The sequence below is a fragment of the Corynebacterium sp. HMSC14B06 genome, assembly GCF_001807075.1.
In the GTDB taxonomy this organism is placed as follows: Bacteria; Actinomycetota; Actinomycetes; order Mycobacteriales; family Mycobacteriaceae; genus Corynebacterium; species Corynebacterium jeikeium_D.
Genome location: NZ_KV787380.1, coordinates 1 through 115,343 on the forward strand (window position 1 = coordinate 1; position 115,343 = coordinate 115,343).

The 115,343-nt window shown below is 58.7% G+C and carries 93 protein-coding genes and 1 riboswitch (1 of these 94 running past the window's edge); of the genes, 50 read left to right on the forward strand and 43 right to left on the reverse strand.

The features are described 5' to 3' along the window. Nucleotides 1-365: 365 nt before the first annotated feature. The 4 genes from HMPREF3130_RS06070 to HMPREF3130_RS06085 all read right to left on the reverse strand — a co-directional run bounded on the left by HMPREF3130_RS06070 (nt 366) and on the right by HMPREF3130_RS06085 (nt 3,753). Nucleotides 366-1,238, reverse strand: a complete 873-nt coding sequence (locus HMPREF3130_RS06070) for an adenosylcobinamide-GDP ribazoletransferase (protein ID WP_049192930.1) — start codon at nt 1,236-1,238, stop codon at nt 366-368. Nucleotides 1,239-1,243: 5 nt separating this feature from the next. Then, the gene (gene cobT / locus HMPREF3130_RS06075; RefSeq protein WP_070429537.1) at nt 1,244-2,281 is read right to left on the reverse strand and encodes a nicotinate-nucleotide--dimethylbenzimidazole phosphoribosyltransferase; all 1,038 of its coding nucleotides are present in this window, start codon (nt 2,279-2,281) and stop codon (nt 1,244-1,246) included. A 102-nt stretch (nt 2,282-2,383) separates the two neighbouring features. Next, the gene (locus HMPREF3130_RS06080; protein WP_049190511.1) at nt 2,384-2,977 is read right to left on the reverse strand and encodes a bifunctional adenosylcobinamide kinase/adenosylcobinamide-phosphate guanylyltransferase; all 594 of its coding nucleotides are present in this window, start codon (nt 2,975-2,977) and stop codon (nt 2,384-2,386) included. Between the two features lie 11 nt (nt 2,978-2,988). Continuing rightward, complete coding sequence (locus HMPREF3130_RS06085) at nt 2,989-3,753, reverse strand: DUF3043 domain-containing protein (protein ID WP_016423034.1); 765 nt, start codon at nt 3,751-3,753, stop codon at nt 2,989-2,991. Nucleotides 3,754-4,062: 309 nt separating this feature from the next. Between HMPREF3130_RS06085 and HMPREF3130_RS06090 the strand changes: the two genes are divergently transcribed. After that, nucleotides 4,063-4,404: a HesB/IscA family protein gene (locus HMPREF3130_RS06090; RefSeq protein WP_005512007.1), complete on the forward strand. Its 342-nt coding sequence runs from the start codon at nt 4,063-4,065 to the stop codon at nt 4,402-4,404. Nucleotides 4,405-4,582: 178 nt separating this feature from the next. Here the strand turns inward: HMPREF3130_RS06090 and asnB are convergent, their stop codons facing one another. Further along, nucleotides 4,583-6,508 (reverse strand): asparagine synthase (glutamine-hydrolyzing), encoded by a 1,926-nt coding sequence (asnB, locus tag HMPREF3130_RS06095; RefSeq protein ID WP_049192931.1) that lies wholly within the window; start codon nt 6,506-6,508, stop codon nt 4,583-4,585. A gap of 500 nt (nt 6,509-7,008) precedes the next feature. On the opposite strand from asnB, the gene HMPREF3130_RS06100 reads away from it, so the two are divergent. Together HMPREF3130_RS06100 and HMPREF3130_RS06105 are read left to right on the forward strand one after the other, a co-directional pair. Further along, nucleotides 7,009-8,184, forward strand: coding sequence for an aa3-type cytochrome oxidase subunit II (locus HMPREF3130_RS06100; RefSeq protein ID WP_049190506.1), 1,176 nt, complete (start codon nt 7,009-7,011; stop codon nt 8,182-8,184). Between the two features lie 35 nt (nt 8,185-8,219). Further along, a complete protein-coding gene (locus HMPREF3130_RS06105; RefSeq protein WP_016423031.1) occupies nt 8,220-8,666 on the forward strand; it encodes an aa3-type cytochrome oxidase subunit IV in 447 nt (148 codons plus the stop codon). A gap of 163 nt (nt 8,667-8,829) precedes the next feature. Here the strand turns inward: HMPREF3130_RS06105 and HMPREF3130_RS06110 are convergent, their stop codons facing one another. The 5 genes from HMPREF3130_RS06110 to HMPREF3130_RS06130 all read right to left on the reverse strand — a co-directional run bounded on the left by HMPREF3130_RS06110 (nt 8,830) and on the right by HMPREF3130_RS06130 (nt 15,137). Further along, the gene (locus tag HMPREF3130_RS06110; protein WP_049192933.1) at nt 8,830-10,557 is read right to left on the reverse strand and encodes an ABC-F family ATP-binding cassette domain-containing protein; all 1,728 of its coding nucleotides are present in this window, start codon (nt 10,555-10,557) and stop codon (nt 8,830-8,832) included. A 166-nt stretch (nt 10,558-10,723) separates the two neighbouring features. Next, complete coding sequence (locus tag HMPREF3130_RS06115; RefSeq protein ID WP_016423029.1) at nt 10,724-12,352, reverse strand: cytochrome bc1 complex cytochrome b subunit; 1,629 nt, start codon at nt 12,350-12,352, stop codon at nt 10,724-10,726. After that, on the reverse strand, nt 12,349-13,560 hold the full coding sequence (locus HMPREF3130_RS06120) for a cytochrome bc1 complex Rieske iron-sulfur subunit (RefSeq protein WP_049170241.1): 1,212 nt from the start codon (nt 13,558-13,560) through the stop codon (nt 12,349-12,351). The genes HMPREF3130_RS06115 and HMPREF3130_RS06120 overlap by 4 nt, the downstream gene beginning before the upstream one ends. Beyond that, nucleotides 13,557-14,447, reverse strand: a complete 891-nt coding sequence (locus tag HMPREF3130_RS06125; protein ID WP_016423027.1) for a cytochrome bc1 complex diheme cytochrome c subunit — start codon at nt 14,445-14,447, stop codon at nt 13,557-13,559. Before HMPREF3130_RS06125 ends, HMPREF3130_RS06120 begins: the two co-directional genes overlap by 4 nt. Nucleotides 14,448-14,522: 75 nt before the next feature. Further along, entirely contained in the window at nt 14,523-15,137 is a 615-nt protein-coding gene (locus HMPREF3130_RS06130; RefSeq protein ID WP_088611596.1) for an aa3-type cytochrome oxidase subunit III, read from the reverse strand. 537 nt (nt 15,138-15,674) lie between these two features. On the opposite strand from HMPREF3130_RS06130, the gene trpD reads away from it, so the two are divergent. Further along, on the forward strand, nt 15,675-16,742 hold the full coding sequence (gene trpD / locus HMPREF3130_RS06135; RefSeq protein WP_049190496.1) for an anthranilate phosphoribosyltransferase: 1,068 nt from the start codon (nt 15,675-15,677) through the stop codon (nt 16,740-16,742). On the opposite strand, the gene HMPREF3130_RS06140 is transcribed toward trpD, so the two are convergent. Beyond that, nucleotides 16,739-18,328: a DEDD exonuclease domain-containing protein gene (locus HMPREF3130_RS06140; protein WP_049170245.1), complete on the reverse strand. Its 1,590-nt coding sequence runs from the start codon at nt 18,326-18,328 to the stop codon at nt 16,739-16,741. The two genes, trpD and HMPREF3130_RS06140, sit on opposite strands and share 4 nt — an antisense overlap. Nucleotides 18,329-18,741: 413 nt before the next feature. After that, nucleotides 18,742-18,884, forward strand: a riboswitch (cyclic di-AMP (ydaO/yuaA leader). A 14-nt stretch (nt 18,885-18,898) separates the two neighbouring features. Between HMPREF3130_RS06140 and HMPREF3130_RS06145 the strand changes: the two genes are divergently transcribed. The 7 genes from HMPREF3130_RS06145 to HMPREF3130_RS06175 all read left to right on the forward strand — a co-directional run bounded on the left by HMPREF3130_RS06145 (nt 18,899) and on the right by HMPREF3130_RS06175 (nt 26,116). Beyond that, a complete protein-coding gene (locus HMPREF3130_RS06145) occupies nt 18,899-19,477 on the forward strand; it encodes a C40 family peptidase (protein ID WP_048731217.1) in 579 nt (192 codons plus the stop codon). Between the two features lie 346 nt (nt 19,478-19,823). Beyond that, complete coding sequence (locus tag HMPREF3130_RS06150; protein WP_353797117.1) at nt 19,824-20,894, forward strand: NlpC/P60 family protein; 1,071 nt, start codon at nt 19,824-19,826, stop codon at nt 20,892-20,894. Between the two features lie 53 nt (nt 20,895-20,947). Further along, on the forward strand, nt 20,948-22,102 hold the full coding sequence (locus tag HMPREF3130_RS06155) for a glycosyltransferase family 4 protein (RefSeq protein ID WP_049190492.1): 1,155 nt from the start codon (nt 20,948-20,950) through the stop codon (nt 22,100-22,102). A 9-nt stretch (nt 22,103-22,111) separates the two neighbouring features. Further along, nucleotides 22,112-23,125, forward strand: coding sequence for an ROK family glucokinase (locus tag HMPREF3130_RS06160; protein WP_049170251.1), 1,014 nt, complete (start codon nt 22,112-22,114; stop codon nt 23,123-23,125). Between the two features lie 102 nt (nt 23,126-23,227). Further along, entirely contained in the window at nt 23,228-24,019 is a 792-nt protein-coding gene (locus HMPREF3130_RS06165; protein WP_038625849.1) for a lysophospholipid acyltransferase family protein, read from the forward strand. 151 nt (nt 24,020-24,170) lie between these two features. Beyond that, complete coding sequence (locus tag HMPREF3130_RS06170) at nt 24,171-24,662, forward strand: polyadenylate-specific 3'-exoribonuclease AS (protein WP_016423018.1); 492 nt, start codon at nt 24,171-24,173, stop codon at nt 24,660-24,662. Between the two features lie 68 nt (nt 24,663-24,730). Further along, nucleotides 24,731-26,116: a class II 3-deoxy-7-phosphoheptulonate synthase gene (locus HMPREF3130_RS06175; RefSeq protein WP_070429538.1), complete on the forward strand. Its 1,386-nt coding sequence runs from the start codon at nt 24,731-24,733 to the stop codon at nt 26,114-26,116. 71 nt (nt 26,117-26,187) lie between these two features. On the opposite strand, the gene HMPREF3130_RS06180 is transcribed toward HMPREF3130_RS06175, so the two are convergent. Continuing rightward, nucleotides 26,188-28,560: a PASTA domain-containing protein gene (locus HMPREF3130_RS06180; protein ID WP_070429539.1), complete on the reverse strand. Its 2,373-nt coding sequence runs from the start codon at nt 28,558-28,560 to the stop codon at nt 26,188-26,190. A gap of 79 nt (nt 28,561-28,639) precedes the next feature. Between HMPREF3130_RS06180 and HMPREF3130_RS06185 the strand changes: the two genes are divergently transcribed. Continuing rightward, a complete protein-coding gene (locus HMPREF3130_RS06185; protein ID WP_070429540.1) occupies nt 28,640-29,014 on the forward strand; it encodes an Rv2175c family DNA-binding protein in 375 nt (124 codons plus the stop codon). Between the two features lie 30 nt (nt 29,015-29,044). On the opposite strand, the gene HMPREF3130_RS06190 is transcribed toward HMPREF3130_RS06185, so the two are convergent. From HMPREF3130_RS06190 to HMPREF3130_RS06205, 4 genes are all read right to left on the reverse strand, one after another. Further along, nucleotides 29,045-30,025, reverse strand: coding sequence for a phytoene/squalene synthase family protein (locus tag HMPREF3130_RS06190; RefSeq protein WP_049192940.1), 981 nt, complete (start codon nt 30,023-30,025; stop codon nt 29,045-29,047). Between the two features lie 6 nt (nt 30,026-30,031). After that, nucleotides 30,032-31,648, reverse strand: a complete 1,617-nt coding sequence (locus HMPREF3130_RS06195; protein ID WP_070429541.1) for an alpha-(1->6)-mannopyranosyltransferase A — start codon at nt 31,646-31,648, stop codon at nt 30,032-30,034. Between the two features lie 86 nt (nt 31,649-31,734). After that, entirely contained in the window at nt 31,735-33,435 is a 1,701-nt protein-coding gene (gene crtI, locus HMPREF3130_RS06200; RefSeq protein WP_070429542.1) for a phytoene desaturase family protein, read from the reverse strand. 18 nt (nt 33,436-33,453) lie between these two features. Then, entirely contained in the window at nt 33,454-34,566 is a 1,113-nt protein-coding gene (locus HMPREF3130_RS06205) for a polyprenyl synthetase family protein (protein WP_070429543.1), read from the reverse strand. Nucleotides 34,567-34,644: 78 nt separating this feature from the next. On the opposite strand from HMPREF3130_RS06205, the gene metF reads away from it, so the two are divergent. Then, on the forward strand, nt 34,645-35,619 hold the full coding sequence (gene metF / locus HMPREF3130_RS06210) for a methylenetetrahydrofolate reductase [NAD(P)H] (RefSeq protein ID WP_141737792.1): 975 nt from the start codon (nt 34,645-34,647) through the stop codon (nt 35,617-35,619). A gap of 3 nt (nt 35,620-35,622) precedes the next feature. Here metF and HMPREF3130_RS06215 read toward each other — a convergent pair whose 3' ends face one another. Together HMPREF3130_RS06215 and HMPREF3130_RS06220 are read right to left on the reverse strand one after the other, a co-directional pair. Further along, nucleotides 35,623-36,297: an LppM family (lipo)protein gene (locus tag HMPREF3130_RS06215; protein WP_016423011.1), complete on the reverse strand. Its 675-nt coding sequence runs from the start codon at nt 36,295-36,297 to the stop codon at nt 35,623-35,625. Next, a complete protein-coding gene (locus HMPREF3130_RS06220; RefSeq protein ID WP_048731193.1) occupies nt 36,278-36,868 on the reverse strand; it encodes a GNAT family N-acetyltransferase in 591 nt (196 codons plus the stop codon). Before HMPREF3130_RS06220 ends, HMPREF3130_RS06215 begins: the two co-directional genes overlap by 20 nt. A 206-nt stretch (nt 36,869-37,074) precedes the next feature. On the opposite strand from HMPREF3130_RS06220, the gene HMPREF3130_RS06225 reads away from it, so the two are divergent. The 22 genes from HMPREF3130_RS06225 (at nt 37,075) to HMPREF3130_RS06330 (ending at nt 65,658) form a co-directional block, all read left to right on the forward strand. Beyond that, nucleotides 37,075-37,563, forward strand: coding sequence for an SAV_6107 family HEPN domain-containing protein (locus HMPREF3130_RS06225; RefSeq protein WP_070429637.1), 489 nt, complete (start codon nt 37,075-37,077; stop codon nt 37,561-37,563). A 230-nt stretch (nt 37,564-37,793) separates the two neighbouring features. Next, the gene (locus HMPREF3130_RS06230; protein WP_070429638.1) at nt 37,794-38,237 is read left to right on the forward strand and encodes a DUF3040 domain-containing protein; all 444 of its coding nucleotides are present in this window, start codon (nt 37,794-37,796) and stop codon (nt 38,235-38,237) included. Nucleotides 38,238-38,945: 708 nt separating this feature from the next. Continuing rightward, complete coding sequence (gene mraZ, locus HMPREF3130_RS06235) at nt 38,946-39,377, forward strand: division/cell wall cluster transcriptional repressor MraZ (RefSeq protein ID WP_005510286.1); 432 nt, start codon at nt 38,946-38,948, stop codon at nt 39,375-39,377. A 260-nt stretch (nt 39,378-39,637) separates the two neighbouring features. Next, nucleotides 39,638-40,678, forward strand: a complete 1,041-nt coding sequence (gene rsmH / locus HMPREF3130_RS06240) for a 16S rRNA (cytosine(1402)-N(4))-methyltransferase RsmH (RefSeq protein ID WP_070429545.1) — start codon at nt 39,638-39,640, stop codon at nt 40,676-40,678. A 64-nt stretch (nt 40,679-40,742) separates the two neighbouring features. Beyond that, on the forward strand, nt 40,743-41,558 hold the full coding sequence (locus HMPREF3130_RS06245) for a cell division protein FtsL (RefSeq protein WP_070429546.1): 816 nt from the start codon (nt 40,743-40,745) through the stop codon (nt 41,556-41,558). A 170-nt stretch (nt 41,559-41,728) separates the two neighbouring features. Continuing rightward, the gene (locus HMPREF3130_RS06250; protein WP_083276345.1) at nt 41,729-43,810 is read left to right on the forward strand and encodes a peptidoglycan D,D-transpeptidase FtsI family protein; all 2,082 of its coding nucleotides are present in this window, start codon (nt 41,729-41,731) and stop codon (nt 43,808-43,810) included. A gap of 138 nt (nt 43,811-43,948) precedes the next feature. Then, nucleotides 43,949-45,523 carry a UDP-N-acetylmuramoyl-L-alanyl-D-glutamate--2,6-diaminopimelate ligase gene (locus HMPREF3130_RS06255; RefSeq protein WP_049190471.1) on the forward strand — a complete coding sequence of 525 codons (1,575 nt, stop codon included), beginning with the start codon at nt 43,949-43,951 and terminating at the stop codon, nt 45,521-45,523. A 132-nt stretch (nt 45,524-45,655) separates the two neighbouring features. Next, a complete protein-coding gene (murF, locus tag HMPREF3130_RS06260) occupies nt 45,656-47,182 on the forward strand; it encodes a UDP-N-acetylmuramoyl-tripeptide--D-alanyl-D-alanine ligase (RefSeq protein ID WP_070429547.1) in 1,527 nt (508 codons plus the stop codon). Further along, nucleotides 47,183-48,289, forward strand: a complete 1,107-nt coding sequence (gene mraY, locus HMPREF3130_RS06265; RefSeq protein WP_069359191.1) for a phospho-N-acetylmuramoyl-pentapeptide-transferase — start codon at nt 47,183-47,185, stop codon at nt 48,287-48,289. It abuts the gene before it with no gap. Next, nucleotides 48,286-49,764, forward strand: coding sequence for a UDP-N-acetylmuramoyl-L-alanine--D-glutamate ligase (murD, locus tag HMPREF3130_RS06270; protein WP_070429548.1), 1,479 nt, complete (start codon nt 48,286-48,288; stop codon nt 49,762-49,764). The genes mraY and murD overlap by 4 nt, the downstream gene beginning before the upstream one ends. After that, on the forward strand, nt 49,757-51,565 hold the full coding sequence (gene ftsW, locus HMPREF3130_RS06275) for a putative lipid II flippase FtsW (protein WP_070429549.1): 1,809 nt from the start codon (nt 49,757-49,759) through the stop codon (nt 51,563-51,565). Before murD ends, ftsW begins: the two co-directional genes overlap by 8 nt. A gap of 4 nt (nt 51,566-51,569) precedes the next feature. Next, nucleotides 51,570-52,742 carry an undecaprenyldiphospho-muramoylpentapeptide beta-N-acetylglucosaminyltransferase gene (murG, locus tag HMPREF3130_RS06280; protein WP_016422999.1) on the forward strand — a complete coding sequence of 391 codons (1,173 nt, stop codon included), beginning with the start codon at nt 51,570-51,572 and terminating at the stop codon, nt 52,740-52,742. Nucleotides 52,743-52,755: 13 nt separating this feature from the next. Then, the gene (gene murC / locus HMPREF3130_RS06285) at nt 52,756-54,249 is read left to right on the forward strand and encodes a UDP-N-acetylmuramate--L-alanine ligase (protein WP_070429550.1); all 1,494 of its coding nucleotides are present in this window, start codon (nt 52,756-52,758) and stop codon (nt 54,247-54,249) included. A gap of 4 nt (nt 54,250-54,253) precedes the next feature. Continuing rightward, complete coding sequence (locus tag HMPREF3130_RS06290) at nt 54,254-55,030, forward strand: cell division protein FtsQ/DivIB (protein WP_049192950.1); 777 nt, start codon at nt 54,254-54,256, stop codon at nt 55,028-55,030. A gap of 268 nt (nt 55,031-55,298) precedes the next feature. After that, the gene (gene ftsZ, locus HMPREF3130_RS06295) at nt 55,299-56,618 is read left to right on the forward strand and encodes a cell division protein FtsZ (protein ID WP_070429551.1); all 1,320 of its coding nucleotides are present in this window, start codon (nt 55,299-55,301) and stop codon (nt 56,616-56,618) included. Between the two features lie 6 nt (nt 56,619-56,624). Continuing rightward, on the forward strand, nt 56,625-57,347 hold the full coding sequence (pgeF, locus tag HMPREF3130_RS06300) for a peptidoglycan editing factor PgeF (RefSeq protein ID WP_070429552.1): 723 nt from the start codon (nt 56,625-56,627) through the stop codon (nt 57,345-57,347). 122 nt (nt 57,348-57,469) lie between these two features. Continuing rightward, complete coding sequence (gene sepF, locus HMPREF3130_RS06305; protein ID WP_048731168.1) at nt 57,470-57,991, forward strand: cell division protein SepF; 522 nt, start codon at nt 57,470-57,472, stop codon at nt 57,989-57,991. A 63-nt stretch (nt 57,992-58,054) separates the two neighbouring features. Further along, entirely contained in the window at nt 58,055-58,354 is a 300-nt protein-coding gene (locus HMPREF3130_RS06310) for a YggT family protein (RefSeq protein ID WP_048731166.1), read from the forward strand. A gap of 398 nt (nt 58,355-58,752) precedes the next feature. Beyond that, nucleotides 58,753-59,766, forward strand: a complete 1,014-nt coding sequence (locus HMPREF3130_RS06315; protein ID WP_049170271.1) for a DivIVA domain-containing protein — start codon at nt 58,753-58,755, stop codon at nt 59,764-59,766. Between the two features lie 420 nt (nt 59,767-60,186). After that, nucleotides 60,187-63,447, forward strand: coding sequence for an isoleucine--tRNA ligase (ileS, locus tag HMPREF3130_RS06320; RefSeq protein WP_083276346.1), 3,261 nt, complete (start codon nt 60,187-60,189; stop codon nt 63,445-63,447). Nucleotides 63,448-63,462: 15 nt separating this feature from the next. Next, nucleotides 63,463-64,929 (forward strand): DNA polymerase IV, encoded by a 1,467-nt coding sequence (locus HMPREF3130_RS06325; RefSeq protein ID WP_070429553.1) that lies wholly within the window; start codon nt 63,463-63,465, stop codon nt 64,927-64,929. Between the two features lie 66 nt (nt 64,930-64,995). Beyond that, the gene (locus HMPREF3130_RS06330) at nt 64,996-65,658 is read left to right on the forward strand and encodes a sugar O-acetyltransferase (RefSeq protein WP_016422989.1); all 663 of its coding nucleotides are present in this window, start codon (nt 64,996-64,998) and stop codon (nt 65,656-65,658) included. A gap of 1 nt (nt 65,659) precedes the next feature. Here the strand turns inward: HMPREF3130_RS06330 and HMPREF3130_RS06335 are convergent, their stop codons facing one another. Then, nucleotides 65,660-66,637 (reverse strand): asparaginase, encoded by a 978-nt coding sequence (locus HMPREF3130_RS06335; RefSeq protein ID WP_070429640.1) that lies wholly within the window; start codon nt 66,635-66,637, stop codon nt 65,660-65,662. 133 nt (nt 66,638-66,770) lie between these two features. Between HMPREF3130_RS06335 and HMPREF3130_RS06340 the strand changes: the two genes are divergently transcribed. Then, nucleotides 66,771-67,505 carry a WKL family lipoprotein gene (locus HMPREF3130_RS06340; protein ID WP_246815121.1) on the forward strand — a complete coding sequence of 245 codons (735 nt, stop codon included), beginning with the start codon at nt 66,771-66,773 and terminating at the stop codon, nt 67,503-67,505. 177 nt (nt 67,506-67,682) lie between these two features. Here HMPREF3130_RS06340 and HMPREF3130_RS06345 read toward each other — a convergent pair whose 3' ends face one another. Continuing rightward, nucleotides 67,683-68,711 carry a hypothetical protein gene (locus tag HMPREF3130_RS06345; RefSeq protein WP_224784036.1) on the reverse strand — a complete coding sequence of 343 codons (1,029 nt, stop codon included), beginning with the start codon at nt 68,709-68,711 and terminating at the stop codon, nt 67,683-67,685. 90 nt (nt 68,712-68,801) lie between these two features. Here HMPREF3130_RS06345 and lspA point away from each other — a divergent pair, with 90 nt between their 5' ends. The 4 genes from lspA to rarD all read left to right on the forward strand — a co-directional run bounded on the left by lspA (nt 68,802) and on the right by rarD (nt 72,165). Continuing rightward, nucleotides 68,802-69,371, forward strand: coding sequence for a signal peptidase II (gene lspA, locus HMPREF3130_RS06350; RefSeq protein WP_070429556.1), 570 nt, complete (start codon nt 68,802-68,804; stop codon nt 69,369-69,371). A 68-nt stretch (nt 69,372-69,439) separates the two neighbouring features. Next, complete coding sequence (locus HMPREF3130_RS06355; RefSeq protein ID WP_042389388.1) at nt 69,440-70,351, forward strand: RluA family pseudouridine synthase; 912 nt, start codon at nt 69,440-69,442, stop codon at nt 70,349-70,351. After that, nucleotides 70,348-71,073, forward strand: coding sequence for a hypothetical protein (locus HMPREF3130_RS06360; RefSeq protein ID WP_049170281.1), 726 nt, complete (start codon nt 70,348-70,350; stop codon nt 71,071-71,073). The genes HMPREF3130_RS06355 and HMPREF3130_RS06360 overlap by 4 nt, the downstream gene beginning before the upstream one ends. A gap of 123 nt (nt 71,074-71,196) precedes the next feature. After that, nucleotides 71,197-72,165: an EamA family transporter RarD gene (gene rarD / locus HMPREF3130_RS06365; RefSeq protein WP_049190448.1), complete on the forward strand. Its 969-nt coding sequence runs from the start codon at nt 71,197-71,199 to the stop codon at nt 72,163-72,165. Here rarD and HMPREF3130_RS06370 read toward each other — a convergent pair. The 10 genes from HMPREF3130_RS06370 to HMPREF3130_RS06410 form a co-directional block, all read right to left on the reverse strand. Further along, the gene (locus tag HMPREF3130_RS06370) at nt 72,162-73,589 is read right to left on the reverse strand and encodes a D-arabinono-1,4-lactone oxidase (protein ID WP_069359182.1); all 1,428 of its coding nucleotides are present in this window, start codon (nt 73,587-73,589) and stop codon (nt 72,162-72,164) included. The genes rarD and HMPREF3130_RS06370 overlap by 4 nt on opposite strands. Next, on the reverse strand, nt 73,586-74,875 hold the full coding sequence (locus HMPREF3130_RS06375) for an alanine racemase (protein WP_070429557.1): 1,290 nt from the start codon (nt 74,873-74,875) through the stop codon (nt 73,586-73,588). The genes HMPREF3130_RS06370 and HMPREF3130_RS06375 overlap by 4 nt, the downstream gene beginning before the upstream one ends. 80 nt (nt 74,876-74,955) lie before the next feature. Continuing rightward, on the reverse strand, nt 74,956-75,120 hold the full coding sequence (locus HMPREF3130_RS11355; protein ID WP_005510327.1) for a hypothetical protein: 165 nt from the start codon (nt 75,118-75,120) through the stop codon (nt 74,956-74,958). Between the two features lie 188 nt (nt 75,121-75,308). After that, nucleotides 75,309-76,814, reverse strand: a complete 1,506-nt coding sequence (locus HMPREF3130_RS06380) for an ATP-binding cassette domain-containing protein (protein ID WP_070429558.1) — start codon at nt 76,812-76,814, stop codon at nt 75,309-75,311. A 15-nt stretch (nt 76,815-76,829) separates the two neighbouring features. Beyond that, a complete protein-coding gene (modA, locus tag HMPREF3130_RS06385) occupies nt 76,830-77,612 on the reverse strand; it encodes a molybdate ABC transporter substrate-binding protein (protein WP_070429559.1) in 783 nt (260 codons plus the stop codon). A 36-nt stretch (nt 77,613-77,648) separates the two neighbouring features. Beyond that, the gene (gene narI, locus HMPREF3130_RS06390; RefSeq protein ID WP_070429560.1) at nt 77,649-78,416 is read right to left on the reverse strand and encodes a respiratory nitrate reductase subunit gamma; all 768 of its coding nucleotides are present in this window, start codon (nt 78,414-78,416) and stop codon (nt 77,649-77,651) included. A 13-nt stretch (nt 78,417-78,429) separates the two neighbouring features. Then, on the reverse strand, nt 78,430-79,116 hold the full coding sequence (gene narJ / locus HMPREF3130_RS06395) for a nitrate reductase molybdenum cofactor assembly chaperone (RefSeq protein WP_070429561.1): 687 nt from the start codon (nt 79,114-79,116) through the stop codon (nt 78,430-78,432). Nucleotides 79,117-79,119: 3 nt separating this feature from the next. After that, on the reverse strand, nt 79,120-80,730 hold the full coding sequence (gene narH / locus HMPREF3130_RS06400; protein WP_070429562.1) for a nitrate reductase subunit beta: 1,611 nt from the start codon (nt 80,728-80,730) through the stop codon (nt 79,120-79,122). After that, entirely contained in the window at nt 80,730-84,488 is a 3,759-nt protein-coding gene (locus HMPREF3130_RS06405; RefSeq protein ID WP_070429563.1) for a nitrate reductase subunit alpha, read from the reverse strand. Before HMPREF3130_RS06405 ends, narH begins: the two co-directional genes overlap by 1 nt. A gap of 21 nt (nt 84,489-84,509) precedes the next feature. Next, the gene (locus HMPREF3130_RS06410; RefSeq protein ID WP_070429564.1) at nt 84,510-85,844 is read right to left on the reverse strand and encodes a nitrate/nitrite transporter; all 1,335 of its coding nucleotides are present in this window, start codon (nt 85,842-85,844) and stop codon (nt 84,510-84,512) included. Nucleotides 85,845-86,205: 361 nt separating this feature from the next. On the opposite strand from HMPREF3130_RS06410, the gene HMPREF3130_RS06415 reads away from it, so the two are divergent. Next, nucleotides 86,206-86,706 carry a molybdopterin-binding protein gene (locus tag HMPREF3130_RS06415; RefSeq protein WP_083276348.1) on the forward strand — a complete coding sequence of 167 codons (501 nt, stop codon included), beginning with the start codon at nt 86,206-86,208 and terminating at the stop codon, nt 86,704-86,706. Between the two features lie 15 nt (nt 86,707-86,721). On the opposite strand, the gene HMPREF3130_RS06420 is transcribed toward HMPREF3130_RS06415, so the two are convergent. From HMPREF3130_RS06420 to HMPREF3130_RS06450, 7 genes are read right to left on the reverse strand one after another with little or no spacing between them, the layout of a single operon-like run. Then, entirely contained in the window at nt 86,722-87,411 is a 690-nt protein-coding gene (locus HMPREF3130_RS06420) for a molybdenum cofactor guanylyltransferase (RefSeq protein ID WP_070429566.1), read from the reverse strand. A 12-nt stretch (nt 87,412-87,423) separates the two neighbouring features. Further along, entirely contained in the window at nt 87,424-87,921 is a 498-nt protein-coding gene (gene moaC / locus HMPREF3130_RS06425) for a cyclic pyranopterin monophosphate synthase MoaC (protein WP_070429567.1), read from the reverse strand. Between the two features lie 34 nt (nt 87,922-87,955). Then, nucleotides 87,956-89,191 carry a molybdopterin molybdotransferase MoeA gene (gene glp / locus HMPREF3130_RS06430; RefSeq protein WP_141737785.1) on the reverse strand — a complete coding sequence of 412 codons (1,236 nt, stop codon included), beginning with the start codon at nt 89,189-89,191 and terminating at the stop codon, nt 87,956-87,958. A gap of 3 nt (nt 89,192-89,194) precedes the next feature. Continuing rightward, nucleotides 89,195-90,181, reverse strand: coding sequence for a GTP 3',8-cyclase MoaA (gene moaA / locus HMPREF3130_RS06435; RefSeq protein WP_246815125.1), 987 nt, complete (start codon nt 90,179-90,181; stop codon nt 89,195-89,197). Between the two features lie 59 nt (nt 90,182-90,240). Beyond that, nucleotides 90,241-91,293, reverse strand: a complete 1,053-nt coding sequence (locus HMPREF3130_RS06440; protein ID WP_070429569.1) for a ThiF family adenylyltransferase — start codon at nt 91,291-91,293, stop codon at nt 90,241-90,243. A 24-nt stretch (nt 91,294-91,317) separates the two neighbouring features. Further along, on the reverse strand, nt 91,318-91,776 hold the full coding sequence (locus HMPREF3130_RS06445) for a molybdenum cofactor biosynthesis protein MoaE (RefSeq protein WP_070429570.1): 459 nt from the start codon (nt 91,774-91,776) through the stop codon (nt 91,318-91,320). Nucleotides 91,777-91,780: 4 nt separating this feature from the next. Continuing rightward, entirely contained in the window at nt 91,781-92,320 is a 540-nt protein-coding gene (locus tag HMPREF3130_RS06450) for a MogA/MoaB family molybdenum cofactor biosynthesis protein (protein ID WP_083276349.1), read from the reverse strand. A 160-nt stretch (nt 92,321-92,480) separates the two neighbouring features. Here HMPREF3130_RS06450 and HMPREF3130_RS06455 point away from each other — a divergent pair, with 160 nt between their 5' ends. The 4 genes from HMPREF3130_RS06455 to HMPREF3130_RS06470 all read left to right on the forward strand — a co-directional run bounded on the left by HMPREF3130_RS06455 (nt 92,481) and on the right by HMPREF3130_RS06470 (nt 101,560). Beyond that, on the forward strand, nt 92,481-92,741 hold the full coding sequence (locus HMPREF3130_RS06455; protein ID WP_070429571.1) for a MoaD/ThiS family protein: 261 nt from the start codon (nt 92,481-92,483) through the stop codon (nt 92,739-92,741). A 119-nt stretch (nt 92,742-92,860) separates the two neighbouring features. Further along, nucleotides 92,861-96,418, forward strand: coding sequence for a DNA polymerase III subunit alpha (gene dnaE, locus HMPREF3130_RS06460; RefSeq protein WP_070429572.1), 3,558 nt, complete (start codon nt 92,861-92,863; stop codon nt 96,416-96,418). 56 nt (nt 96,419-96,474) lie between these two features. Beyond that, nucleotides 96,475-97,770, forward strand: a complete 1,296-nt coding sequence (gene ilvA / locus HMPREF3130_RS06465) for a threonine ammonia-lyase IlvA (protein WP_049190440.1) — start codon at nt 96,475-96,477, stop codon at nt 97,768-97,770. A gap of 106 nt (nt 97,771-97,876) precedes the next feature. Beyond that, nucleotides 97,877-101,560, forward strand: coding sequence for a hypothetical protein (locus HMPREF3130_RS06470; RefSeq protein ID WP_070429573.1), 3,684 nt, complete (start codon nt 97,877-97,879; stop codon nt 101,558-101,560). Here the strand turns inward: HMPREF3130_RS06470 and treZ are convergent. Then, complete coding sequence (gene treZ, locus HMPREF3130_RS06475; RefSeq protein ID WP_070429574.1) at nt 101,557-103,473, reverse strand: malto-oligosyltrehalose trehalohydrolase; 1,917 nt, start codon at nt 103,471-103,473, stop codon at nt 101,557-101,559. The two genes, HMPREF3130_RS06470 and treZ, sit on opposite strands and share 4 nt — an antisense overlap. Before the next feature lie 138 nt (nt 103,474-103,611). On the opposite strand from treZ, the gene HMPREF3130_RS06480 reads away from it, so the two are divergent. Further along, on the forward strand, nt 103,612-104,304 hold the full coding sequence (locus HMPREF3130_RS06480) for a YigZ family protein (protein ID WP_187269761.1): 693 nt from the start codon (nt 103,612-103,614) through the stop codon (nt 104,302-104,304). 6 nt (nt 104,305-104,310) lie between these two features. Here the strand turns inward: HMPREF3130_RS06480 and HMPREF3130_RS06485 are convergent, their stop codons facing one another. Then, nucleotides 104,311-105,057, reverse strand: coding sequence for a helix-turn-helix domain-containing protein (locus HMPREF3130_RS06485; protein WP_016422973.1), 747 nt, complete (start codon nt 105,055-105,057; stop codon nt 104,311-104,313). 161 nt (nt 105,058-105,218) lie between these two features. On the opposite strand from HMPREF3130_RS06485, the gene HMPREF3130_RS06490 reads away from it, so the two are divergent. Then, entirely contained in the window at nt 105,219-105,455 is a 237-nt protein-coding gene (locus HMPREF3130_RS06490; protein ID WP_172620238.1) for a hypothetical protein, read from the forward strand. Further along, nucleotides 105,456-105,848: an RNA-binding S4 domain-containing protein gene (locus HMPREF3130_RS11100; protein ID WP_083276350.1), complete on the forward strand. Its 393-nt coding sequence runs from the start codon at nt 105,456-105,458 to the stop codon at nt 105,846-105,848. It abuts the gene before it with no gap. Here HMPREF3130_RS11100 and HMPREF3130_RS06495 read toward each other — a convergent pair. The 3 genes from HMPREF3130_RS06495 to HMPREF3130_RS06505 all read right to left on the reverse strand — a co-directional run bounded on the left by HMPREF3130_RS06495 (nt 105,796) and on the right by HMPREF3130_RS06505 (nt 111,171). After that, the gene (locus HMPREF3130_RS06495) at nt 105,796-106,962 is read right to left on the reverse strand and encodes a GTP pyrophosphokinase (RefSeq protein WP_070429575.1); all 1,167 of its coding nucleotides are present in this window, start codon (nt 106,960-106,962) and stop codon (nt 105,796-105,798) included. The two genes, HMPREF3130_RS11100 and HMPREF3130_RS06495, sit on opposite strands and share 53 nt — an antisense overlap. Then, nucleotides 106,952-109,414, reverse strand: coding sequence for a malto-oligosyltrehalose synthase (gene treY / locus HMPREF3130_RS06500; protein ID WP_070429576.1), 2,463 nt, complete (start codon nt 109,412-109,414; stop codon nt 106,952-106,954). Before treY ends, HMPREF3130_RS06495 begins: the two co-directional genes overlap by 11 nt. Nucleotides 109,415-109,527: 113 nt before the next feature. After that, nucleotides 109,528-111,171: an exonuclease domain-containing protein gene (locus tag HMPREF3130_RS06505; RefSeq protein WP_070429577.1), complete on the reverse strand. Its 1,644-nt coding sequence runs from the start codon at nt 111,169-111,171 to the stop codon at nt 109,528-109,530. A gap of 323 nt (nt 111,172-111,494) precedes the next feature. Here HMPREF3130_RS06505 and HMPREF3130_RS06510 point away from each other — a divergent pair, with 323 nt between their 5' ends. Continuing rightward, on the forward strand, nt 111,495-111,737 hold the full coding sequence (locus HMPREF3130_RS06510) for a HigA family addiction module antitoxin (protein WP_005510305.1): 243 nt from the start codon (nt 111,495-111,497) through the stop codon (nt 111,735-111,737). Between the two features lie 295 nt (nt 111,738-112,032). Here the strand turns inward: HMPREF3130_RS06510 and glgX are convergent, their stop codons facing one another. Beyond that, on the reverse strand, nt 112,033-114,174 hold the full coding sequence (glgX, locus tag HMPREF3130_RS06515) for a glycogen debranching protein GlgX (protein WP_070429578.1): 2,142 nt from the start codon (nt 114,172-114,174) through the stop codon (nt 112,033-112,035). A 274-nt stretch (nt 114,175-114,448) separates the two neighbouring features. On the opposite strand from glgX, the gene HMPREF3130_RS06520 reads away from it, so the two are divergent. Further along, on the forward strand, nt 114,449-115,343 hold the 5' portion of the coding sequence (locus HMPREF3130_RS06520) for a methylmalonyl-CoA carboxytransferase subunit 5S (protein WP_042388769.1). The gene runs 602 nt beyond the window's last position; 895 of the gene's 1,497 nt are visible here — the first part of the coding sequence; the start codon lies at nt 114,449-114,451; its stop codon lies off the right edge, out of view.

The following is a 115,343-nucleotide window of genomic DNA, read 5'->3' on the forward strand; positions in this document are numbered from 1 at the left end:
TGTCATAAACGCAGTCAGTAACTCGCATTGGCCCGCCGTCGCTAACATAACCGCAGTCACTAGCCCCACTGAACCCAAACCCCACTGAACCCAAACCTGGGAGTGCCACCCCAACAAAGAAAAGCGCGTCCCGTGCATCGCTGCGGCGGGACGCGCTTTTTAATTAGCTGGGAGGCTAGAAGGTGTGCTCGTTCTTGGCGCCCCGGCAAACGGTCGGCGCAAAATAATTTGGGCGAGCCCCGAAACGAGCCTCCTGTACTCCGCCTTCCCGGCGGTGTGCCCTCAGAATACGTCCGCGTCAAAGCGACCGTCAATAGTTCTTTTTAAAGAAAACCCCAACGGGGGCAATGCGCGCATTTTCCCTGCTAGAACCCTATGGCAAGTGCCACGGCACAGACAGCGCACGCTATCTCAATGACTGCACCAAACACGTCGCCGTTGACTCCGCCAAACCTCTTCACGCAATGCCGCGTCAGCAGCAGTGTAACGCCAAAGCTCAGTGCACAAGCGACTACGCCCACGAGCCCAACCACCCAGCCCGACACAGCGAGCAGCAGTATCCACCAGCAGGTCACCGTGACTGTGGACTGAGTACCGGCAGTCAGAGAGCCGAAGCCGCTGTTCGAAAAAGGCGGAAAGCCGCGCCAGCAGGCAGTCGTTGCTGCCGCGCGAGAGGCTACAAAAGGCAAGCACAGCGCAACCACACCAGGCCACATCTGACCAGCAGACCACTGCGACAGCACACTAGCCACAATCACGGCAAAAGCAGTCGTCGTCGTCAACATCGTCAGCACGATGGAGCCCACGCCCATTGGGCCGGTGCTCGGATCGCGCAGCACCTCCCGCGCCCCCTCCGGCGGCTTATACGAGCCGAGGGCATCCGCCACATCCGCCAGCCCATCCAGGTGCATCGCGCGGGTCAACATCTGTGCCGCCACCATAATCAGGGTGCCGCCGAGGATCGGGGTGACGTCGTAAAGCGTGGGCGTGCCTGACGACGACGTTGCGAACAGCGCCGCCGTGATGAGAACTGCACCCGCGGCAGGAACGAGCCCAGCTACTGGCAGTGCGGCGATGGCGCGACGGCCGGTGATGCGGTCGAACACGCTCGCGCCTTTGAAGGGCAGGATGGTGAGCCAGGACAGGGCAGTGGTGATGGCCTCAGCGACGGCATTGCCGTGAGCAGAGGGATCGCCGTCGAGGTTGTCCTGGCGAGACGGGCCGGCTTTGTCGGACAAGTCGATTAGTCCTTGGTGCTTACGCCTGCGTCGGCGAAAGTAGCCATGTTGCGCAGGACCGATACGCCGGACTTGACCAGCGGTAGGGCAGCGACGGCGCCGGAGCCTTCGCCAAGACGCATCCCGTATTCGAGAAGTGGTTCCTTATCCAGGTGTCGAAGGGCAAGCGCGTGCGCGGGCTCTGCCGACTTGTGGCCGGCGACCCACCAATCGCGGGCGCCCGGAGCGAGCTGGTCAGCCAGCAGAGCAGCGGATGTGACAACCACTCCGTCCAAAATCACAGGAGTGCGACGAACCGCTGCTTGCGCCAAGAACGCGGCCATCACGGTCATATCCGGCGAGGAAATACGACGGAGCACCTCAACCGGGTCATTGCGCAGGCGACGCACGCGGAACATGGCATCGCGTACGGCAGCGACCTTGAGCTTCCACCCCTCGTCATCAATGCCAGTGCCTCGGCCGACGACGACCACCGGTTCGGAGTTGGTCACGGCACCAATCAGCGCCGCGGCTGGAGTGGGGTTTCCGATGCCCAGGTCGCCGGCAATGAGCAGGTCAGCGCCTTCATCAACGGCGGCGTCGGCAATCGCGATGCCCGTGCGGATGGCCTTATCGACCTCCTCCTCGCTCATCGCATCCTCGCGGTCGATAGAACCACAGCTGCGACGGATACGGTATGGCCCTTCGGCATCGTGGTCGAGGGAAATGTCCACACCGGTAACAGTGGCTCCCGCGATGTCAGCGATAGCGTTCACGCCGGCACCCTTTGCCTCGATATTGGCAAGCATCTGAATAGACACCTCGGACGGGTACGCGGACACCCCGCCCTGGGCAACACCGTGGTCACCAGCGAAGACATAAACACGACAATCGTCCAGGTCACGCGGAGGGCATTCTCCCTGACACGCCGAAATCCAAATGCCGAGTTCTTCCAACCGGCCAAGTGAGCCTGCGGGTTTAGTCAACTGCTCATGGCGCGCGCGGGCGGCCTGTTCAGTCTCTTCGTCAGGGCGTGCTACCGGTCCAAAATAATCCGCGTTCATACTCTCAAACGCTACCCGAAAACGATTTGTCTACCGACCATTGGTGCACAGCTATTCGCATTGCTAGGCAGACCGTCATAGGGGAAGCGGCGTGGAGTGAATCTAGTTCGCCGCCTTGACTTCCATGGGGCAGCCAGCCACAACTAGGACAACACGATCACAGACAGCTGCGAGCTGTTGGTTGAGAAGGCCAATTTCATCACGGAAAAGCCGCCCTGAGCGGTGTTCGGGAATGACACCGAAGCCCACTTCGGGCGACACAATGAACAGGTCGGAATCTGCGGGGAAGTTGCGCACGGCGTCGACAAGCGAGTGCGTCCACGGCGCGACGCTGCCCCTCGGCGCCTCCCACAGCCCCTGCGCGTCGATGATGTGCGTCAGCCAGGTGCCGACATCGTCCAGCAGCATGCGCCGCTCCGGCGACGCGAGAGCTTCCACCGCATCGACGTCATCAACCGTGTGCCAGGCCACTCCGTGCTCTTTTGCCTGTGCTTGACGACGAATGCGGTGCTCCTCGACCCTGGAGTGAAAATCGCTATCACCGGGCCAGGGCCGTGCTGTTGCGATGTAATGCAACACCGTTGAGGCTGCAGCATCTGAGGCACCGCCGGTTGAGGCTGCGGCGGTGGCCAGCAGCTCGTGCTCAGCCCATGAGGACTTGCCTGAGCGGGCGCCACCGAGAACCAAAGTGCGCATGGCAGATGAGGCTACTTGATTTCGTCGCCGATGTTGACCTGCGGACGCGGAGTACGCAGACGACGCGGCTGAGAAGCGCGGGAGTAAGCGTAGAAGCCCAGTCCCCAGGCCCCTTCGGTGGTCTTCGGGAAGCGCTCACGCGTCAACTTGATGGCACGGCGGCCGATGTAAATGCCCTCGATAATCAGGGCGATGATGAGAACCATCGCGATGAGAGATGCGATGTTGGCCAGCTTCGGCAGGGAAGTGCCAATCATCATAATCAGCAGCAGAATCAGCGCGAACGGGAGGAACACGTTAGCGAGGAAGCGACGGGAATCAACCCAGTCGCGGACAAACTTGCGCTCAGCGCCCTGGTCGCGTGGCAGCATGTAGCGCGGATCGCCGGCGGCCATGCGCTCGTCGGCAATGCGACGCTGCTCACGTCGCTCTGCTCGCTCGCGTGCCTTGGCGGCCTTGAGCTCTTCCTTGGACATGGAAGCCTTGAGCTCCTTGCGGCGCTGGCGAGCTTCCTTAGCGGTCAGCGGCGCCTCGACCGGGCCACGGCGGATGCCGCGTTCGCGCTCAACCTCGTTGCGCTTCGGAGTGGGGCGCCCCTTCTTGGGAGTAAAAGCACCGCTGTGCTTCTTCTCGGGCTGCTGAGACTCCGAAGCGGTGCCCTTGGCCCCGCTGGATGCGGTCGCGTCGGTGGCTACGTCTCCGGCGTTGGTTGCGTCAGCGTTAGCTGCCTCAGCTGCCTTGGACTTTTTGTCATTCTTTTTCCACGGTAGATTCACGACCCCAGATTATAAGGTCTTCAAGGTGCTTCCCTAATTAGGTTGCAGGTTGAGGGGCAGGGACGGGGCAAGGGCGAGGTTTTGGGGATGACCGCCGCAGGGGCAGGCGGGAAGAGTGCGCTTGTGGCGTGGGAAGCCGTGGTGTGGTTGCGATGTGGCGGCAAAAAGAGACTTCCGAAAAAGAGAAAGAAAAAGAGAACCCAGAATTGGGAATTAAAGACTGGTCGGTAAGGTTGTGATAAATAATGACGTAGCCGACCTTGGGGTCGACTCGCATACTTAAACACTTCAACAAGGAGGACACGCGCTATGACTACTGCTCAGAGCACTGGCGTTACCCTGACCGAAGCTGCGGCTGCCAAGGCAAAGGCACTTCTGGACCAAGAAGGTGCCACCGACCTGGCACTGCGTATTTCCGTGGCTCCGGGCGGCTGTGCCGGCCTGCGCTACCAGCTCTACTTCGATGACCGCAGCCTCGACGGCGATGTCGCCGAAGTTTTCGGTGGCGTCAAGCTGGTCGTTGATCGCCAGTCGGTTCCGTACCTGTCCGGTGCCACCATCGACTTCGCTGACACCATTGAACAGCAGGGCTTCACCATCGATAACCCGAATGCCACTGGCTCCTGCGCTTGCGGTGACTCCTTCAACTAAGTCATTAGCTGAGCAGAGCTGTCAGCAGACGCTGTGAAAAGCATCGGATAGTAAAAGGCTCGGACCTCACTCTTGTTAACTGAGTGAGGTCCGAGCCTTTTCTATTGGTTGCCCCAGCTATGGTGGCAGCCTGCCGGGGCAGGATGGGGTTGAGGCGCGGGGACCGTCGTAAAGCGAGCTAGAGCTCGACGGGGTAGTCGCGCTGCTCGATGTCCGGAGTAATGCGGTCTTCGATGAAGATGCCGTGCCAGACCATGAAAGCAAGGATGGTCCAGAGGCGGCGGGAGTGGTCGCGCTCGGTTGGGTGGTGCTCGGCGAGCATCTTGAGCACGGCGTCCTTATTAATGAACTCATCGGTCTGGGACTCGCGGATGATGTCCTCGGCCCAGCCGTGCAGTTCGTCGCCTGCCAGCCAGTGGCGAATCGGCACCGGGAAGCCCAGTTTGCGGCGGTTGAGCACGTGCTCCGGAACAATCTGCTCCATGGCGCGACGCAGTGCGTACTTGGTGGTGCCGTGAGAAACACGCATGTCCACCGGCAGCGTCTGTGCAACGTCGAAGACCACACGGTCGAGGAACGGCACGCGCAGCTCCAGGGAGTTAGCCATGGTGATCTTGTCCGCCTTGACCAGAATGTCGCCACGCAACCAGGTGAACAGATCCAAGTGCTGCATCCGAGTCACCGGGTCCCAGCCTTCAGACTGCGCGTAAATCGGCGCAGTGACATCGCTGTGGTCCCATTCCTTCTTGGCCCACGGCAGCACTTCCTGCAGCTGCTCAAAGTTAAAGGAACGAGCATTGCCGTAGTAGCGCTGTTCCAGCGGAGTAGTGCCTCGCTGCAGGAGCGACTTGCCGCGCATGCCCTCTGGCAGAGCTTCGCCGACCTTAGCCAGACCGCGCAGCAGGGGAGATGGAACCTTGTCGAACGGCTTCAGCGACAGCGGCTCCTTATAAATGGTGTAACCACCAAAGAGCTCGTCTGCGCCCTCACCGGACAGTACGACCTTAACGTGCTTACGAGCCTCTGCGGCCACGAAGTACAGCGGCACCAGTGCAGGGTCAGCTACCGGGTCATCGAGGTACCACATAATCTTCGGAATCGCCCCGGCGAACTCCTCCGGCGAGACGACCTTCACAATGTGCTCGACGCCAATGGCGGCGGCGGACTCGGCAGCCACATCGACCTCGGAGAAGCCCTCGCGCTCGAAGCCAGTGGTAAACGTCAGCAGGTTCGGGTTGTGGCGCTTAGCCAAAGTTGCAATCGCAGTGGAGTCGATACCGCCCGACAGGAACGAGCCCACCGTGACGTCGGCACGCATATGCTTCTCGACGCTGTCCTCCAGCGCACGGGCAATGCGGTCAAAAACATCCTGTTCAGCGCCCTTAGCCACTGGCTGAATCGGGAAATTCGGCTTGAAGTAGCGGGTCTGCTTAACTTCGCCACCAGGCGTAACGATGGCAGTGCAACCCGACTCCAGACGAACAATGTCAGTGTGCAGCGACTCCGGCTCCGGAACGTACTGCAGATCGACGTAGTGCTCCAGTGCGCGCTTATTCAGCTTCTTCGCATCGATGCCCATCTCCGGCGCAGCTTCGAGCAGGGACTTCTTCTCAGAACCGAAAATTGTGCCACGCTCTGTGGTGGCGTAGTAGAGCGGCTTAATGCCGAACGGATCGCGCGCCAGGAAAAGCTTGCGCTCGACGCTGTCCCAAATGGCAATGCCGAACATGCCGCGCAAGTGCTTTACGACGTCCGCTCCCCAGTGGTGGAACCCAACGACGATAGGTTCACCATCGCCGGAGGTATTAAAGGCATAGCCTTTCTTCTCCAGCTGCTCGCGAAGTTCGACGAAATTGTAGATTTCGCCGTTGAAGGTCATGGAGTAACGATTCGGCTGATTCTCTGGTCCCCACTGCAGCGGTTGGTGGCTGTGGGCAATATCAATAATGGATAGGCGGTTGAAGCCGAAAACTGCGTCCTCATCGTGCCACGTGCCTGCATCGTCAGGGCCGCGGTGCCGCATGCAGGGCAGGGCCCTTTCGACAACGGGAACGAGCTCCGCTGCGTCAGAATTTGCAGCCAGGATTCCGAGAAGACCACACATGCTTCGTGCGCGCACCTTTCGCTTAGTGTCACTTAATGGATTTTCGACGGCTCCGTAGCTAGCGGCTCAGCGCGACTGGTTGTCGCCTTAACCGGTGGCCGTGAAGGACCGCCGCGTGGCTGAGTAGCTGGGTTGAACCCCAGATTGGCGCCACATAGAAATGCTGCACCTACTTTAATGCCTTTTGGGGAAAAGCGAGAATGTCTGAGTTTGCCGTGTCTAGGGCTCGGGGCAAGGTTGCGCGGGACGGTGTGTGCGTCAGCGCGTGGCACAAACACTAAAAAATTCATAGACTTAGGAGCGTCAACAGGGTGTAACTGGTGAGAATGCCACCCCCGATAGGCGGGTCTTTCTCAGTATTTTATTAGGGCAGATATACTCAAAGGCACCCCACAGCCATATTTATTGTGGAGAAAGCTTAAGAATCGACTACTCTGCTTGGGTAGGACGAAACCTTAATCGGTTATCGAAAATTGTGTGGATCAGGAAGGCAGACACACGTGAATCAGCGTAGAAAGTTCGGAGTCGCCCGTAAGCTCGGCGTCCTCGGCGTTGCCACCGGTAGCGCAGCCTTGCTTGCCGGCTGCGATGTTAATCCTCCGGAGAACGGCTTCTTCAAGCTGCTCCGCTTTGGTTGGCCGGAAGGTGTGACCCCGGAAGCACAGTCCATGGGTAACTTCTGGGTTTGGACCTGGGTTGCAGCTTGGATTATCGGCATCATCGTTTGGGGCGTTACCCTTTACTCGATGGCAAACTTCACAGCTAAGAAGGCTGAAAAGAAGGGCAAGGGCGAGTTCCCGCGCCAGACTGCATACAACGTTCCGGTTGAGTTGTCTCTGACCATTCTCCCGATTCTGATCGTGATGACTCTGTTCTTCTTCACGGTTCAGACTCAGGACAAGGTCACTGCCCTGGATAAGGATCCGGAAGTTACCGTCGACGTCACCGGTTTCCAGTGGAACTGGAAGTTCGGTTACGCCAACATTTCCGCTGACCTGATGGGCGGCGAGGAATACAACGGCCGTATTGAGAAGCCGGCTGATGAGCAGTTCTTCACCGAGGGCGGCCACGAGGTTCCGTCCGCTGAGGATCGCGCAAAGCAGAAGGAGCACCCGGTTCACGGACGCTCCAAGGAGAGCCTCGACTACCTGCACTACGACGAGATTGAGACCCTCGGTACCACCGAAGAGGTTCCGGTCCTCGTTGTTCCGGAAGACACTGCAATCCAGTTCGACCTCGCGTCCGCTGACGTGATTCACTCCTTCTGGGTTCCGGAGTTCCTCTTCAAGCGCGACGTGTTCCCGCACCCGGAGGCTAACAAGTCCAACCGTGTCTTCCAGATCGAAAAGATTGACTCGGACAAGATTGCCAACCGACCAGAGGACAACCCGAGCGACAAGGTCAAGAACGCATTCGTTGGCCGTTGTGCCGAGATGTGTGGTACCTACCACGCAATGATGAACTTCGAGATTCGTGCTGTCTCCCGTGAGGCATTCACCGAGTACATCAAGTTCCGCCAGGAGAACCCAGAAGCTACTAACGCTGATGCTCTGAAGCACATCGGTGAGCCGGCATTCGCAGTCTCCACTTCGCCGTTCAACTCCGGTCGTGTCGACACCCGCGACATGGGTGATCGTGGTGCTAACACCATTGACCTGAACGCGACCGCCAAGTAAACCCAGCAAGATTCTTACTTAAAGGAAGTTCTCAAATGAAGTCTGCAGCAAAGCTCTTCTACGGACTTACCGTGTTCCTGGGGTTCATGGCTGTCGTCTACATCTTCGGCACTCAGTACCTCCAGGACACCGGTAACGTCATCAACGAAAGCCAGGGTCGCCTCGAGTGGGCTGGCGCAACCGGCCTGGTCCTCGCAGCTCTGATGACTCTGATGCTCGGTGGATACTTCCACTTCACTGAGCGCCGCTCCGACATCACCCCGGCCGACTTCGAAGAGGCAGAGATTGCCGACGGTGCAGGTACCCTCGGTTTCTTCTCCGCTAGCTCGATTTGGCCGTTCGTGATGACCATGGGCATCCTCCTCATGGGCTACGGCATCGCATTCATGGCCTACTGGCTGATTGTCCTTGGCGCGGTAATTCTGATCGTCTCCGGCACCAAGCTCAACACTCAGTACATCACTCCGCCGGAGAAGCACTAGTCCGAGTGCAATCAGACTGAACCACAGTCGTAGATAACCGAAAAGTCTCTCCCACTAACAAGGGCGTTAGTGGGAGAGACTTTTTTGTTTGGGCGAGTGGGAGGGGATTCCTAACTGGTGTTACCTCGTCGGTTAGGATCTGTAGTCAATATATGATTCCGCATCAAGCGAATTCGACGGGTTTCTGCCCCTTAGGTAGTTCGATGACCTCACCGTCAGTCACCTGCAGATGACGCGCTTCGAGCGAGTTGATCATGCGGTGATCGTGGGTAATCACAATAATTGTGCCCTCTGCAGATGCGATCGCGTCTTGGACCTGCTCGATTAGATCCACACTCAGATGGTTCGTAGGCTCATCGAGCAGCAAGATCTCCGGCGGATTGGCTACGACCAACGCTAACGCCACCCGGCGCTGCTGGCCGATGGAGAGGCTTCCTACCGGTCGATTGGCATCCTCAGGGCTAAGCAATCCAAAGTCGTCGAGAGGCACGCGGGCATTGGGCGCAAGGTCGTACAACTCACGGGCGGACTTCTTTGGGTTTTCCCAGTCTTGTTCCTGAGCCAGCATGGCTACTCGACAGTTCTCGCCGATACGCACCTCGCCAGCCTGCGTCTCAACTTGCCCCATGATCGTCTTAAACAAAGTAGATTTGCCGGCCCCATTAGGGCCGGTGATCACGACCTTGTCGCCGGGACGAATAGTCAGTGAACCAACCCGAATTCGATCTGGGACGACCACACCGCGCATCTTGATGTGAAAATCTTCATCGCTGCCCGAAGCAGCGCGCTTGGTCGGTAGGGGTGCGGTCAACGGGGCATCAAAGCCCAGTAGTGCCGGTGGACGCTCCACACCTTCCTCAATGAGTTCCTCCAGCCGCTGCTTAGCCGAACGCACGCGGCGGGCGATTTGCCGCTCTACACGACCGCCACGGCGGTCATAAGCCATCTTGTTATTGTCCGTCATTTCCCGACCCGGTGAGATCTCACGAGCGCCATTCTCGATGGTGTCTTCCAACCGATTGCGTTCATGCTCCTCCGAGCGCCACTGGTGCTCCCATAGCTCACGCTGGTGGCGACGGTGCTTCGCGTAGTCGGAGTAATTACCACGGAACAGCCCAATACCAGGGCGCCCCGGCACCAAGTCTCCAATTACAGTACAAACGGCATCCAGGAAGTCGCGGTCATGTGTTGCCACCACAACCACTCCAGGGTGGTTCTGGATGGTGTCAATCACGAGCTGGCGACCGCGTTCATCGAGATGGTTGGTGGGCTCGTCGAGAAGCAGAATCTCTGGCTTTCGAATGAGCGTAATCGCGAGCCCCAACCGCGCCCGCTGCCCGCCGGAAATCTCCGTGGTTAGTTGCTCTGTCAGGGGAGCGCCGTCCGGAGCAGAACCGGTCAGGCCGAGATGGTCGAGCACAATCTCCGCATTATGTTCGGCGTTCCAGTCATCGTGAGCCATGACGTCCGAGAAGGCCTTCGAATACGCCTTCTCTGCCGCCTTAGACTCATCTGGGGTCTCTGCTAAGGCCATCGCCTCAGCTGCCTCTTCTAACTCCGCTAAACGACGTTTCGAGGGGCCGAGGGCTTCATCGATAAGCATTTGCACCGTGGAGTCGAAAGGAGCTTCCAGTTCCTGAGAGCCGAGTACACGCGTGCCAATATGAGTCACCGTACCGCTCGTGGGCCGACGACGACCCGACAGCAGCCAAAGAAGAGTGGACTTGCCGGCTCCGTTGTCTCCAACCAGACCGAGGACATCGCCGTCGGAAAGCGTGAGCGAGACATCGCGCAAAACAGGCGTGGCCTCGTAGTCGAAGTTGACACCGTTGGCGACAAGCTGTGTGGCGTTGCTCGAAAGATCGGTGGTGGGGGAGGGACTGGTAGACATATGTCCATTTTAGTACTGGTAAACAGTAGATTTGGTATCCGACATATGTGGGGTCAAGGCGAAATCGGAAGAATCTGGGTAACAAAAACCACCCCGGTCGACATCCGAAGTGGATGCGGACCGGGGTGGTCTTATTTGAGCGCAGTAGAAAACCTACCGCGGAACTTTACTGCTCGAGCTGGCGACGCTCTTCAGCGTTTTGAGCTTCGAGGTCACGGAACATCTGAGCCTGCTGCTCGTGGTTCTCGTGCTCGATACGAGCTGCCTCTTCGGCGATCTCCGGGGAGTCCGGGCTGAAGAAGCTACCGCGACCCGGGCTACCAGCGGCGCCCAGTTCGTTCATGGTCTTCGGGACGTAAGCACCCTGGTACTCGAGCGGAACGGCGTGGCCGTGCTCGTCGACCGGACCCAGTGGCTGGTGGACCTCGATGAAGGAACCATCAGGTAGCTGGTTGATGATGCCCGTCTCGATGCCGTGCTCCAGGACAGCGCGGTCAGAGCGCTGCAGGCCGATGCAGATTCGGTAAGTGACGAAGTAAGCGATCGGAGGCAGGATGATCAGACCGATACGGCCAACCCAGGTCATCACGTTCAGCGAGATCTGGAAGTGGTATGCGATCAGGTCGTTACCACCGGACAGAGTCAGCAGGGTGTAGAAGACCAAAGCCATGGCACCCAGGCCGGAGCGAACCGGCACGTCGCGCGGACGCTGCAGCAGGTTGTGGTGGGCGTTGTCGCCGGTGATCTTCGCCTCGATGAACGGGTAAGCGAAGAGCAGGACAACCAGAACACCACAGAGCAGGGCGACCCAGAAGACTGCCGGGATCGTGTAAGAGCCCAAGTAAAGCTCCCACGGCGGCATGACACGGGCAGCACCGTCAGTCCACAGCATGTAGATATCCGGCTGGGAACCAGCGGAAACCTGCGCCGGGTTGTACGGGCCAAGGTTCCAAATTGCGTTGATCTGGAAGATACCAGCGAATAGCGCCAGGAAGCCGAACGTAATCAGGCCGAAGGAAACGGACTTGACTGCGAAGATCGGGAGAATACGAACGCCGACGACGTTGTTCTCGGTACGACCTGCGCCAGGGAACTGGGTGTGCTTCTGGTACCAGACCAGAGCCAGGTGAGCGGCAATCAGACCCAGCAGCAGGGCCGGGAGAATCAGCACGTGTGCAATGTACAGGCGCGGGATAATCATGTCACCCGGGAAGTCGCCGTTGAACATCATCCAGTGCAGCCAGGTGCCGATAATCGGCAGACCGATGATGATTGCGGACATAATACGCAGACCAACACCGGAAAGCAGGTCGTCCGGCAGGGAGTAACCCATGAAGCCCTCTGCCACGGACAGCAGCAGGAGGATGGAACCGATGACCCAGTTAGCCTCACGCGGCTTGCGGAATGCGCCGGTGAAGAAGATGCGGAACATGTGCGCCATGATGGACACGGCGAACAGCAGAGCACCCCAGTGGTGAATCTGGCGAATGAACAGGCCACCGCGAACCTCGAAGGAGATCTGCAGGGCGGTCTCGTAGGCGCGAGACATCTCGACACCGTTGAGCGGCGCGTAGGCACCGTCGTAAATGACCTTCGACATCGACGGGTCGAAGAACAGAGTCAGGTAAACACCCGAGAAGAGCAGGACTACGAAGGAGTAGAGTGCAATCTCGCCCAGCAGGAAGGACCAGTGGGTAGGGAATACCTTATTGAGCTGCTTACGCATGCCGCCAGACAGGGTGTAGCGGTCATCCATATTCTTAGCAGCGGTTGCTAGTTTCGTTGGATTACTCATGACTGACGCTCCCAGAATGCCGGACCGACGGGCTCAATGAAGTTGCCCTCTGCGTACATGTAGCCTTCTTCGTCAACGCTGATCGGCAGCTCTGGAAGAGCGCGAGCAGCTGGACCGAAGACCGGCTTGCCGTAGTGCAGTGCATCGAACTGCGACTGGTGGCATGGGCAGAGAATACGGTTCGTCTGCTGTTCGTACAGAGAAGTCGGGCAACCGATGTGTGTACAAATCTTCGAGTAGGCGAAGTAGTCGCCGTAGTGGAAGTCTTCCTGACCCTTGCGCAGGATTGCCTTTTCAGCGTCCTGGGAACGCAGACGGATCAGCATGACCGAGTTGCGGGAGCCGTGAATCGAGTGCATGTGTGCCTCGTAGACATCAGCATCCTTGGAGTACTTGTCGCCGTCGTTGACGTCCTCCTCCGGAAGAGGGAAGACGGTCTCCATGGAACCTGCGGACAGGTCCTCTGGGCGGAGGCGAACCAGGCGGGAAACGCCCTTAGTGGTGTAGCCGTGTACGCCCTCTTCAGCGATAGCGCCGGTGTCGCGACCCAGGTAAACCTTGTGGCCCTTCTCGACGAGAGTCCAGCCAGTGGTCCACAGGGTGCCGTCACCAGTGACGTCAACGTCGTGGCGTGGCTTCCACGGGTTCTTAATCATGCCGCCAAGCGGAAGGATCATGCCGATACCAGCCAGGACGGCGCCGGTACCAAGGAGGCCCTTGATAGCGGAGCGACGACCCAGGGTGGAGGTCTGCCAAGAATCGTTCAGCAGGGCAACGATGGTCTTCTGGTCGACCTCTTCGGACGGACCATCGTGGCGGCGCTGAACCGAAATCTCTTCCGGAATGAAGCGCTTGGTGAACTTAACTGCACCAATACCCAGGGTGACGATGCAGCCACCGATGGTGATACCCAGCAGCGGGGTGTACATAGTGTACAGCCACAGACCCTCTTCGCCGTGCCCCTTGTAGTGCCACGGGTAGAACAGGTAGATGGCGATGAATGCCAGGCCAAGAATGACCGACAGTGCCAGCCAGATGGTGACACCACGAGCCGCGCGCTTTTCAGCCGGGTCGTTGGCAATCGGGAAGCGTTCCTTGCGGTAAGCAATGGTCACGTCATCGAGTTCAGCACCCAGACGAGCGAGATCCGCATTGCTCATCTTCGACAGCTCTTCGGAGCTGTACTTCTTGTTTTCGTTATTACTCATCGGCGGGATCCAATCCAAAGAGCGGCCGCTACGAGAGCGACAATGCCTACAATCCACATGACAAGGCCCTCAGCAACTGGGCCGATGCCACCAATGCCCCAACCACCCGGGGTCGGAGTTTCCTTGGCGTTCTTGATGTAGGCGATGATGTCCTTCTTCTCGTCAGCAGACAGCTGGCGGTCAGAGAACTTCGGCATATTCTGCGGGCCGGTCAGCATGGCCTGGTAGATTTCCTGCTCATTTGCAGGATCCAGGACCGGTGCGTACTTACCGCTGGACAGTGCGCCGCCACGACCGGTGAAGTTGTGGCAGGATGCACAGTTCAGGCGGAACAGCTCGGAACCGCGAGCAACGTCAGCCTTGTCAAGCTCACCGTTCGGGCCAGCGTTCTTACCGCGTAGCGACTCCATAGCGATGGAGCCGTCCTCGTCGCGGACGATGCCGGCGCCGCCGCCATTAGCCTGGACGTAGGCTGCGATAGCCAGCGTCTGCTCTTCGGAGTAACGCGGGGTCTTACGTGCTGCCTGAGCCTCGTTGCGGAGCATCGGCATACGACCGGAGTGAACCTGGAAGTAAACCGAGCCTTCGCCGACGCCGATCAGCGACTTGCCGCGGTCCTTAACGCCCTGAAGGTTGGCGCCGTGGCAAGTAATACAAGCAACGTCGTAAAGCTCCTTGCCCTGCTGAATCATTGCGGCTTCATCCTGCTGAGCAGTAGCCGTCTGTGCATCAGGGGTCAGAGCATTAGCGAGGAAGCCCGCGCCGGTGAGGGCGAGAGCCATAGCCATAATGCCGGAGGCAGTACGGCGCATCTTGCGGCGGCCCTTTGACTTCGGGGCCGCAGCCAAGGACGTGGTGTCCTTGGTTTCGGAGGTAGTGTTTTCCATCTTTTTCCCTTTAATACTGTTCGTGGAAAGTGGATGGGCTGTAGGCCGTACTAAACAAAGGACGGCCAATACGGCCTACTGGATGAAGTAGATGGTGATAAACAGGCCAATCCACACGACGTCGACGAAGTGCCAGTAGTACGAGACCACGATGGCAGCAGTGGCCTGTGCCGGGGTGAACTTCGCCTTGGAGGTACGGATAAGCACCACAACGAAAGCCAGCACACCCGCGAGGACGTGGGCTGCGTGGAATCCGGTGGTGATGAAGAAGACCGAACCGTAAATGGAGTTCTGAATGGTCAGACCGTGGCTAACCAGTGTGAAGTACTCGTAAGCCTGGCCGACGAGGAAGATTGCACCCAGGGCGGTAGACAGTGCGTACCACTTACGGAGTGCGAAAACGTCGCCACGCTCGGCCGCGAACACGCCCCACTGGGCAGTGAACGAAGACGACACTAGGATCACGGTGATCAATAGTGCGTACGGGACATTGAGGTGGCCGGTACCCCAATCCCACGAATCGCCCTGGCCGTTCGCGCGTGACACGAAGTACATCGCGAACAGACCGGCGAAGAACATTAATTCCTGAGACAGGAACACAATCGTGCCGACACTGACCATATTCGGTCGGTTCAGTGTCGCAGCACGACGTGGTGCTGTCATACCTTGATTTTCAACTGCGCTCGTCACAACTAACAGTATGTACTGTTCTTAAGGAGTAGTCACGTTGCAACCCCCGTTTTTGTATAAAAATTCCTAAAATCCCAGGTCGCGAGGAAAGGTTTCTGAGAATTTCACTAATTTTTCCCCCTGATGGGAACTTTCCGGTGTCTTTATCCGACGCGGGCGAATTCGAGGGTTTGGTTGTGCTGAGTTGCGCGGTGTCCATCCCCTGGACTGCCAGGTTCACCTCCGGTGAACCTGGGTTAGCGATACTGCGACATCAGTTGTCGGTTAGTTTATCGCAGGTTCGGCTCTGTTTAATATCGTATTTTTCCAGTTGCCCCAATGGGGGTGAGATTTTCGGTGAACGCAAAAGGTGGACCTGGTGATGCGCTGGATATATGGGGGAGGTATCTTGTCTTATTACGTACATCACGGTGGGATTTTTTTCAACAGCCCTGTGATGTGGTGCGCCTGGTGGGCGGGATAGCCAGCAGTACCTAGGTGCAGTTGTATTAATAAAGTACGAATACAGACTTGACTATCTAGTGGAAGGGAGTGGCGATGAGCGAGATCGGCGATAAGAGGGCGGTCGAAAACTGGCGCCATGTTCTCTCCACGATTGGCGCTGGCCGCGAAGTTTCCGGTGAGGGCATTCGATTCGCCATGGATCAAATCATGTCCGGTGCTTCCGGAGACGTGCAGACCGCAACGTTTGCTTTCGGTCTCCTCGCCAAGGGGATTACGGCTGCCGAGCTCGATGCTGCGGCTGAGGGCATGCTTTCATTTGCCCGCCCAGTTCATGATCCACAGCTCGCCGGTGTTATTGAGCGCGGTGCAGTCGATATCGTCGGCACCGGTGGTGATGGCGCAAATACCGTCAACATCTCCACGATGTCCATGATTGTTATCGCGGCCAGCGGTGTGCCGGTGCTCAAGCACGGTAACCGCGCGGCTTCCTCGAAGTCGGGCGGAGCTGACATGCTGGAGGCCTTTGGCATCGACATTGAGAACGGTCTCGTTACTTCTCCGGAACATCCGGATTTCTACGTGCGCTTCCTCTTTGCCGCTCGCTTTCATCCGGCCATGCGCTTCGCTGGACCGGTGCGTAAGGAGCTAGCGGTTCCGACAGTCTTCAACCTGTTGGGGCCGCTGACGAATCCAGCACGACCGCAGGCGAGCTTGATTGGCTGTGCCTTCGAAGATCAGATGGAGACGATGGCGGACACCTTCGCCCGCCGTGGTCAGCGCGCGCTGGTGGTTCGCGGAAGCGATGGCCTCGACGAGATTACCGTTACTGGCCCCACCAAGGTCTTTATTGTGGAAAACGGTGGAGTTGCCGAAGATGCCATCGATCCACATGACTATGGCATGGAGTACTCCGAAATTGACGCGCTGCGTGGCGGTGACCCTGCTTACAACGCTGATGTTGCACGTCGCATTTGGGCTGGCGAGCTCGAAGGCCCGATTCGCGATGCAGTCATCCTTAACTCCGCCGCCGCAATCGCCATTTCGCGTGGTCTGAGTGGCCGTCCGCTAAAGGAAGCTATGGCCGACTCCATTGAAGAGGTCAAGGAAACGCTCCAGTCGGGGCTGTGCTTGGACATCCTTACCGCGGCGATGAAGGGTTAAGGTTCGCGTCGCGCTTCACGACGTGCTTGCTGCGCGTCAATTGCCCACTGAAGGTATTTTCCTGCGCCTAACCTAGGGTAGGAATACTCGCCTCCGGTGGGCTTTATTCGTACCTCCGGGCGCTGCAGCCATTTCCAGATAATACTGAGTTCATCAATCGATGCTCCTTTATATAAGGAATCATCTGGAGTGACTGTTTGGGCTGAACTCTCCATGAGCTCGATGATGTAGTTCATTTCCGCGCCACGTGGTGCGGTGCTGGCGCCGGCCAACCTGCCGTAGCGAATTTCCGCTAGATGCCAGCCGCCATTGCCATCGGGGAAAGCGGCTTGCAGAGATGGGATGGCGGCAAGCATGCTCAGGCGCTGCTGCTTGTCCAAGCTGATAATGAACTCCGCGGCGCGGTCACGTTGCACTGCCGCGCGTTGGAAGCGGTGTGCTTCGGCAAGTGCTGATATCTCTGCAATCATGTCTGCGATCTCGTCTGCGCCGGTGGTGGAGATCTGAGCGGTTGTTATCGCAAAGTCGTCGTTAAGCGCGGAGAACCTGTCGCGGATGGCAGTAGCGGTGTCGCGCGTGCGGAAAGGACCTAGGCTGCGGGCGTCGGTGACTGCCCGGCTAATCTTGGCAGGCCGACCGGGGCTAGTGGGGACGATGTACCAGCCGCGGGTTGGTTCGGTGCGTTGTCGGTTGTAGGGCGGACGGAGTGCAGAGATCAGACGAGCCTCGCGAATTTCTGCAGCGAAGCCGTGCGGGCACTCGATGATCTCGACGCGTTCGGCTAGAGAGACCATTTCCGTAATCTTGCGACGAGAATCAGTACCGTTGAAATACTGCAGAAGTCTACGTCGCAAATCGAGAGCTGTACCTATATATAAGGGGTCGTCATTTCTTGACCGAAAAACATAGACACCAGGGGTGTGCGGAGCTCCATCGGCAAGGTGCCGTTTAGCACGAACCTCTGGAGCGACGGTGGGCGAGTAGTGCACTAGCTCGGACGCTGTTTGTACTTCATCGCCAGCTAGTCTCTCCACGAGGTAGTGAAGGACGTCGACGGTTGCGATTGCGTCGTCAAGCGCCCGGTGGGTGGGGCGATTCGGAGAACCGACGTACCGTGCGAGCTGTGAGAGCTTGAAACTGCCAACTTGTGAGCGGTCGAGGACGCGACGCGCCAACGTGAGGGTGTCTACGACACTGGGGCTCGGCCAATCTAGGCCCAAATCTGTGCAAGCCTGGCGGAGGAATCCAATATCGAACTTGGCATTATGCGCAACCCAGACGCTTCCCCGGGCAAATTCGAGGAACTGAGTAATAACTGTGCCGAGCTGTGGGGCGGTTTCAACATCGGCGGTAGTGATGCCGGTCAGAGATGTGATGTGGTCGGGGATCTCCATACCGGGGTCGATGAAGCTGGAAAAGGTGCCAATTGTCTTACCGCCACGGGTTTTGATGGCCCCAATTTCAATGATGTGGTCGTTTTTGGCCTTCAATCCGGTCGTTTCCAGGTCTACGACGACAAAGGTGGTGTTGAAAAGAGAATCATCGACGGTGCCTTCGAGAGGGAAGTGCTGTTGTCCTGAATCCACGTCAATAATCCTATGCTGAGCGCTCCTAGTGGTGTTAAAACTGTGAAACTTGAGCAAATTGAGCTGTTGCAAGCTGGAGTGTGACATAAAACACGTTTTGAGCCCGCGATAAAAATGTGTCGACTTTAAGGCATTAAGTGTAAAGTTCTCGGCGGACTTCAAAATGCCAGGTAGTGACACGTTTATCAAACTGTTATTATTCCGCTATAGGGGGAGTGTTTAGTTGTAACAGCTTGGTAACGGTTTAGTTCTATCGATGGTAACAACCGGGCCTCGAGCGGTTTTCTGGACAAACGGCTAGACAAAACTTGATGCCATTTCGTAACCTTATCGAGACATTGAAACGGGGCCACTGAGTTGGTGCCGGTCATTGATAAGAAAACACAGAGCCTTATCGAAGGTCCTGAGGGTCTAAGTAGTGAGAGCCTCAGGGGATTCGAGCCGGGGACCCACCTCGAACCATGGGGTGAATCCCAAAGGGAAATCCCGGAGGGTAGGAAGTCTTCCATTCTTCCGAACCCGTCAGCTAACCCGGTCGGCTAAACAGGAAGATTTTGGAGTTTCAAAACAATGGGCAAGCACCACCGCCGTTCTAACTTTGCACGCAACGCAGTCGCATTTGGCGCAACTGTCGCCGGCGTTACCGCTCTCGCAGTTCCGACCGCTAACGCTAACCCGCTGAACGACATCCAGGGCGCACTGAACGGCTTCGATACCCCGCAGGTTGCAGGTATGCAGGATGTTGTTGGCAAGTTCAACGACATCGCAGGTGAGGTTACCTCCGGCAGCGTTGCAAACGTTGCAGCACCGTCCACTGGTTCGGCTATCGTCTCCGCTGCACGTTCCAAGATCGGTTCCCCGTATGTGTGGGGCGCTACCGGTCCGAACTCTTTCGACTGCTCCGGTCTGACCTCCTGGGCATACCAGCAGGTCGGTAAGTCGATCCCGCGTACCTCCCAGGCGCAGGCTTCCCAGGGTACCGCGGTCTCCAGCCCGGCACTGGGTGACATCGTTTCCTTCTACTCTGGCGCTACCCACGTCGGCATCTTCTCCGGCAACGGCAACGTGATTCACGCTCCGCAGTCCGGCGATGTCGTCAAGGAAGCTCCGATGAACTACATGCCGGTTCACAACTTCGTCCGCTTCTAATCTGTTTGAACGGATGACAACCTGCGGGGCCTTGATGCCCCGCAGAGCCTTGGCTCTCTTTTTACCGAGGGGGCACTGAGGCGAGCGCCCGGGTGCTGACGCTATGCGCGTCGTAAAGCACTATAGGGGCACTCGCCTCATTTTTTGTTTTTCTACTGCGGTTACGCAATGCGTGGAGTCGAAGGGCTATCCTGGTTACTCCCTTTGGATACCCCTTTGTGCTGGCGGTTTGTCGGTGTGTTGTTCCGCGGCAAGGCTGCTACAATTTGCTCGAATGCGTCAAGTGGTTTGATGTTTTGTTTTTCGGGGAAGAAATTTGAATACACAACTTGAAAAGGGTTTGGATTTGTCGCGTCACCGTGCCTCTCGCCGTCGCCACAACTCTCGTCGCGGTGTAGTCGGGCTTACGGTCGTGACTGGGCTAACCTTTGGCTCCGTAGGTTTGGCGCCGATTGCCTCTGCGCAGGATGAACAGCCAGCCCCGGATCTGGCTACTGCAGACGGCATTATTGCAGAGCTGGAGAAGATTTCTCGGGATACCGAAGCGGTTTCTGAGGAAGTTACCGAGCTGGATTCTCAGGTTCAGGCCAAGGAAGAGGAACTCCGGCACGCCGAAGGGGAACTGAAGCACTCTGAGGATCAGGTTCTCCGAGCACAGGATAATCTCAAGGCGCTCTCTGGTGAGATTTCCTACTTCGCGAAGAAGCGGATGCGTGGTGAAATCGTCGACCCATTGTCTGCCGCCCTGGGATCTTCCAGTGCTCAGGACGCTATCGACCGTGCCGGCTACATCAACAAGATGTTCCGCGACAACGATGAAGTCGTCAGCCGTGCGGTGCAAGCCCGCAAGGATGCCGAGGATGGCAAGGCCAATGCGCTGCGTCTGCAGGGCGATATCCGCAAGCAGCTCGATGACCTGGCCAAGCGCCGCGATGATTTGGACAAGCGCAGCGCCGAATTTGATGAGCGCGCCGAGCATGTCAAGTCCATGGTTGAATCGCTGAGCCCCGAACAGCGGGAAATCTGGATTTCCAAGAACAACCCAATTACCGAAGGGTTGGACAAACTGCTCGGATCTTCCGCCGCAGTTGATGCCGCGATGTCGAAGCTGGGTTCCCCGTACTCGTGGGGAGCTGCTGGTCCCTCCGCATTCGACTGCTCCGGCCTGATGTACTGGGCGTACCAGCAGATTGGTAAGTCCATCCCGCGGACCTCGCAGGCACAGCTCGCCGGTGGTACTCCGGTGAGCCGCGACCAGCTGCAGCCGGGCGACATCATCGGTTACTACCCGGGAATCACGCACGTGGGCATGTACATCGGCAATGGTCAGATTGTCCATGCTTCCGACTACGGTATTCCAGTCCAGGTCGTTTCCATCGACCAAGGTGGCCCGTACCAAGGCGCTGTCCGCTTCTAACTAGCGGCAGGTGACCTCGCGTCCTTTTAGTCAAGGTAGATAAACTCGGCTCCATGTCTGCGCGCGTACTGCTCATTACGAATGACTTCCCGCCTCGCGATGGTGGAATCGAGTCCTACCTGCGTGATTTCTGTGCTCGTTTGGATCCGGAGAACCTCGTAGTCCTCGCGTCCTCGCGAGCCCCCGAAGAAAAGCTCCGCGCCTACGACGAGTCGCTACCGTACCGTGTTTATCGCATGCGTGATTCCGTGCTGCTGCCACTGCCGCACGTAGCTCGTCGCGCCGCTCAGATTATTCGCACCGAACGCATTGACACCGTATGGTTTGGTGCCGCCGCGCCACTTGGTTTGCTTGCCGACGCATGCCGTCGCGCAGGTGCCACCCGCATCGTTGCTACCACTCACGGACATGAAGTGGGCTGGTCGATGCTGCCATTGGCCCGCCAGATGCTGAGGCGCATTGGTAAGAGCTCCGATGTTGTGACCTATATTTCCCGCTACACCCGTGGTCGATTTGCGGCAGCCTTTGGTCCGCAAACAGCATTTGAACGCCTGCCTTCCGGTGTCGATATCGAGCGATTTTCCCCGGACCCCGAGGCGGGACAGAAGATCCGGCAGCACCACGGAATCGGTGAGTCCCAGCCGCTTATCGTCTGTATTTCTCGGCTAGTGCGCCGAAAAGGCCAAGATATGCTGATTCGCAGCATGCCTAAGGTTCTTGAGCAGCACCCGGATGCCAGGTTGCTGATCGTGGGCGTTGGTCCGTTGAACCGAGAATTGAAAAAGCTGGCAGTAAAGCTCGGGGTCTCCGAGCAGGTTATTTTTGCCGGCAAGGTCTCTTATGATGACCTCCCCGCCTATTACAATGCGGCCAGCATTTTTGCCATGCCCGCCCGAACCCGCGGACGTGGCCTCGATGTAGAAGGCCTCGGCATTGTCTACTTGGAAGCACAGGCCTGCGGTGTCCCTGTCATAGCTGGCAAGTCTGGTGGCGCCCCGGAGACAGTTATCGATGGCGAAACTGGCATCGTTGTCGACGGGGCCTCGAAGCGCAGCGTCGCCACCGGGCTGGTTGAGATTTTGGATAATCCGGAGCGCGCGGCGGCGATGGGAGCCTGTGGTCGGGAGCATGTTGTGCAGTCGTGGACCTGGGAGGTCATGGCTGCTCGGGCTCGCCGAATTCTCCGAACCTGCGCAATCCCTTTATAATCAACTGTTATGTCCACCGATATTCCGATTCATCCGAACTCAGACGAGTCCGACGCCGCTGATCGCCCGGCTATCGGTTTTGATATTGGTGGAACAAACCTGCGCGCTGCAGTGGTCAGCGCTGATGGGCAGGTGCTGTATCGAGTTCAGACCAGTTCTGATGGCAGTGTGGATGCCATTGAACGTGGCATTGTCCAGACATCCGAGCGCTTGGTTGAACGCTTTCCAGATGTCAGCGCCATCGGTTTAGCTGTAGCTGGTTTTTTGGATTCTGACCGCCAGACGGTTCGTTTTGCCCCGCATCTGCCGTGGCGCGATGCGAACGTCGTCAAGCGTTTATCCTTGCTTCTCCCATGTCCGCTGCAGCTTGAGCACGATGCCAACTCGGCCGCCTGGGGTGAGTATCGCTTTGGTGCGGCTCGCGGTGCGGATAATTGGGTGCTGTTTGCGCTGGGTACGGGAATCGGCGGCGCGATGATGCAGGGGGGTGAGATTTACCGTGGCGCGTACGGCACGGCGCCGGAATTCGGCCACCTCACCGTTGTGCCGGATGGTCGTCCCTGCTCCTGCGGAAAGCGTGGTTGCTTGGAGCGTTACTGCTCGGGTACGGCGTTGGTTACCACCGCTCAGGAACTCTCTGAATCCGGTCGCTACTTCTCGCGGCTTACCGACGGGCTCGTGGCCGGCTCGGTAACTGGTACCGATGTCGTCTCGGCTGCTCGCCAGGGGGATGAATTGGCTCTAGCTGCGATTGATGACTTTGCTACCTGGCTGGGGCGTGGCCTGTCGATGGTGGGCGATGTCTTTGATCCGGAATTGATTGTTATCGGTGGCGGTGTTGCCTCGGCGTCTGATCTATACCTGGACAAGGCCAAGGCCGAGTTTGCCCGCAATCTCACCGGCGCTGGCTATCGTCCGGTAGCGGATGTGCGGGTCGCTGAACTAGGTGCGGATGCTGGGTTGATTGGTGCGGCGGATATTGCGCGCAGCGTTGTGGCTGCCGAGGGTGCGACATCGTCGTAAAGCGTCAATTTGGGGATTGCAGGGGAATTCGCCCGCGAAAAGGTGGGGGAATGGCTGCGGAGATGGATTGTCGGACCAACTGAACCTGTATAGTTTTAAACTGTGAATAATCGCTGGTACAAGTTCTTTAAGTACATCCTCATTGGCCCTTGGCTGCGGATCTATAATCGCCCGTACTACATCGGTGGTGAGAAGATTCCTCAGGAAGGTCCAGCGCTGATGGCGTCGAACCACCTTGCTGTGATGGATCACTTTTTCTTCCCACTGGTCTGCCGTCGTCAGCTGACGTTCCTGGCGAAGGCGGAGTACTTCACCACGCCGGGCTTTGTCGGCGGTATCCAGAAGTTCTTCTTCTCCTCGGTGGGGCAGGTGCCGATTGACCGTACCTCTGGTGATGCAGCTCGCGATGCGCTGAACGCCGGCTTGAAGGTGCTGTCACGCGGTGACCTGCTGGGCATTTCCTTGGAAGGCACCCGTAGTCCCGATGGTCGACTGTACCGCGGTAAAACCGGTGCGGCACGTGTCGCGCTGGAGGCCGGTGTGCCGGTGTTCCCAATGGCGATGATTGATACGGAGAAAGCCAACCCGATTGGTTCGTGGATTCCTCGTCCGGTGAAGGTGGGCACGATTATCGGCGATCCGATTGATCCGTCGGAGTACAAAGCCAAGTACAGCGATGAGTATGAAGCGGCCAGGGCACTGACGGATGACCTGATTAAGGAAATTCAGAAGCTTTCGGGTCAGGAATATGTCGATGCCTATGCGACTGATGTGAAGAAGTCCTTGGAGGCCGGCAACGGCTATCCAGCGGGAACCGAGCCGGGGGGAGAGCTGACTTTTCCGGCTCCGGGGCCGAAGCCGACCCCTCGTCGCTGGTTCCGACGCGCTCGCTAGAATAATAAGGCGCAGATAGTTTTCGCGACAGTGGGGCTGCACACTTCCTAAGGCGATTCGGTGCATGGGGAAGATTTGCTCGGTAGGGCTCCGCGGTCTTTTGGTCGCGAGGTAGCCGACGCGAGGCCGAGGCTGGAGAGGATTCCACACCGTGCGTTATTTTTATGACACCGAGTTTATTGAAGACGGCAAGACTATTGATCTTGTCTCCATCGGTGTCGTAGCTGAGGACGGCCGCGAGTACTACGCGGTGTCTACCGAGTTCAACGAGAGCAAGGCTGGGCCGTGGGTGCGGGCCAATGTGCTCAATCAGCTGCCCAATCCCTCATCTCCGCTGTGGAAGAACCGGGACACGATCCGCGAGGAACTGCTGGCATTTTTCACCGAACCCGGTACGGGCAGTCCAGAGCTGTGGGCCTGGGTAGGCGCCTACGACCATATTGCGTTGGTGCAGCTTTGGGGCGATATGACCAAGCTGCCGCAGTTCATGCCGCGCTATACCCGTGAACTCAAGCAGTACTGGGAGATGGCGGGCAAGCCACGGTTACCAAAACAGACTGCAGGTAAGCACGATGCGCTGGCAGATGCCCAGCACAATCTGCTGAAGTTTCAAAAGATTGCCCAGAAGTTGCCGCTTGATTAAGCAGCGGAATGCGAATATTTGGTGACCTGACTAACACCCTTCTGGCAGGGGCACTACAATGAACTTCTGTGAGTTGGACTATTGATCTCCCTGTAGATGACCTGCCCGATCTGCCACCGCTTCCCGGCGACATGGCTGAGCGCTTTGCTGATGTCGTATCCCGCCAAGCCCTACAGCAGCCAAGCTGGGATGCCCGCGCCGCTGCTAACGTGCGTCGCATTCTCGAATCGGTGCCGCCAATTGTGGTCGCGCCTGAGGTTCGTAAGCTTCGTCAGGAGCTTGCCGACGTCGCTAATGGTAAGGCCTTCCTGCTGCAGGGCGGTGATTGTGCGGAGACCTTTGAGTCCAATACTGAGCCGCACATCCGCGCCAATGTGAAGACCTTGCTGCAGATGGCCGTTGTGCTGACCTACGGCGCATCCACTCCGGTCGTGAAGATGGCTCGTATCGCTGGTCAGTACGCCAAGCCGCGCTCGAAGGACATCGACGGCGACGGTTTGCTCAGCTACCGCGGTGACATGGTCAACGGTGTTGAGCCGACCGAAGAAGCTCGAGTTCACGACCCAGCTCGAATGGTGCGTGCCTACGCCAATGCCTCCGCGGCGATGAACCTGGTACGTGCACTGACAGGTTCGGGCACCGCTGACCTGCACCGTCTGCACGAGTGGAACCGTGAGTTCGTCAGCAACTCGCCGGCTGGCGCCCGCTACGAGGACCTGGCACGCGAGATTGATCACGCACTGCAGTTCATGGCTGCCTGTGGTGTTGCGGACTCGAACCTGCAGACCGCGCAGATTTACTGCTCGCATGAGGCGCTGGTTGTTGACTACGAGCGCGCTATGCTGCGCCTTTCTGAAAACGATGGCAGCCAGGAGCTGTTCAACCTCTCCGCGCATCAGCTGTGGATTGGTGAGCGCACCCGTGGCATTGAGGATTTCCACATCAACCTGGCTGCCATGATTGGCAACCCCGTCGGTGTGAAGATTGGCCCGACCACCACGCCGGAGGAGGCTGTCACTTACGCCGACAAGCTCGACCCGTTCTTCCAGCCTGGTCGCCTGACCCTGACTTCGCGTCTGGGCAATGACAAGGTTCGCTCCGTGCTGCCTCCCATCGTTGAGGCTGTGGAAGCTTCTGGTCACAAGGTCATTTGGCAGTGCGACCCGATGCATGGCAACACTTACTCGGCCTCCAATGGGTACAAGACCCGCCACTTCGACCGCATCGTCGACGAGGTTCAGGGCTTCTTCGAGGTGCACCGCTCGATCGGTTCACACCCGGGCGGTATCCACGTGGAGCTGACCGGCGAAGATGTCACTGAGTGCCTCGGTGGCGCGCAGGACATTTCCGATGTCGACCTGCCAGGCCGTTACGCATCCGCCTGTGACCCGCGTTTGAACACTCAGCAGTCGCTGGAGCTGGCCTTCCTGGTTGCCGAGATGCTGCGCAACTAGTTGCAACCAGCTCAGCTAGGTACAACTAGCCCAGCTGGTGCAGCGCCGCGTTCAGTGGAGCGCTGCACTTTTTACAGAGTGCTGACCGAAATGCGGTCGCCCGCCGTGGCCTTGGCGCCCGGTCGGGGTGACTGCAATACGATGCGATCCTCCTCGTTCGCAGAGACGTCGATGTCGAGCTGAAGATGCTGTTTCTCCGCTTCACGACGTGCCTGCGCAACAGTTTTACCCAGCAGCTGCGGAACCTTCACTGCTCTGGACACCGTCAGCGTGACAGTCGCATCATTGGGGTTAACCAAACGACCTGCACTCGGTGAGACTGCGTCGACACGGCCGTAGTCGCGCGAGGAGGAGGACGCGTCCTTTACTTCGCTTACCTCAATGCCCTCGCGCTGCAGAATTTGGCGAGCAGTATCCTCCGACTTGCCCACGACATTGGGCACTTCGATGCCGTTGTTAATGGTCAACGTCACAGAACTACCGCGTTCGAGGCCAGTGCCTTCCTCAGGAGACACGGAAAGAACCTCTTCCGGCTCAGCAGAGGAGGAGAACTCCGCCGATACCTCCCGGACTTCCAGCCCGGCCTTGCTCAACAGCTCACGAGCTTCATCCTCTTGAAGCCCCACGATTTTTGGCACCTTCACCGGTGCTGGCCCCTTGGAGTAATGCACAGTCACAACTGAGCCAACTTCGACGGTCTGTCCTGGAGCAGGAACCGCATATACCAAGCCGCCGGTGGAGACATCATCGGAAAAGACGGGGTCTCCGACCTCTTCTTTCAACGTCCGCTTAGCTAGGGCAGCACTGAACACTTCCTTTGAGTGGTTCGCGGGATATGCGGGCACAGTCGGGCGGCCGAGACTGACCAGTACGCGAACATCATCACCGCGGACAACCCGCGCTCCAGCCAGGGGGTCCGAGCCAATAATCTGGGACACTGCGACATCGTTGTCGTAGCGCTCATCAACCACCGGTTCAAAGCCCGCCTCACTGATTGCGGTCATCGCCTGTGGTTGCGACAGCCCAGTGATAGAGGGCACTTCGCCATAACGGCCAGAGCCCAGCCACCACGCGCCAAGCCCCATGCCCAACGTGGCAACCAGGGCGATAATCAGCCACAATGCACATCCACGGCGCGTCCGCTGTCGGGTAGCTCGACGGCTCTTAGGCGTCTGAGTCTGAGCAGATCGCGGCTGCGGATGCTGTGGGTGCTGTGGCCCCTGAGTGTCCGGCGGCAGCGGATATTCCGGAGCGCCTGGAACGTCGGCTGGTACGAGAGCTCCACCAGACGGCTCCGGGGATTCCCAGCCAGTGGGGTTGTACTCGTCATAGCGATCGAAAGTGCGTGTCCGCCCCGCATCCGGGTCGTCGAAATCATCGAAAACGTTTGGTGGTCCCGGTGGTCGGGAAGAAACGGGGCTACCGGGTGCGTCCGTCGAGAAGCCATAGCCGTCGTGACCGAAGCGCTCGGGTGCCGTCTCTGCGGTGCCGTGTCTGTCATCGAAATGGTCGTTGCCCGGTCGGTGGAAGTCCTCTGTGAGCCCCTCCATGGCGGCAGCGTTGGCGGCTGCTGAATTGACGGGCGATGGCACGCGGAATGGTGGCAGCGCGAGTTTGTCCGCAATGTCTTCGAGTGCGTCACCGAATTCCTCGGCCGTCTCAAACCGATCCTCCGGCCTGCGGGAACAAGCGCGGGCGACCAACTCGTCGAACTCCTCGGGAACGCCGTCGATGAGCTCCGAGGGTGGCGGGACATCTTCGTTCAATCGCTTCATGGCAACGCCGAGCGAAGAATCGGCGATGAATGGCGTGGTGCCGGTAAGCAGCTCAAAGAGCAAAATACCCGCCGCATACACATCGGAGGCAGGGGAGATGGATTCACCCGTGACCTGCTCCGGAGCCAGATAAGCGACGGTGCCGACGATGACCGAGTTAGAGGTCACCTTGGCATCAGCGGCCGCGCGCACTAGACCGAAGTCCGCCAGCTTCACTCGCCCGTCCGAGGCAATCAGCACATTTTCCGGCTTGATATCGCGGTGCACCATTCCGCGGGAATGCGCCACCGATAGGGCGCGCAGAACCGAGCGCATTACGACGGCAGCTGCATGTGGAGGCATCGGACCGCGCTGACGGAGCAGCTCGCGGAGGGTCCCACCGTCGACGAATTCCATAATGAGGAAAACATGCCCCGCCGGGTCCGTGCCCTGGTCGTAGACGTTGACGAGTGACTCGTCATTGAGGTGCGCGACCGCGCGGGCCTCACGTTCGAAGCGGATGCGGAAAGACTCGTCGTCGACAAAACGCGGATCCATGACCTTTGCGGCCACCCTGCGATCGAGCCGCAAATCGGTGGCGCAGTACACGGTGCTCATGCCACCGTGTGCGATGGTGGCTCCGATACGGTAGCGACCATCGAGAATCTGCCCCTCGACAAGCTGCGACATAAACCAGCCTTCCCTGTTCCAATCAGTTGCTTCTAATAAGTATATGGGGACGTACCTACTGCAAGGCCAACGCGCTAAAGTGACCAGTGTGAGAAAGATTCCAACTTGCCACGATATCCTGAGCGCCGACGAACCCACTCTTGCGCTGCCTGATGCCGCTGACCTCATTGGCGTCACCGTCACCCGAATTCACGCGTTGCTGCAGGAGGGGCGCCTTATTGCAGTCCACCGCGACGGCATTGCACAAATTCCCGCCCGCTTCTTTGAAGATGACGAGGTCGCGCGTTTTGTACCTGGCGCACTCGCATTGCTTGCCGACGGCGGCTACACGCGAGAAGAAACGCTGGAGTGGCTATTCACCGAAGATGAATCTCTGCCTGGACGTCCGGTGGACGCCCTACACGGTCACCTTGCACGCGAAGTAATGCGCCGCGCACAGGCTATGGCGTTGTAAAGACCCGGACGGCGTCCTACGCCCGCCGTCCTACGCCCGCGATAGCTCCTGTCGTAATCGCCCGGCCACTGCTGTGAAAAGCAGCGGGAGGGCGATTTTTGCTTTTCGAGCGCGTCCCACTTGAGCGCGTTGCGCAAAGACGTTGTAGTTCATGCGCTCAATTTCGCCGAGAATGTCTGAGTAGAGAATCTCCGCGGCACGGATAGCCTGACGCCCTGGCACCTCTAACATGTCCACGCCGCTGCTGGCTTCGGCATAGAGGGCGCGGTTGCGAGCGATGAAGAAGGCCAATGCCTGACGTACCGCCGGGGTCGTCTGTCCCGTGGCGGCACAGTAGCCGATCTCCTCGGTACCCACTCCGAAGGCCTCCCACTCATTCAGTGGTAGGTAAATACGGCCACGGCGAAAATCCTCGGCGATGTCGCGGAGGAAATTCGTCACCTGAAAGGCTTTTCCCAGGAGCTCTGCGTAGGGAGTGGCTTCCTCACGGGAGACCCCTGTGCGGGTGCCTAGGATGGGCATCATCTCAAGGCCGATGACTGCTGCGGAGCCCCACATATACGAGTCGAGTTGCTCCCATGTTTCAAAATGCGCAATGTGGCACGATGTGTCGGGCACGTCCATCAACATGGAGTGAACAAAGTCCGCAGAGAGCTGTGGATCGATGTCGTAGTCGCGAAAAGTCTGTGCGGCCGCCGAGATGACGGCACGGTCGCGGTCGCGGTGGACGTCGTCAAGCGAACCGATGACGACAGCTGAGTGGAAAAGCTCGCTTAAACGTATGACCGTGGCTTCGATGTGCGTGGGGGAGCGGTCGGCGTCGGCGGGGCAGTCGACGTAGTCATCGACGATGCGTGCCCAGGCGTAGAGAGACCACACCGCACGCTGTTGGCAGGGTGCCAACAGTCGCGTGGCCAGGGAATACGTGCGACCGTGGGAGGCCATAATATCGCGGCAGAGCTCGTAGGACTGTGGCAGCGCGATGGTCGAGAGAGGCTGTGGGGCGGGCATGGACAACTATGCGACCTCGGTTGACCGCGACAGGGGCGCCACTGTGGAATCCGTGTCTGCGGCGGTTTTTTCGTCGCGCCACGAGTACTTCCAGCTGAATTTTCCAGTGGTCAGCCAGCCGACGGCCAGCCAGCCGAGAACGGTGATGATAACCATCCAGGGCACGTCGTAGAAGCGGTGATTGCCGCCGCCGGCGAAGGACAGCGACAGGATGAATGTGAACAACACGGTGCCTTGAACCACCCATCGTGGCGGGCGAATCGTTCCCATGGGGGGCAATAAGCTGGCGTAGTACCAGGGAAGTGCCACGGCATTAAATACGCAGGCCACCACGTAGGCGGCAATCATGCCAGCGACATTGTTACGAGGGGTGGCTCGGAAGTAGAACCAGGAGATCACGAGTCCCACCAGCATGATGATAGAGGAGACCACGCGTGTGTGGCTGACGATGACATTGAAACCGATGTCGTCGTTGAACCACGCCATGACGCCCGAGATCACACCAGCGACCGCTGACGGTGCTGCCAGGGGGTTAATCACCTTGGTATTGCCACTGATCTCGGAAATCCAGCCCCAGCTCGAGCCGGTCAGCCACGTCACCACTGCAAGCGTGTCGACGCAGACTGCGACCAACACGATGCCCACACCGGCAATCGCCGGAATCTTGCGCAGCATCTCTTGAACCGTGGCGATGGGCTCGCGCCTGGTCAACACAATCCACACGACGAAGGGAAGCGCCAGGACAGCGGTGGCTTTCAGCGCGACGCCGATTCCGATGAGGACAGCAGCGACCAGGCCACCCCGCATGTGCTCCATGTGCAGTGCGGCAACTAGTGCCAGGCTGACCAATCCGACCATCAGTGCCTCGTTGTGCATACCCGCAATCAGATGCAGTAGCACCAGTGGATTGAGCACACCGAGCCACTGTGCGAAAGCCGGATTTGCTCCAAGCTCCCGGGCGATTCGCGGGATCGACCAGACAATGGCGGCGAAGCCCAGCAGACACACAATGCGGTAGAGAATCACGCCGACGGTGATGTTGTCGCCGACAATCCGCGTGATGACCTCGCCAATTCCCAGATGCAGCGGGCCATACGGGGTGGTGGTATTCCGCCAATCTGCGGATACCTCCAGCAGCATCGGCCCTGGATTGGCTGCAGCTCCCTCAGTGTAGGGATCAAACCCATCGCGGACCATCGCGCCCTGCATGAGATACGAATAGACATCGCGAGAGAACAGCGGTGCGGCCAGCGCGAGGGGAATTGCCCAGGCCATCAGGATTGAATTGAACCGACGCAACGTGGACTCATCGCCGCCAGCGTTCGCTGGAACCGCAGCGTCTGCTGCGTCGCCATCATGGGCAGAACCGGCCACAATGTCCCGGATGGTCCCCTTCGAGAACAGCAGTTCCCGCCCGATGCGCAGCCACGAGATAAGCAGCAGGGCGATACCTACCCAAATCACAATCTCACAGAAAATCTGACCGTGACCGTAGGTGATCCAGTCGAGTCCCAGAGCGTGGACAAGGCCGCCACGGTAGCGATTCGCACCGGAACCGTAGGAGCCCAGAGCAATGAGGATGCCACCGTAGACACCCAGCTGAGCACTCCGCGATAAATTCATGTCAACCTAAACAATCGATACATTGCTGATGCATTAATCCTAGTTGGTCAGTGACCACCGGCAGACATCCGGGAGACATTCATGAGCTAAGGCGTTTCAAACCGCTGTGCCGCAAGTCGTCCCGAAATCATGACCGTCGGCACGCCAACCCCCGGCACCGTCGTCGATCCCGCCAGCGTCAGATTCTTTGGCATCTTCGGAGAGAAGTTGCGGGGACGGAACGGCCCCGTCTGTCGGAACAGATGCGCCAGCCCAAACGGCGAGCCAACGCCCATGTCGCGTTCTTGCCACTGCTGAGGGGTATCGATCCGACCGACTCGCCACTTCGTAGAAATCCCGGTCAGTCCGCGCCGCTCCAGCTCAGCGCTTATTTTCGCAACGTAGTCCCCACCGATTCGTGACCAGATCAGATTGGCCGACTGCAAGTTGGGGCACGGCGCGAGCACACTGACGGGCTCCCACTGCACGCCGTTCGCATCTGTGACAATACGCTCCGGCGCGCTCACCGCAGGCCGGGTGACCAGCAATGATGGGTCCGACATTAGCTTTCCATGGCGCGGTGACGAGATCTCCTCAAAGGTTTCGTTCCACTTTTCGCCAAACGAAATCAGGTGATGCCGCTTCGGCCACGTCGCAGTCTCCGAAACCGGAATCAGCCCGTGCGCCACCACCGCCGATGGAGAAAATCGAACTGGGAACAACCGTCGCGCTCCCGTCCGCTTTACGACGCTCCGAAGGCCTCGCCGCTTCGATGAGCTACCGGCGGCAGAGGTAGCCGCGTCGTGAAGCCAGCTCTGCACCACAGGTAAATCGGTCGTAGCGATGACGGCATCGGTGGGACGCTCGCCAGTTGCCGTGGTGATGGCGGAGACAAAGCCTGCTTCGTCAACTTTCAGCCCAGTGACATCAACGCCGAAGTCGATGGTTCCGCCAGCTCGACGGACGGCCTCGGCGAGCAACTCGCTGACGGCGCCTATACCCGAACCAAATGCGGGGGAGTGCGGATAGTAAACCCCCATCGAGGTATCCATGTGGGAAATGCAGCCGTAGACCGCGCGGGCCTTAGCGGGAGGCACACCTGCGTAAAGCGCCTGGAAGCTGAAAACGCGAGCGAGATCATTATCTCCGAGGAAGGCACGAATCTTAGGTTCGAGGGCGCCGAAGGCACCGAGTCGGAGGAGCGTAGTGAGGTCGCGAAGCGCGCCGGGCCCGGTGAATAGGTCCGTAACGCGGTCAAAGCTGCGGGACATGAAGTTGTCGAAGCAGGCATTGAAGAGAGTTTGCAGCCACGTGCGAAGTTTGCGGTAACCGGCGACGGTGGAGTCAGAGGCACCGAAGCGCGCGAGTTCATCGGCCATCATGTCTTCGTTGGAAAACACATCGAGTCCGCCGCGGGTGGCAAATTCCGCACGGTAGGTGGGCGTGATTGGGGAGGCCGAAAAACCCGGGTCGATATCGCGCGCGTAGAGGCCGACGGCGGCGAGGGCATCGTCGACAAGCGAGGGCATGGTCCATACAGTTGCGCCAGTGTCGAAGACTGCGGTGAGCGATTGCTCGTCGATATCGACTGTGATGGGTTCACTGGCGCAGCGTCCGCCGACGAAACTTCCCCGCTCGACAACGGTGACATCGTAGCCATCGGCGATGGCGTAGAGCGCGGCGGTAAGTCCGGACAGGCCTGCGCCGATGATGGTCAGTCGTGGTTTGGAGCCCTTATGAGGACGAGTGACCGCACGTCGCAGACGCGGGGAATTAATGGGGGCACGAGTGGGGGAAGCAGCGGGCATGACTACGCAACACCTGGTCTAATGCTGACGAGCGGTGGCGCGAACGCCCATAGCAATGAGGTTCTCGCGCGACGTTGCAGGCAGGTCGGCATTCTCGATAGTGGAGAAAGCGCGGCTGGTCAGGCGGTCAATTTCACGTTCGACGGCATCGGCAGCGCCGGAATCAGCGATGAGATTTCGTAGCTCATCAATATCTGCAGCAGACGAGACCGCTCCCAGGCGTTCATCGATAAAGCGGGCCTTTTCAGGTGCGGAATCGAGGTAGAGGCTTAAAGCCTGGCCGACCAGTACGGTTCGCTTGCCCTCGCGGAGGTCATCGCCGGCAGGCTTGCCCGTGACTTCGGGATCGCCGAAAACACCCAGCTGATCGTCGCGGAGCTGGAATGCCACACCGATATCGCGGCCGAAGCTGCGGTAGGCCTCAACCAATTCCGCTGGGGCGCCGGCAATCGCAGCACCAATGTGGAGCGGCCGCTCGATGGTGTAGGCGGCGGTCTTGAACAGATTGATTTTCTCAGCGGTCTCGACGCGACTGTCCCGGCTGGCTTCGGCCGTGATATCGAGCAGTTGGCCGCCAAGTACTTCAGTGCGCATCGCCCGCCAGGGGACAAGTGCGCGGGTTAGCGCCTCCGAGCTGAGGCCTGAAGAGTGCATCATGTCATCAGCCCAGGTCAAGGCGACATCGCCAATGAGAATCGCGGCGGAAATGCCGAAGCGGTCGGCGGCTCCATTCCAGCTATTGGCCTCGTGCTTGGCCTCGAATACCTTGTGGATGGTCGGTGCGCCACGGCGCGTATCAGCGTCATCGATGATGTCGTCATGAATGAGTGCGCAGGCTTGAATGAGTTCCAGGGCGCTCACCGCGTTCATCACAGCCTGGGAATCCTCTGCTGGGGAGAAACGGCCTTCGAGGCCGCCTGCTCCCAACCACCCCTGCCAGGCGAAGGCTGGACGCACGCGCTTGCCCCCATTGAGGACGAAGGAATGGAGCGAATCTATGGCCTCGGTGTATACCGCATCGACCGATGCGACATCGTCGCCACGGCTTTTGAGGTAATTCTCCAGCGTTTTGGTAACAGTAGCTGGTACTTCGCGGGGCTGTAGCGCGGCCAAATCCAGTTCTTCGCTCATGTGAGCCTCTCGTCGATGACGGGTAATGCTGACTCAAGAATAGGACACCGCTTAGTATGAGTGACTATGTCCTCAACAATGCCACCGTCGCCAGGCCGCCAAGTGACAATCCGCCAGGCGCTTTCAATGCCGAGCGCGGGCAGTATTCCCTTCTCGGTCGAGTTCATGCCCCCGCGTGACGACGCGGCCGAGGAACGTCTTCTCCGAGCAGCTGAGGCTTTCCATGATCTTGGTGCCTCCTTTGCATCCGTGACCTACGGCGCCGGTGGTTCTAGCCGCGACCGCACCCTGCGAATCGCCCAGCGCGTTTCGAGGCAGCCGCTGACAACGCTTGTGCACCTGACATTGGTAGAGCACACTGTCGACGAGCTGCGGGAAATCCTGCGCTCTTATCTCAGCGCGGGGCTGACGAATCTGCTCGTTCTGCGTGGTGACCCACCGGGAGACCCGCTTGGCCCTTGGGTGGAGACCGAGGGCGGTCTGCACTACGCCAGCGAATTGATTGAGCTGATTAAGGCCGAGCCGGAGTTCGAGAAATTTGAAATCGGCATTGCGTCGTTCCCGGAGGGACACTACCGCTCGCCGGATTTGGACCATGACACGCAGTACACGCTGGCCAAGCTGCGCGCAGGAGCCGAATACTCGATTACGCAGATGTTCTTCGATATTGAGCACTACTTACGCCTTCGAGACCGCCTGGTGGAAGCCGACCCAGTGCACGGTGCCAAGCCCATCATTCCGGGGCTGATGCCGATTACATCGCTGCGCTCAGTGCGCAGGCAGGTTGAGCTCTCCGGGGCACAGTTGCCATCCGATTTGGAGGAACGCCTGATTAAGGCAGCAGATGGTGACGAGCAGGCCAATAAAGATGAGATTCGCAAGATTGGTATCGAGTTTTCGACCAACATGGCAGAGCGGCTCATCGCCGAAGGCGTGCCGGGGCTGCACTTTATGACTATGAACTTCGCTCGCGCCTCCCAGGAAGTTTTGCACAACCTCGGCATGGCGCCCGAATGGGGCACCGGCCAGGATATGCTGCGCGGCGGTTTTTAATTGCTAAAAGTCCTGCATGTCGCGAACTCTTCGCGCCCACAGGACACCTAGCACTGAGGCTAGGACACCGGCGGCTGTGGTCACACCGGCAAATAATAGGAATTGATTCCGCTTGGTGGATCCAGCCGGCGACGAAGCCCATACATTATGGTTCTCGCCACTGGCGAGCTGCCATTCCACCTTGTTCGGTTCGGTCTGGCGGCCATTGGAGTCAGTAACCTGCTCCGGGAACGCGACGACGAAATCAACCTTCGCGCCGGGCAGGTGAGTCAAATCCATGTGGCCGTTCATCGAAATCTTGCCGCCACCGGTACGGTCTAGGTCGATGTCTACGCGATCGTCGGAAAGCTGTCGGAGCGTATCGGTGAGTTCAATGAAGTGCAGCTCGTTGAACGAGACTTCCATCTTTCCTGTGGAGGAGTCGATTACTCCCTGCGAGACGCGGTCGGAGAGATCTTCCGGTACTTGCCACTGCTCAAATTGGGAACGGACTTCCTCCGTGGGTGTTACGTGAATTGTGCCCGAGACCCTGTCGTCGCCGGAAATGGTAATGCCAGCCTGTGCGTCAAAGCAGCCGCTGAGCGGCAAGATGGCGGCAATTCCGGCCATTGCTGTGGCAATGCGCAGAGGCGAAAGCCGTCGACGTGGTGTGGAAGGTTCACTCGGTGATGATGTCACGGGGAAGATCTACTCCTAGAACTGCGAAGGGACGGGAGTCCCCTGTGAAATAAAAGTTCCTTAAAACATCCTTGAAACCAAATTGGCGGTAGAGCTGCCATGCCCTATTGGCCTCATTCGGGTATTCCGGGGTTGACAACAGAACTCGCGTCTCTGGGCGGGAATCGACCAACTCGCGGAGCAGTCGTTTACCGAGTCCCCGCCCCTGAAAGCTGGGGTGTATGTGAATCTCAGACAGTTCGGCGTAGTTGCCCAAGAGCTTGACGACGTCCGGTAGCGAGCGCCCGTCCATGAGCAGTCCATCTCTTACCTGGCGATACCACCAGTGCGTGTCCAATCCTGTACGGCAGTAGCCGATGCCAACCAACCTGCAGCGCGGGTCGCGGAGAGCCTGGGCAGGGGAGAGCTCTTTGGGGTGAGCTATGGCTGCAGCAGCCATGAAGCCGGGTTGAGTGGTTTGCTTCTGCCATTCGTGGAGACGACCGGGCAAGATTGCGGGGTTGTACTGCATCGCGGTGATGTAGAGAGCCACTGCTTCTTGCAGGCGGAGATTGAAGTCTCCTGCTGTCATCGGAACCACGCTGTATTTCACAGTGACCAGATTAGCGACTTGGACGAACTTAGTTGTGAGATTACTGCAATAACATCGAGTCGAACAGGTGTGCGAAAGTGCGCATGGCGTAGTCCGGGCTTGGGGATAGATTGCAGTCAATCCCGCTAAGGAGAAGCGGAAAATCCGTGCTCATGTGAATGCTGTGTGAAAGGAGAAGCAGGGTGGTGGCAAGGTCGAACGTGGTGGAGTTTAGGGCGATTTCGCAGTCGGGTTCGGTCGCCCCGGTCGGTGTCTCAAGGCAATCGCTGGAGCTGCTGGGGCGGGCAGAGGCTCTGCTAGTGAATGCTCGGAATGCCAGCTCTGATGAGATGTTGGAGCTTTCCTACTGTGCGGCGCTGCGTTGCGCAGGTGCGCTGTTGAATCGCGACGATGTGTCGGTGGCTGGGGGTTCTGGCTCGGGCGCTCGTTCGGGCTCGGTAGTTAAGCGTCGTCGTTCGGCAACACAGAGTGCCTGGTTGCGTTTAAAGAAAGAGCAGCCCGAATTTGATAGCTGGGTCACCAAGTTTGAGCAGTTCACCGCGCTGCGTGAGGAAGTCCGGTTGGGTATTTCGCGTCGCATTGACTCGCAGCGGGCGCAGGAGCTGTGGGATTTAAGTTGTGCATTCTTGGGGGCTGTTCGGACTGAGCTGGGTATTCTGCCCGCGGCTGCATAAGCCGGTGGGGGGCGTGCTAAAGCGTTGCTTTCCTAAATAAATGGGGGATTGTTCGGATTCATGGAACAATAGAGGTGAGTCGCCCGTTGAAGGGGTAAGAATGAAGCTAACGGACGCCGCGTTAGCAGCAGGTGGCCTGTGATTAACTTTGCTGTATCGGCATTGTTGGTTGAGGGTCAAGGCTCGCCAGTATCGCGGTGGGCAATGCTCAAGTAGGCGATGGAGGAATTGTGGGACTATCTGAGCACGAACAGCGGATGCTCGACGAAATCGAGTCTGCACTCTACGCTGAGGATCCTAAATTTAGTTCGACGATGGCCGGAAATGCGTTCAGCTTTCCGGAGGAAAACAGCGCACCTCGTGGGTTTTCCATCCAGGTTTTTGCGCTCATGCTCCTCGGTCTGCTGATGTTGATTGGCGGCGTCGCTCTTTTCTCTGTGAGCAATTGGTTCGTTGTGTTATCGGTTGCCGGCTTTGGCCTTATGTTCGGTTCCGGCGTTTGGGCTCTGACCGGCGCCGGTAAGCAGGAGAAGGCTAGTTCTGCTTCGGGGCTGAGCTTTGGAAAGTCTAAGTCCGGGGCGGCAAAGAGTCGTCGAGGGACCTCGGGTAGCCGTGGCTCCTCTGGTGATTCCACGTTGGAATCGCGTTTCCGTGGCCGCTTCGAGGGGCGTTAGGGGATAAGCCTCAAGAATTAACAAGTGAGGGCAAGCCAGCGATGGCTTGCCCTCACTTTTTTGTTTTTCTAGACGTGAATCGTCTCCACAAGATCTCACCCACTTTGCCCCACCCCGAGTCCCCACTTTTCCCCACTTAGCTATTGGGATGGAGGAATTCTTATCTGCGGTCGTTGTTGGTATCTCCGAAAGTTTGGCTCTGGCGACACAAAATTGCAGGTCAACGCACTAAGTCTGGCGACCAGGTTGAATCTGGATGGTTTTTAGGAGGTAAGTGGTGGGTAGTGGGGCGTAAACTGCTTTCTGTTAACAATGTGGTTGGTGTGGCGTCGTTATCGGCGTGGTCGCGGGTGGGTGCCCCACTTTTTATTCGCGCTTTAATTGTCGAGGTGATTCTTTAAAAGCCCAGGTCAATTGGGTTAAAGTGGATGTCCTGGCGGCGGGGTTGCGCTGATGCTGTGACTATTTTTCTCCTTCTTGTGTTGATAGTGGCAGATAGTGGGGTAAAGTGGGGCGTGATGTTGATTGAGGTTGGTCAACATTGCAGAAGTGAATATCCGATTTGCGCTTAAAGTTTGGCGAGATTTTGGCACTGCGGTAAAGCACAGCCCTCCGGCTCTGCTTGAAGGCAACGCCTAAATCCCTGAATTCGGTAAGCGTTTGTGCGTTGACATTGAGGTTGACACGGGGATAGGAGGCCAGTGACGCATGTTTCTGGGCACCTATACGCCGAAGCTTGATGACAAAGGGCGCCTGACGTTGCCAGCGAAGTTCCGTGAGGATCTCGCAGGTGGCCTGATGGTCACTAAAGGGCAGGATCATTCTCTGGCGGTGTATCCGAAAGAGGAGTTCGTCAAATTAGCTCAGCGGGCTACTAAGGCCTCTCGTACGAATGCCAAGGCGCGAGCTTTCATCCGAAATCTTGCGGCGAGCACCGATGAGCAGCGGCCCGATGGTTCGGGGAGAATCACGTTATCGATGGATCACCGTCGGTACGCGAATCTCTCCAAGGAGTGCGTGGTTATCGGCTCTATTGACTTTCTGGAGATCTGGGACAAAGAGTCCTGGGAGGCCTACCAGGCGGAGCATGAAGCTGATTTCTCCGAAGGAGAGGATGACTCGCTGTTCGGCGTTTTATAAACCGCTTGGAATAACCGAAAAGAGGGAATGTCCGCATGGACTCTGCCTGATAGCCCCTGGTGTACTTCCCCGATACCAGGTTCTGTCAGGCGGGGCCCTGTGAACATCCCCGCTTTTTGTTTTAAGCACCGATAGCAGCATTCCCAGTAGTGCTCATGAGGTGCGGTCTGGTTGCTGGCGCGGCACTCGTCGTTAAGCAAACCGGGAATACACTCGATAGATTCTCTGACCAGTGCGAACATACCCGGTGAGGAGGGGAAATGAACGGATCGGCACCTGCGGATGATCGCAAGTCCGGCGAGTTTGGTCATGTCCCCGTTTTGCTTCATCGAGTAACTGATTTGTTGCGCCCGGGCATCGAGGCACTGGGTGACGACGCAGTAGTTGTCGACGGCACTCTTGGTGCCGGTGGACACACGGAATACCTGTTGGAGCAGTTCCCGAAGCTCTGCGTTGTTGGACTCGATCGCGATGACAATGCATTGCGAGGGGCAGAACAACGTCTCGCGCGCTTCGGTGATCGCTTTGTAGCCTTCCGTGTGCGTTTCGATTCGCTCGCCGAGGTGCTCAGTGGTGAGATTCCTGCAGCCGCTGGTGGAAGTGGCGCGGAGGACATTCTCGCCCGCGCCGCTGAGAAGGGCATTGCAGGTGCGCTTTTCGATCTCGGTGTTTCCTCGATGCAGCTTGACCAAGTCAATCGTGGATTCGCCTACCGAGTCGACGCCCCGCTGGACATGCGCATGGATGCAAGCCAGGGGATTACCGCAGCGGATGTGCTCAATACCTATTCGCACGGTGATATCGCGCGCATCCTATCGACTTACGGCGACGAGCGCTTCGCCGGCAAGATCGCCTCGGTAGTCCTGCGTGAGCGGGAGAAGGAACCGTTTACGCCCTCCGGTCGTCTGGTCGAGCTGCTCTACGAAACCATTCCGGCGGCATCTCGCCGCAAGGGCGGACACCCGGCCAAGCGTACGTTTCAGGCTCTTCGTATCGAGGTAAATCGTGAGCTTGAAGCTCTGGAAAATGTACTGCCACAGGTCTGCAATGCACTCGCAGTCGATGGGCGTGCAGTGTTCATGAGCTACCAGAGTCTGGAAGACCGCATCGTCAAGAAGGACTTTGCGGAGCGCGTGAAGTCGACAACCCCACCGGGGCTCCCGATGGAGCTTCCGGGGCATGAACCGCACTTTGCTCTCATCACGAGAGGTGCGGAGAAGGCGTCGGCAAGCGAGATCGAAGACAACCCCCGAGCCGCACCGGTGAGAGTTCGCTGTATCGAGCGAATTCGAGCCGATTGACCCAAACCTTTCAACCGCACCAAACGCACCCTTAACGATCTAAGTACTGGGAGAACTTTCGAGCATGGCAACGACAATCACGGAGCACGCCCCCACCCGGCGCACCTCCCGCGGCGCATCTGCAACCGTCGCCGGTGCCAAGACGAAGACTCGTCAGCGCGGTCGCAGCGCCCGCACGAAACAGGATCTTTATCAGCGCAGGCGGTTTGGGCGCACAGGTTCTCAGCAGGTCATCTCGGTGCGTGGGCGTCGCGTTACGACGTCCTCGAGGGATAACCACAAGTTTGCCGGTGCGGCCGTGATGATCATTCTCGTCGTTGCCGGAATCGTGGCGGCGATGTGGCTGTCGGGTATTTCGACCTCGACATCCTTGCAGCTGGATGCTGCGCAGACCAAGGAAAAGGAGCTGCGTAACCAGCTGGAGGTGCTCGAGCGGGATGTTGCTTACATGAAGTCAACCGGTGCTATCGCGCAGCGTGCTGTGGAAGAGGGCATGGTCAATCCGGAGCAGCCTGCCGTTTTGACGACTGATCCGGAAGGCAAGGTCGTGGAAGTGCGACCGGGCGATGAGAAGCAGCAGAAGATTATCGACCTCAACAGTGAGTCGCCGAATGTTCCGCATGCGCCGTCGTCGAACCCGAAGGACACCGAGAATGTTCCGGGGATGCAGGCACCGGCCATTGAGGAAGCGCACCCACGTCCGAACGGGTTGCCGGCAACCGCTCCGTATGCGCCGCAGAACCATGAGCCCGCACCAGCACCTGCGCCGGCTCCGGCACCCGCGCCTGAGGCTGAAGCGCCAGCGCCAGCCCCAGAAGCGCCAGCCGCGGCGCCGGAAGCACCGGAAGCTCCGGCACCCGAGCCAGCTCCAGCACCGTAGGAACTTAGAAAACAAACACGGCCAAACTGGCCAACTGTCCGATATTCTGGCGGTTCCACTGTTTCTGGTCGGGCGACTGTAGACTAATTAATTCAGTACTCGCGATGGCAGGGAATACCGCCTAACGTTATCGCGCGCGGGAGAATCGACTTAGTAGAAAGCACTAGCGCATGATTCGATCTGAAGACGACTACCCCAACCGTGGAGGGGGGTATGACTTCGGCGAACGTGCTTACCGAATTACATCCCGTGAGCGCAGAGGCCAAAGTCGCGTTCGGGATGGTCAGCGCAGCCGGGGGCTCGATGCCAATACCAACCGAAGCGTGCCCCCGCGCGAAAAAATGCGCATTAGTAATAAGGACTTCATCCGACGTCGCAACTGGCTGCAGTTTATAGGCGCTATCGCAGTTGTAGTGCTGGTCTCCCGTTTGGCTTGGGTGCAGCTCGTCGCAGGTCCTGACCTGTCGGCGGCGGCACAGAATCAGCGCACGGTGGAAGTTGTTGATGCAGCTCGGCGCGGTGCGATTCTCGATCGTAACGGAGCTCAGCTTGCCTTCACTATGGAGGCACGCAGTATTACCGTTCACCCGAACACTTTGCGCAAGTGGATTGGGGACGCCCATAAGCAGCGCCCGGATGATGTCGCTACCTACGATGAACGCCTCGAGCAGATCGCCAAGGATTTGCCGAAGCTACTCGACGTGGCCGACATCGACGCGGAGAAGTCGGGAAGCAGTCGCCGTCGTCAAGCGGAACCCGAAACCGAGGAGAACTCGGTGATGAGCGCGCCGTCCCGGGTGAGCTCGAAGGACATTCTGGAGAAGCTGCGCAATGAGGACAGCACCTATGAGGTGCTCGTGCGTAATGTCGACCCGGACAAGGCCGCTGCCATCGTGGAAAAGTATCCGGAACTGGTGGCGGAGCGTCAGGATATTCGCCAGTACCCGAATGGGGCGACGGCGGCTAACGTCATCGGCAAGATTGGCATGGATGGCGTCGGCCAGTTCGGCTTTGAAGCCTCTCGTGATGCCACTTTGCAGGGTATTAACGGTGGCAAGACCATTGATATCGCCTCTAACGGTGTGGCAATCCCGGGATCCACGCGCGATGTCCACGCAGCTGTGGACGGTACGACTTACGAGCTGACCCTGGACCTCGACATGCAGTACTTTGTCCAGCAGCAGGTCAACCAGGCGAAGGCCAACTCGGGAGCGAAGGATGCGTCGGCAGTCGTGCTCGACGCGAAGACCGGCGAAGTGCTTGCAATGGCGCAGGCGGACACGGCTAACCCGAATAAGGATATGGGGGCCGAGCTCGAAGAGGGGCGCACTATCGGAAACTCCGCTGTATCGAACCCATTTGAGCCGGGCTCTGTAGCAAAGATTATTACCGCAGCGGCCGCTATCGAAGACGGCAAGACCACACCGGATGAGGTTCTGCAGGTTCCGGGCACGATTGATATGGCGGGTGTCACCGTGCGCGATGCATGGGAGCACGGCACGGAAGCTTTCACGACGACCGGTGTATTCGGCAAGTCCTCCAATGTCGGCACCCTAATGCTGGCAGAGCGTTTGGGTCAGGACCGCTTCGCTGAGATGCTGCATCTCTTCGGGCTGGGGCAGTCCACGGGTATCGAGTTGCCCAGTGAATCTTCCGGCTTGGTGCCGCAGCGTCCGCAGTGGTCCGGCGGTACATTTGCGAACCTGCCCATTGGTCAGGGTATGGCCATGACACTGCTGCAGATGACAGGAGTTTTCCAGGCAATCGCCAACGATGGCGAGCGCATCCCGCCGCGTATGATTCGTTCGACAATTTCCCCGGACGGCACGAAGACGGCAACAGAGCGCCCGGAAACAGTGCGTGTGGTTAGCCCGGAGACCGCCCAAACTGTGCGCGCCATGTTTGAAGGCGTTATGCAGTCTGATCCCACGGGGCAGCAGTCGGGTACCGCTGCCGGAAATAGTATTGAGGGGTATTCGCTCACAGGCAAGACAGGTACGGCGCAGAAGGTTGACCCCGACACCGGCGCGTACTCGAATTCCAAGTACTACATCACGTTTGCAGGCATCGCGCCTGCCGACGATCCCCGTTTTGTCATTGGCATCATGCTTGACGAACCCCAGCGTGGTGTTCATGGTGACGGCGGTCAGTCAGCAGCCCCACTGTTTAAGGACATCGCCGCTTGGGCGCTTAACCGCTACAACGTACCGCCGTCGCCACCCCGCGAAGGCAAGTTGTTGCTGCAGCCGTAACGAGGTCACCACCACAATGAAGTTACCGCGACAGCACTAATACACAGACTTTTATTACTTTGGTTTCTGCAAAGTGAATCTCTTGAATTTTTCCAATTTGTTGTACACCAACGACTGACTTGAAAGAGGGAACAGCCAATGACCGCCACCCTTGCGAAATTGTGTAACCTCGCGCATGGCCGACTTGACGGCATTACCGAATCCGCGGCGGCAGGAGCGGATATCGCCGCGATCGAACTCAACGCTGCCGAAGTGCCTGAAGGCGGAATGTTTGCTGCCGTCCCAGGTACTCGCACGCATGGTGCGCGCTACGCGCAGCAGTCGGCTGCTACAGCGATCCTGACTGATGAGGAAGGTCTGAAAATCCTGCGGGAAGCAGGGGAGACTCGCCCAGTCCTGGTTGTCGACGATGTCCGGGCCGTCATGGGGCACGTTGCTGCAGAAATCTACGATCATCCCTCGGATTCACTGACCATCATTGGGGTTACCGGCACCTCTGGCAAGACCACCACGACCTACATGCTGGAGGGCGCGCTGCTGGCAGCTGGATGCTCGACAGGCATCATTGGTACTACCGGCACGCGCATCAATGGCCGTGCCGTTCCGTCGAGCCTGACTACCCCAGAGGCTCCAGCCCTCCAGCGCCTGTTCCACCAGATGCTCTCCGAGGGTGTGACGCACGTTGTCATGGAGGTTTCTTCCCACGCACTGTCGTTGGGACGTGTAGACGGAGTCAGTTTCGACGTCGGCTGTTTCCTCAACCTCTCGCAGGATCACCTGGACTTCCACAAGACCTTGGAAGAGTATTTCCAAGCCAAGGCCAAGCTCTTTGATCCTGAAGGTCCGACACATGCACCGAAGGCTGTCGTGTGCATCGACGACGACTGGGGTGTCCGCATGGCAGATATCGCTGCCGGCGACCCGGATGTCCAAGTCACCACTGTCCATACTCAGCATCGCGTAACCGACAAGACGCCAGCTGCCGAGGTCTTTGCAGAATGGCACGCCGCTGCAGCCACTGTCGCCACTAACGGTGTCCAGCATGTGGAGCTAACGCGAAACAACACTGACACAGTTGAGGTGGAAGTTCCTCTGCCGGGTGCTTTCAACGTTGCCAATGCCGCAGTCGCATGGGCTGTGCTCGATGCGATTGGGCATGCCAATGACGCGGCCAAGAGCGGCCTGGCGCAGGTGCGTGTGCCAGGCCGCATGGAGCGCATCGACCGCGGACAGGACTTCCTGGCTGTGGTGGACTATGCCCACAAGCCAGCCGCAGTAGCTGAGGTGTTGGCCACATTGCGCGCACAGACCGAAGGTCGCGTGCTGGTTGTCGTCGGCGCCGGTGGCGACCGCGATAGTGCCAAGCGTCCAATTATGGGAGCTGAGGCTGCATGCGGTGCCGATGTCGTCATCATCACCGATGACAACCCACGCTCCGAGGTGCCCTCTGAAATCCGTGCGGCCGTGGTCGCCGGTGCGAAGGAAGCCGTTGCCAGCGGCAAGGCCAGTTCTGACACGGTTGTTGAGGAAATCGGCGATCGCGGCCAGGCAATTCGCCGTGTCGTCGAGCTCGCCCACAGCGGTGACAGCATCGTGGTGGCTGGCAAGGGACACGAAACCGGCCAGGATATCGGTGGCGTGATTCACCCGTTCGATGACCGTGAACAGCTGGCCGAAGCACTCACACAGCGACTGGAGGGATCCGCTGATTGAGATTGCTGAAATCGCTGAGGAAGCGCACCACCTGACATGCCTACCGCGAACCATTCGCGGTAAGCGAATAAAATCAAGAAATCATCCTTTACTAGGCGCCTGGAACTCTAACCAACAAGGACTATAGACATCATGATTGCCCTGACCGCCGCGGAAATCGCTCACATCGTGGGAGGTGAACTCGTCCACGTCGATGATGACGCCACAGTGACTCAGCCCGCAGAATTCGATTCCCGAAAAATTCGCGAAGGCTCGCTCTTCCTCGCCCTGCCGGGCGCGCGTGTCGACGGCCACGACTTCATCGATCAGGCTGTGGCCGCTGGAGCGACGATGGCACTGGCGGCACGAGATGTTGGGCAACCTGCGGTCGTCGTCAAGCCCCTTGGTAAGCAGGACTCCAATGCCGACGCATTTGCACACGATCCGGATGGTTCCGGGGCGGCGGTGCTGGAAGCGCTTGGTAAGTTGGCGCGTTACGTCGTCGACGAGCTGAAGAAGGATCAGCTGCATGTTGTCGGTGTCACGGGTTCGGCGGGAAAGACGTCGACGAAGGACATGATGGCGACGCTGCTGCGTACCGACGGTCCGACGGTGGCGCCGAAGGGGTCGTTTAATAACGAAATTGGGCATCCGTACACGGTGCTGCAGTGCACTCCGGAGACGAAGTACCTGGTTGCGGAGATGAGCGCACGCGGAATTGGGCATGTGGCCCACCTGGCGCGCATCGCGCCACCGACGATCGGTGCGGTGCTCAATGTTGGCACGGCGCACCTTGGTGAGTTTGGCTCGCGCGAGGCAATCGCGCAGGCTAAGGGCGAGCTCGTGGAAGCGCTGCCGGCTGCGGAGCAGGGCGGTGTGGCCGTACTCAATGCCGACGATGACTACGTCACTGGCATGGCTCCGCGTACCCAGGCGAAGGTGGTGTTCTTCTCTGCCGATGAGAACTCCGAACGCCACGCAACCGCGGATTACCGCGCCACGAATGTGCAGCTCGACGATTTTGCTCGTGCATCTTTTGACCTGCATGTACCGGACGGGCGTACATTCCCGATCCAACTGCAGGTCTATGGTGCGCACCAAGTGGCCAATGCCCTGGCGGCGATTGCGGTGGCAGTGGAATCCGGTATTGATGCTGAGCAGGTCGCAAAGGCGATGGCCGCGCATGTGGCAGCGTCAGAGCGGCGCATGGATGTCCAGCAGCTCACTGGCAATATCGTCGTTATTAACGATTCCTACAATGCCAACCCTGATTCGATGCGTGCGGGGATTGACGCTCTGGCTCGTACAGCAGCTAGCCCAACGCACCAGGATGCCTCATCGTGGGCGGTGCTTGGACAGATGGGTGAGCTTGGCGATTCCGCTGAAGATGAGCACTCGTCGCTTGGCGAGTACCTTGTGGGCCGCGGCATCGATCGACTAATTGCAGTCGGAGAGAGTTCTAATGTGCATGCCCTGGCCGACAAAGCGGAAGAGTTGGGGTTAAATACTTCTAGGGTGCCGGATACATCCACTGCCGCGGATTTGGTGGCGGCCGAGGTGCGTCCGGACGATGTGGTGTTAGTCAAGGCCTCCTATGCGGACGGTATGTGGCGGGTCGCGGACTCGCTGGCTGCCAAGGTTGGGACTACGCCCGAAGGTGAAAGCGGAGAGGAAAAGTAAGTGATTCAACTTATTCTCAGTGGTGCGATTGCATTTCTGGTGAGTGTCTTTTTAACACCAGTGCTTATTCGCAAATTCTCTGCTGAAGGTCTTGGCCAGGAGATCCGTGAAGAAGGGCCGAAGAGCCACCTGCGCAAGCGGGGAACTCCGACTATGGGCGGCATCGCCATCATCGCCGCAATCGTCGCTGGCTATTTCCTCTCACACCTCGTTACGTATATCCAGACTGGCGTGGGGCCGTCCGCCTCCGGTCTGTTGGTGATGTTCCTGGTTCTGGCGATGGGCGCATTGGGTTTTGCCGATGACTTCATCAAACTCTACAAAGGACGCAACCTGGGGCTGAACAAGACAGCGAAGCTGGTTGGGCAGCTGGCGGCAGCGCTGATTTTCGGCGTGCTGCTGCTGCAGTTCCCGGATGCGTCTGGCTTGACTCCCGGTTCGACGAGCTTGTCGCTGATTCGAGATATTCCGTTCCTGAATCTGGCACCGGGACCGGTGTGGTTCGGCATGACTGTCTTCCTGGTATTTGTCTTCATCGTCATTGCCGCATGGACGAATGCCGTCAACCTCACTGATGGCCTTGACGGCCTGGCCGCTGGCGCCACCGCGCTGCTACTGGCCACCTACACGCTGATTTCCTTCTGGCAGTTCCGTAACTCTTGCGAGGCTTCGCTGGGCAGCGGTTGCTACAACGTCCGCGATCCACTGGATATCGCCGTTATTTCCGTCGCGGGTCTGGGCGCCTGTTTGGGCTTCCTGTGGTGGAATGCAGCACCGGCAAAGATCTTCATGGGAGATACCGGTTCGCTGGCTCTTGGCGGTTTGGTAGCGGGTCTGTCATTTGTCACCAAGACTGAGCTGCTGATGGTTATCATTGGCTTCATCTTCGTGATGGAAGTTGCTTCCGTGGCAATCCAGATCGCGGTTTTCCAAACGACTGGCAAGCGCGTATTCCGCATGGCTCCTCTCCATCACCACTTCGAAAACGGAGGTTGGGCGGAGACAACTGTTGTCGTTCGCTTCTGGCTACTCGCAGGCATTTTCAACATGATTGGCGCAGCCATCTTCTACAGTGACTGGCTCTCTCAGGTAGGCGTATTTCAATGATTAACTCACCAGACCCGACCAACCTCACCGATATCCGAGATCTCGACTTAGTCGCTACGGTGCGCTCTGGTCGAGTTCTGGTGGCAGGAGCCGGAGTTTCCGGTCGCGGTGCCATTGCGATGCTCAAGGACATCGGCTGTCCGGAAATTGTCGTCGTGGATGACTCCGCGCTCGGCGCACTGGTTGCCGCCGACTTTTCGGTTCGGCACGTCACAACCGCAGACGCTCGCGACGAGCTTGCCGACGCGGTTGCGATCGTGACCTCCCCGGGGTGGCGTCCGACCAGTCCGCTGTTCGACGCCGCCGCTGAGGCCGGTGTCCCGGTATTCGGTGATGTGGCGCTGGCTTTCGCCGGCGACTGTGCCCAGCTGTGGGGTCCGAAACGGACCTGGCTGGTAGTCACCGGCACTAACGGCAAGACCACAACCACCTCCATGCTGGCCGCCATGCTCGGGGAGCAGGGCGCAGCTGTGGGCAACATTGGTGTGGCCCTGTACGACGCACTGACTGCTGAGCCTCGTATCGAGGTGTTGGCCGCAGAGCTGTCCAGCTTCCAGCTGCACTGGGCTCCAAACATTCGCCCAGATGCGGGAGTACTGCTGAACCTGGCGGAAGACCACATCGACTGGCACGGTTCTTACGAAAACTACGGTCTGGACAAGACCCGTGCGCTGCGCGGTACTGTCGCAATCTACGGTGCGGATGACGCAGATGTCGTCGAGCACGTGGAAAAGATGCTGAAAAACGACGAGCTCGGCAACTCCGTCGTGGGCTTTACCGATGGTCCCCCGGAGGCACACCAGGTCGGAGTTCGCGACGGCATGATTGTCGACCGTGCTTTTGGCGGCGGCGATGCCGCAGCTGACGACTCTGGTCCGGGCATTGTCATCGCACCGGTAGCGGGAATTTCTCCTCCCGGCCGGGCAGGTGTTCTCGACGCGGTGGCCGCCACTGCGATGGCGCGCAGTATCGGTACCTCACCGGAGCAAATTGCAGCGGAATTGGAGACTTTCGAAGTTCGCGCACACCGCGGTCAGATTGTCCATAAGGCAAATGATGTCGTGTGGATTGATGACTCCAAGGCCACCAACCCCCACGCTGCCGACGCTGCACTGTCCGGTCATGAGCGTGTCGTTTGGATCGTCGGTGGTCAGCTCAAGGGCGCGGAAATCTCGCCGCTAGTGGCGAAGCATGCTCATCGCCTGCAGGCCGCCGTGGTTCTGGGCGTCGATAGGCAACTAGTCAGCGATGCGCTCTCCCGCATCGCACCTGCTGTGCCGGTCGTTGTCATTGATGACACTGACAAGGTCGATGCCATGGCAAAGGTCTGTATGGCAGCTAGTGAATATGCCAACCCTGGGGATGTGGTGCTGTTGGCACCAGCTGCCGCCAGCTTGGACATGTACTCCGGAATGGCTGAACGTGGCGACTTGTTCGCGCAATGGGCGCAGAAGGTGACGTCAACTGATGGATAACTCCCGCAAGGCTCGTAATTTAAGCGCTAGCGCCGCGACGGCACAAAAGGGGACGAAGGCTACCAGTTCACAGCGGCCCTCGTCGTCAAGCTCTAGTGCTCGAGAGCGGCCGGCGTGGGTGGAGCGTTTTAACGACTGGAAGTCGCGTCCGCTGTTCGACTACCACCTACTGATGATCATCGTCGCGCTGCTGACGTCGATAGGCCTGGTGATGGTGCTGTCGGCATCCATGGCCAGCGCGGGTAACGACTCGGGCAGCGTGTGGTCGGTGTTCATCCGTCAGCTGGTCATGGTGGTGGCGGGTCTTATCTCCATGTGGATCGTGCTGCGAATGCGGGTGGAATTGATTCGCTCGCTATCGACAGCAGCGCTGATTTTGTCCTTTGTGCTGCTGGTTTTGGTGATTATCCCTGGTATCGGCATCGGCCTGGAGGAAACCGGTGCGCGTTCGTGGCTGAGTATTGGTGGTATCACCATGCAGCCATCAGAAATCGCGAAGATCGCGCTGGCACTGTGGGGTTCGAAGCTGCTGGCTGAAAAGGTCCGCACTGCTGTGTCCTATACCGATTTGTTCGGGCTGTTCGGTGCGGTCAGCTTCGTGGTATTGGCACTGGTGATGCTGCAGCGTGACCTCGGCATGGTTGCTTCCATGGCGTTCGTCGTGGTGGCGTTGGCGTGGTTTGCTGGCCTGCCGCGAGTATTCATCACCGGGCTGCTTGCCGCTGCGGCTTTCGCCCTGGTGATTTTTACCGTCACCGCGGGTTTCCGTTCGGCGCGAATCAGGGTCTACTTGGACTCGCTGCTCGGTAACTTCAACGATGTGCAGGGAGATGCCTACCAGTCCTACCAAGGCTTTCTTTCGCTTGCCGACGGATCTCTCACCGGTGTCGGTCTTGGTCAGTCGAGCGCGAAGTGGGGATACCTACCGGAGGCGAAGAATGACTTCATTTTCGCCATTATCGGTGAGGAGACTGGTTTCCTCGGCGCGCTGATGGTTATTTTGCTCTACGCAGCGCTCGGCTGGGTGGGACTTCGTATCGCCGGTCGCCAGAACGATCCGTTTCTCCGTCTGCTCGCGGGCACGATTACTGCTGCAACCGTGGTGCAGGCTTTTATCAACATCGGCTACGTCGTCGGTGCGTTGCCAGTGACTGGTCTGCAGCTGCCGCTGATTTCCGCCGGTGGTACATCGGCGATGGTGACGTTGTTCTCGATGGGGCTGCTGGCCACATGTGCCCGCCACGAATCGGAAGCAGTCTCTGCAATGCAGACTTCGGGACGTCCGGGGCTGGACAGGTTCCTGGGTATACCGGAGCCAATCCCGTATGACGAATCGCGTCGCCACGCGCCGAAGGTGCGTGCCCATCGCGATCCGCAACGCTTCGGTCCTCCCGTGGTGACCAGTGGAGCGCGTACTCCACGCGGCGAGGGGGCGCAGGTGCGGGAAACCTACAGTGGCCGAGCTGACCGACCCAATCGGGCCGGCCGTAGTGGAGGCAGCCGCAGTGGTCGAGGTGCCGCCCCGCAGCGTGGCTCCCGAACCTCCGGCAGCTCCGGAAACTCGGGCAGCGTTCGTGGCCGCGAAGTGGATTATTCCTCTCGTAGTGACAACGGACGGACGCGGGGATTTACAGCGAGGTCGCCGCGGGCTGGACGGTCACAGGGCTCCTGGTCGTCGTCAAGCTCAGGCCGGGGCAGTAGGATTCGGGGCGAAGGCCGTGGCGGACAGTCGCGTTCGCGCCAGCGCCCGGGCCGAAACAATAGGAACGGCGGTTCAGCACCGCGGAGGAGGAATCGATAACACCATGGCAGACAAGAATCTGGGCGCAGCCGCTGGGGCGAAAGGCGCTTCGGAGTCTGAGCAGTTTCTCAAGGAAGATGGCTCTGCTCCGACCATTGTGGTGGCCGGCGGTGGTACGGCTGGCCATATCGAACCTGCACTGGCAGTAGCGGATGCGATTTTGAAACTGCAGCCGGATGCCCGCGTCATTGCACTCGGTACGAATCGGGGGTTGGAGTCGACCCTCGTACCGGCGCGAGGCTATGACCTGGAGCTGATTCCGCCAGTGCCGGTGCCGCGCAAGCCGACTGCGGATTTGTTCAAGCTGCCTCTCAACGTCGCTCGTGCGGTGCGTGAGACCCGCAAGGTTTTCAAGCGTATTGACGCTGATGCGGTCATCGGCTTTGGTGGCTACGTATCGGCACCGGCCTACATGGCGTGCCGTGCGGGGAAGAAGATTCCGTTCCTGGTTCACGAGGCCAACGCCCGTGCGGGCCTGGCCAATAAGCTCGGTGTCGCACTCGGGGGCGTCGGCTTGGCCGCCGTGACTGGCTCTGGCCTGAAGGCCGAGGTTGTTGGCAATCCCGTGCGTGCCAGTCTCGCGGCGTTGGACCGCGACGCCAAGCGTGCCGAAGCCCGCGAGTTCTTCGGTTTACCGCAGGAGGGTCCGGTGCTCTTTGTCACCGGTGGTTCGCAGGGGGCACGTTCCATCAACGAAGCTGTTACCGGTGCAGCCGCAGAGCTCGCCAACGCCGGTGTATCTGTACTGCATGCCTACGGCAAGAAGAATCACGTCGAGGTCGAGGCTATCCGCGAGGACGCCCCCTATGTCGCTGTGCCGTACATCGACCGGATGGATCTGGCGTACTCCGCCGCCGACCTGATTTTGTGCCGTTCCGGTGCGATGACGGTGGCTGAAGTCTCAGCTGTCGGCTTGCCTGCGGTGTATGTACCGCTGCCACACGGAAATGGGGAACAGGCGCTCAACGCCACCGATGTCATCGATGCTGGTGGCGGTATTCTCATCGCCGACGAGTCGCTGACTGCGGCATCAGTTTCGGATATCGTGATTCCGCTGGTCACGTCCCCAGAAAAGCTTGCCGACGGGCGCCGCGCCCTGGCCAACATTGGACATGGTAACGCTGCGGAGAACATCGCCCGTCGGGTGCTGTCTGCGGCTGTGAACTCTAAGAAGTAAAGCGAGCATAAACATGAACGTTAATTTCGATGACTTTCAGCCGGTAACGGGAGAGCTGCCCGCAAGTGTCCACATGATTGGCGTTGGCGGTGCCGGTATGTCCGGTATCGCTCGCATCCTGTTGGCGCGTGGCATTCGTGTTACCGGTTCCGATGTCAAGGAGTCCCGCGCGGTGGTGGGACTGCGTGCGATGGGAGCCACCATCGCCATTGGGCATGACCGTGCGAATCTTGAGCTTGCTGGCGAGGGAGAGCTGCCGGACGCAGTGGTCATTTCCTTCGCAGCTATTCCGAAGACGAATCCGGAGCTGGCCGGTGCACATGAGCTGGACATTCCGGTGCTCAAGCGCTCCGATGTGTTAGCGCTGTTGATGCAGGACTCCAAGGCTCTCCTGATCGCCGGTACTCACGGCAAGACCTCGACTACGTCGATGACCGTCGCCGCTTTGCAGGCAGCTGGTTTGGATCCGTCTTTTGCCGTTGGCGGTCTGATGAGCAAGGCCGGTGTCAATGCTCACCAGGGCAGTGGTGACGTTTTTGTTGCTGAGGCCGATGAGTCGGATGCCTCGCTGTTGACCTACCAGCCGGAAGTGGCCGTAATTACCAACATCGAGCCCGATCACCTTGACTTTTTCGGTGACGACGAGACCTACTACGCCGTCTTTGACGCTTTTGCAGAGCGCATTAAGGATGGCGGTCATCTGGTCATCTGTGCTGAGGATCCGCATGCGGCCGCATTGGGCGAGCGCGCGGTGGAGCGCGGCATTAACGTGCTGGCTTATGGTGGGGAAGAAGCCTTGGCTAAACACCCGACGCTGCCGGTCGGTGCCGTTTTGCACGGCTGGACTCCCGTCGGTGGTGGCGCCCGCGTGGAGGCCACTGTTGGCTCGACATCGGTGAGGTTTGAACTGCATCAGCCCGGCCGTCACATGGCGCTCAACGCGCTGGCCGCAATGGTTGGTGGCGACTGCGTCGGGGCAGATTTGGGGCGTATGGCGCGCGGTCTCGGTGAATTCACCGGTGTCCGTCGCCGCTTTGACTACCACGGCAGTATCGGCGAGGGGCCATTTGTTGGCGCTCGTATCTACGACGACTACGCGCATCACCCGACCGAGGTCTCCGCAGTTCTGGGCGCAGCTCGGGAGTTGGTCACCGAGGCCGGTCGTGGCAAGGTCATCGCTGTGTTCCAGCCTCACTTGTACTCGCGTACTCGCAACTTTGCCGACGAGTTCGCTGCCGCCCTGTCTCTGGCGGACAAGGCCGTATTGCTCGATGTCTTCGGCGCCCGCGAGGAGCCACTGCCGGGCGTCGACGGCGCGCTCATTGCCAACAAAATGACCATCCCTGTGACGTATGAGCCGCATTTCACCAGCGTCCCGGCTCGCGTTCGCGAAATCGCCGAACCGCACGATGTCATTCTGACCATCGGCGCTGGCTCTGTGACGATGCTTGCCGACGAAATCGTGCGCGAGCTCAGCGGAGACAACGACGAACAGGTGGAGTCGTAGCACTGTGAAAACCAGCCGAAAGCAATCTCAGCAGACCGACGGTGCAGACCGGGGCACAACAGCGTCGCGGCGTCGGCGTTCAGCGCGCGCCCCGCGACGCGGCTGGCTCATCGGCGGTGGCCTGGTCGCGATTATCGCCATCGTTGCAGCGGTGGTGTGGTTTTCGCCGTGGCTGGTTGTGAAAAACATCGATGTTGAAGGCGTCGTCCACGGGGATAAAGACGCGATTGTCGAGGCCAGTGGTATCTCCGAGAATCAAAAGCTCATTCGCTTGGACACGGATGCCTCAGCGCGCTCCGTGGCGGGGCAGCCGTGGGTCGATAGCGTGACTGTCAGTCGTTCGTGGCCGCAGGGCGTGACTATTTCGGTACGGGAATTCACCCCGGTGGTGTTTGTCCGTGCCACTGACGGAGAGCATCTGTTTTCCGCAAATGGTCAGGAGTTCGTCACGGCAGCCCCGCCGGCGGGTGTCATCGAGGTTGTTGATGCACCTCGTGTGGATGAGCCAACAGACGGCAAAGTTGACCCCGAACCGCGCGTTATCAAGGCGGTTTTGAACGTCGTCAAGGCGTTGCCAGAGCCCGTTGCACACCGTGTGGAGCGGATTAGCGCTCCTTCCGAGGCAGAGATCAAGCTATTTCTGACCGATGGATACGAGGTGTACTTCGGGTCCTCGGATAATGCGGCAGAAAAGGCACGCGCGACGGAGATTGTGCTGAACCGTGGCGAGAAGATTTGGAATGTCTCCAACCCCCGACTACCCGCTGCTAAGGGAGAGTAGAGAATGGTGGTGTCTGGAGTGATTTCTGTGGCTAAACACTATCCCTCAAGTGCAGGTTTAAGGTAGCGACACGCGCTAAAAGGTCGCTGAATTATTTGCAGTTTTCGACCACAATGGGGTCAACAGCTTTTCGGCCATGATGCACTTCTTCCGTGCGGTGTCATGGAGAGCTGTACTGCCCGGCGGTGCCAATGCTGTCGTGCGGCCCATGTGCAACGTGGCTAGATGAAATTATTTAGGACCTATAGGAAAGGGCGAGAAACGCGCAATGACCTCCCCGAATAACTACCTCGCCGTTATCAAAGTCGTCGGTGTCGGCGGCGGTGGCGTCAATGCTGTCAACCGCATGATCGAGGAGGGGCTGAAGGGTGTCGAATTTATCGCAGTCAACACCGACTCGCAGGCCCTGATGTTCTCCGACGCTGATGTCAAGCTCGACATTGGGCGTGAGGCAACTCGTGGTCTGGGAGCTGGCGCTAACCCCGAGGTTGGCCGCACTTCCGCGGAAGACCACAAGGACGAGATTGAAGAGACCCTCAAGGGCGCCGACATGGTCTTCGTTACCGCAGGTGAGGGAGGTGGAACCGGTACCGGTGCAGCTCCGGTTGTCGCGAGCATCGCCAAGAAGTCCGGTGCCCTGACCGTCGGCGTGGTAACCAAGCCGTTCGACTTCGAGGGCAAGCGCCGTGCACGCCAGGCCGCCGAGGGCATTGAAACCCTCAAGGAGGTCTGTGACACCCTTATCACCATTCCGAACCAGCGTCTGCTGCAGATTGGTGAGCAGGATCTGTCCATGATGGACGCGTTCCGCTTCGCCGACGAGATTCTTTACAACGGTGTCCAGGGTATTACTGACCTGATTACCATTCCGGGCATGATTAACGTCGACTTCGCCGACGTCCGCTCGGTAATGGCTGAGGCTGGCTCGGCTCTGATGGGCGTTGGCTCCGCGCGCGGCGACGACCGTGTGATGAACGCCGCTACTCAGGCCATTAACTCCCCGCTGCTGGAGTCCACCATGGATGGTGCACAGGGTGTGCTTATTTCCGTCGCCGGTGGCTCCGACCTCGGCTTGATGGAGGTCAACGCCGCCGCGTCCATCGTGGAAGAAAAGGCTGATCCGGATGCCAACATCATCTTCGGTACCATCATCGACGACAACCTCGGTGACGAAGTTCGCGTCACTGTGATTGCTACCGGTTTTGAGCAGGGTAACGGCAACCCGCTGGACAAGCCAGCCGCAGGTGCCGCTGCACGTCCGGCTGCACAGGATGCCGAGGCGCGTCCGGCCGCTGAGCAGGCACCGCGACAGGGCAGCGCACTGCCGGGCGGTGACAACCTCGGCGCTCCGGCCCCGCGTGCGGAGGAAGAGCGCCCGGTCGCACAGCCGCGCGAGCGTGAGGATCGCGACCGCTTTGTCCCGCGCACCAACCCGAACAGCGGTGGTCTGTTCACCGACAACCCGACACCGCGTACGCAGGAAAACCGCAACTACCGTGGTGCTCACCGTTACGAGGATCGCGATGACCGCGACGACCGTCGTGGCGGTTACCAGGCTTCCAGCGACCTGCCGGAGTGGGGCTTCTAAGAAATCATGACTGAATCCCGCCGCAGCCGAAAAAATCTGACGAATCGGCGCGGCGGGTTTTCGCTGCCACCATATGATTCCTTCAATCTTGGAGATCATGTCGGCGATGACCCGTCCGCAGTCGAACGCAACCGCCAGCGCTTGGCCGATTCTCTGGGAATCGACCGTGCCCGCTTCGTCTATATGGAGCAGCTTCACACCAACACGGTCACCGTCGTCAACGAACCACAAACTGAGCCTGTCCCGGCCACCGACGCCATCGTCACGACCACGCCGGGTCTCGCGCTGGTAGTACTCGTTGCCGATTGCGTTCCCGTCTTGCTTTCCGACGATCATGCGGGTGTCGCCGCTGCGGTACACGCGGGGAGGACCGGCGCCCGCAACGGAATCGTTCGTAAATCTGTCGAGAAGATGATTGAGCTCGGTGCCACGCCCGAGAATATCCATGCGCTTCTCGGTGCGGCGGCTTCTGGCCACAATTACGAGGTGCCTGAGTCGATGGCCGATGACGTCGATAAGCATTTACCCGGAGCGAAGACGCGAACGAAGCAGGGGACTGCCGGTGTCGACGTGCGCGCCGGCCTGATACGTCAGCTCTATGACCTCGGTGTGCGGCATGTCAACGTTGAGCCCAGCTGCACTATTGACAATGAGCAGTACTTTTCCTACCGGCGGGAGGGGAAGACTGGCCGTCAGGCGGGCATCGTAATCCTGCCTGAGCAGGGCTAAGTTTCAAAGTTGTAATTTTGGCGCGCCAAATTTGCGCGTGTCTATGCGATATTGTCAACCCAGCCGGTAGGTTGTGGGTAGCACAGACTTAAATTCGCACACTAAGAAGGACGTAGCAGAAGATGGCTGATTTCTTCCGTGGGGTTTCAAATTTTTTCGGTCTTACCCCGACTGATGACGCGGCTTACGACGAGCACTACGACGAGTTTGACCGCCGTGACGAGGAGCGTTTTGATGACTCCTATGCCGACTCGCGTCGTGCGGAGCGCCACCGCTACGAGCTGCGCGAAGAGGCTCCACGTGAGACTGCAAGTGTGAACTCCCGCGAGGAGGACTACCGCTACGGCAACCTGCACTCCGTTGCTGAGACCAAGGAACCGGAGCAGGTCTTCATCAAGCCGGAAAGTGGTTTCCAGGACAAGTACTCCAAGGCTCCGGACATCGGTTCGCACTTCCGCGACGGTGACATTGTCACCTTCGATCTGAGTGAGCTTGACCCATCTGAGGCTAAGCGCTACGTCGACTTCGTTGCTGGACTGGTTTTCGGTCTGCGCGGTCGAATCAAGGCTGACGGCTCCGTGTTCACCCTGTACCCGCATGGCTGCGATGTCAACGAGGGCCAGTTCGACCGGATGTCCGGCTAGTCAGCCGGCTCGCATGGCTTGTTAGTGTTTCGTATTTCGATTAATTAGCTAGACTGTTTATTCGTGTCTTCACTACTGCTAGTTCTGCTAATCCTGCTGAAGCTTTTCACCTATCTGCTGTTGGCTCGCATTGTGATTGAAATGATTCAGTCATTTTCTCGCTCTTGGCGACCAGGCAGGGTGTTTTCGTCGATTGGCGAAGTTGTTTTTGTCATTACCGACCCGCCGGTGAAGCTGTTGCGCCGACTCATCCCGCCTATGCCGATGGGCAACGTGATGGTGGACATGTCTGTGCTTGTTTTGTTCTTCATCCTTATGATTCTGCGAATGGTGCTGCAGGTAGCTCTCGGCGCGGTGGCGTAAATATCGCTAACTGTTTGCTTGGGATCCACAATGTGGATTTCGGTGGAGCTGTGTTGTTTTGACTGTCCCGAATGCGATGTTCTCGGGCATTGAATTGCCGCCGGGGGTGTTAATCGGGGGCAACAATAGGAACCCGTTGGGGATTGTAATCCCCAATGGGTTTTTATTGTGTCGGGGGTAAAGTTCTGTGGCTAAAGGTGCAGGGTAAGGGCGAGGTTTAACGTTTTACTAGAACTTTGCCATTGGTTAGAACGTGGGGGATAGAGTCCTGCCCAAAATAAATGGGGTGAGGACTGTGACTAGAGCAGGTAGGATTGGCCGGGTAAACAGTACTACTGGAAATAATTCTCTTAAGATTTCTTAAGAACTGTCCGCTCAAAGTGTTAGGGGAACTCACCATGCCGTTGACTCCGGCTGATGTGCATAATGTGGCTTTCAGCAAGCCTCCGATTGGCAAGCGTGGTTACAACGAGGACGAGGTCGATCAGTTCCTCGACCTCGTGGAGGACGCACTGGGTGAGCTCCAGGATGAAAACGCTGAGCTGCGCCAGCGGGTTGAGGACCTTGAGGGTCAGCTAGAGCAGGGTGGCGGCGCAGACTACGCTGCTTCCGGTGCTGCCGCTGCGGCGCCGGCTGTCGATGAGGACAAGCTGCGCAAGGAAATTGAGCAGGAGCTGCGCGCTGAGTACAACGAGCGCCTGAGCGCTCAGCAGCAGGAGATTGAGGCTCACTACCAGGATCGTCTGGATGCTCTTGAGAAGCGTGCTTCTGAGGCAGAGGCTTCTGCACAGCAGGCTTCCTCCGCAGCTGCGGAGCAGCCGCAGGCAGTTGCAGCAAGCACCGGCACCGAGTCGCAGGAAGTTAGCCTCCGCGCTGCTCGTATCCTGCAGGCTGCTCAGGACACCGCTGATCGCGTCACCACTGACGCCGACGCTGAGGCCAACAAGCTTGTCACCGAGGCTCGTGAAAACGCTGACCGCACCGTGGCAGAGGCCAATGAAGAGGCCGAGCGCACTATCACCAACGCTCGCAATGAGGCAGAAGCAACTTTGGCTGATGCCAAGAAGCGCAGTGAGCAGCTGTTGGCTGATGCCCGTAACGAGTCTGAGTCGACCCTCACTGACGCTCGCCAGCGCAGCGAGCAGATGATCAGCGACGCAGACGCTCGCTCTAACGCCACCATCACCGCAGCGCAGCAGAAGGCAACCGCGCTGCAGGACGATGCAGAGCGCAAGCACCACGAGATCATGACCACCGTCAAGGAGCAGCAGACCGCTCTGGAGGGGCGCATCGAGGAGCTGCACATCTTCGAGCGCGAGTACCGCACCCGCCTGAAGACCTTCCTGGAGTCCCAGCTCGACGACCTGAACTCTCGCGAGTCGGCTGCCCCGGCCGACGGCTACAACAACTAATTACGTAGCCAACACGTAGAAAACCACCACGCTCGGCTCCCCAGAGAGGGGAGGCAGAGCGCGGTGGTTTTTGCTATCTTTCCCTGCGAACCAATCGCATTCTTTGTTCCGGTCAGGGTTGTAGTAGTTGCCTGAGACACTGCTATACTGACACCCATACGCGCAATGAGCCGGCCATCACCGGGGAGCGTTTCGGAAGAACAGTCCAGTAGAAAATGGGCCCAGTAGAACCGAACGGTTTGGCACCGTTACAAAGCCTTATTAAATAAGCGGGCTATCGCGTGAAACCGCATGGTTCTTGTTCGCAAGAACCGTCGTAAAGCGTGATGCCAAGCGGGGTGGTACCGCGCGAGACTCCTTTTCAGCGTCACCAGTAACAACGCTGAAGGGGCTAGGCATGCGTCCCCGTGGTGAGTATTAATGATGTTCGACCACGGAAGTGACGTAGAAACGGTGTCTAATTCGAACGATGTAAATGCCTCTGCTGAGGCCACTCCGGCAGGTGGCGCGTATCCGCGCACTGCTGACTTTGGTAAGTACACCTCCAGCCCGAAGTTTCCGGAACTGGAGGAAAAGGTTCTGGAGTACTGGGGCAAGGACAGCACTTTCCAGGCCTCTATCGATCAGCGTAATGGTGCTGACGAATACGTCTTTTATGATGGCCCGCCGTTCGCCAACGGTCTACCGCACTACGGTCACCTGCTGACCGGTTACGTCAAGGACATTGTTCCGCGTTACAAGACCATGCGTGGCTACCAGGTTGGTCGCGTCTTTGGCTGGGACTGCCATGGTCTGCCGGCGGAGCTGGAGGCAGAGAAGCAGCTCGGTATTAAGGACAAGGGCCAGATCGAGGAAATGGGTCTGGCTAACTTCAACAAGTACTGCGCTGAGTCGGTGCTGCGGTACGCGGGCGAGTGGAAGGAATATGTCACTCGTCAAGCGCGTTGGGTTGATTTCGACGGCGGATACAAGACCATGGACATGAGTTACATGGAGTCCGTGATTTGGGCCTTCAAGGAGCTCTACAACAAGGGCCTGGTCTACCAGGGATTCCGCGTGCTGCCGTACTCCTGGGCAGAGCACACCCCGCTGTCCAACCAGGAGACCCGCCTGGATGACTCCTACAAGATGCGGCAGGACCCGACTCTGACCGTGACCTTCCCGTTCACCGGCGCCAAGGCAGGCTCGGCAGCGGAGAAGACGCTGGCGGACAACCCGGTGCTCGCTGACACTGCAGCTATCGCTTGGACCACCACGCCGTGGACGCTGCCGTCCAACCTTGGTCTGGCCGTGAACCCGAAGGTCACCTACGCCGTAGTTAAGGTCGGCGAGGATTCCTCCGTGCCGGAGTTTGCAGGTAAGACCTTCCTGCTGGCAGAAGCGCTGATTGGTGCCTACGCCAAGGAATTGGGCAAGGAACACGAGGTCGTGGCTACCTTCGCTGGTGCTGACCTGGAAGGTCTGACCTACCAGCCGATCTTCGACTACTTCGCAGATCACCCGAACGCTTTCCAAATCATGGTGGCCGATTATGTCACCACCGAGGACGGTACTGGTGTGGTCCACCAGGCGCCGGCCTTCGGTGAAGACGATATGAACACCTGTAATGAATACGGCATTGATGTCATCATTCCGGTGGACATGGACGGTAAGTTCACTTCGCAGGTGCCGGAGTACCAGGGCAAGTTGGTCTTTGACGCCAACAAGGACATCATCCGTGACCTGAAGGCCGCTGGCCGCGTCGTCCAGCACCGCACCATCGAGCACTCCTACCCGCACTCCTGGCGTTCGGGCGAGCCGCTGATCTACATGGCACTGCCGAGCTGGTTTGTGTCCGTTACCAAGATCCGCGAGCGCATGGTGGAGCTCAACCACAACGAGATTGAGTGGATGCCGGAGCACGTCCGCGACGGTCAGTTCGGCAAGTGGCTCGAGGGCGCACGTGACTGGAACATCTCCCGTACCCGCTACTGGGGATCGCCTATTCCGGTGTGGGTTTCCGACAACGACGAGTACCCGCGTGTCGACGTCTACGGTTCCCTCGATGAGCTGGAGGCGGACTTCGGCGTTCGCCCGACCACACTGCACCGTCCGGAGATTGACGAGCTGGTTCGCCCGAACCCGGACGACCCGACCGGTAAGTCCATGATGCGCCGCGTCCCGGATGTCTTGGATGTCTGGTTCGACTCCGGTTCCATGCCGTTTGCGCAGTTCCACTACCCGTTCGAGAACAAGGAGTGGTTCGAGTCCCACGCACCGGCCGACTTCATTGTGGAGTACATCGGCCAGTCCCGCGGCTGGTTCTACCTGCTTCACGTCCTGTCGGTTGCACTGTTTGACCGCCCGGCGTTCAAGAAGGTCGTCGCCCACGGCATCGTGTTGGGCGATGACGGCAACAAGATGAGTAAGTCCAAGCGCAACTACCCGGACGTCAACGAGGTCTTCGACCGCGACGGCTCCGACGCCATGCGCTGGTTCCTCATGTCCAGCCCGATTCTGCGCGGCGGCAACCTGATTGTCACCGAGCAGGGCATTCGCGAGGGCGTGCGCCAGGCGCTGCTGCCGATGTGGAACGCATACTCGTTCCTGCAGCTCTACGCTTCCAAACCGGCCGAGTGGTCGGTAGACTCCGACAACATCCTGGACAAGTACATCCTGGCCAAGCTTGCAGCAACCGTCCGTGCTGTTACTGAGTGCCTGGACAACACTGACATTGCTTCTGCCACCGATGAGGTCCGTCAGTTCTGTGACGCACTGACCAACTGGTACGTGCGCCGCTCCCGCGACCGCTTCTGGGCCGGCGATGTCAAGCACCCAGAGGCCTTCAATACCTTGTACACGGTGCTGGAGGTTCTCACCCGCGTGGCTGCTCCGCTGCTGCCGATGGCCACCGAGGTCATCTGGCGCTCGCTCACTGGCGGCCGCTCGGTGCACCTGGAGGATTGGCCGGACGTCGACAAGCTGCCGACCGATGACGAACTCGTTGAGTCCATGGACATTGTCCGCAATGTCTGCTCGGCAACATCGCGCATCCGCAAGGCCAACCAGCTGCGTAACCGCCTGCCGCTGAAGAAGCTGACCCTGGCATTCCCGGATGCCGAGCGTCTGCGTGAGTACACCGACATCGTTTCCTCCGAGGTCAACGTCGACAAGGTGGAGTTCACCTCCGACGTGGACTCGGTGGGACGATTCGAGGTCTCCGTCAACGCTCGCGTGGCCGGTCCGCGCCTGGGTAAGGACGTCCAGAAGGTCATTAAGGCTGTGAAGTCTGGCAACTATGAGGTTGTCGACGGCGCGGTTGTCGCCGATGGCATTCCGCTGCAGGAGGGCGAGTACACCCGCAACCTGGTCGCGATCTCGCCGGATTCCACCGCTGAGGTCGACGGCGTCAATGGCCTGGTTGTGCTCGACACTGAGCTCGACGAGGACCTGGAGTCCCGCGGTTGGGCCGCTGACCGCATCCGTGGTCTGCAGGATGCCCGCAAGAACGCTGGCCTTGAGGTCACCGACCGCATTTCGGTGAAGTTGCAGGTGCCGGCCGAGCGTGAGGAGTGGGCCAACCGCCACGCTGACCTCATCGCCCGCGAGGTTCTCGCAACCGCTTTCGAGGTCGTCGCTGGCGGAGAGTCGCTGAGCTACGACGTGGCGGACGGCTGCTCGGCGGATATTGCCAAGCAGTAGGGGAGAGTAATCTCTATGCCGACTTCCGGGCGGTGGGTTCTGCACATCGACATGGACGCGTTCTTCGCGTCCGTCGAGCAGCTCACCCGCCCGACTCTGCGCGGGCGGCCAGTCCTCGTCGGCGGACTGGGCGGTCGAGGTGTGGTCGCCGGTGCCTCCTATGAGGCCCGCGCGTACGGCGCGCACTCGGCTATGCCGATGGCTCGCGCACGTCGTCTCATGCCACCGACCGCAGTGACGGTCAGCGCGCGCAAGGGCATCTACGGGCCGGTGTCGCGCCGCGTGTTCTCTGTAATCCGCGAGCGCGTGCCCGTGGTCGAGCAGCTCAGCGTCGACGAGGCTTTCATGGAACCCGAAGAGCTTCAGGGAGCCTCGAAGGAGCAGGTCATTGCCTGGGCGGAGCAGCTGCGGGCAGATATCCGGCGGGAGACCGGCTTGGCTTCGTCGATAGGCGCGGGCGCGGGCAAGCAGTTCGCGAAAATTGCGTCAGGCCTGGCGAAACCCGATGGCGTGTACGTGCTGGACCCCGCACGCAATCACGAGCTTCTACACCCATTGCCGGTAGAGAAGCTCTGGGGTATTGGCCCTGTCACCGCTGCGAAACTGCACACGCTGGGTGTGGAGACGATCGGTGATTTTGCCGCCATGTCCCAGCGCGATGTCGAGGTTTCGCTGACATCCAAAACCGGCGTGATGCTGTGGCAGCTGGCGCAGGGGACAGATGATCGGCCGGTTAAGGAGCGCGATGTCGCCAAGTCGGTATCGGCGGAGTACACCTATCCTGAGGATTTGGAGTCGCAGGCCCAGCTCCACGCCGCCGTCGATCGCGCGGGTGAGTCCGCTTTTCGACGACTCAAAAAAGATGGCCGTGGTGCCCGCACCATCACTTGCAAGGTGCGTCTGTCTGACCTGAGCATCCATACCCGATCTGAGACGCTCGCCTACGCCACACAGGATTTCGACACCCTTATGGCAGTGGCGCACCGAATCGCGTTCACGCCCGCGGAGGTCGGCCCAGTGCGACTGGTGGGCGTCGGTTTCTCCGGGCTGGATTCGCACATACAAGAAGTCCTGTTTCCTGAGCTCGACCGCGCAATCACCGTCGAAGATCGAGTACCAGCACCTGCGCTTTCCGACGCTCCCGCCGGCCTGGTCGAGCTATCTGGAACCGGTGCGTTGCCGACCGTTCGGCTTTCCGACTCCAAGTGGGCACCCACCTCGGACGTACACCACAGCGAGTATGGACATGGTTGGGTGCAGGGTTCGGGGCACGGGATTGTGACTGTCCGCTTTGAAAGCCGCACCAGTGGCCCCGGGCGCATGATCACGCTGAAGGAGGACGACCCGGAGCTGCGTCCGTGCTCCGCGGTGTGCAGTTTGGACTGGCCGGAGTGGCTGGCATCCGACGAAGCAGCAGCTCTCGACTTGCCGCAACCTGAACGGGAAAGCGAAGACGAACTCGGCCCCGACGCGGATGCTTGATATGGCTGACTGCCTCAGTGCCGTTCGCGGCTCTCTGTTTATGCGCTGTCCGTAAACTGGGGCACTATGACTACCGCATCCCGCATTGCAGAGCTCGAGGCAGCTCGCCGCGCCTCGTTGCGCAACACCGATCGAGATCCGAATCCGTCGACCACACTTCCCGACGACGGTCTGGATAACCGCCAGCGCATGCTGAACGGTCAGTGGTATATCGCCGATCATCCGGAATCACAGGCTCTGAACGTGCGAATTGGCCAGGTGGCCGCTGAATTTGAGGTCGCATTCCGCGAAGACCAGCAGGCAGCACAGCAAGTGCTAGCACCGGCACTGGGGTCTTTCGGAGAGAGCAGCACCGTTCGCCCGCCGATCTACCTGGACTACGGCGATAACATCCACATCGGCGACAACGTTTTCATCAACTTTGGGCTCACCGCACTTGACGTGGTGAAGGTGACAATCTGCGACTATGCGCAGCTCGGGCCCAACGTACAGCTGCTTCCACCAGTACACCCACTGGGAGCTGAGGCCCGCGCCGCTTATCTAGAGTCTGGAGATGAAATCATCATCGGCCGCAATGCCTGGATCGGTGGCGGAGCCATCATCCTGGGCGGTGTTCACGTCGGCGACAATTCTGTGGTCGCCGCGGGTGCCGTGGTGACTAAGGACGTTCCCGCGGGCGTAGTTGTGGCTGGAAACCCGGCGAAAATCATCCGCATCATCGAGGCGTGAATTAGAACAGCGTCTGCGGATGCACATTCGCAGCCAGCGCGGCGGCGAGAATGATGCGCGCCTGCGGTGCATGCACGCAACCAGCGCTAATCACACCGTGCCGAGCCAGCGTCGCACCGCCACCGGCACCGCCGTAGGCGGCGTGGACATCACCGCGCGGAACGCGCGTTGCCATCACGACGGTCACATCAGCCGCAATGGCCCGGTCAATGGCAGCGGCAAACTCATCGGAGACATTGCCCGACCCCAGGCCCTCTACGACAATGCCGCGTGCACCGGCGGCGACTGCCGAATCCAACAGTGATCCATCTGCACCCAAGTAGGCGGGGATAATCTCTACCTTCGAGCCCGCCAATGCCGCCAGAGGCAGCGGATCTGGACGAACCGGCTCCTCCGGTGCATTAGTGGCAAAAGCCAAAGGATCGGTTGTGTGCCACTTCGTCGCACCTCGTACCGGCAAGACTGCGTGGCCAAAGACAATAAGAACGCCAATTCCCTGCGCAGAGGCATCGGAAGCAATGGTCACGGCTTCAAAGAGGTTCCCCGGTCCGTCGGTTTCCGGATGATCATAGGGAAGTTGTGCACCAGTAAAGACAACCGGACGCGAGTCAGCATGGAAAATATCGGCAGCCATGGCCGTTTCCTCCATCGTGTCCGTGCCATGAGTTACGACGACACCGTCCACGGAGTCGTCGTCAAGCACTTCGTGAATAGTGGCGAGAATACGGTCAACGTCGGTGAACGCGAGATTCGACGAGTCCAGCATCCCGAGCTCACGAACCTCCAGCTCTAACATGCCCTCTGGATAACGCTGCGCGACCGCTGCGACGAGCTCCGTGCCCGAGATGGTCGGGGTTAGCGCACCGCTGCGATCCGTGGTGCAGGCGATGGTGCCGCCGGTGGTGATGACAACGATTCGGCGAGGGGAGACCGTGCTAGACGAGGCCGAGCTAGCCGGGGAATGATCCTGAGTCGACATGTCCACCATCTTACCTAGGCGATGTTTTGGCCTTGTGTAGGATTATGGAAGGCGTGAAGCCAGCGAATCTTCATGCAGATTTTATTGGAGTAGTGCACATATGAAAGTCCCCTGCAACCAGCGCGTTAGCGGAATGCGTTGGCGCACAGCGCGTGGTGTGACAGTAGCGGCGATTGTCTCGGTCAGCGCACTTGGGCTCGCTGCCTGCGGTGGCGGCAATACTGCAGCGCCGACGACTGAATCGAAGACATCCAGCTCGGCGGAACCAGTCATCATGCTGCCGACGCGCGCAGAGCTTAACGACGTCCTCGCACGCCTTATTAACCCCGATTTACCTATCGAGGAAAAGGCGCTGACCATCGAGGACGGAGATACTGCCGGCGATTTCTTCGACATTGTCACCAATAGTGCCAATGAGCAGGAAATTAGCTTTGATGTCATTGATCCGATCACGCCCGGCTTCACGACGAAGCAGGCCGTAGCCGGCGTCAGTATCCTCCGCCCGGAGGAAGATCCGATGCTCGTGGATCAGGCGGACTTCATTTACAGGGATGGCCGTTGGATGCTGAGCAAGGAATGGGCCTGCAACCTGGCGTCGACGCTTGATCCGGAGCACAAGCCGGGGTTCTGTCTCGCGCCGGGCGAAACCCCTCCGCCGCCGCCTGAGCCGGAGGAAGAAGCCCCAGTTGAAGAGGCTCCGGTCGAGGAGGCCCCAGCACCGGTCGAGGAGCCAGCCCCGGCTCCGGCGCCCGAACCACCCGCTGAGGAAGTTCCGCCACCCGCGCCTGAACCGCCGGCTGAGGAGGTCCCGCCACCGCCAGCTCCGGCTCCGGCGGAGGACGCGCCTCCTCCACCTCCACCGGCTTAGGTGCCGTTGGCCCAGGCATCACAGCCTAGTCCGGTCGGGTGCACTGGGCAGACAAAAGAAAGTGTCTAGGTTTATGACAGTTCCGCCCATTTTTTGGGCAGAAAAGTGACATAAACCTAGACACTTTCTCGTCTTCTAACCTTGCGCTGGCCAGAGCTATTTCTTCTGGACTCTGGGCTACTTCTTCGACCCGCTGCCGTCCTTAAACTCCAGCCCGCGGTGCGTCTGCTGAGTGATGCGCACATCGGAGTTGCCGTCGCCGTAGGTCACGGAGGTCACAAAGTCGATGTTGCCCTTCATCGGAAGCGGCTTAGTCAGGTCGATGGTGACGCGGTCGGCAAGCATGTCAGTCGTGGCCTCGACAACCTTCAGTGCACCCTCGCCGCCAGTGTCCAACTCGGTGACGGTCGGCACCTGCTTGACATCGACCTTCAAATTAACAATGTCGCCCGCACGGCTGAGCAGGGTATAGGTCACCTTCTGCGTCATCGTGGTCTGGCCTTCGACCTCGCTTTCGACCGTCCAGGTTGCATCCTTTCCGATGTCCTCGGAGGGGAAGACGATAGGTACGGAATGCAGCTGTTGCAGCGCCATCTCCACACCAGCGCGAGCGGTGTCGGTCGCCTTCTCCGGCGCTCCCAGTTTGAGTTCCTTGACCTCACCAGTGGCCGTTGTTGACCAATCAGAGATAAAGCCCTGCGCGGTCGCGATATCCTCATTCAGCTCATCGTTGGAGCCGTGTGGCTTACCCACCTCTGACGTCACCACACGAGTATCGTTATCGCTGGTAACAGTGCTGGTCAGGGGGATTTCCAGGCGGGTGTCCGGGAACGTCTGGTCGCTATCGGCGTTTCCGCCACGCTGCGCAAAGCCCTGCGTCACCGCCACGGTCGACTCCTGCTCTGCACCGTCGTCCTTCCAGCGCACGCTCGCCAGCTCACCGCTACCAGCACTGGTCAATTCGACCTTGGGTTGTGCAACGTCCACGGGTTGTGTTTTCACCGAGCTTTCCGACGAGCACGCGGCCAGTGACACCACAGTGGTAGCGGCAACAACAGCGGTGCCGACCCTCGCCAGCAAGCCACGCTTGGTGTGACCAGGTTGGTCGCTGCGGCTAGGTCGACGGAACCACGAGGAGGTGGATTCTCCTGCACGTCGTAAAGCAGAGGAGGCCGGAACAAACTGAGATTGGAAACGTCGAGTCACACCGGTTAGCGTACCGGTTTCGCGGTGGATAGGAACCACCCGGGCGGTGTCAGTTGGCTGAATATGGGTTTGTTAGGCCATTATGGGACAGTGACTAAGAAGGAAACGAGGACATATTTCCCGCGGCGGGGGATTCTCGCTGTGGTTATTGTGTCAGTTGCGATCATTGATCAGCTGACCAAGATTATCGCTTTGAAGACTCTCGATGGCCGTCCTGCGGTGCAGGTGATCGGCAATCTCTTCGAGTTGCGGCTCGTTTTTAACCCTGGTGCGGCCTTTTCCTTTGGCACGAACGCCACCTGGGTTTTTACCACGTTGCAGCTGGTTTACATCCTGGCTGTGATGTGCTTTTCCCATTGGCTGCGCAGTCCTATATCGGCGACTGCAGCGGGGCTTATTGCTGGTGGTGCGCTGGGCAACCTCATCGATAGGCTGTTTCGGGAACCCGGTTTCTACGTCGGCCACGTCGTCGATTTCCTGTCGGTGAAGGGTTTTGCCGTATTTAATATCGCGGACTCCGCGATTACAGTGGGCGTTATTATCCTCGTTATCTGGATGGTTTTTTCCAAGGAGCCGGATCTCTTCGCTGATCAGATTGCAGCGGAGAAGAAATCTTCCCAGACGGATCAGAAGCAGTCGGCGGAGGGAGGACAGCAGTGAACGACAATGCAGTAAATACCGGTGCAGCACTCGGGGGAGCGCACCAGCCCGACCGAGAAACCCGGCAGATGCCCGTTCCACCGGGCTTGGCCGGTATGCGGGTAGACGCCGGTGTGGCTAAGTTGCTGGGACTCTCGCGCACAGCGGTGGCTGATTTGGCAGCGGCTGGGGACATCACGGTCGATGGCGTGAGCGTTGGTAAGTCCGACCGATTGGAAGAAAACGCTTTCCTCTCTGTGTTGTTGCCGCCGGTGGAAAAGCCATTGGTTCCCAAAGAGGAACTCGTCGAGGGCATGGACGTGCTCTACCACGACTCCGATTTGGTGGCTGTTCACAAGCCTGTCGGTGTGGCCGCACATCCGTCGGTCGGTTGGGAAGGCCCAACGGTTATCGGCGGACTGGCGGCTGCTGGTTTCCGCATTTCTACCTCCGGTCCGCCCGAGCGAAAAGGCATCGTGCATCGCCTCGATGTTGGCACCTCTGGCGTGATGGTTGTCGCCTGCTCCGAACGGGGCTACTCCGTGCTCAAGCGGGCGTTCAAAAACCGTGAGGTGTCCAAGACCTATCACGCTCTGGTTCAGGGGCATCCGGATCCGCTGTCGGGGACAATTGATGCGCCGATTGGCCGTCATCCTTCGGCGGGTTGGCGCTTTGCCGTCCGCCAGGATGGCAAGCATGCTGTGACGCACTACGAAACGCTTGAGGCCTTCGCCCCAGCAACGCTGCTGAAGGTGAATCTAGAGACTGGGCGCACGCACCAGATTCGCGTGCACTTCTCTGCGCTGAATCACCCATGCTGCGGCGATCCCATGTACGGTTCCGATCCGGCATTGGCCAAGCGCCTGGGGCTCAACCGCCAGTGGCTTCACGCGGTCTCGCTTGGTTTCCACCATCCGGCAGATGGGCGCTGGATGGAAATCGAATGTCCATACCCAGATGATTTGAACCACGCATTGGAAGTTTTGAGGCAGAGCGCATGACGCAGACCCCATCGGGATCCAAGAACCCACCACGCCGTGAAACTCGTGCGAAAAGCACTGGTGACGGCAGTATTTCGCCAGTGATGGCACTGATCTCTGGTTTCTGTGTTGTCGTATTGGTGATTGTTTTAGCAGTCGCTTCGACCTCCGATCGGGTAAGCAAGCCGCAAAATCTCAACGGCGATGCGCTCGGCCCGGACCCGTGGGAAGCAACCGAGCAGTACGTAGAGCGTGCCGACGAGTCCCTCGCGAATATGAAGAAAGAGGACTACCGGCTAAAGACCGGCCAGCCAGTCGTGGAGGACCCGAAGTTCTGGGCGATGGTGACTTTTGACCGGCTGCTCGATGCGCAAGAAGCGGCACAGGTCTATGAAAAAGAGCCCTCTCTGCGAGTATCGACTGCAATCATCGGCGGTGTGAGCACCCGGTATTTGCCGCAGCCGAGTAAAACAGCGAGCGAAGAAAAGCTGCTGCAAGATCAGCTGGAGTTAGCGGCTGCTTACGCAGACGTCGCGATTGACGACGAACGGCTCGGCTTCAACGGGTTACTGGTCTATGGTGACGCTGAATCGTTGATGGATGTCAAGAAAATGCCCGATGTGAAAGCTGTCGAGGCGCTGCCGTCAGATGCGGCGCGTGGCCGTTTTGGTATTCGCCCGGTGCTGAGTTCCGGCTTCACGGATAAAGATCCGCTCTTTGCGCCGGGGCTGAGCCAGAACTAAGCGGCCAGACCTAATAGAAGCCAGGACTAAGCGGCCAAGTCCAAACGACTAGGATGAAGCGGCTAGAACTCTGCTGCCAGTACGCAGTCAGTTTCAACAAGAACGAAAAGGAGTCAGTCAACAGTGATTCAGGCATTCGGTGCGTACCTTTTGTGGGCGCTGTTTCCGCTCTATTTCCCCTTGCTGGAACCAGCAGGGGCCGTAGAGATTTTGGCGCACCGATTCGTCTGGACCCTTGTCTTTATGGTTATTGCCCTCAGCTTCATGCGCGCATGGCCAGAGCTGAAGGCCGCGAGTGCCAAGACCTGGGGCACTATTTTTATTGCCGCACTGTTGATCTCCGTCAACTGGGGTGTGTACGTCTACCTGGTCAACAATGGGCAGGTGGCGGAGGCTGCGCTCGGCTACTTCATCAACCCGCTGGTCAGCGTTTTGTTGGCGATGATTTTCTTCCGTGAAAGCATCTCGCGGTTGCAGCTCGGCAGTGTCATCCTGGCAACCATTGCGGTCATTGTTCTCACAATTGGTGTGGGACATCCGCCGTTGGGTGCGCTGGCGCTGGCGTTCAGTTTCGGTTTTTACGGACTAATGAAGAAGCGGGTATCGCTTTCCTCCGCAGCTTCGCTGACGGCCGAGTCCGCCGTAATCACACCGATTGCGCTGGCATACATCCTCTGGTTGACCTACAACGGACAGAGCACCTTTACCTCCGAAGGAACTGGTCACGTGCTGCTCATGATGAGCGCCGGTGTTGCTACCGCCATTCCGTTGCTTCTCTTCGGCGAAGGTGCCAAACGCCTGCCGCTGGCCACCTTGGGCCTGATGCAGTACCTGACTCCAGTTCTCCAAATCACCCTGGCAGTCACTGTGCTGGGCGAGCAGCTCGAACCGGAGCGCTGGATCGGATTCTTCATCATCTGGGGTGCCGTCGCGCTGTTCATCTGCGACCTCATCCTGAAGATGCGCCGGCAGCGTCGGGTACGCCGGGAACTCCACAAGGCCGGTGTTGAACCGGCCGCGGTTTCCGACGATGCCGCCGACCAGACGGATGGGGCGGTTACCCGGGACGTCGTAAAGCCGGCAGATAATTAGCAGAAAAGTTCGCGCAGGTGCTCGTTGAGGAAGATTCCCTGCGGGTCGACCTTTTCCCGTAGTGCCTGGACCTCGCCGAACAGCGGATAACGTTCCGCGAAATCCTCCGCGCGAAGCGTGTGCAATTTGCCCCAGTGCGGGCGACCTTCGTGGGCCTTGAAAATCGGCTCGATGAGGTTGAAGTACTCTCGGTAATTTTCCTTCCAGTAGCGGTGGATGGCGATGTAGGCACTGTCGCGACCGTACGCAGTGGACAGGGCCACATCATCGGCTTTCGCGGAGCGCACCTCGATGGGGAAGGAGACTTTCATCCTCTTGCGGGCAATCGCGTCGCGGATTTCCCCGAGGACATCGGAAGCGGCCTCGAGCGGGACGGAGTACTCCATCTCGGAGAAACGCACTCGGCGCGGCGAGACAAAGACCTTGTGCGCCTCATTGGAGTAGCTGCGCTCTGGCACGGTGTTGGTGGCAATCCGGTTGATGGTATCGGTCGTAGCGGGAATGGCCTTAGCAATCTCGCAGCACGCCAAGAGTCCCATGTTGTTGACGACTTCGTCGTTAAGATACGTACGCGCGCTGCCCAGGCGCTGCTTCAGGCTATTGCGGCTCGGGCGGCGGTGGCGCTGCGGTTCAATGCGAGTATTGTGCTTGACCAGCGTCTCGCGCTGTCCCGGGAACCAGAAAAACTCCAGGTGGTCAGCTTCTTTGCAGCGCTCGGCGAAACTCTTGCGCAGGGAATCAAACTCTTCGCGGTGCTCGTCGGCGTGCAGATCAAACGCTGGCACGACGGACATCGTGACCTCCGTAAGCACGCCGAAGACACCCAGTCCCAGCCGTCCGAGGCGGTAGAGCTCGCCGTCGATTCCCTCAGCGTCCGGATGGCAGTGCCTGACGACGCCATCCGCGGTGACAATCTTGAATCCTTTCACGGTGCCTGCGAAGCCGGTGAATCCAAGCCCGGTGCCGTGTGTGCCAGTAGAGATAGCACCGGCCAGCGACTGCGGATCGACATCGCCCTGGTTGGGAAGTGCCCAACCGAGCGGGCGCAGAATACCTGGAGTGTCGCGCAAGCGAGTGCCGGCACGCAGCGTGGCGGTCTGGTTGGCGGCGTCGAGTTCGACCAGACCAGAGCAGCGATCGAGTTGAATGCGGTGCCCATCGGTGGTGGCCACGGAAGTAAAAGAATGACCGGCCCCCAGCGGGCGCACCGTAGTTCCTTCGGTCTTCGCCGCTTTAATTACCGAGATAACGCCCTCATCATCGTGCGGCTGATGAGTGTAGGACGGGGTGCACGATTGCGTGTGCGCCCAATTGCTCCAATGCGAGTTGGCGACGGCTTTCGCCTGCGCACGCCGACGTACGCGTGGTACTCGGGACTCAACTGTAGAGACTGTGAAGCGGGCGTTGTTGTGTGAATTGCTCATGTGAAGATCAATCCCTTTCCTCGGTACGTGGGCCAGTGGGTGATGATGGTGCCATCTCGAACTGCAATGACTTCTTGTGTGTGCTCGGCTATTTCGCCGGCCTTGGCGTGGCGGAACCACACGGGATCTCCCAGCGAAATTGCGTCGGCGGTCTTGCCGAGCAGCGGAGTCTGCACCTCACCTGGTCCTTCCTCCGCCGCGTAGCGCAGGCCAGTGGGGTACCAGGGGGTTGGCAGCCGGTCAGCTCCCGCCGGTCCAGAGGCAATTCGACCACCGCCGGACACCGTGACCACGCCCTTCTTAGGACGTCGCGTCGCCGGCAACACAAACCAGGACGCCGGGCGCAGATTGAATGCGCGATAGTTATCGAAGAGGGTTGGTGCCAGGAATCCCGACCCCGCCGCTGCCTCGGTGACTGCGGCCTCGGCGCACGTCGACTCCAGCGACCCCGTGCCACCACCGTTGACAAACTCCAGCGGCCCCGCCACTTTCTCGACTGCAGTGACAACCTTCTCGCGGCGCTTTGCCAATTCCTTCTTTGAGACGGCCTGCATCACTCGAATTGCGCGCGCACGCAGAGAGTTTCCGGCATCGCCCACTCCGGCAATGTGCCCCTCATACATCATGATTCCCGCCAGCTGCAGCTCCGGGCGGGCAATAACCTGCTTGGCAAACGCCGCTGCCTGCTTCGGTGAGAACAGACTGGAGCGCAGCGTACCGATATGCACGCCGGGGAGGGGACGAAAGGATGCGTCGACGTCCATGCACACGCGGATTGGCGCATTTTCGCTTGCCGACGACGCCAGCGCCTCCAGATGCTCGGGACGGTCAACCATGACGCAGATGGCGGCACGCGCTGCATCATCGTCGGCAAGCTCTGAGATAGCGCGGGCGTCAAGTGTTGGGTAGGCGACGACGATGTCGTCGCTAATGCCTTCTCGGAATAGGTACAGCGCCTCTGCCAGCGAATATGCCAGCACGCCCTGGAAGCCGGGGAAGGCCAGGACGTGCGAAATAAGCTGTGGAATGCGAATCGATTTCGAGGCCACGCGGATAGGCATCCCGTTTGCACGGCGGAGCAAATCGCGGGCATTGGCTTCGACCGCCGCGAGGTCGACGACGACTGCAGGAAGGGAAGTGCAGTTAAGCAGCGTGTCGGTAGCTAGTGGCGGGCGGGCTGTCTGGGGCATCTGCGGCGGCAGCGCCTCAGGCAGGTGAGACATCGATGTCGGAGCCGGGCGGGATGTGCCTGAGGACTCCGGGGCAGAAGCTCGAGAAAGTTTCATGCCCTAAAACGTAATCTTTTGTCACGGGCAGTGTCTTTGATTTAGAAAAGAAAACCAGAATTTCCCGGGTCTGTGCTTTATTAGACCAGCCAGCTGTAGCGGGCGGCATCCATGTTGGAGGTGATGACATCGCCATCGACGAGGTAGCCGGCAGCAACGGGGCGGCGGTCGATGGTTGCAAGAACCTCGTCAAGCTCGGGCTTGGGGAAGTAGGTGAAGTGGCCATCGGAAAGTGGTGCGAACACTGTATTGCTCCTTTGGTTCTTTGCTCGAGGGCAGTGCGTTTCTCTATGGCCGCGAGGAAATATGAGGACTTCCTCACAAACCGTGGTGTCGAGTATCGTCAACTGGTTTTGAAAAGTAAAGGAAGTGCTGCGGTGATGTTAAACACATCTTTAGCCATACAAATATCGAGATAAAGGCGTCAATAGCACTAACGCAGGCTGTCAATATGTTGACGAATCGCTGGCGTAGCGGGGTGCCCCTGTGCCGCGAGCATGCCATCTTTCATCACGATGACCCAGTCGGCCATGTTTTCTACATCGGTGGCATTGTGTGTGATGAGTACGACGGTTCGGGTGCCAATGCCATCAGTGATGAGTCGCTGCCAAGACTGTCGGCTAATCGAATCTAACGGCGCAAAAGGCTCATCGAGTACCAAAACTTCTGGCCGCACCGCCAGAGCACGTGCAAGGGTAGCTTGGGCATTCTGCCCGCCGGACAGCGATGGTACCGGGGTGCTGGAAATAGGCCCAAGACCGGCTGCCACCAGAATTTCCTGGGCGCAATCGTGAATAGCAGTGGCTGATTTGGGCACGGAATTCGACTTAGAAAGTAGCGCCATGGCAACTGCTTCCAGTGGGGTCGTCGTAGGAGGAAGTGATGGTTCCTGCGGAACTATCACGATTCCACGCTGGCGAAGTGGCAGATCCGAAAGCTCCGTCGTACCCGCATAAACATCAGCGCCTTCCAATGCTCCGGCAATGAGGCCGGCAAGAGTCGACTTTCCGCACCCATTCGGACCAATGACAGCCGTTACTTTCCCCGCGGGGAACTGGTAGGTCTGGTTCTGCCACCGCACCTCGAGATCCTCCGGGCAGCGAGAAGGCAGACAAAGGTGGTTTAGGCGCTGGCGGGCCATCGGTTCCAGCCGCACGGGCTTGGGTACAGGACGAGGTCTTAGAGCATAGGGTAATAGCGCTATGACGAGGAAGATCAGCGAAATACCAATCAATAATGCGGCGAGCACAAAAGCGCGATCAGGATGAAGCTCCCGCTCCAAATAGATGCTTGAAGTCAGCGTGCGGGTGATGCCTGGGTAGGTGCCTGCGAACGTGACGGTGGTGCCGAACTCGCCAAGCGAACGAGCAAACGACAGCGCAGCTGCGGACAGGATTCCAGGAGTAATGGAAGGAAGAATGATGCGGCGAAAAATTGTGGTCGTCGGAATGCCGAGGCTCTCCGCGGAAATCAGAACTGATTGTTTGAGACTGCCCAGGGACGTATCAATCGCAATGGCAGCGTAGGGGAGAATGACAAAAACGTGAGCAATCACGACCGCCGAAAATGTAAATGGCAGCGGAAGATTTAGGGCTCGCGTGGCACTGGTGAGCGCAAGACCTGCGACAACCGGAGGCAGCGCCAGTGGTAGAAAAACCAGGAGGCGGACAATCCATTGCCCCTTCGGAATGGCATGAATGACCGCGCCAAGTGGAACCGCCAAGATGACCGCAATGAGAGTCGCCTGCATGCCCGCCCACAGGGAAATCTTCAGTGCGTCGATGGTTTCCGGCTCAGTGAGAATGCTGGCGAACTGAGACCACGGCACCTCGAAGAGCAGTGCGGCGACGGGAAACAGCAGAAAAACCGGGCACAGCAGTGCAATGAGCCAGACGACGGCTGGCAGCGGGCGAGACGATGGGCGGAAAGAGGTGGGCATAATGACGAAAATCGACTACTGAGTCGCGGAGTCCTCCGTTGCTTCTGTGGCTGGCGTGAAACCGTGGCGTGACCACAGCTGCGCAGACTCGGCGGAGGCGAGATACTTCACCAGTGCCAGAGCGCTTTCTTTTGTGTCACTGTTTTTTACAACAGCAGCCATGATTTCGTTGGCGTGGCTGTCCGCACCCGGGATGTCAAAGACATCGACAGAATCCACGAGAGCCTGTGCGTCGGTGCGATATACCCAACCGGCATCTGCAACGCCAGACAGCACTTTACCTGCGACATCGCTGACAGAATTCTCACGGCTAACCGGAGTGAAATCTAGCCCAAGAGAGGAAATGAGCTCCTCGGCGACTTTCCCACAGGGAACCTTGTGATCACAGGTGACAACCTTCGCTGTGGACAGAGACGCATCCGCTCCGGTGACGTGGGCAGGATTTCCCTTCGGTACGATGAGCACCATCGAGTTAGTGGCAACTTTGGCAGGATTGCTCACGACACCGCGTTCGACGGCCTCGTCCATGGTTGCGCGGTCAGCAGTGATGAGTACATCGCCGGGAGCGCCATCTTCCAACTGCTGAAGCAGAGAGCCGGAACCGCCGTTGATGAACGCCAAGTGAGTATCAACGTTCGCCGATTGCGGCAGGTCAGCATTGAGAACTCGAGTGGATGCGGCTCCGAAAACCGTTAGTGTCTCTTTTCCGGAAGCCTGCGATGAGCTCGTCTCTGGTGCACAGGCCGCGCTAGTGACCAATATGGTGGCGGCGGCTGCCAGAACTTTCTTCGAGCTCATCACACAGACTTTCTTAATCAGGCCATCAGCGGCGAATTAGCGACTGTGGCGATCCAACTGCTCCGCGTGGGAACGGATTGGTTTCCAGGCTACCTCTCGGCGCGCCGGGCGAGTGCGGACATCGCGAGAACGGTAGACCACATAGGGGCGGTTAGTGTAGCCAATAGGTGCAGAGAATGCGTGGACCAGGCGAGTAAACGGCCACACGGCGATGATGGTGAAGCCAGCCAGGACGTGCAGCTTAAACTGCCATGGCACATCGGCCATCAGCTCAGGCTGGGCATTGAAAATCATGATTCCACGCAGCCACGGCGAAATAGTTTCGCGGTAGTCGTAGCCATGCGGACCGCCGAATACCTGCAGCGACACCGTTGCGATGGTGCCCGACAGAATTGCCAGGGCCAGCAGCAAGTACATCACCTTGTCGGACGTGGATGTCGCTAAGAAAACCGTGCGGTTGACAACACGTCGGTAGATGAGCCCCGCCAGTCCCAACACCACGGCGACTGCGGCAATCGTGCCGGGGATCGTAGCAATCAGGTGGTAGAAACCATCTGAGATGCCCATGGCGCGAGTCCACGATTTCGGAATTGCCAAGCCCATCAGGTGTCCAATGATGACGAACATCATGCCCCAGTGGAACAACGGCGAAGACAGCCGCAGCATCTTTGATTCATAAATCTGCGATGAGTGGCTGGTCCAGCCGAATTGGTCTGTGCGCCAACGCCAGATGATGCCGATGACGAACGCGCTGACGGCCAGCCATGGAAAGGCTGTCCAAAGGAACAGCTCGAAGTTATTCATGACTTAAATCCTTTTAAGTTTCTTGCATGCCGACGTGCGGCAGCGGAGTCCCAAGACCAACGAGTTCAGCCGGGGGACCTGTGCGGATGAGATTGATGTAGGCGTCGATAGTTTCCTGATCGATTTCTGGCAATGACATGCACAGCGCCGTCACCACGTGCGTGTACATGGGGGAGATATCATTCAGCGCGGTTCGCAGAACCTCCAGACCGTCTCGATGGGAAGCGAGCATCTCTGTCACGATGCGGTGACCAACGTCGTCGGCAAGCGCGCCGGCCTCCAGCACCACGCAGAGGTGGTCTGGGAGCTCTTCGCGCTCCTGCTCAAAGCCCAGTGCAGCCAGTTGCTCCTTGAAGGCAAGGAGCGCTACACCGCGCTGACGTGTATCGCCGACGGAGTAGTACGACAGGTTCATCGAGCATCGACGGCGCTGATCGAAAGTCTCCACATAGTGAGCCTGTAGCTTTTGAAGTGGCATCTCGGCAGCTTCCGTCAAAAATGCACTGAGCTCGTCGCCGACCTCTGCCGGAAGTGCAGATAGCTCCCGTGCGACCGCCTCCCACCGCTGTTCAGCATTCTCATGTGGGTAGTCCAACAGCAGTGAGCACGCCATGTACAGCAGTTGGCGCTGCTGGTTGGTCAGCGGCACTGATTCTACGAACTGCTCGGGGATACGTCCGAGAAAATTACGTTTGGCCATGGTCTATCCGTTCGGCTTCTTAAACATGGCCTGCGGCCCCTCATCGCCCCACGACACCAGAGAAACCTTGCGCGTATCGCCACTGCCCGTGCCGCAACCGGAACCACATGCCTCCGGTGCACCTTCGCCCGGACCCAAATCGCGGAACTGATTCATCAGCTTCTCCGGGGTGCTGTCGCCGAAGGGATCGAGCGATGCAATGCCACGAGGCGTCTCTGGCGAGGTCGTCGGAATGACATAGCGGTCGTCATACTTGGCGATTGCGAGCAGGTGGTACATGTTGTACAGGTCTTCGCCCGTCATGCCGACGGCCTGCGCAATCTCCTCCTGCGGTTCTCGCCCGAGGTTGATGTCTCGCATGTAGCTGCGCATCGCCGCTAGACGGCGCAACGAGAGTTCCACTGGTCGAGTATCACCAGCCGTGAAGATTCCCGCCAGGTATTCCAGCGGAATTCGCATATTGGCCAAGGTGGTCAGCAGCACCTTGTGGTCCTCGCCATCGATGCCAGACGCGGTAATGGTGTCGACAATCGGGGACAGCGGCGGGACGTACCAGACCATTGGCAGAGTGCGGTACTCCGGGTGCAGCGGCAGTGCCAGACCGTAGGTAAAGATTAGGTCATAAATCGGCGACTCCTGCGCGGCTGCAATCCACGATGCTGGGATTTCCTGCTTGTGAGCAGCCTCGATAACTTCTGGATCGTGTGGGTCGAGCAGCAGACTGCGCTGTGCTTCATACAGATCCTGAGGGTCTTCCACCGATGCGGCTTCAGCCACGCGGTCAGCATCGTAGAAGATGACACCGAGGTAACGCAGCCTGCCGACGCAGGTTTCCGAGCACACGGTTGGCTGACCGACCTCAATACGCGGGTAGCACAGCGTGCACTTTTCTGCCTTGCCGGTCTTGTGGTTGAAGTAGACCTTCTTGTACGGGCAACCGGAGACACACATGCGCCAACCGCGGCAGCGGTCCTGGTCGACCAGGACAATGCCGTCTTCCGTACGCTTGTACATCGCGCCCGATGGGCAGGAAGACACACAGGTCGGGTTCAAGCAGTGCTCACAGATGCGAGGCAAGTAGAACATGAAGGTATCTTCAATATCCTTCTTGACCTCCAAGTTCATCTGCTGCAGCGTTGGGTCGCTGTCCATCGTTGCAGTCGAACCACCGAGGTTGTCATCCCAGTTCGATGACCACTTGACGGTATCGATGGGACGGCCATCCAGCTGTGAAACTGGGCGCGCAGTCGGCTGAGTCTTCTGGCCACGCGGTGCCGACAGCAACTTGTCGTACTCGTAGGACCAGGGCTCGTAGTAATCTTCGATGCCCGGCAGCAGTGGGTTGTGGAAGATAGTGGCCAGCTTCTTCAAGCGACCACCGGCCTTGGGCTTGAGCTTGCCATTGCTGGTGCGCTCCCAGCCGCCCTTCCACTTTTCCTGGTCTTCCCAGGTGCGTGGGTAGCCGACGCCAGGGCGGGTTTCCACATTGTTAAACCAAATGTATTCAGTGCCCTCGCGGTTGGTCCATGCCTGCTTACAGGTCACAGAACAAGTGTGACAGCCGATGCACTTGTCCAGGTTCATGACCATCGCGATTTGTGCCATGACGCGCATTAGAACTTAACCTCCTGGCTGCGACGACGAATGCGGGTTACCTCATCGCGGTTATTACCGGTTGGACCGATGTAGTTGAAGCCGTAGGTGATGTGCCCGTAGCCGCCGGCCACATGCAAAGGCTTGATCATGATTCGAGTCAGCGAGTTGTGAGTACCACCGCGGCGACCCGTGCGCTCATTGAGCGGTGTACCAGTGGTGCGCTCCTGCGCGTGGTTCATAATCGCCGTTCCCTCAGGGATACGGTGTGTGACAATCGCGCGTGCTGAGACCACACCATTGCGGTTGTAGAGCTCAATCCAGTCATTGTCGGCCACACCGATCTTCTCGGCGTCCTTGGCGGACATCCAGACAACCTGGCCACCACGCGAAATCGACAGCATGTGCAGGTTGTCGAAGTACTGCGAGTGAATCGACCACTTATTGTGTGGCGTCAGGTAGCGAACTGTGACCTCCGGATCGCCGGATTCACCAGTTAGCAGCTCACCTGGGCCAACCTCACCATTGAGGTGGAGACGGTCGAGCGGCGGGCGGTAAATCGGCAGCGCCTCGCCGTAGTCCAAGAACCAGTCGTGGTCGAGGTAGTAGTGCATACGACCGGACAGCGTGTGCCACGGCTTGTCGTAGGCCAAGTTGATGGAAAACGCGGTGTAGCGCTTACCGTCCTTCTTGATGCCCGTCCACTCCGGCGATGTGATGACCTCCGTTGGGCGCTCCTTCACCGAGTCCCACTTGATGTGGGTCTGTTCGGAGCCACTGACCAGGTCGGTCATATCTGCACCGACGCGCTTGCCCTGGTTGCGGAAGCCCTCGAGGGCGACCTCGCCATTGGAGACACCGGAGAGGTGCAGAATCATCTCCGCAGCCTTGATGGCCGAGTCCAGCTTTGGTCGCTTACCAGCCGACTCCGTCATCGACGTGCCGTTGATAATGGCCAATTCCTTGGCCTGCTTGGATACGTCGTACGCCGTGCCGTGAGTGCCTGTACCAGCCTTTTCTGTCAAGGGGCCAAAGTGTGTCCACTTCTCGTAGACCTTGGTGTAGTCGCGCTCAACTGGAATGAGCTTGGCCATGGTCTTGCCCGGCACAAGTCCCTCAGTATCCACATCCGGGACAATGCCGTTTGGCATGTTCAGCTCGTCAGGGCTGTCGTGTCCAAGTGGGGCAGTGATGACATCCGTCTGTGTGCCCAGCCACTTTTCCGACATGGCCGACAGCGAAGCCGACAGGTCGCGGAAGACCTCGAAGTCACTGCGGGCCTCCCACGGTGGGTTGATTGCCGCGTTGAAGGAATGGATAAACGGGTGCATATCCGTTGTCGACAGATCGTGCTTCTCATACCAGGTAGCCGCCGGCAGAATAATGTCGGAGACCAGCGTGGTTGAGGTATTGCGGAAATCCGTCGTCAGCATCAGGTCGAGCTTGCCCTCAGGTGCCTGATCACGCCAGACAATAGAGGCTGGACGCTCGCCCTCTGGCAGCTCCGTTGCCGTGGCATCGGAATCCACACCGAGCATGTGACGCAGGAAGAACTCCGTGCCCTTTGCCGACGAACCCATGAGGTTGGTACGCCAGTTGAGCAGGATACGCGGGAAGTTCACCGGGTTATCCGGATCTTCAGCCGCAAACTTCATCCGTCCGGACTGCAATTCATCGACGATGTAATCCGAGACGGCCATGCCCTTGGCCTCCGCCTCGTCGGCAAGCAGCAGCGGATTGCGATCGAACTGCGGGTATGCGGGCATCCAGCCGCGCTTCATGGCCTCGACCAGGGTCTCAGACGTGAACTTGTCGTCTACAGCACCATGGCTGGCCAGCGGCGAGGCTAGACGGTTGGCACGTGTGTTGTCATAACGCCACTGGTCGGTGGTCAGATAGTAGAAACCCGTGGTAATCATCTGACGCGGTGGGCGCTGCCAGTCCAGGGCGAATGCGTACTGTGCCCAGCCATTCATTGGGCGCAGCTTTTCCTGGCCGACGTAGTGAGCCCAACCGCCACCGTTGATGCCCTGCGTGCCACACATAGAGGTCAGCGCCAGGAAGGTGCGGTAGATGCTGTCGGCGTGGAAGAAGTGGTTGACGCCAGCGCCCATGATGATCTGGCTACGGCCGCCAGAGTCAGCAGCATTCTGTGCGAACTCACGCGCAATACGGATCGCAGCGTTTGCTGGGACACCAGTGAGCTCCTCCTGCCATGCCGGAGTACCCGGCACGGAGGCATCCTTGAAGTCCGCCGGCCACTGACCAGGCAGATTCAGCTCTTCGCGGTTCACGGCGTAGTGCGCCAGCATGATGTCGTAGACCGTGGTGACAAGACGCTTGCCGACGCGCCGGGCGGGGACACCTCGATGAACAATTCCGGCACCGATTGGGCCGTTTTCCTCGGATTCGCCCAGGCCTGGCAGGTCAAAGCGCGGGAAAACCACTTCGACCGGTTCGAAGCCGTCAGTCACGTCTGCAACGGACATCACCGGGTCGACGTTGTCCAGGCGGAGATTCCACTTTCCCTCGCCATCTTCGCCGTAGCGGTCAGCGAGAGTCCCGCCTGGGTCAACGACCTTGCCGTCGGCTTCCATCATCAGCAGACGGTGCGTTGCATTCTGCGAATCGTGCAGAGCCGCATCCTCGATATTGGATGCGGTGAGGAATTTACCGGGTACGAAGGTGCCGTCGTCACGCGCGTCGAGCTCGATTAGGAATGGAGCATCGGTGTACTTGCGCATGTAGTCGAGGAAGTATGGCGTCTTCTGCTCGACGTGGAAGGACTTCAAAATGACATGGCCCATGGCGAAGGCCAGTGCGCCGTCGGTACCTGGGTTGATGCGCATCCACTCGTCGGCGAACTTGGTGTTATCAGCGAAGTCAGGGCTGACGACGACAACCTTGGTGCCGTTGTAGCGAGTCTCGACCATGAAGTGGCTATCCGGAGTACGGGTGACCGGAATGTTCGAGCCCCACATCATCAGGTAGCTGGAGTTGAACCAGTCACCGGACTCTGGAACGTCGGTCTGGTCGCCGAAGGTCTGTGGCGATGCCGGTGGCAGGTCGGCGTACCAGTCGTAGAAGGACAGTGCGACGCCACCAATCATCTGCAGGAAGCGAGTACCTGCGCCGTAGGAGACCTGCGACATAGCCGGAATAACGGTGAAGCCGGCAATGCGGTCTGGGCCGTACTGGCGAATGGTGTAGACGTGGGCAGCGGCGGCCATTTCGATTGCTTCCTCATACGGAATGCGGATGAGGCCGCCCTTGCCGCGCTGGCTGACGTAGCTCTTGCGCTTCATTGGGTCTTCCACAATGGAACGCCAGGCCAGCACTGGGTCGCCGAGCTTTTCCTTTGCATCGCGGAACATCTCTACCAGCACACCGCGCGCGTATGGGTAACGAATGCGTGTCGGTGAGTAGGTGTACCAGGAAAACGATGCACCACGCGGGCAGCCGCGGGGCTCGTACTCCGGCATATCAGGACCAGTGGTGGGGTAGTCAACTGCCTGTGACTCCCACGTAATGACGCCGTCTTTGACATAGACCTTCCACGAGCAGGAACCCGTGCAGTTCACACCGTGCGTGGAACGGACCATCTTGTCGAAGGACCAGCGGTTGCGGTAGAACTCATCGGCGCCACGGCCACCTTGGAGGAATAGTTGCTGACCGGACTCAGAGACTTCGCCCTTGCGGAGGAAGCTGCCAAAACGCAGCAGCGAGTTGGCTTGGTTAGATCCAGAACCAGCGTGAGTTGGGGAGGAATCTTGTGCCATGGGAATTTTCCTAATTAGTAATTAACCGGGGAACGGAGCGTTCGGGCGGGCGTAGTAAATCCACACCAGCACGGTCGTGAAAGCGAAGAAGACCACGCAGCCCCAGAAGAAAGCCACCGGGGCCATCACGGAGAGCAGCACACCGACGATGAACGGACCAAAGGCGCCGATTGCACCGGTCCAACCAATAACGCCACCAGCCTGACGCTTCGGCAGAATCATCGGCATCTGCTTGAAGGTGCCGGCGTTACCCAGACCAGTGAAGAAGAACATAATCAGCATCGACCCCAGGAACCAGCCATACTCATCCGGGCTGTCTGGGGTCAGGAAGATAGCAGCGACGCCGGTGAAGATGGTCATGCCCGCACAACCGATGAAGGTCCAGATTGCGCCACCGAACTTGTCACACAGAGGACCCCAGAGGGCGCGGACGAGAGCACCAATCAGCGGGCCAAGGAAGGCATACTTGGCGCCCTGTGGCAGATCGGCCAGGGCATAGGTCTCAGCGAACTTGGAGTTGGCACCGAAGACATCATTGGTCAGCAGCGCCAGCTGGGCAGCAAAACCGGAGAAGGCGCCGAAAGTCACCAGATAGACGATGGTGAGGATCCAGGTGTTTTTATTGCCGAAGATGTCAATCTGTTCGCGGAAGTTTGCGCGGATTGGCACATCCTTCAGCATCGTCCACGCGACAATGCCCATGATGATGGTCCAGGGAACCAGGACAATGGCTGGGTTATAGACGAATACGTCGTGACCTTCATCAGTGCGCATTGGCGCGACGAAGCCAAGGCCAAGCAGGCTGAAGCCCATAAGCCACGGGCCGACCAGCTGAATCAGCGAAATGCCAAAGTTACCGATACCCGCTTGAATACCCAGTGCTGTGCCGGACATGTGCTTGGGGAAGAAGTAACCGGTCGATGGCATGAAGCCGGAGAAGACACCGCCGCCGATACCGGAGAGGAAGGACAGCGTCAGCAGCCACCAGTACGGAGTGTCAGTGTTCTGAACTGCGAAGTACCAGCCCAGCATTGGGATAACGAACAGAAACGACGACAAGGTGACCAGCTTGCGGGTACCGATAATCGGTGGCAAGAACATGAACACCAGGCGGAAAAGACCGCAGGATAGGCCGGCAATAGATGTCAGCCAATACAGCTGGCCAGCGGTGAGATCGAAACCGATCCGGTTGAGCATCGGTGCGATTGCGGAGACCAGGTACCAGGTCGCAAAGCCGATAATCAGCGCGATAGTGGAAATCGTTAGCGTCTTCCACGCAATTTTGGAATCCCAGTGTGCTGGATCTTCGGGATCCCATCCCTTGATGACTTTGCCGCTTGTGTCCAGAGGTTCCAGCTTTGCGGCCGCATTTGGTGTAGAAATTTTCCTTACCTCTTCCTTGGCGAAGTGAAGAATGGAGAAATTGAAGAATTAAACAACAAACTTGTTGCGAAAATGTATCGATTTTATATTGAAGAAAGTAAGAAATCTTGGTGTAAAAATAGAAAAATAATGTAATGCGTATCTTGGATACTTATTATAGTGCAGTGGTTGCAAGCTTGCGTACGTGATTAAGTCTGACATGGAAAACCCAGTTCAACAACCATTTTCTGCCTACTAACGGGGGTGTGTATTTTTAGACTCTTATTTGTCGGCTTTTGTTATTGGGCACAATTAAAAGCAGTTGAAAAGATTGAACGACGTTCGAAAGGGGTTAATGATGTATGATTCCAGTTCAGCAGGCCAGAGTGGCGAGCGATTCAATACCGCCGTAATTGTTTATGACGATCGCATTAAAAGCGGGGGAAGAACAGATAAATTCGCCTCACGTATATCGGACTATCCTCTCAATGCCGTGAGCTATACGGTCATCGAAGAAGACGAGGAGAAGTTCCGTGCAGCATTGACCGCGGCACTCAATTCACAGGCCCGAGTGATCCTCACCCTTGGCGGAACGGGACTGCGCGCCGCCAATCGGGTCCCCGATGTCACCAAGGAATTCATCGACAGAGAACTGACCGGACTGGAAACGCAGATTCTGCTGGTCGGCTTGGAAAACACGTCTCGCGCGGGCCTTTCGCGCGCGGTCATCGGCACCACCGATACCGGAAAACTCATTGTCAATTGTCCGAGCAGCAGCGGCGGTATCAAGGACACGCTCGGCGTAGTCATTCCGCTGCTAGAGCCAATTTTCGACCAGCTCGATGAAACTGACTAGACTGCCGCAAGTCTTCTACTCAGCTGCAACATCGCCTAGTAGTTTCGCGCGCAACTGCGCCACATCCGCTGGCGTGTCGTAGTCTTGCGCGCACCAGTGCTGCTCGGCGCTAGTCAGCTGGATAGGCGTTGCCGACGCCTCGCGAATCAGTCGGCGAACCGACACATCGCGAGTGCTCGGAAGCCGAAGAAGGGCACGCGTCAGCTCGCCCTTTCGCCACAGCGCACAAAGCGGTTCACCGTCGACGACTACGACACCCGTGCGTTGCGACGTGGTTTCTACCTCTATGTCAATCTGTTGCCATTTGTGCCACAGCGCCTCTAACAGTCGTGAGGTAAAAGGCGCGTCCACAGCGGTGACAAACACAAAATCAGTTTCAGCACTGAAGGTTTTAGCATCAGCATCAGTAGCTTGCAGGGATGCCAGCCCAGCTTCAATGCCTGCAACCGGGCCGCCATATGGTGGGTTTTCGCACGTTACGCGCACAGAAGGAGGAACGGATAAATCCTTTGGCGTAACCACCACAACACGGCCTACGGTGGGCTGAGTCTGAAGTTCAGCCAGGCAGAGGTCAATCATCGTGTGCTCGCCAATGCGAACTTGCGCCTTATCTGCGCCCATGCGACGGCTCTCGCCACCGGCAAGGACAATGGCCTCGCAACGAAAATCGGTGTCCGTTATCGCGAATGATTTGGTGCCTGGCATGGTGCGCTCTCGCTACAGCGTCCGCGACCAGTCGCCGGAGCGGCCACCGGACTTGGCGACAATGCCGCACTTGCGGATGTACGCCGAGCGGTCAACGCCCTTGACCATGTCAATGACATTCAGTGCGGCAATGGAGACGGCTGTCAGGGCTTCCATCTCCACACCGGTGCGATCGGCCGTGCGAACCGTGGCCTTGATAGCGACGTGGTCTTCGCAAATGTCCAGGTCCACGGAGCAACCATGAACACCGATGGTGTGTGCCAGTGGCAGCAATTCAGGTACCTTTTTTGCGCCGGAAATACCCGCAATGCGAGCAACTGCCAGAACGTCTCCCTTGGGAACGGAGCCGTCGTTAAGCGCACGGAGAATCTCCGGCGAGCAGGCAACTTCGCCGATGGCGGTGGCGGTGCGGATGGTCGGCTTCTTCTCTGTGACGTCGACCATGTGTGCCTCACCACGGGAGTCGAGATGGGCGAGGGCAGGGGCGGTGGGGTTGGTGCTGTCGGTCATGGTGAGGAATTCCTGTCAGAAAATCGTAAAAGGTTTAGGCGAGGAGGACGCGGACGGTGTCGCCAGTGTGCAGCTGGTCTTCCTGGTTGATCAGGCAGAGCCCATCGAGTGCGACAAGCGAGCCAACGAAATGAGACCCGAGGGTAGTGCCGGAATACGGTGTCGCCACGGCGCCGTCAGCGGAGTAGCTCATGCGAACTGGGACCGCGACATTGCGTCCGAATGGGCGTGGGATAGGGAAGTCAGCACCGGCGATGACGTCCACAAATGGGCGGTCGAACAGTGAAGTTGCCGGCGCCAATCCGCGCAGGGCATCGATTGCGGGCTTGCAGAAGAGCTGGAAGCTCACCCAAGCGGCAACAGGATTGCCTGGCAAGCAGAGCAGCACAGCGTCATTCCACTTGCCGACACCTTGCGGTTTGCCCGGCTTCATATTGATGGGGCCAAACCAAATGTCGCGCTTCTCACCGGCATCACGAGTGACATCAAATGCGCCCACTGAGACGCCACCAGTTGTAATGATGAGGTCATGGTCGGCGGAAAGCTGATCGAGCAGCTCGGCGAAAGCCGTGGGGTCATCCGAACAGTGTGAGACAGTCGGGGTAAGTGAGGAAGGAATGTACTGGGTGCACAACTGCGCAATCATTGGCAAGTTGGAATCCGGCAACTGACCAGCCTGCAAGTCTGCCGTTGGCGATACCACCTCATCACCAGTGCTGATCACGGCTATGTGAAGCGGCAAGTAAACCTGTACGTTTTTTACACCTGTAGAGATAAGAGCAGCTGTTGTCCCGGCATCGATGACGGTACCGGCAGGAGCAGTCATCGCACCCGGAGCAATATTCGTGCCTCGACGACGAATATGATCGCGCTCAGGATTGTAGGAATGAACAGTAATTTCGCTCGGCAGTGGTATTGGACCTGGCGCAATATTGGTGTCTTCCACCGGAATAACAGCAAGCTCGGCGCCATCAACGACGGGGGCGCCAGTCATAATGCGCTGCGCGGTGCCGGCAGCAACCGGCTTTGGTGCATCACCTGCGGGAATATCACCTGATACCGGCAGCGTCCATGGTCCCTCACCAGCCAAATCGGCTTTATTCACCAGGTAGCCGTCCATCGCCGAATTGGAAAATGGCGGAACCGGAAGGCCAGCGATGGCATCTTCGGCCAGCACCAACCCAGCCGCATCAGCAATGGGGAGTGTGACAGTTGCACGTGGCTGACAATAGGAGACCACGTCACGCAAATACTCTTCGATGGGCTTCACTGATTAACCTCCGATTGCTGACATACTTCGCTTGGGCTGCAAAAACCCGGGCTCATCAATGCCATGACCTGGCAGTTTTGCCCACGTATTCTGGCGCCATGCGGCAATAACCTCATCATCCGTGCCGCCCGCGCGCATGACATCGCGCAGCGACATCTCCGAATTGGCGAAAAGACAATTTCGAACAGCGCCATCCGCAGTAATGCGTGTGCGGTCACAATTTCCACAAAATGGCTGCGTCACAGATGCGATGACGCCGATTTTTCCATTGAGCTCGGAATTCTTGCGGCTGGTTGCCCGCCAAACTTCCGCCGGCGCGGAACCCCGCGGAGTTTCCGCTGGGGAAAGCTCAAATTCTGACTCCAGCGTCGCCAAAATATCTTCGCGCTTGACCATAATGTCGCGATTCCACTGCGCCGGTGGGCCAAGCGGCATTTGTTCAATAAAACGCAGCTCTAGCCCCTTAGCCAGGCAATAATTGGCCAGCTCTTTAAGCTCAGCGCCATCATTAACGCCGGGCATGACGACGGAATTTACCTTCACGGGCTGCAACCTGGCTGCAACTGCGGCATCGAGGCCTGCGAGAACGTCGTCAAGCCGATCGCGCCTGGTCAGCGAAGAGAATACCTCTGAATTTACCGAGTCCAGCGATACTGTGACGCGATCCAGACCAGCATCTTTCAGCGACTGTGCGCGGTGAACCAGGCCGAGCCCGTTAGTGGTAATTGCGGTGGAGACTGGGGTCGCTGCGATGAGCTTTTCCAGCGATTTGCGAAGCAACGGTTCTCCGCCGGTAAACCGCACCATGGTGATGCCGAGCCGCGAGGTGGCAATCCGAATCAGACGGATAATTTCCTCGTCGGTGAGGATATCGTCCCGGTTAATCCAATCTGCGCCTTCTTCCGGCATGCAATAAACACAGCGCAAATTACAGCGATCAGTAAGTGAGAAGCGAAGGTCACGAATAGTCCGCCCGAATTTATCCGTCATCGGTTCGACCGCATGTGTTGAGGTGGATGCGGTTGAGGCGGATGCATTTGCAGATTCCGTCACAGTATTCCTCCTCTCACATTGAGTATTCCGGTAACTCCACGTTGCGTCATAAGTTCAATCGCTACTGCCGACCGCATCCCCGATGCGCAGTAGACAAGGGCGGGGCTTGGCAGTTTGTATTCTTCATCTGCGCGAATTGTGCTGAGCGGAATATTGCGCGCACCTTCGAGGTGCCCTTCGGCAAATTCCTCTGGTTCACGGACATCAATGAGTGGCAGGCCCGTGGCCAGTGCCTCGGCTGCGTCGCGAACACTGGGAATTTCGTTTGTGACCGGCCCCGTGCGTTGCACCTTGGTTGTGACCTCCGGATTAGCCGTAAGAGGGAAGTACCGCCAGTTCGAATGTAAGCCATCGAAATAGCCGACTTTTCCTATCATCGGTGCGCCAACACCACTGATAATTTTGACGACCTCCAGGGCCATTGTAGTGCCGACAATTCCCACAATCGGGCCCAAAACACCGGCTTGAGCACAGTTGGGAACTTGTCCTGCCGCCGGCGGATGAGGGTAGAGGTCTTCATAAATGGGGCCACGCCCCGCCCAGAAAACGGACATTTGCGCATCGAATCCGAGAATCGAGCCCCACACATGCGGAACCTCAGCCTGTGCGCACGCGGCGGAGACAATATGGCGAGTAGCGAAGTTATCGCTGCCATCAAAAACCACATCTGCGCGAGCGCACAATTCCACGGCAAATTCCCAGTCCAGGCGGCGAGCATGCGTTTCAACCACCGTGTCCGAATTAATTGCCGCAATATGTGCGCTAGCGGAATCGACCTTATTTTTCCCAATATCGTCGGTGGTGTGAATAATCTGGCGATGCAGATTACTCAGTTCCACCACGTCATCGTCGACAATCGTGATGTGGCCAACTCCCGCAGCTGCGAGATATTGCAGTGCAGGTGAGCCGAGGCCACCTGCACCAATGCACAGCACATGGGTCTCGGCCAAGGCTCTTTGCGCGCTCAGCCCGAAACTCGGAAGCGATACCTGGCGGCGATATCTGTCGGAAAGTGCCAGGTCAGAGCCGGAAAGATCAGAATTCGTCATAACAGTTCACTGAGAGTCCGCAATCTATGAAGTGATGTTCTCATCGAGGCCGACCCAGGTGGAGCGTCCGTCGACGAGCACTTGCTCCTTCCAAATGGGTACTTCGGCTTTGACGCGGTCGGCGATTCTGCTGCAGGCGCGGAATGCATTTTCGCGGTGCGCAGATGCGGCCAGGACACAAAATGCTAATTCGCCAATTGCCAGTTTGCCGGTGCGATGAGCTACCCACAGGCGTACGTCGGGGAAATCATCAGCGACGAATTGGACGACTTCAGCCATAAATTTCTGTGCATCTGGGTGCGCGGTATAAGTCAGCGATTCCACGTCATGGCCATTGTCATGATTGCGAACAATGCCATCGAAAGTAACTAGCGCGCCCATTTCATCAGTGACAATCTGCTTTTGGGCAGCCGCTGCAAGTGGTTCCAGGGCGTCGTCATGTAAAACGACATCGAGAATGCAGCCAGAATTGTGGGTGTTCATAGCACTATCCGGTTCCTCGGTGAGCAAGGTCAACAATGTGGTGGACAATGGGGCTCAGCACGGCAATTCCGTCTTTTACTGCTCCTGAAGAGCCCGGCAATGTCATGACAAATGTGGAGTCGGCAATGCCTGCCACGCAGCGGGAAAGAATTGCAGTTGGTGTCGATTCCAATCCGCGCGCCCAAAAAGCGTAGGAAATTCCCGGCATTTCTTTCGTGATATGAGGAGCGACGGCCTCCACAGTCTGATCGTCCGGGGTGATGCCCGTTCCACCAGTGGTAAGCAACACATCTGGTGCAGCATCGGCGGATTGCAGCAGTTCAGTCACAGTAGCTGCGATGTCGGCATCGGCGACGACCACTGGCGCTGGCGTGGAAAAGCCTTTGTCTCGAAGGAAATCCACCAGCACAGTTCCCGTTTTATCTTCGTATTCTCCGGCAGCGGCGCGGGTAGAGGCGACAACGACAATTGCTGAGCGCTTTGGTGCATCCGTGTTCGTCGCCGATGAGCTCGACGAGGAGCAGGGAACATGCGAGTTTGTCATCACAGTCCTTCACGCCAATCCGAATAAAATTACGCTTTCGAGACTACCTATATGCTGCAGAGTGAGGGGTCTCCGAAAGGGGGGCCTCACCACCGCGGTTTTACTAGTATTTAATATACGCAATTATTTGATCGCTGATTGTGTAAGGCAGTGGAATTCAATGATTCAAGTTCGCTTGTACGCCGCCGCAATGGCAGCAGTTGGAAAAGAGTCCGTTCAGCTGGAAGGCAACTACGCCACTGTCGCTGACGTTATTGCCGAACTAGCTCAGCGCTTCCCGGGCACCACAGACTCAGGGCTAACACTGAGTCAGGTTGCGGAGCAGTGTTCTTTCCTCGCCGACGGCAAGCGCATCGACACGTCTGCCAGTGTGAGCGGGGTCGAAACTCTTGACGTGTTGCCGCCATTTGCCGGGGGATAACAGGCGCGGCGAGGCTGTCGTCGTCAAGCTTGACGACGGCGTAGGTGGCGGAGCCTTTCTGACCAGCAGTGTTCGAAGGAATCGTGTTCAGTCCGGGCGATTGTCTACAATCTGGACTCATGGCTAACTCCTCCTTCGTGCACCTCCACAATCACACCGAGTACTCCATGCTCGACGGTATGGCGAAGATTGATTTGCTTGCCGACGAGGTTGCGCGACAGGGAATGCCTGCGGTCGGTGTCACCGACCACGGCAATATGTTTGGCTCAAATGCTTTCTATCGGCAGATGAAGTCCAAGGGCGTCAAGCCGATCATCGGCATTGAGGCCTATATGGCGCCGGAGAGTCGTTTTAATAAAAAGCGCATTCAGTGGGGTGAACCGCATCAGCGTCGAGATGACGTCTCCGGTCGCGGTTCCTACTTGCACCAGACCATGTTGGCCGCGAATGCGCAGGGTCTGCGGAACCTGTTCTACCTGTCGTCGATGGCGTCGTATGAGGGGCAAATTAGTAAGTACCCGCGTATGGATGCCGAGTTAGTGGCGGAACGCGCCGAGGGCATTATCGCAACCACTGGTTGCCCGTCTGGTGATGTGCAGACTCGTCTGCGCCTGGGGCAGTTCGACGAGGCTCTGCAGGCCGCCGGTATGTGGCAGGACATCTACGGCAAGGAAAACTACTTCCTTGAACTGATGGATCACGGGCTGGATATTGAGACCCGTGTGCGCAGTGAGCTGCTGGAGATTGGGCGGAAGCTGAACCTGCCGCCGTTGGTTACGAATGACTGCCACTATGTCACCCGTGACCAGGCCAAGGCTCACGAGGCTATGCTCTGCGTGCAGACGGGTAAGACGCTCAATGACCCGGACCGTTTTAAGTTCGACGGTGATGGCTACTTTATTAAGTCCGCTGAAGAAATGCGCGCGACCTGGGATCATCTAGTCCCGGGTGCCTGTGATAACACGCTGCTCATCGCGGAACGCGTCGAGGATTACGACGAGCTGTGGGAAGAGCACCCGCACGACCGCATGCCGAAGGCGGACGTTCCGGAAGGGGAAACGCCGACGACATGGCTGCATCACAACGTGATGGAGGGGCTGCGCAAGCGCTTTGAGGGGCGCGAAGTACCGGAGGAGTACATCCGGCGCGCGGAGTATGAAATTGAGGTTATTGACGGTAAGGGCTACCCGTCGTACTTTCTTATCGTGGCGGAGCTTATTCGCCATGCCCGCGAGGTGGGCATCAAGGTCGGTCCGGGGCGTGGTTCCGCTGCCGGTTCCCTGGTTGCATACGCGACGTGGATCACCAATATCGACCCGATTGAGCACGGTCTTCTCTTCGAGCGATTCCTGAACCCAGAGCGTCCGTCCGCACCGGATATCGATATCGACTTCGACGACCGCCGCCGCGATGAAATGATTCGCTACGCGGCCGATCGCTGGGGCGAAGACAAGGTGGCGCAGGTGGTCACCTTCGGTACGGTGAAGACCAAGCAGGCTCTGAAGGACTCGGCGCGTGTGCAGTTCGGTCAGCCGGGTTACCAGATCGCAGACCGCATTACTAAGGCGCTGCCGCCTGCGATTATGGCTAAGGATATTCCGCTGAGTGGTATTGTCGACCCGGAGCACCCACGCTACGGCGAGGCAGCCGAGGTCCGACAGCTTATTGAAACCGACCCGGATGTGGCTCGAATTTACGAGACGGCTCGTGGTCTCGAGGGCGTCGTTAGGCAGACCGGCGTGCACGCCTGTGCCGTGGTGATGGCGTCGGTGCCGCTCTTGGATCACATCCCGATGTGGAAGCGACAGGCTGACGGTGCGATTATCACCGGCTGGGACTACCCGGCATGTGAAGCCATTGGTCTGTTGAAGATGGACTTCCTGGGTCTTCGAAACCTGACGGTTATCGGTGACTGCATTGAGCACATCAAGTCCAACCGGGACGAGACAATTATGCTCGATGATCTTCAGACCGATGATCCGAAGGTCTATGAGCTGCTGTCGCGCGGTGACACCCTCGGTGTGTTCCAGCTCGATGGTGGCGGCATGCGTGAGCTGCTTAAACGAATGCAGCCAACGGGCTTCGACGACATCGTGGCATCGCTGGCGCTATACCGTCCGGGCCCGATGGGCGTGAACGCGCACTTTGACTACGCGGATATTAAGAATGGCCGCAAGCCTTATAACGCCATCCATCCGGAGCTGGATGAGCAGCTGAAGGAAATCCTGGAAGAAACACACGGCCTGATCGTGTACCAGGAGCAGATCATGAAGATCTCGCAGAAGTTGGCGAATTACACCGCGGGCCAAGCAGATGGTTTCCGTAAGGCCATGGGTAAGAAGAAGCCCGAGGTGCTGGCCAAGGAGTTCGTGAACTTCGAAGGTGGCATGTTGGAAAATGGTTTCTCTAAGGATGCTGTCCAGAAGCTGTGGGATATTATTCTGCCCTTCGCCTCGTACGCGTTTAACAAGTCTCACGCGGCGGGCTACGGCCTGGTGTCCTACTGGACCGCGTATCTGAAGGCCAACTACACCGCTGAGTACATGGCGGCGCTGTTGACCTCGGTGGCGGATGATAAGAACAAGCTGGCTATTTATCTGTCGGACTGTCGACACCTTGGCATTAAGGTGCTGCCGCCGGATGTCAATGAGTCGGGTATGGACTTCGAGCCGGTCGGTGAGGATATTCGCTTCGGCCTTGGCGCTATCCGCAACGTCGGCCATGATGTGGTCGCGTCGATTGTGAAGACGCGCGAGGAGAAGGGCAAGTTCACGTCGTTCTCGGACTACCTGGACAAGATTGAGACGCTGCCGTGTAACAAGCGCATCACCGAGTCGTTGATTAAGGCCGGCGCTTTCGACTCGCTGGGGCACCCACGAAAGGGCCTTGCGCTCATTCACGAAGAGGCCATTGACTCGGTGCTGTCGACCAAGAAGGCTGCAGACAAGGGACAGTTCGACCTGTTTGCGGGCTTCGGTGGGGAAGAGGACACCGGATCGGAGAGCATCTTTGAAATCCGTGTGCCGGATGAAAAGTGGGATCGCAAGCACGAGCTGACCCTGGAACGAGAAATGCTGGGCCTCTATGTCTCCGGTCATCCACTCGATGGGTTCGAAGAATCGCTGGCCGCGCAGACCGATACCGCTTTGACCACGGTCGTCGGTGGGGAAGTCGCTAACAACACCGAAATCACTATTGGTGGCATTGTCTCTAGCGTTGACCGTCGCGTGAATAAGAACGGCCAGCCCTGGGCGATTATCGGTATTGAGGACCACAACGGCGCGCGCGTGGAAGTTATGGCTTTTGCGAGAACCTACGCGATGATTGCCACCAGCATTGCTGAAGACGCCATCGTGCTTATTCGTGCCCGCGTTCAGTACCGCGATGACCGCATGAGTGTGGTCTGTGATGACCTGAAGCTGCCGGACCTTGGTCGCAATGGCTCCACTTCGGCGCCGCTGCGTCTGACCATGCGCACTGATCAGTGCACTCCGGAGATGATTGCCAAGCTGAAGTCAGTACTGCTGGACAACCCAGGCGACTCCGACGTTTACCTCAAGCTTGTCGACGGCGATTCCCACACCACTTTGGTTCTCGGCGAGCACTTGCGGGTCGACCGGGACGCCAGCTTGATTGGTGATCTGAAGGCGACGATTGGGGCCAGCATTTTGGGGTAGCTTATCGCGGCCCTGATTGTCGCAACCGGTTGTATGACCGAGTAGAGTCATAGCTCATGAGTGAGAATTCTGTGCCTGCTTCCCAGACCGAACGCCGACTTGTTCACGCGGCCGATATTCAGATTGCGCAGGCACGAATTTCTTCGGTTATTGCGGCCACTCCGCTGCAGTTCAGCCCACGTCTTTCCGAAATTACCGGTGCAAAGGTATTCCTCAAGCGGGAAGACCTCCAGGACGTGCGCTCGTACAAGATTCGCGGTGCCTACAACGCCATGGTTCAGGTTACCGACGAAGAGCGAGCAGCAGGCGTCGTTGCGGCATCTGCAGGAAACCACGCTCAAGGCGTGGCATATGCCTGTCGTCAGCTGGGTATTAAGGGGCGCATCTATGTGCCCAATGCCACGCCGAAGCAGAAGCGCGACCGTATCGCTTACCACGGCCGCGATGCCGTTGAGATTGTCGTTGTCGGGGACTCCTTCGATGAGGCCGCCGCTGCGGCGCGTGCTGACGCACAGCGCACTGGTGCCACCATGGTGGAGCCATTCGACTCCTTCAACACCATCGTCGGACAAGGCACTGTCGCAGCTGAAATTATTGCGCAGCTCTCCGGTCAGGGGTTGACTCTGGATACCATCTGCGTACCGGTCGGTGGCGGTGGTCTACTCAGCGGTGTCACCTCTTACCTGTCGGATATGTCGCCGAACACCCAGGTCATGGGGGTGGAACCTGCGGGTGCGGCCTGCATGCGCGCAGCCCTGGAGAACAACGGCCCGATTACGCTGGGGCACACCGATCCGTTCGTCGATGGCGCCGCGGTGGCCCGTTTCGGTGACCTGCCATGGCACATCCTGGAGGCCAACCGCAACCGCGTTCATCCGATGATTGCGCCGGAGGGCGCGGTCTGTGAGGCGCAGCTGGATCTCTATCAGAACGAAGGGATCATCGCTGAGCCGGCCGGTGCGCTGTCTGTGGCAGCTCTGGAGCAGATGCAGTTTGAACCGGACGAGGTTGTTGTCTGCATCATCTCGGGCGGTAATAACGACGTGCTGCGCTATGCCGAGATCATGGAGCGCTCGCTGGTCTACCGCGGCCTCAAGCACTACTTCCTGGTCAACTTCCCGCAGAAGCCCGGCCAGCTGCGTATGTTCCTCAGCGATGTTCTCGGCCCGGATGACGACATCTCGCAGTTCGAGTACCTCAAACGCAACAACCGCGAAACTGGCGCGGCTCTTGTCGGTATTGAGCTACGTCGTGCCTCTGACCTCGAGGAATTGCTGGCACGCATGGATGCCTCGCCGCTGAAGTGCCGCCGACTGGTACCCGGCACACCAGAGTATGACTTTTTGACCTAGACTTGCTGGGTCCAGCTGGGAAACCTCCGAGGAAGTCCTCCCAGCTCCGTTAATTAAATGAATCTTTTCGAGCAAGCTTTGTAGCGAAGGGGAGCGTCCACCCACTATGACTGGGGCAAGCAGTGTCGACCAGGGTGTCCGAGTGGAAAATACCGTGATTGTCGAAATGTGGCTGGCTGCCGCAGAGCAGGACCTGGCCACCCGGATTCCGGGTCTGCTGGAATCCGCCATACAGGCCAAAGTTGAGCCACTGTTTGTCTGGTCAGGGCTGGCGATGGACGAGGTTGAGCGTATCGACCGCTTCCTGGGAACGCTCCTGGCCCATCATCTGGCGGGTGGTACTGCTGCCGATATTGAAGCTGCGAAGAGTGTCGTTGACAATCACCCGCTGGTCACCCTTGCCTCGCTGGTAGGACGCGCCGCGCGTGTTGCGTCGGCAAGCGAAATGTGGCTGGACTGGCCAGCCGCTCTGCAGCTGGATCCAGACGCTGACACTACCGGCGCGCTCATCGAGCACCTCGCCGCCGCAGTGCCGACAATGCTGGCCAATGCTGGTTTGCCTAACGACGTCGACAGCAGCCAGGCCGACGCGGATCCGCTGCAGCGGGCAGCGCAGGTGCTTTTGCTGCACGCGGGAGTGCAGCTGTCAGTGATGCCACTGATTATCGAGCGCTGCGAGGACCTGGCCGGGGTAGCGGAGCTATCCGACCCTTCATCAAATGACTTGGTACAGGCGCTGTCGAAGGTTCATCCGCTGCTCGAGGAGCTGCTGACCGAAATCGCAGAGGCGGAAGATGGTGTCTACCCGCTGGCGCTGCGGCAGTTGGCCAGGACGGCACCTCGTCAGGCACACAAGTTGTTTAAGGCAACCCTCGGCTACGCCATTGCCACCGCTGCCGATCCGGCCAACTGGGAGGCCCGGGAAGAACTCGGCCAGCTCGATGCGGGGCTGCCGCCTATTCTGGTGGCCGCTGCGCGTGAAGAGCTGCGTATGCGTCCGGCGGGTACTGCGAATCGTCGTGAAGCGGTGGGCGTGGTGGCAACGACCGGCCGCCCGCAGCTGTACTTCGATGAGCTGACGCAGACCGTTGGCGTACAGCTACCGACGCCGCTGGATCCGGCGGGACGGACCTGGCGTGTCACCTTCGGCGGCACGGTAGCAACGACGCCGGTGGTGGGCCTGCAGGATTCGCTGCCGCGTCCAGTGGTGACCATCGATGAGCCGGTGCGCGATGTGCTGGTGGAAATCGGCGATGAGAAGCACTGGCGAGTCCCTGCGATTAGCACTGAGGACCCGATTCTCATTTTCGGTGCCGACGGTCAGTCAGTCACAGACAAGGTCTCGCTGCACTCGACGTCAGCTACGGTGGTCTACCCGGTTGATGCCACACTCGTTGACCCCGTTACGGGTGCTGAGGTGCCATTGCTATCGGACCCGCGCCCATTTAACTGGGAGCTGTGGCAAGTCGCTGAGATCGATCTTCGCGATGTTCATGCAGTTCAGGTTCGTCGGTCCGGGGCGGCTGGCGAGGTTCGCTCGGCATCACCGCAGCGGCAACCGCGAATGACCATGCCCCACGCACGTCTCGACGGCACGGTGTCTGCCTACGGCACCCCGGTTTACGCCGGTGGGCCGGTCGCTGTGTTCCCGCCGACGCTGTCCGGTAAGGACGAGTCCTGGCGCGCCATTGTCACCGATTTTGGTGGCTATGGTGCGTTTACCACGGATTCCGTCATGGTCTATGACCTCGAGGTGCCCGCCGCGGGTGGCGAGGTTGAGATCCTTACCGATGATGATGATTATCCGTGGGTCGGCGAGTTCGTGGTTCGCCTGGTCAATCCGCGTGGCCGCAGCTTCCAGAAGCACTTCGCCATTGCCGAGCAGGCAGACCTCACGATTACTTACAGCGGTGGTGGCGACGGCTTCCGCATCCCAACCATCGACGGGCTGAGCCCCGCCGACATCCGCGTTGTCTCGGGTGACAAGCCGCTTGACGCCGAGCCCGCTATCGTACGCCTCGGGGCGGACGAAGTCACAGGTACCGTCGAGCTTTCCACCGAAGAAGGCGCATGGCTGCAGTTGCAGGTCACGCCAGGCACGCTGCAGTTTGAGGTTCCGCTTGCCGACGAATCCGTCGCCCGCCGCACCACTACATTGGTCACCCGCCCGAAGCGTGTCGATGCCTTCGGCAAGATTGTCGTCAATGCCCCGGGCGAGTTGCGCCATGCGCATATTGCAGTTTCCAGCGGTGAGCGCGACATCTGCCGCGTCCCCATCAAGCGATTCGGCGATACTGGCTACGCGGAGTTCGGCAAGTTTGCCGACCGTATCTCTCTGCTGAAGGCCCTGCGCATTAGTTTGGACTGGACACGTGTGACGGGACGGAAGCGCCTGTCTGTACCGCTGGTGGAGGCCTCCTCCCGCGATGCCATCCGCCAGATTGCCTTCAACGATGAAGCCACTGACATCATCGAGGTTGATGTCGCTGACGACGTTTCGCACTTGCCGATGACCCTGTGGCTCTGGGCCGCCGGTCAACCGTGGCGCGAACCCGTCGCCCTGGAAGTCGTAGAGGGCGAATGCGAGCTTCCCGCCGAACTCCGCGGCCTCGGCCCATTCGTCGCGCAGGTGACTCTCGGTGTGGAAAAGGAACGCCACCCGCAGTGGCCGGCGGCCGGGTCGACCATTCTGAATCATGTCGATGATGCAGAGGCTATCGACCTCGATGGCGAGGACACCGATCCCGTTGCTCGCGCGCAGGAACTGTGGGGCGAGCTAAATCAGGATCAGCTCGCACGTTTGTGGACGCTACTGGCGACCTTGCGCGCTGGTCGTGCAACCGACATGGCGCAGGCGAATCCGCTGCTGGCCGCACCTAGGTTGGGTGCGATCTTGTGTGCCGAACCACGCGCCGGACTGGCAGCGTTGAACCGTTCAGTCATCGCGCTCGACGATCAGCCGGGTATGTTTATCGCCTCCGGACTCGTGCTGGGAGACTTCAGCGCTACTAAGCCAGTGCCGGGGCGTCGCCGTGTGCCGTGGCTCGGTGCATTGGCAGCATTAGCGGATCTCACTGATGAGAGCGTGGACCGTTCTCGTCAGCTGGATTACCTGCGCACAACTGGTGGCCAGGGACTGCTGGACATTGCTGCCAGCGGCCAGGACACCACCCTGGAGTCCGCTACTATCGACCAGAGCTCGGTGCAGATTACCTCGCTGCCGGAAGCACAGGCCAGCGCTATTCTGTCGCAGGTCTTTGATCCTTACCGCATGGTCCCGGGTCCGCTGACCGACGATGACGCTCGTTTCACGGCAATCTATGAAGTGGTACGCAATCGTGCTGAGATTGTGGAATCCGGTGTCATGACCCAGCTTGCCGCCGCCTCTCGAGTGTTGTTTAAGACGGTGTCGAAGGCGTCTCCACGACTGCGCAAGGCGGTCAATGTGCGCTTCCACAAGCTCGACGGCATCGATGCGGATGATCCTTCGCTGCACTGGACTCTGGTGCCGGGAACGTCACTGCTTATTGCAGTGGCTGCCCGCGTATTGGCTCGTACTCAGGCTGAGAACTCTGATGCCAGTGTCGCCGCTGTCCGTGAGCTGATTCCGATGTGGGCTCAGCTGGCGGACCTGGTTCCGACGTTGGTGATGAGCGATATTCTCATCGCAGACGCGTTGGTGGCTCACGTCCTCCACGGTGATGTCACCGAGTTGCCGTGGCCAGCACCCGAGTCGGGTGCGGCGGATGAGGAAGAGTCCGACACCGAGGCTGAAAGTCCGGCTGACTAGCTGAGCGAGACGACAGCGTAGCCCCACGCTGGAAGCGAGATTTCGGGACCGGCAGCTTCGTCATTGACGATGCTGGCTGCTGCGTCTTCAAAAGTGTGCAGCAGGTGGGCGGAACCGAACTCGGAATCCAGGCTGACGCTGGTTTCGGCGTCGGAGAAATTCGCCACCAAAGCGACAGTTTCAAAGGCATCCGAGTTCCGGGCACCCATTTCGCGCTCATCCTGGCTGCGCACAACGACGAGGCAACGATTGTCCTCGTCATACTCAGTCACCACAGATGCCGACCAGGGAGTGCGAAGCGACGGGTGGGACTTCCGCAGCGCGAAGAGATCGCGGTAGGCCGCCAGAATAGTGGCGTGCGAGCCCTCCGAGACCTCCTGCCAATTGAGCTTCGAGTGGTGGAAGGTCTCTGGATCCGATGGGTCGGATACCTCCTTCGGATCCCACCCAGCACGGGCAAACTCACGTAGGCGTCCCTCGCGCGTGAGCCGCTGCAGCTCCGGATCTTCATGGGAACAGAAGAAAGCAAACGGGGTAGAGGCGCCCCATTCCTCACCTTGGAAGAGCATCGGGGTGAAAGGACTGCAGGCGATAACTGCTGCCTTTAAAACCTGCTGCGCCGGAGTGAGGTTCATCGACGGACGGTCACCGACAGCGCGGTTTCCCGTTTGATCATGTGTGGTCGTGTACGTTACGAAAGCATGCATGGGCTGTACAGACAGGTCGAAGAGACGACCATGAGTGCGACCACGGAACGTCGACATTGTGCCCGTATGCCAGAAGCCAGTTTCCAAAGCACTAGCTAGCGCTTCCACCGACCCAAAGTCTGAGTAGTAGGCGTGGTCCTCGCCAGAGACCAGCGTGTGCAGTGCATGGTGGACGTCATCATCCCACTGAGCGTTGAGGCCAAAGCCACCTGCAGCGCGCGGGCGGACCAAACGCGGATCATTCTGGTCGGACTCTGCAATCAAAGAACGCGGAATACCAGTCTCGGCTGCGACAGTGTCTGCGACAACCTGCATCTGCTCCAGAATGTGGAATGCCCCCTCGTCATGCAGGGCATGGACTGCGTCCAGACGAAGACCGTCGACGTGGTAATCCACCAGCCATTGGCGCACTGCATCCAAAATATACGCACGCACCTCATCAGAGTTGTCGCCAGTGAGATTGACAACCTCACCCCAACCCGTCGAACCACCAGCGGTGTAGGGGCCGAAAAATCCCACATAGTTGCCGTCTGGACCAAAGTGGTTAAAGACCACATCCAAGATGACAGCCAAACCCTTTCGGTGGCACGTATCAATCAGCTTCTGTAGACCCCGCGGGCCACCGTAGCCCTCGTGCACGCTGTGCCAGGACACACCGTCATAGCCCCAATTACGGTCACCACCGAAAGGCTGCACTGGCATCAGCTCAATATGTGTTACCCCCAGCTCAATCAGATGGTCTAGATGTTCCACCAAACCTTCGAAATCACCAGAATCGCTGAAGGTGCCCACATGCAGCTCATAAATCAGACCTCCTGGCAGAATCCGGCCCGACCAGGCCGAGTCCTTCCACTTATAGGCACCCAGGTCAACGACCTCGGAGAAACCATGCGGACCATCCGGCTGCGACTGGGAACGCGGATCTGGCAGCGGTATTGTCCAGTCACCGACAGCAGGGGAGGAGCCGTCCCCCGATTCGTCGTCAGGCGCGCCGAATCCCGCATGTGCCCGCAGCGAAAATGCGTAGCGATCCCCCGGTGTACGAGCCACATCAGCTTCAAACCAACCAGAGTTGGCGCCGTAGCCATCGGTGGCGTCAGCGATTGGATGCATATCAAAAATCGCTGGCGCGTCAGGATTGCCCAACAGCAGACGGACTTCGGAAGCGTACGGGGCCCAGACTCGGTAGTTGCTCATGGGCACCATGGTAGGTCAGTCAGCGGATTGGCACAGGGGAACCGTTTTCGAACACCGCGTATTTGAGGTGAGTCCAAGGTGAAGTCGAGATAGTAGCGAGCGACGGTGATTGGGTGTGCACGAAGCCCATACGCAACAATGGACACTATGACCACCGAGCCATCCACTTCGACCGAAGCGACGCAGAAGCAGCGCGACATCGAGCTGATTGTCCCCGCCGGCGGTGACATCGTCACGAATGAAATCGAGATTAAGAAATCTCGCTTCATCACGTGGATCGCGCGTGCTGACGACGAAGACAGCGCCCGAGAGGTCATCAATTTGGCCAAGGCGGAGTACCCGGATGCTCGCCACCACTGCAGCGCATACATTCATGAGGTCGTCGGAGGGAATCGGGTGGAGCGATCCTCAGATGACGGTGAACCTGGCGGCACGGCAGGGCGCCCAATGCTCGATGTGCTCCAGGGCTCTGGAATGACGAATGTCACCGCCGTAGTGATCCGCTATTTTGGCGGCATCAAATTAGGCACGGGTGGGCTTGTGAGGGCCTATTCGGATTCGGTCTCAGAGTGTCTAGAAAAAGTCACGCGCATGCGGCGCGTGCAAAGAGCCTTGAGAGTAGTGAGTGTCTCCGCCGCAGATGCCGGTCGCATCGAAGCGGAATTGCGTGCTCGTGGTTATGAGATCGTGGAAACGCGGTGGGGCCAGAACGTGGAGTTTTCCATCGCGGTGACTGCCGATGGGATTGCCCAGCTTGACGGCGAAATGCAGGCGCTGACTAAGGGAGCTAGCGAGCCGTCTACGGACGGTGGCGAAATCTGGTGGGAGCTGCGCGCTTAACAGCCACTAACCCTGGTTCGGGGATTCCTCGCCGTTGTGTGCGCCGCGATGGCGCTTGAGAATTTCCACCAGCTCGTCCTTATTTTCCGCAATCTTTTCTGGCCGACCGAAGACGCAGACTGCCGCGACAGTAGCACCGTCTTCCTCCACTGCGATAGAGACACCGTCAACGCCACCGCCTTCGGCAATACCCGGGGCAGCACAGACGCCGGTCTCTGCGATTTCCCCGGCCTGGCGGAGGAAATCATCCACATAGACCTGGTCTTCCGGCCGCGCGGAGTTCAGGTAGGACCACAGTTCGCGCTTTTCAAACCGACTCATCAAAACCCAACCTGCAGAGGTGCGCAACAGCGAGCGCGGCAGGAAGTTCTCCGTCAGGTACTGGTAGCGCATGGATTCACCGACGGTTTTGAGGTAGAAAAGCTTGCCACCAACCGGCAGTGCCAGCACGGTAATCAAGCCAGTTTCGTTGTGAATCGCCTCGAGCTCAGCCGTCGGAACGTTGACCATGCGACGACCGGCCATGACATTGAGCAGAAACGGCGCCATGCCGAGCGTGTAACGCTTGTTGGACTCGTCAAGGTAACCTGTCACAGTCAGACCGTTGACAAGGCCCTGCGTGGTACTGAGCGGATAGTTCAGCGTGTGGGCGATGTCAGTGAGGGTTAGACCTTCGTTAGAGCGCGCAACGAGTTCGAGGATCGCCGCAACGCGGTCGACCATGCGGTGGCGGGGGCGGACAGTTTCTGTCATAGGACTAACACTAGCAATCAACCTACGCCATTGTGTTAATTACCTACCCAAATAGGAATATCTAGCAGGTTTGCTATAGCTGTAGAAATTTTTCCCGAATTGTACGCCCTATCGACCTATGCGATGCGTCAGGGCGACCAGAACGCTCTAATATGTACTCCATGAGCTATCTTCAGCCCCAACCTCAGAACCCCATTGAGCTCCGCAAGAACGCGGTGCGAAAGTACTCCCGCAATGCCGTTGTATGGGCAGGCAGTGGTGTCGTCGGCGGTGCAGTGCTCGGACTTCTAGCCGGAAGCATGTCTCTATTCCTCATCCTGGCAGTAGTCGGCCTGGTCGGTGGTTTTCTCAATTGGCAAAAGGTTCAGCGGATTGTGAACTACAAGGATCCGCAGTAAATGCCTGCTCAGCAGCAATTGTCTACCGAGCCAGTGCGTATTGATGCCTGGATTTGGGCGGTCAGGTTGCTGAAAACTCGCTCATTGGCCGCAGATGCGTGCCGTGGCGGCCACGTCAAAGTCAACGGCGAAGCCGTGAAACCTTCAGTTCTGGTCGTTCCAGGGGATAGAGTGCGACTGTGGGCAAACCACCGCGAACACATTGTTGAGGTCACCAAGACGGTGAAGAAGCGGGTCGGAGCTCCGGTGGCCAGGCAGTGCTATATCGACCACTCTCCGCCGCCGCCCCCTAGGGAGATTCTCGCATCGATGCCGACGCGCGACCGCGGTGCCGGGCGGCCTACGAAGAGCGATCGCCGTCAGCTCGATCGTCTTCGGGGACGTCGCTCATAGGCATCCCGGCCTCCGCTAGTTGCTGCAACCGTGCGCGCAAACGGGCTGGTCGACGCTTCGGGTTATGGCTGGTATCTGCAGTGGCCTTGATGTGCTTTTCACCGCGAGCCGCTAGTAGTAGGTCATCGATAACACGCACATGGCCTGGGTTAAAGCGGTACTTCATGGCCTTGCTTACCGCGCTGAGGCGCTGCGGATTAAGTAGCTCTCGCAGCTGCCCGACAGTGCGAATGCCATTGCGCTCCAGCAGTTCTTCTGCCCAGCCGTAATGTTCTGATTTCGATCGGGGCGCATCTGGAAGCAGCATCGTCAGCACGCCGGGTAGGGTTTCCTCAGTCACCACAATGTCATCGGCTGTGGTCTTTGCCGGAGCTGAGGGCTGTTTGCCCTCTCCCTGCGCGGAATCGTCCGGCGTGGATTCCTCCAGCACGGCAACGACTTGGTCGAACTGCTGATCCGCGAGCTCAATAAGGCCAGCGGCCAGCGCAAAAGCTCGATCAATCCGCGGGTCTGTCGCTCCCTCAGGGGCCTTATAGCGAATATCGTGCTCAAATTCCGCCCACGCATGCTGCAGCACAGTGCGCAGTTGCACCTCAAACTGCATATCCGCATATGGAGCTAGCTCTGACGGCGCCGCCGTCGACACCTTGCAGATCAAGTGCTGGGAGCCGTATCCCAACCGGCCGCTGATTCGTGTCTCCGCGGTTTTGTCAATCCTACGCAGCACAGTCAGCGAATCTCCCAGCGCATCCATGATCGCGGGAATCTCCGTCGAATGGTACGTGGTTACACGCACACCGATGATGTCGTGGATACCGTGCCACGGGTCAGGGTAGACGTAGTTGCCGTCCGCTTCACGACGCAGGGCCTTCTGCCGCAATGAGCGGAAAGACTTCACCCGCGCCGTGACATTGTCAAAGGCCAAACCGGCATCGGAGAGAATCTCTTTAATCGCATCGACAAAGTCCTGCGCGGCGGTGGGGTGCCGAGTTGCCCACGAGTCGTACTTCGACTGCAGTGCACGTGTAACCTCTCGATCCTCCGCCAACTGAGTCTTGCGGGTCTGGTCGCGGGAATCGTCGGGAAGCGAATCCTTCATTCGATTAGTCGTCATCGTCCTCGCGTACCAGCAGTGCTACTGGGAAGGAGCTGAACAGAGAAGCCACGGCGATGGTGCCGGACCAAGTATGGCCAGTGAAACGGTCGGTCCAGAATCCCTTGGGAAGTGTCACTGTAGTGTCGCCCCAACCGCCTTCGCGTTGCAGCCCCAGCGGACGGCGCGTCACCAGCGCGATAACATCTTCCGGCTCGCCCTTCGGTCCACGTGCTGCACCGACCAAATGACGCTCGCCGACACCCACGGCGAATACTGGCTGGTAGGCGCCGCCGACGAAGGACTCCGGGCGTTCCGCACGCAGCTTCACTCCGTGGTGAGTCACCATCAGCTTTGCGACGTCCGCATCGGCATCCGTAAAGTCCTCCGGCAGCTCAGCTGGGTGCTCTGGACTCTTAGTTACCGACGTGACCTCATCGCGAGCAACCTTATCCAGCGCCGCGACGCGCGCATCGTAGTCGACGAACCGGCGGTTGTCAGGATCAACCAGGGAGTCCTCTGTGAACTCCGTCCCCTGGTAGGTATCGGGGATGCCGGGGCCGACAAGCTGGAGGAGCTTGCGCGACAGTGACGTGGTCAGGGCAGCTGGCGCAATGGAGCGGACGAACTCTGTGATGGAGTCGGTCAGGGGGCCGTCGAGAAGCGCGTCGATCCAGCTGCGAATGCCGAGTTCGAACTCCTCGACCGGCTCCGTCCAGGAGGTGTGCACATCTGCCTCGCGGATGGCCTTAATGGCGTAGTCGTGGAGGCGTTCACGCAGTTCATCGGTAATTACGCCGTCGGTCGGCCAGACTCCGATGATGTTCTGCAGCAGGAAGTAGCCGGTGGCATCGTCAGGGGCGGGGGTGATGGCCATCCAGTTGCGGACATTTTCAGCCCAGTCGCCGGAGACATCGGAGAGCTGGAGGATGCGGGCTCGGACATCTTCGCCGCGCTTGGTGTCGTGCGTGGACAGCGTGGTCATGGTTCGTGGCCAGAGGCGAGCACGTTCCGACTGCAACAGGTGGAACTCCGCCGCCGACATGCCGTAGCGACCCAAATCACCGCCGACTTCGTTCAGGCTGATCAGGCGGCAGGCGCGGTAGAAGGTGGTGTCTTCGACACCCTTTGCCATGACCGCACCACAGACCTGCGCGAACCGCGTGGCGGCCTCACCACCGGCTACCAAACCTGCCGAAATGAGGTCGAGAGCAAAGACACGCGAGGGGAAACGCGCTGCCATTTCACCAATGACCGTGGAAGCCACTCGTGACAGGGAGACATAGTCCGAACGGTAGACAGGCATGGCAGCGACCAGCTTGCAGATGGTGTCGATAAGTACCTCATCGCTGACGCTGGTACCGCTGATAGACCAGTTATCGCGGCGCAGGGCACGTGCTAGACGACGGACTTCTGCAGCCAACTCGTGCGCTGCGACATCGTGTTTGAGAGCCTGCGCAGTTGCCTGCACGGCAGTTTTGTCCCAGGTTGAGCCGGACTGCTGCAGAGCCAACATACTCATGGCGTCTCGGGAGTCGCGGTTGACGAAGACATTGTCGAACTCACGCAGGGCGTCGTAACCCGTGGTGCCGTCAACCTGGAGCCTCGGATCCAGTGGCTCTTCGGCACCCAGAATCTTCTCGATAACCAGCCACTTGTCATCGCCGAGTAGACGGCGCAGCTCACTGAGGTATCCGAATGGGTTGCTGAGGCCATCTGGGTGGTCAATGCGGACACCGTCAATGATGTCCGCAGCTAGCAGCTCGCGGATGATGCGGTGTGTGTGCTCGAATACCACCGGGTTTTCCTGGCGGATGCCGGCCAGGCCGTTGACGCTGAAGAATCGACGGTAGCCAATGACCCCGTCCTTCCAGTACATCAGGCGATAGGCCTGGCGATCATGTACTTCCTGCGGGGTGCCGTCCTCGGTGCCGGGGCGCACCGGGAATGTGTTGTCGTAGTAACGCAGAAGTGGCTCGTCGCCAGAGGTGTCGAGCTCCAGCTTGTCGATATCCTCCGGGGATCCCAGAACCGGCAACCCCATCTTGCCGTTGGCACCGTTGTCCTCGTGCCAGTCGATATCGAAGTATGGCTCGAACTGAGAATCCTTGCCATAGGTCAGAACGTCCCACCACCAGGCATTGAGCTTGGGCTCCTCAACACCGAGGTGGTTCGGTACCAGGTCGATAATGATGCCCAGACCGGCCTTGTGCGCCACCTGCGCGAGCTTCTGCAGCTCTTCCATGCCGCCGAGCTCCGGGTTCACTGTCGTCGGATCGATGACATCGTAGCCATGGTTAGACTCCGGTACGGCGGTGAGGATAGGCGACAGATACAGATGTGAAATTCCGAGGTCTGCCAAGTAGCCAACCTGTTCAGCCGCGTCAGCGAACGTGAAAGCGCGCCCGTTTGGGTCGGCCTTGGGGCCACGGAGTTGGAGACGGTAGGTGGACGTAATTGGTCGGCGACTCATGTTCCCCTTTATACCGCCCACCAGGAAAAGCTGCTGCCTGACCGCTGTGGCTGCAGCTAGCCCCAGAGTCTGCGCCCGCCGTCCGAATGCGAATTTCTTCTCGTGAACGTTGCCTAGAAGGGTGGCATTCCGTCATCGCCGGGCAGGGAAGTAGAACCGAACAACGGAACCGACTCACTGGAGTTGTCCCCGGCGCTGGCGCTCGGTGTCCCGTCCGCAGTGTCTCCTGCTTCGGACGCTCCATCCTCTTCCGGATTCAGCCCAAGTGCGGTGAAGAGCTCCTTCTCAGTCCAAATCTGGATTTCCTGGCCTTCGGCCTGCAGCTGTCGAGCCCTCTTCTCCTTCGACGTCACCGAATCCCACGGACCGGCGACCAAAATGGTCGTTTTCTTCGTGACACCCTTATTGATATTCGCACCTGCAAAGGCGATCTTATCCCACAGAAAACCCTTGTCATACGGTGCAAAATCGCCGGTCAGTGTCACCCGCTGCTGGTACAGCAGGCCGCTTGGATCCGCGTCCGGATTCGGGTCTGGAATGGTGTCCGGTGTCTTTGCCGCATCCCATTTCGCATTGCGACGCGGCCGACGTGACGGCGCGGAACTGCCGGACTGCGCACCAGCACCAGCACCAGTTCCCGCGTTGGTCCCGGCGCCAGTGCTGGCGACACCAGCCGGGTCATAGCGCACCATCCGCACTCGTCCACTGCCAATCTGGCCCAAGCTCAGCGAGACCTTCTGGCTCAAATCAGCCACCGATGTTGCGCGCTGCTGCTCCATCAACCACAGCGCTACCTCAGCACATGCGACCGCATCGGCCGTCGCATCATGATGATTCTCCAGCGACGTCCCCGCGGCCTCCGCCAATGTCGGCAGCTTCAAGTTGGGCAGCCCCAACTGCATCTGCCGAGCCCACATATAAGTACACGCAAAATCCAACTTCGGTGCTGGAATGCCTTCCGCCCGGCACGCCCGCGACAGGGCTGTGAAATCAAACCGCGCATTGTGAGCAACTACGTCCAAATCCCCAACGACGTCAACAAACTTCGCCAGCTGCTCCGGAAATGACGGCTCACCGGCCACATCCGCCGCTGTGATGCCATGAATCGCGACATTGGCTTCATCAAAATACTCCAGCCCCTTTGGCGGACGGCACATCCAGGAATAACGATCCGTCACCTTCCCGCCACGCACGACCGCAACACCAAGCTGAATAATCGAGCCGGTGTCTTCGTTCGCTGTCTCTACATCGAACGCCGCAAACGGTGCGATGTCTGACACCGCAACCTCATCCCCAGTAGGAAGCGGTGCAAAAGGCACAGAGTGCTTTACGACGTCGCCCGCGCCCTCAACCACACTCACGCCTTCGGTGACCGCCGCGCGCTGTGCCACCCACGGCATCAACGTGGAAGTAAAAGCATCTGCTGAGTTGTAGAACTCAGGATTCTTGGCTATCTCCGCCACGAGGTCTGCCAGCAACTGCGCTGCTGCCTGACGATGAGGCATCACACGGGCCTTTGGTAAAGCTACCCCGAGGTCTACCGTGCCGGGGAAAAAGCGGTTGGCCGGAGTGTAGACACCGTTTTTACTTGCCGATGCGACCTCGGCAACGTCGGTAAGCGGGAGGGGCTTCGCGGGGGCGGTGCTGGCCGTGTTGATGGTGTGGGTAAGGCGGAGCCCATCTGCGGTAATAGTCACCGTGTCGCCGGTGAGCTCGAAGACGACGGCGGGCTCGGAGGATGGCGTGGTCGTAGTCATGCACTAGATGGTAGCGCCGATGGCGGATTGAGCCCCATAGAGGCTGCGGTACCTGCGGTTCTCGCCGAGTACACATGGCTTTCGACAATGTGGAAATGTCCACAGAAATAGGAATATTTATGGAGCGTTCGGACAGTGGGGGTGTCTGTACCCCTGAAAACCACATGTTTTGGGGGGTTAAATGTCCGGATGCATTTTGAGCGGGCGCTCCTTATACTTTTCGACGAACGGCGGTAACTGGTCGTTCGAGCTTTCGAGCTCAAGCGAAGGGCAAAGCGGAAACAACGTATGCCAGTGAAGCGATGAAATAAGGAGTAAACATTTTGAGCACGCATCCTGTGCACCCTGGTTCTATCTTGAACGATAATTTCCTCGAGCCGCGACACCTCTCTATCTACCGACTGGCTCTTGCCATCGGCGTGCCAAGCTCAACTCTGGAGCGCTTTCGCACCGGCCGCACTGCGGTCACCACTGACCTCGCAAATCGACTGTCCGACTACTTTGACACCGAGCCGGAGTACTGGTTGAACTCTCAGGCGGAGTTCAATATGCGCGCATCTGCGTAAGAAGACTTCACGCCAGCTCGGCTCCCGCGGTGCTGTGTTGACCCAATGCGAGTTACTGACTGCGTTTATGGCTGGCGGCGGTGGGGCGATGCGAGTTACTGACTACGTTTATGACAAAATGACCCAAAAAATGGCCTGAAAGTGTCATAAACTCACACAGTTTCAAATTTGCAGCCCTCAATTTTTGCTACGTAACCCTGTTTTGAGTTGAACTCAGAGCCGAAAATCCTCTGTCAGTGGAAGAAAAGTCTTCCGCCGACAGGGGATTTTTGTGTAGGACCCAACGCGGACGCGGCTAGTGTCGCTCGATCAGCACGATGGTCGAACGGGCCGGCACGCGTAGCTCGCCTTCCGGCTCAACGATGCGCTCGCGAGTCGGTCGACCCGTAATCTCTGTGGTGTCGATGATGACTTCCCAGCTGTGTGCGTATTCGGTGCCCGGAATTTGGAACATGATGTCCTCGTGGTGGGCGTTGAAGCACAGGAGGAAGGAGTCATCTTCAATCCGGTGACCTCGGCGATCAGGTTCAGTGATGGCATCGCCGTTGAGCCAGACCATCAACGACTTGCCGAAGTCGAAGTTCCAGTCATCGGTAGTCATGACACGACCCTCATAGGTCAGCCAGGCAATGTCACGATCATCGGTTTCCGCACCGAGCGGGCCACCGCGCAGGAAGCGGCGGCGCCGGAAGACTGGGTGTTCTGCACGCAGTTCAGTCAGGAACTGGGTGTATTCGACCAGTTCAGAGTTAGTACGAGTCTGATTCCAGTCCACCCATGACAAACGGTTGTCCTGACAGTAGACGTTGTTGTTGCCCTTCTGGCCACGTCCCATTTCGTCGCCATGGCTAATCATCGGAGTGCCCTGGGACAGTAGGAGAGTGGTCAGGAAGTTACGATGCTGACGGGAGCGCAGAGAAAGAACGCGCTCGTCGTCGGTCGGGCCTTCCACACCGCAGTTCCACGAACGGTTGTGGGACTCGCCGTCGCGGTTGTCCTCGCCGTTGGCCATATTCTGCTTCTCGTTGTAGCTGACCAAGTCGTTGAGAGTGAAACCGTCGTGCGCGGTCACGAAGTTAATCGACGCAGTTGGGCGGCGGTCATTGTTTGCATACAGGTCCGAGGAACCGGTGATACGCGAAGCGAACTCGCCGAGCGTGGATGGCTCACCGCGCCAGAAGTCGCGGATAGTGTCGCGGTATTTACCGTTCCATTCAGTCCACTGCGGTGGGAAGTTACCGACCTGGTAGCCGCCTTCGCCGACATCCCACGGCTCTGCGATGAGCTTGACCTGGCTGACAATCGGATCCTGCTGCACCAAGTCAAAGAAGGCGGAGAGGCGATCCACATCGTGGAATTCTCGAGCCAGGGTGGAGGCCAAATCGAAGCGGAAGCCGTCGACATGCATCTCGGAGACCCAGTAGCGCAGCGAATCCATAATCAGCTGCAGGGAGTGCGGGTGGCGCACGTTCAGGGAGTTACCGGTGCCGGTGTAGTCCATGTAGTGCTGGCGGTCACCCTCGACCAAACGGTAGTAGGCCTCGTTGTCGATGCCTCGGAAGCAGATGGTTGGGCCCATGTGGTTGCCCTCGGCGGTGTGGTTGTAGACCACGTCGAGGATGACCTCAATGCCGGCATCGTGAAATGCGCGCACCATGCCCTTGAACTCGCTGACTGCTCCGCCTGGCTTTTGGGAAGCCGAGTAGTCCTGGTGTGGTGCTAGGAAACCGAAGGTGTTGTAGCCCCAGTAGTTGCGCAGCCCCTTTTCGCGCAGGTGGTCGTCCTGGAGGAACTGGTGGACCGGCATCAGTTCGATAGCCGTGACACCAAGGTCCTTGAGGTAGTCAATAATTGCCGGATGCGCGAGACCGGCATAGGTACCACGTAGCTCCTCCGGGATATCCGGGTGAGTCATGGTCATACCCTTGACGTGGGCTTCGTAAATCACGGTCTCGTTGTACGGCGTGCGAGGTGCGCGGTCAGCGCCCCAGTCGAAGAATGGGTTGATGACCACGGAGGTCATGGTGTGTCCCAGGCTGTCCTCGGTGTTGCGCTTCGAGTGGTCATGAATGTCATAGTTGAACAGTGATGGGTGACCGTCGAATTCGCCGTCGAAAGCCTTGGCGTATGGGTCGACCAGCAGCTTGTTGGGGTCGCAACGCTTACCGTTGGCCGGATCGAATGGGCCGTGTACGCGGTAGGCGTAGCGCTGGCCCGGCATGATAGACGGGATGTAGCAGTGCCAGATATGCGCATCGACTTCTTCCAACTCAATGCGTGTTTCTTCGCCTTCGGCGCTAATCAGACAAAGCTCAACCTTTTCCGCAACGTCGGAAAAGAGTGCAAAGTTGGTGCCAGCGCCGTCGTAGGTAGATCCGAGCGGGTAAGGCTCACCCGGCCATACTTGATAATCGCCGACTGTATTTGCTTGGTTCATGTGACTACCTTAACCGCTTTGTAAAAAACATGAGCCATTTTCAGTCCCGTGTGGGCGCGCAAACCGTCCTATTCGTCGAGCGCACTTCGCAGAAACGACCCCCAGACAAAAAGTCGAGTTGAACGGTTAAGCGCGTAAAGTTCGCGCGAAAATAAGTATTTAACCCTGCAAGTGGGCAATTTGACACTCTAAACGCACCTTGGTGGGCGCCGAATCCCCAATATTCGCGGTCACCAACGCGCGAAGATTCCCAAAGGCCTTTACTTTTGGAATTATGAGTCCACGAACCATTGGTGTAACGGAAGTAGCGTTCCGAGACGCTCATCAGAGCCTCATGGCAACGCGAATGGCTATGGAAGACATGGTCGATGTCTGTGAAGAAATGGACAAGGCCGGTTTTTGGAGTGTGGAGTGCTGGGGTGGCGCAACCTTCGACGCTTGCATTCGCTTCCTCAACGAAGACCCCTGGGAGCGACTGCGGACATTCCGCAAACTGATGCCGAACAGCCGCCTGCAGATGCTGCTGCGCGGTCAGAATCTCCTCGGCTACCGCCACTACGAGGACATGGTGGTTGACAAGTTCGTCGAAAAGTCCGCTGAAAACGGCATGGACGTATTCCGTGTTTTCGACGCCCTCAACGATCCACGCAATCTCGAGCACGCCATGCGCGCGGTCAAGAACGTCGACAAGCACGCGCAGGGCACGATCTGCTACACGACGTCTCCGCTTCACGACGTCGACGGGTACGTTAAGCTCGCTGGTCGTCTACTGGATATGGGGGCGGACTCCATTGCGTTGAAGGACATGGCAGCGCTGCTGAAACCCCAGCCGGCTTACGACATCATCCGTGGCATCAAGGAAACTTACGGCGAGGACACCCAGATTAACGTCCACTGTCACTCGACTACCGGTGTCACCATGGTGACTTTGATGAAGGCCATCGAAGCTGGTGCGGATGTCGTGGACACAGCAATTTCGTCGATGTCGCTGGGGCCGGGACACAACCCGACCGAGTCGCTGGTGGAAATGTTGGAGGGAACCGACTACACCACCGACCTGAACATGGATAATCTGATCACCATTCGTGACCACTTCCGCAAGGTGCGTCCGAAGTACGCAGAGTTCGAGTCGAAAACCCTGGTCAATACCGACATTTTCATGTCGCAGA

Coding starts and splice junctions, on each gene's coding strand:
- cobT (WP_070429537.1), bottom strand. CDS start 2,281: ATGAACGCGGATTATTTTGGACCGGTAGCACGCCCTGACGAAGAGACT.
- HMPREF3130_RS06080 (WP_049190511.1), bottom strand. CDS start 2,977: ATGCGCACTTTGGTTCTCGGTGGCGCCCGCTCAGGCAAGTCCTCATGG.
- HMPREF3130_RS06090 (WP_005512007.1), top strand. CDS start 4,063: ATGACTACTGCTCAGAGCACTGGCGTTACCCTGACCGAAGCTGCGGCT.
- asnB (WP_049192931.1), bottom strand. CDS start 6,508: ATGTGTGGTCTTCTCGGAATCCTGGCTGCAAATTCTGACGCAGCGGAG.
- HMPREF3130_RS06105 (WP_016423031.1), top strand. CDS start 8,220: ATGAAGTCTGCAGCAAAGCTCTTCTACGGACTTACCGTGTTCCTGGGG.
- HMPREF3130_RS06110 (WP_049192933.1), bottom strand. CDS start 10,557: ATGTCTACCAGTCCCTCCCCCACCACCGATCTTTCGAGCAACGCCACA.
- HMPREF3130_RS06115 (WP_016423029.1), bottom strand. CDS start 12,352: ATGAGTAATCCAACGAAACTAGCAACCGCTGCTAAGAATATGGATGAC.
- HMPREF3130_RS06120 (WP_049170241.1), bottom strand. CDS start 13,560: ATGAGTAATAACGAAAACAAGAAGTACAGCTCCGAAGAGCTGTCGAAG.
- HMPREF3130_RS06125 (WP_016423027.1), bottom strand. CDS start 14,447: ATGGAAAACACTACCTCCGAAACCAAGGACACCACGTCCTTGGCTGCG.
- trpD (WP_049190496.1), top strand. CDS start 15,675: ATGAGCGAGATCGGCGATAAGAGGGCGGTCGAAAACTGGCGCCATGTT.
- HMPREF3130_RS06145 (WP_048731217.1), top strand. CDS start 18,899: ATGGGCAAGCACCACCGCCGTTCTAACTTTGCACGCAACGCAGTCGCA.
- HMPREF3130_RS06155 (WP_049190492.1), top strand. CDS start 20,948: ATGTCTGCGCGCGTACTGCTCATTACGAATGACTTCCCGCCTCGCGAT.
- HMPREF3130_RS06160 (WP_049170251.1), top strand. CDS start 22,112: ATGTCCACCGATATTCCGATTCATCCGAACTCAGACGAGTCCGACGCC.
- HMPREF3130_RS06180 (WP_070429539.1), bottom strand. CDS start 28,560: ATGTCGCAGCTTGTCGAGGGGCAGATTCTCGATGGTCGCTACCGTATC.
- HMPREF3130_RS06190 (WP_049192940.1), bottom strand. CDS start 30,025: ATGCCCGCCCCACAGCCTCTCTCGACCATCGCGCTGCCACAGTCCTAC.
- HMPREF3130_RS06195 (WP_070429541.1), bottom strand. CDS start 31,648: ATGAATTTATCGCGGAGTGCTCAGCTGGGTGTCTACGGTGGCATCCTC.
- crtI (WP_070429542.1), bottom strand. CDS start 33,435: ATGCCCGCTGCTTCCCCCACTCGTGCCCCCATTAATTCCCCGCGTCTG.
- HMPREF3130_RS06205 (WP_070429543.1), bottom strand. CDS start 34,566: ATGAGCGAAGAACTGGATTTGGCCGCGCTACAGCCCCGCGAAGTACCA.
- metF (WP_141737792.1), top strand. CDS start 34,645: ATGCCACCGTCGCCAGGCCGCCAAGTGACAATCCGCCAGGCGCTTTCA.
- HMPREF3130_RS06220 (WP_048731193.1), bottom strand. CDS start 36,868: ATGACAGCAGGAGACTTCAATCTCCGCCTGCAAGAAGCAGTGGCTCTC.
- mraZ (WP_005510286.1), top strand. CDS start 38,946: ATGTTTCTGGGCACCTATACGCCGAAGCTTGATGACAAAGGGCGCCTG.
- rsmH (WP_070429545.1), top strand. CDS start 39,638: ATGAACGGATCGGCACCTGCGGATGATCGCAAGTCCGGCGAGTTTGGT.
- HMPREF3130_RS06245 (WP_070429546.1), top strand. CDS start 40,743: ATGGCAACGACAATCACGGAGCACGCCCCCACCCGGCGCACCTCCCGC.
- HMPREF3130_RS06250 (WP_083276345.1), top strand. CDS start 41,729: ATGATTCGATCTGAAGACGACTACCCCAACCGTGGAGGGGGGTATGAC.
- HMPREF3130_RS06255 (WP_049190471.1), top strand. CDS start 43,949: ATGACCGCCACCCTTGCGAAATTGTGTAACCTCGCGCATGGCCGACTT.
- murF (WP_070429547.1), top strand. CDS start 45,656: ATGATTGCCCTGACCGCCGCGGAAATCGCTCACATCGTGGGAGGTGAA.
- murD (WP_070429548.1), top strand. CDS start 48,286: ATGATTAACTCACCAGACCCGACCAACCTCACCGATATCCGAGATCTC.
- ftsW (WP_070429549.1), top strand. CDS start 49,757: ATGGATAACTCCCGCAAGGCTCGTAATTTAAGCGCTAGCGCCGCGACG.
- murG (WP_016422999.1), top strand. CDS start 51,570: ATGGCAGACAAGAATCTGGGCGCAGCCGCTGGGGCGAAAGGCGCTTCG.
- murC (WP_070429550.1), top strand. CDS start 52,756: ATGAACGTTAATTTCGATGACTTTCAGCCGGTAACGGGAGAGCTGCCC.
- ftsZ (WP_070429551.1), top strand. CDS start 55,299: ATGACCTCCCCGAATAACTACCTCGCCGTTATCAAAGTCGTCGGTGTC.
- pgeF (WP_070429552.1), top strand. CDS start 56,625: ATGACTGAATCCCGCCGCAGCCGAAAAAATCTGACGAATCGGCGCGGC.
- sepF (WP_048731168.1), top strand. CDS start 57,470: ATGGCTGATTTCTTCCGTGGGGTTTCAAATTTTTTCGGTCTTACCCCG.
- HMPREF3130_RS06315 (WP_049170271.1), top strand. CDS start 58,753: ATGCCGTTGACTCCGGCTGATGTGCATAATGTGGCTTTCAGCAAGCCT.
- ileS (WP_083276346.1), top strand. CDS start 60,187: ATGATGTTCGACCACGGAAGTGACGTAGAAACGGTGTCTAATTCGAAC.
- HMPREF3130_RS06325 (WP_070429553.1), top strand. CDS start 63,463: ATGCCGACTTCCGGGCGGTGGGTTCTGCACATCGACATGGACGCGTTC.
- HMPREF3130_RS06330 (WP_016422989.1), top strand. CDS start 64,996: ATGACTACCGCATCCCGCATTGCAGAGCTCGAGGCAGCTCGCCGCGCC.
- HMPREF3130_RS06335 (WP_070429640.1), bottom strand. CDS start 66,637: ATGTCGACTCAGGATCATTCCCCGGCTAGCTCGGCCTCGTCTAGCACG.
- HMPREF3130_RS06340 (WP_246815121.1), top strand. CDS start 66,771: ATGCGTTGGCGCACAGCGCGTGGTGTGACAGTAGCGGCGATTGTCTCG.
- HMPREF3130_RS06355 (WP_042389388.1), top strand. CDS start 69,440: ATGCCCGTTCCACCGGGCTTGGCCGGTATGCGGGTAGACGCCGGTGTG.
- HMPREF3130_RS06360 (WP_049170281.1), top strand. CDS start 70,348: ATGACGCAGACCCCATCGGGATCCAAGAACCCACCACGCCGTGAAACT.
- HMPREF3130_RS06370 (WP_069359182.1), bottom strand. CDS start 73,589: ATGAGCAATTCACACAACAACGCCCGCTTCACAGTCTCTACAGTTGAG.
- HMPREF3130_RS06375 (WP_070429557.1), bottom strand. CDS start 74,875: ATGAAACTTTCTCGAGCTTCTGCCCCGGAGTCCTCAGGCACATCCCGC.
- HMPREF3130_RS06380 (WP_070429558.1), bottom strand. CDS start 76,814: ATGCCCACCTCTTTCCGCCCATCGTCTCGCCCGCTGCCAGCCGTCGTC.
- modA (WP_070429559.1), bottom strand. CDS start 77,612: ATGAGCTCGAAGAAAGTTCTGGCAGCCGCCGCCACCATATTGGTCACT.
- narI (WP_070429560.1), bottom strand. CDS start 78,416: ATGAATAACTTCGAGCTGTTCCTTTGGACAGCCTTTCCATGGCTGGCC.
- narJ (WP_070429561.1), bottom strand. CDS start 79,116: ATGGCCAAACGTAATTTTCTCGGACGTATCCCCGAGCAGTTCGTAGAA.
- narH (WP_070429562.1), bottom strand. CDS start 80,730: ATGCGCGTCATGGCACAAATCGCGATGGTCATGAACCTGGACAAGTGC.
- HMPREF3130_RS06405 (WP_070429563.1), bottom strand. CDS start 84,488: ATGGCACAAGATTCCTCCCCAACTCACGCTGGTTCTGGATCTAACCAA.
- HMPREF3130_RS06415 (WP_083276348.1), top strand. CDS start 86,206: ATGATGTATGATTCCAGTTCAGCAGGCCAGAGTGGCGAGCGATTCAAT.
- HMPREF3130_RS06420 (WP_070429566.1), bottom strand. CDS start 87,411: ATGCCAGGCACCAAATCATTCGCGATAACGGACACCGATTTTCGTTGC.
- moaC (WP_070429567.1), bottom strand. CDS start 87,921: ATGACCGACAGCACCAACCCCACCGCCCCTGCCCTCGCCCATCTCGAC.
- moaA (WP_246815125.1), bottom strand. CDS start 90,181: ATGACGGATAAATTCGGGCGGACTATTCGTGACCTTCGCTTCTCACTT.
- HMPREF3130_RS06440 (WP_070429569.1), bottom strand. CDS start 91,293: ATGACGAATTCTGATCTTTCCGGCTCTGACCTGGCACTTTCCGACAGA.
- HMPREF3130_RS06445 (WP_070429570.1), bottom strand. CDS start 91,776: ATGAACACCCACAATTCTGGCTGCATTCTCGATGTCGTTTTACATGAC.
- HMPREF3130_RS06450 (WP_083276349.1), bottom strand. CDS start 92,320: ATGACAAACTCGCATGTTCCCTGCTCCTCGTCGAGCTCATCGGCGACG.
- HMPREF3130_RS06455 (WP_070429571.1), top strand. CDS start 92,481: ATGATTCAAGTTCGCTTGTACGCCGCCGCAATGGCAGCAGTTGGAAAA.
- dnaE (WP_070429572.1), top strand. CDS start 92,861: ATGGCTAACTCCTCCTTCGTGCACCTCCACAATCACACCGAGTACTCC.
- ilvA (WP_049190440.1), top strand. CDS start 96,475: ATGAGTGAGAATTCTGTGCCTGCTTCCCAGACCGAACGCCGACTTGTT.
- HMPREF3130_RS06470 (WP_070429573.1), top strand. CDS start 97,877: ATGACTGGGGCAAGCAGTGTCGACCAGGGTGTCCGAGTGGAAAATACC.
- treZ (WP_070429574.1), bottom strand. CDS start 103,473: ATGGTGCCCATGAGCAACTACCGAGTCTGGGCCCCGTACGCTTCCGAA.
- HMPREF3130_RS06480 (WP_187269761.1), top strand. CDS start 103,612: ATGACCACCGAGCCATCCACTTCGACCGAAGCGACGCAGAAGCAGCGC.
- HMPREF3130_RS06485 (WP_016422973.1), bottom strand. CDS start 105,057: ATGACAGAAACTGTCCGCCCCCGCCACCGCATGGTCGACCGCGTTGCG.
- HMPREF3130_RS06490 (WP_172620238.1), top strand. CDS start 105,219: ATGAGCTATCTTCAGCCCCAACCTCAGAACCCCATTGAGCTCCGCAAG.
- HMPREF3130_RS11100 (WP_083276350.1), top strand. CDS start 105,456: ATGCCTGCTCAGCAGCAATTGTCTACCGAGCCAGTGCGTATTGATGCC.
- HMPREF3130_RS06495 (WP_070429575.1), bottom strand. CDS start 106,962: ATGACGACTAATCGAATGAAGGATTCGCTTCCCGACGATTCCCGCGAC.
- treY (WP_070429576.1), bottom strand. CDS start 109,414: ATGAGTCGCCGACCAATTACGTCCACCTACCGTCTCCAACTCCGTGGC.
- HMPREF3130_RS06505 (WP_070429577.1), bottom strand. CDS start 111,171: ATGACTACGACCACGCCATCCTCCGAGCCCGCCGTCGTCTTCGAGCTC.
- glgX (WP_070429578.1), bottom strand. CDS start 114,174: ATGAACCAAGCAAATACAGTCGGCGATTATCAAGTATGGCCGGGTGAG.